Source organism: Corynebacterium sp. HMSC074E01 (assembly GCF_001808885.1).
In the GTDB taxonomy this organism is placed as follows: domain Bacteria; phylum Actinomycetota; class Actinomycetes; order Mycobacteriales; family Mycobacteriaceae; genus Corynebacterium.
In genome coordinates, this window is record NZ_KV794854.1 from 1 (window position 1) to 114,784 (window position 114,784).

Annotated in this window: 104 protein-coding genes and 1 tRNA gene (1 of these 105 cut by a window edge); 39 read left to right on the forward strand and 66 right to left on the reverse strand. The window is 59.5% G+C overall.

What is annotated here, in order from left to right; genetic code table 11:
• Positions 1 to 222: 222 nt before the first annotated feature.
• Entirely contained in the window at positions 223 to 1,680 is a 1,458-nt protein-coding gene (gndA, locus tag HMPREF2537_RS09445) for an NADP-dependent phosphogluconate dehydrogenase (protein ID WP_070528203.1), read from the reverse strand.
• 43 nt (positions 1,681 to 1,723) lie between these two features.
• Between gndA and HMPREF2537_RS09450 the strand changes: the two genes are divergently transcribed.
• Positions 1,724 to 2,170: a PaaI family thioesterase gene (locus tag HMPREF2537_RS09450; RefSeq protein WP_010186566.1), complete on the forward strand. Its 447-nt coding sequence runs from the start codon at positions 1,724 to 1,726 to the stop codon at positions 2,168 to 2,170.
• Positions 2,171 to 2,173: 3 nt separating this feature from the next.
• Here HMPREF2537_RS09450 and corA read toward each other — a convergent pair whose 3' ends face one another.
• Complete coding sequence (corA, locus tag HMPREF2537_RS09455) at positions 2,174 to 3,247, reverse strand: magnesium/cobalt transporter CorA (RefSeq protein ID WP_070446652.1); 1,074 nt, start codon at positions 3,245 to 3,247, stop codon at positions 2,174 to 2,176.
• A gap of 83 nt (positions 3,248 to 3,330) precedes the next feature.
• Here corA and HMPREF2537_RS09460 point away from each other — a divergent pair, with 83 nt between their 5' ends.
• Complete coding sequence (locus tag HMPREF2537_RS09460; RefSeq protein ID WP_070446651.1) at positions 3,331 to 3,933, forward strand: class I SAM-dependent methyltransferase; 603 nt, start codon at positions 3,331 to 3,333, stop codon at positions 3,931 to 3,933.
• Here the strand turns inward: HMPREF2537_RS09460 and thiD are convergent.
• Together thiD and HMPREF2537_RS09470 are read right to left on the reverse strand one after the other, a co-directional pair.
• On the reverse strand, positions 3,930 to 4,766 hold the full coding sequence (gene thiD, locus HMPREF2537_RS09465) for a bifunctional hydroxymethylpyrimidine kinase/phosphomethylpyrimidine kinase (RefSeq protein ID WP_070528213.1): 837 nt from the start codon (positions 4,764 to 4,766) through the stop codon (positions 3,930 to 3,932). The genes HMPREF2537_RS09460 and thiD overlap by 4 nt on opposite strands.
• A gap of 98 nt (positions 4,767 to 4,864) precedes the next feature.
• On the reverse strand, positions 4,865 to 6,208 hold the full coding sequence (locus HMPREF2537_RS09470) for an NAD(P)/FAD-dependent oxidoreductase (RefSeq protein ID WP_070446649.1): 1,344 nt from the start codon (positions 6,206 to 6,208) through the stop codon (positions 4,865 to 4,867).
• A gap of 186 nt (positions 6,209 to 6,394) precedes the next feature.
• Between HMPREF2537_RS09470 and HMPREF2537_RS09475 the strand changes: the two genes are divergently transcribed.
• From HMPREF2537_RS09475 to HMPREF2537_RS09500, 6 genes are all read left to right on the forward strand, one after another.
• Complete coding sequence (locus tag HMPREF2537_RS09475) at positions 6,395 to 7,687, forward strand: class I SAM-dependent methyltransferase (RefSeq protein ID WP_070528216.1); 1,293 nt, start codon at positions 6,395 to 6,397, stop codon at positions 7,685 to 7,687.
• A 58-nt stretch (positions 7,688 to 7,745) separates the two neighbouring features.
• Complete coding sequence (locus HMPREF2537_RS09480) at positions 7,746 to 8,465, forward strand: glycerophosphodiester phosphodiesterase (protein WP_070446647.1); 720 nt, start codon at positions 7,746 to 7,748, stop codon at positions 8,463 to 8,465.
• Between the two features lie 269 nt (positions 8,466 to 8,734).
• Positions 8,735 to 9,679, forward strand: coding sequence for a carbohydrate ABC transporter permease (locus tag HMPREF2537_RS09485; RefSeq protein ID WP_070528219.1), 945 nt, complete (start codon positions 8,735 to 8,737; stop codon positions 9,677 to 9,679).
• The gene (locus HMPREF2537_RS09490; RefSeq protein ID WP_070446645.1) at positions 9,680 to 10,651 is read left to right on the forward strand and encodes a carbohydrate ABC transporter permease; all 972 of its coding nucleotides are present in this window, start codon (positions 9,680 to 9,682) and stop codon (positions 10,649 to 10,651) included. It abuts the gene before it with no gap.
• Between the two features lie 70 nt (positions 10,652 to 10,721).
• Positions 10,722 to 12,032: an ABC transporter substrate-binding protein gene (locus tag HMPREF2537_RS09495; protein WP_070446644.1), complete on the forward strand. Its 1,311-nt coding sequence runs from the start codon at positions 10,722 to 10,724 to the stop codon at positions 12,030 to 12,032.
• Between the two features lie 26 nt (positions 12,033 to 12,058).
• A complete protein-coding gene (locus HMPREF2537_RS09500; protein ID WP_070446643.1) occupies positions 12,059 to 13,189 on the forward strand; it encodes an ABC transporter ATP-binding protein in 1,131 nt (376 codons plus the stop codon).
• 70 nt (positions 13,190 to 13,259) lie between these two features.
• Here HMPREF2537_RS09500 and HMPREF2537_RS09505 read toward each other — a convergent pair whose 3' ends face one another.
• Entirely contained in the window at positions 13,260 to 16,181 is a 2,922-nt protein-coding gene (locus tag HMPREF2537_RS09505; RefSeq protein ID WP_070528222.1) for an FAD-binding and (Fe-S)-binding domain-containing protein, read from the reverse strand.
• A gap of 109 nt (positions 16,182 to 16,290) precedes the next feature.
• On the opposite strand from HMPREF2537_RS09505, the gene HMPREF2537_RS09510 reads away from it, so the two are divergent.
• On the forward strand, positions 16,291 to 17,268 hold the full coding sequence (locus HMPREF2537_RS09510) for a bile acid:sodium symporter family protein (RefSeq protein ID WP_070528224.1): 978 nt from the start codon (positions 16,291 to 16,293) through the stop codon (positions 17,266 to 17,268).
• Between the two features lie 258 nt (positions 17,269 to 17,526).
• Here HMPREF2537_RS09510 and HMPREF2537_RS09515 read toward each other — a convergent pair whose 3' ends face one another.
• From HMPREF2537_RS09515 to HMPREF2537_RS09525, 4 genes are all read right to left on the reverse strand, one after another.
• Positions 17,527 to 18,897, reverse strand: coding sequence for an MFS transporter (locus tag HMPREF2537_RS09515; RefSeq protein ID WP_070528226.1), 1,371 nt, complete (start codon positions 18,895 to 18,897; stop codon positions 17,527 to 17,529).
• A gap of 630 nt (positions 18,898 to 19,527) precedes the next feature.
• Entirely contained in the window at positions 19,528 to 19,692 is a 165-nt protein-coding gene (locus tag HMPREF2537_RS12845; protein ID WP_168160904.1) for a hypothetical protein, read from the reverse strand.
• Between the two features lie 12 nt (positions 19,693 to 19,704).
• Entirely contained in the window at positions 19,705 to 20,406 is a 702-nt protein-coding gene (locus HMPREF2537_RS09520; RefSeq protein ID WP_070446639.1) for a YceI family protein, read from the reverse strand.
• A gap of 3 nt (positions 20,407 to 20,409) precedes the next feature.
• Positions 20,410 to 20,769, reverse strand: coding sequence for a hypothetical protein (locus HMPREF2537_RS09525; protein ID WP_070446638.1), 360 nt, complete (start codon positions 20,767 to 20,769; stop codon positions 20,410 to 20,412).
• Positions 20,770 to 20,904: 135 nt separating this feature from the next.
• Here HMPREF2537_RS09525 and HMPREF2537_RS09530 point away from each other — a divergent pair, with 135 nt between their 5' ends.
• Positions 20,905 to 21,288, forward strand: coding sequence for an RNA polymerase-binding protein RbpA (locus HMPREF2537_RS09530; protein WP_010186588.1), 384 nt, complete (start codon positions 20,905 to 20,907; stop codon positions 21,286 to 21,288).
• A gap of 102 nt (positions 21,289 to 21,390) precedes the next feature.
• On the opposite strand, the gene musI is transcribed toward HMPREF2537_RS09530, so the two are convergent.
• The 9 genes from musI to HMPREF2537_RS09575 all read right to left on the reverse strand — a co-directional run bounded on the left by musI (position 21,391) and on the right by HMPREF2537_RS09575 (position 31,341).
• Positions 21,391 to 22,032: an ABC transport system MusEFGK2I component MusI gene (gene musI, locus HMPREF2537_RS09535; protein WP_070446637.1), complete on the reverse strand. Its 642-nt coding sequence runs from the start codon at positions 22,030 to 22,032 to the stop codon at positions 21,391 to 21,393.
• 23 nt (positions 22,033 to 22,055) lie between these two features.
• Positions 22,056 to 22,970, reverse strand: coding sequence for a carbohydrate ABC transporter permease (locus tag HMPREF2537_RS09540; protein ID WP_070446636.1), 915 nt, complete (start codon positions 22,968 to 22,970; stop codon positions 22,056 to 22,058).
• A gap of 3 nt (positions 22,971 to 22,973) precedes the next feature.
• Entirely contained in the window at positions 22,974 to 23,819 is an 846-nt protein-coding gene (locus HMPREF2537_RS09545) for a carbohydrate ABC transporter permease (protein WP_010186593.1), read from the reverse strand.
• Positions 23,820 to 24,007: 188 nt separating this feature from the next.
• Complete coding sequence (locus HMPREF2537_RS09550) at positions 24,008 to 25,339, reverse strand: ABC transporter substrate-binding protein (protein WP_070446635.1); 1,332 nt, start codon at positions 25,337 to 25,339, stop codon at positions 24,008 to 24,010.
• 364 nt (positions 25,340 to 25,703) lie between these two features.
• Positions 25,704 to 26,948: a DUF4032 domain-containing protein gene (locus HMPREF2537_RS09555; RefSeq protein WP_070446634.1), complete on the reverse strand. Its 1,245-nt coding sequence runs from the start codon at positions 26,946 to 26,948 to the stop codon at positions 25,704 to 25,706.
• Between the two features lie 82 nt (positions 26,949 to 27,030).
• The gene (locus HMPREF2537_RS09560) at positions 27,031 to 28,161 is read right to left on the reverse strand and encodes an ABC transporter ATP-binding protein (protein WP_070446633.1); all 1,131 of its coding nucleotides are present in this window, start codon (positions 28,159 to 28,161) and stop codon (positions 27,031 to 27,033) included.
• A gap of 207 nt (positions 28,162 to 28,368) precedes the next feature.
• Positions 28,369 to 29,244, reverse strand: coding sequence for a polyprenol monophosphomannose synthase (locus tag HMPREF2537_RS09565; RefSeq protein ID WP_070446632.1), 876 nt, complete (start codon positions 29,242 to 29,244; stop codon positions 28,369 to 28,371).
• A gap of 28 nt (positions 29,245 to 29,272) precedes the next feature.
• On the reverse strand, positions 29,273 to 30,760 hold the full coding sequence (gene lnt, locus HMPREF2537_RS09570) for an apolipoprotein N-acyltransferase (protein ID WP_371326357.1): 1,488 nt from the start codon (positions 30,758 to 30,760) through the stop codon (positions 29,273 to 29,275).
• Positions 30,760 to 31,341 carry an FxsA family protein gene (locus HMPREF2537_RS09575; protein ID WP_070528231.1) on the reverse strand — a complete coding sequence of 194 codons (582 nt, stop codon included), beginning with the start codon at positions 31,339 to 31,341 and terminating at the stop codon, positions 30,760 to 30,762. The genes lnt and HMPREF2537_RS09575 overlap by 1 nt, the downstream gene beginning before the upstream one ends.
• Before the next feature lie 70 nt (positions 31,342 to 31,411).
• Here HMPREF2537_RS09575 and HMPREF2537_RS09580 point away from each other — a divergent pair, with 70 nt between their 5' ends.
• Positions 31,412 to 32,254, forward strand: a complete 843-nt coding sequence (locus HMPREF2537_RS09580; RefSeq protein ID WP_070528234.1) for a cobalamin biosynthesis protein — start codon at positions 31,412 to 31,414, stop codon at positions 32,252 to 32,254.
• Here the strand turns inward: HMPREF2537_RS09580 and HMPREF2537_RS09585 are convergent.
• Entirely contained in the window at positions 32,251 to 33,006 is a 756-nt protein-coding gene (locus HMPREF2537_RS09585) for an SDR family oxidoreductase (protein WP_070528237.1), read from the reverse strand. The two genes, HMPREF2537_RS09580 and HMPREF2537_RS09585, sit on opposite strands and share 4 nt — an antisense overlap.
• The gene (locus HMPREF2537_RS09590) at positions 33,006 to 34,139 is read right to left on the reverse strand and encodes a M24 family metallopeptidase (RefSeq protein WP_070528238.1); all 1,134 of its coding nucleotides are present in this window, start codon (positions 34,137 to 34,139) and stop codon (positions 33,006 to 33,008) included. The genes HMPREF2537_RS09585 and HMPREF2537_RS09590 overlap by 1 nt, the downstream gene beginning before the upstream one ends.
• A 45-nt stretch (positions 34,140 to 34,184) precedes the next feature.
• Here HMPREF2537_RS09590 and HMPREF2537_RS09595 point away from each other — a divergent pair, with 45 nt between their 5' ends.
• Positions 34,185 to 34,814: a serine protease gene (locus HMPREF2537_RS09595; protein ID WP_246820305.1), complete on the forward strand. Its 630-nt coding sequence runs from the start codon at positions 34,185 to 34,187 to the stop codon at positions 34,812 to 34,814.
• A gap of 7 nt (positions 34,815 to 34,821) precedes the next feature.
• Here HMPREF2537_RS09595 and HMPREF2537_RS09600 read toward each other — a convergent pair whose 3' ends face one another.
• From HMPREF2537_RS09600 to HMPREF2537_RS09650, 11 genes are all read right to left on the reverse strand, one after another.
• Positions 34,822 to 37,635 carry a DEAD/DEAH box helicase gene (locus tag HMPREF2537_RS09600; protein ID WP_070528239.1) on the reverse strand — a complete coding sequence of 938 codons (2,814 nt, stop codon included), beginning with the start codon at positions 37,633 to 37,635 and terminating at the stop codon, positions 34,822 to 34,824.
• An 87-nt stretch (positions 37,636 to 37,722) separates the two neighbouring features.
• The gene (tatC, locus tag HMPREF2537_RS09605; protein WP_070528241.1) at positions 37,723 to 38,712 is read right to left on the reverse strand and encodes a twin-arginine translocase subunit TatC; all 990 of its coding nucleotides are present in this window, start codon (positions 38,710 to 38,712) and stop codon (positions 37,723 to 37,725) included.
• A 190-nt stretch (positions 38,713 to 38,902) separates the two neighbouring features.
• Positions 38,903 to 39,166 carry a Sec-independent protein translocase subunit TatA gene (gene tatA / locus HMPREF2537_RS09610; protein ID WP_070528242.1) on the reverse strand — a complete coding sequence of 88 codons (264 nt, stop codon included), beginning with the start codon at positions 39,164 to 39,166 and terminating at the stop codon, positions 38,903 to 38,905.
• A gap of 80 nt (positions 39,167 to 39,246) precedes the next feature.
• Positions 39,247 to 40,212 (reverse strand): helix-turn-helix transcriptional regulator, encoded by a 966-nt coding sequence (locus HMPREF2537_RS09615; RefSeq protein ID WP_070528244.1) that lies wholly within the window; start codon positions 40,210 to 40,212, stop codon positions 39,247 to 39,249.
• The gene (locus HMPREF2537_RS09620; RefSeq protein WP_070528250.1) at positions 40,205 to 41,194 is read right to left on the reverse strand and encodes a helix-turn-helix transcriptional regulator; all 990 of its coding nucleotides are present in this window, start codon (positions 41,192 to 41,194) and stop codon (positions 40,205 to 40,207) included. Before HMPREF2537_RS09620 ends, HMPREF2537_RS09615 begins: the two co-directional genes overlap by 8 nt.
• Positions 41,195 to 41,225: 31 nt before the next feature.
• Positions 41,226 to 42,608, reverse strand: a complete 1,383-nt coding sequence (pafA, locus tag HMPREF2537_RS09625) for a Pup--protein ligase (RefSeq protein WP_070528253.1) — start codon at positions 42,606 to 42,608, stop codon at positions 41,226 to 41,228.
• A 47-nt stretch (positions 42,609 to 42,655) separates the two neighbouring features.
• A complete protein-coding gene (locus HMPREF2537_RS09630) occupies positions 42,656 to 42,847 on the reverse strand; it encodes a ubiquitin-like protein Pup (protein ID WP_010186632.1) in 192 nt (63 codons plus the stop codon).
• A gap of 36 nt (positions 42,848 to 42,883) precedes the next feature.
• Entirely contained in the window at positions 42,884 to 44,428 is a 1,545-nt protein-coding gene (gene dop, locus HMPREF2537_RS09635; RefSeq protein ID WP_070528257.1) for a depupylase/deamidase Dop, read from the reverse strand.
• A complete protein-coding gene (gene arc / locus HMPREF2537_RS09640; protein ID WP_070528261.1) occupies positions 44,425 to 45,999 on the reverse strand; it encodes a proteasome ATPase in 1,575 nt (524 codons plus the stop codon). The genes dop and arc overlap by 4 nt, the downstream gene beginning before the upstream one ends.
• Positions 46,000 to 46,043: 44 nt before the next feature.
• The gene (locus HMPREF2537_RS09645; RefSeq protein WP_070528264.1) at positions 46,044 to 46,880 is read right to left on the reverse strand and encodes a tRNA (adenine-N1)-methyltransferase; all 837 of its coding nucleotides are present in this window, start codon (positions 46,878 to 46,880) and stop codon (positions 46,044 to 46,046) included.
• Positions 46,881 to 46,918: 38 nt separating this feature from the next.
• Complete coding sequence (locus HMPREF2537_RS09650) at positions 46,919 to 48,181, reverse strand: M18 family aminopeptidase (protein WP_070528267.1); 1,263 nt, start codon at positions 48,179 to 48,181, stop codon at positions 46,919 to 46,921.
• A gap of 75 nt (positions 48,182 to 48,256) precedes the next feature.
• On the opposite strand from HMPREF2537_RS09650, the gene HMPREF2537_RS09655 reads away from it, so the two are divergent.
• Positions 48,257 to 49,060 carry a RecB family exonuclease gene (locus HMPREF2537_RS09655; protein ID WP_070528270.1) on the forward strand — a complete coding sequence of 268 codons (804 nt, stop codon included), beginning with the start codon at positions 48,257 to 48,259 and terminating at the stop codon, positions 49,058 to 49,060.
• 27 nt (positions 49,061 to 49,087) lie between these two features.
• Here the strand turns inward: HMPREF2537_RS09655 and HMPREF2537_RS09660 are convergent, their stop codons facing one another.
• From HMPREF2537_RS09660 to HMPREF2537_RS09700, 9 genes are all read right to left on the reverse strand, one after another.
• Positions 49,088 to 50,755, reverse strand: a complete 1,668-nt coding sequence (locus HMPREF2537_RS09660) for a formate--tetrahydrofolate ligase (RefSeq protein ID WP_070528273.1) — start codon at positions 50,753 to 50,755, stop codon at positions 49,088 to 49,090.
• Between the two features lie 72 nt (positions 50,756 to 50,827).
• Positions 50,828 to 52,135, reverse strand: a complete 1,308-nt coding sequence (locus HMPREF2537_RS09665; RefSeq protein ID WP_070520532.1) for an anaerobic C4-dicarboxylate transporter — start codon at positions 52,133 to 52,135, stop codon at positions 50,828 to 50,830.
• 309 nt (positions 52,136 to 52,444) lie between these two features.
• On the reverse strand, positions 52,445 to 53,977 hold the full coding sequence (gene aspA / locus HMPREF2537_RS09670; RefSeq protein WP_070528276.1) for an aspartate ammonia-lyase: 1,533 nt from the start codon (positions 53,975 to 53,977) through the stop codon (positions 52,445 to 52,447).
• Between the two features lie 91 nt (positions 53,978 to 54,068).
• The gene (gene hisG / locus HMPREF2537_RS09675; protein ID WP_070520538.1) at positions 54,069 to 54,914 is read right to left on the reverse strand and encodes an ATP phosphoribosyltransferase; all 846 of its coding nucleotides are present in this window, start codon (positions 54,912 to 54,914) and stop codon (positions 54,069 to 54,071) included.
• Positions 54,915 to 54,963: 49 nt separating this feature from the next.
• Positions 54,964 to 55,227, reverse strand: coding sequence for a phosphoribosyl-ATP diphosphatase (locus HMPREF2537_RS09680; protein WP_070520541.1), 264 nt, complete (start codon positions 55,225 to 55,227; stop codon positions 54,964 to 54,966).
• Positions 55,228 to 55,330: 103 nt separating this feature from the next.
• Positions 55,331 to 56,056 carry an HAD family hydrolase gene (locus tag HMPREF2537_RS09685; protein WP_070528278.1) on the reverse strand — a complete coding sequence of 242 codons (726 nt, stop codon included), beginning with the start codon at positions 56,054 to 56,056 and terminating at the stop codon, positions 55,331 to 55,333.
• Positions 56,057 to 56,440, reverse strand: coding sequence for a hypothetical protein (locus HMPREF2537_RS09690; protein ID WP_070528281.1), 384 nt, complete (start codon positions 56,438 to 56,440; stop codon positions 56,057 to 56,059). It abuts the gene before it with no gap.
• 24 nt (positions 56,441 to 56,464) lie between these two features.
• Positions 56,465 to 57,709, reverse strand: coding sequence for a cysteine--1-D-myo-inosityl 2-amino-2-deoxy-alpha-D-glucopyranoside ligase (gene mshC / locus HMPREF2537_RS09695; RefSeq protein WP_070528284.1), 1,245 nt, complete (start codon positions 57,707 to 57,709; stop codon positions 56,465 to 56,467).
• A 50-nt stretch (positions 57,710 to 57,759) separates the two neighbouring features.
• Positions 57,760 to 58,611 carry an undecaprenyl-diphosphate phosphatase gene (locus HMPREF2537_RS09700; protein ID WP_210383647.1) on the reverse strand — a complete coding sequence of 284 codons (852 nt, stop codon included), beginning with the start codon at positions 58,609 to 58,611 and terminating at the stop codon, positions 57,760 to 57,762.
• Between the two features lie 75 nt (positions 58,612 to 58,686).
• Between HMPREF2537_RS09700 and HMPREF2537_RS09705 the strand changes: the two genes are divergently transcribed.
• Both HMPREF2537_RS09705 and HMPREF2537_RS09710 read left to right on the forward strand, forming a co-directional pair.
• Complete coding sequence (locus tag HMPREF2537_RS09705) at positions 58,687 to 59,718, forward strand: hypothetical protein (protein ID WP_070528290.1); 1,032 nt, start codon at positions 58,687 to 58,689, stop codon at positions 59,716 to 59,718.
• Between the two features lie 47 nt (positions 59,719 to 59,765).
• Positions 59,766 to 60,878, forward strand: coding sequence for a quinone-dependent dihydroorotate dehydrogenase (locus tag HMPREF2537_RS09710; RefSeq protein ID WP_070528293.1), 1,113 nt, complete (start codon positions 59,766 to 59,768; stop codon positions 60,876 to 60,878).
• A gap of 81 nt (positions 60,879 to 60,959) precedes the next feature.
• Here the strand turns inward: HMPREF2537_RS09710 and HMPREF2537_RS09715 are convergent, their stop codons facing one another.
• On the reverse strand, positions 60,960 to 61,355 hold the full coding sequence (locus HMPREF2537_RS09715; RefSeq protein WP_070528295.1) for a hypothetical protein: 396 nt from the start codon (positions 61,353 to 61,355) through the stop codon (positions 60,960 to 60,962).
• 23 nt (positions 61,356 to 61,378) lie between these two features.
• On the reverse strand, positions 61,379 to 61,942 hold the full coding sequence (locus HMPREF2537_RS09720; RefSeq protein ID WP_070528297.1) for a YbhB/YbcL family Raf kinase inhibitor-like protein: 564 nt from the start codon (positions 61,940 to 61,942) through the stop codon (positions 61,379 to 61,381).
• Positions 61,943 to 62,161: 219 nt separating this feature from the next.
• On the opposite strand from HMPREF2537_RS09720, the gene HMPREF2537_RS09725 reads away from it, so the two are divergent.
• Positions 62,162 to 62,247: transfer RNA gene (locus tag HMPREF2537_RS09725), tRNA-Leu, on the forward strand.
• A 75-nt stretch (positions 62,248 to 62,322) separates the two neighbouring features.
• On the opposite strand, the gene HMPREF2537_RS09730 is transcribed toward HMPREF2537_RS09725, so the two are convergent.
• Positions 62,323 to 63,006: a DedA family protein gene (locus HMPREF2537_RS09730; protein WP_070528301.1), complete on the reverse strand. Its 684-nt coding sequence runs from the start codon at positions 63,004 to 63,006 to the stop codon at positions 62,323 to 62,325.
• Between the two features lie 322 nt (positions 63,007 to 63,328).
• Here HMPREF2537_RS09730 and HMPREF2537_RS09735 point away from each other — a divergent pair, with 322 nt between their 5' ends.
• Positions 63,329 to 64,069 (forward strand): TVP38/TMEM64 family protein, encoded by a 741-nt coding sequence (locus HMPREF2537_RS09735; protein WP_070528304.1) that lies wholly within the window; start codon positions 63,329 to 63,331, stop codon positions 64,067 to 64,069.
• Positions 64,070 to 64,106: 37 nt separating this feature from the next.
• Positions 64,107 to 64,679 (forward strand): MarR family transcriptional regulator, encoded by a 573-nt coding sequence (locus tag HMPREF2537_RS09740; RefSeq protein ID WP_070528306.1) that lies wholly within the window; start codon positions 64,107 to 64,109, stop codon positions 64,677 to 64,679.
• Here HMPREF2537_RS09740 and HMPREF2537_RS09745 read toward each other — a convergent pair.
• The gene (locus HMPREF2537_RS09745) at positions 64,676 to 65,524 is read right to left on the reverse strand and encodes a DUF3097 domain-containing protein (RefSeq protein WP_070528309.1); all 849 of its coding nucleotides are present in this window, start codon (positions 65,522 to 65,524) and stop codon (positions 64,676 to 64,678) included. The two genes, HMPREF2537_RS09740 and HMPREF2537_RS09745, sit on opposite strands and share 4 nt — an antisense overlap.
• Positions 65,525 to 65,557: 33 nt before the next feature.
• On the opposite strand from HMPREF2537_RS09745, the gene HMPREF2537_RS09750 reads away from it, so the two are divergent.
• Positions 65,558 to 66,325, forward strand: coding sequence for a hypothetical protein (locus HMPREF2537_RS09750; protein WP_070528314.1), 768 nt, complete (start codon positions 65,558 to 65,560; stop codon positions 66,323 to 66,325).
• On the opposite strand, the gene HMPREF2537_RS09755 is transcribed toward HMPREF2537_RS09750, so the two are convergent.
• The 3 genes from HMPREF2537_RS09755 to HMPREF2537_RS09765 all read right to left on the reverse strand — a co-directional run bounded on the left by HMPREF2537_RS09755 (position 66,322) and on the right by HMPREF2537_RS09765 (position 71,221).
• The gene (locus tag HMPREF2537_RS09755; RefSeq protein ID WP_070528316.1) at positions 66,322 to 67,440 is read right to left on the reverse strand and encodes a ferrochelatase; all 1,119 of its coding nucleotides are present in this window, start codon (positions 67,438 to 67,440) and stop codon (positions 66,322 to 66,324) included. The genes HMPREF2537_RS09750 and HMPREF2537_RS09755 overlap by 4 nt on opposite strands.
• Before the next feature lie 26 nt (positions 67,441 to 67,466).
• Positions 67,467 to 69,302, reverse strand: a complete 1,836-nt coding sequence (locus HMPREF2537_RS09760) for a DIP1281 family NlpC/P60 protein (protein WP_070528319.1) — start codon at positions 69,300 to 69,302, stop codon at positions 67,467 to 67,469.
• Positions 69,303 to 70,744: 1,442 nt separating this feature from the next.
• Positions 70,745 to 71,221, reverse strand: coding sequence for an Rv1476 family membrane protein (locus tag HMPREF2537_RS09765; protein WP_070528329.1), 477 nt, complete (start codon positions 71,219 to 71,221; stop codon positions 70,745 to 70,747).
• A 372-nt stretch (positions 71,222 to 71,593) separates the two neighbouring features.
• Between HMPREF2537_RS09765 and can the strand changes: the two genes are divergently transcribed.
• The 5 genes from can (at position 71,594) to HMPREF2537_RS09790 (ending at position 77,670) form a co-directional block, all read left to right on the forward strand.
• A complete protein-coding gene (gene can / locus HMPREF2537_RS09770; protein WP_210383648.1) occupies positions 71,594 to 74,410 on the forward strand; it encodes an aconitate hydratase in 2,817 nt (938 codons plus the stop codon).
• A gap of 170 nt (positions 74,411 to 74,580) precedes the next feature.
• Positions 74,581 to 75,153 (forward strand): TetR/AcrR family transcriptional regulator, encoded by a 573-nt coding sequence (locus HMPREF2537_RS09775; RefSeq protein ID WP_070528335.1) that lies wholly within the window; start codon positions 74,581 to 74,583, stop codon positions 75,151 to 75,153.
• A gap of 48 nt (positions 75,154 to 75,201) precedes the next feature.
• Positions 75,202 to 75,990 carry a hypothetical protein gene (locus HMPREF2537_RS09780; protein WP_070529480.1) on the forward strand — a complete coding sequence of 263 codons (789 nt, stop codon included), beginning with the start codon at positions 75,202 to 75,204 and terminating at the stop codon, positions 75,988 to 75,990.
• Between the two features lie 99 nt (positions 75,991 to 76,089).
• Positions 76,090 to 76,872: a hypothetical protein gene (locus HMPREF2537_RS09785; protein WP_070528341.1), complete on the forward strand. Its 783-nt coding sequence runs from the start codon at positions 76,090 to 76,092 to the stop codon at positions 76,870 to 76,872.
• 300 nt (positions 76,873 to 77,172) lie between these two features.
• Positions 77,173 to 77,670: a hypothetical protein gene (locus tag HMPREF2537_RS09790; protein WP_246820307.1), complete on the forward strand. Its 498-nt coding sequence runs from the start codon at positions 77,173 to 77,175 to the stop codon at positions 77,668 to 77,670.
• On the opposite strand, the gene HMPREF2537_RS09795 is transcribed toward HMPREF2537_RS09790, so the two are convergent.
• Positions 77,667 to 78,356 (reverse strand): SDR family oxidoreductase, encoded by a 690-nt coding sequence (locus HMPREF2537_RS09795; RefSeq protein ID WP_070528344.1) that lies wholly within the window; start codon positions 78,354 to 78,356, stop codon positions 77,667 to 77,669. The genes HMPREF2537_RS09790 and HMPREF2537_RS09795 overlap by 4 nt on opposite strands.
• A gap of 79 nt (positions 78,357 to 78,435) precedes the next feature.
• Here HMPREF2537_RS09795 and HMPREF2537_RS09800 point away from each other — a divergent pair, with 79 nt between their 5' ends.
• The 4 genes from HMPREF2537_RS09800 (at position 78,436) to HMPREF2537_RS09815 (ending at position 81,424) form a co-directional block, all read left to right on the forward strand.
• Positions 78,436 to 78,705, forward strand: coding sequence for an ACT domain-containing protein (locus tag HMPREF2537_RS09800; protein ID WP_010186707.1), 270 nt, complete (start codon positions 78,436 to 78,438; stop codon positions 78,703 to 78,705).
• A gap of 15 nt (positions 78,706 to 78,720) precedes the next feature.
• Positions 78,721 to 80,085, forward strand: a complete 1,365-nt coding sequence (locus HMPREF2537_RS09805) for a PFL family protein (protein ID WP_070528352.1) — start codon at positions 78,721 to 78,723, stop codon at positions 80,083 to 80,085.
• Between the two features lie 72 nt (positions 80,086 to 80,157).
• Positions 80,158 to 80,847: a MerR family transcriptional regulator gene (locus HMPREF2537_RS09810; RefSeq protein ID WP_070528355.1), complete on the forward strand. Its 690-nt coding sequence runs from the start codon at positions 80,158 to 80,160 to the stop codon at positions 80,845 to 80,847.
• The gene (locus HMPREF2537_RS09815) at positions 80,840 to 81,424 is read left to right on the forward strand and encodes a hypothetical protein (RefSeq protein ID WP_070528359.1); all 585 of its coding nucleotides are present in this window, start codon (positions 80,840 to 80,842) and stop codon (positions 81,422 to 81,424) included. Before HMPREF2537_RS09810 ends, HMPREF2537_RS09815 begins: the two co-directional genes overlap by 8 nt.
• Here the strand turns inward: HMPREF2537_RS09815 and HMPREF2537_RS09820 are convergent.
• Positions 81,403 to 82,158, reverse strand: coding sequence for a DUF2785 domain-containing protein (locus HMPREF2537_RS09820; RefSeq protein WP_070528361.1), 756 nt, complete (start codon positions 82,156 to 82,158; stop codon positions 81,403 to 81,405). The two genes, HMPREF2537_RS09815 and HMPREF2537_RS09820, sit on opposite strands and share 22 nt — an antisense overlap.
• Positions 82,159 to 82,323: 165 nt before the next feature.
• Positions 82,324 to 83,955, reverse strand: a complete 1,632-nt coding sequence (locus tag HMPREF2537_RS09825; RefSeq protein ID WP_070528368.1) for an ABC-F family ATP-binding cassette domain-containing protein — start codon at positions 83,953 to 83,955, stop codon at positions 82,324 to 82,326.
• Positions 83,956 to 84,115: 160 nt separating this feature from the next.
• Here HMPREF2537_RS09825 and HMPREF2537_RS09830 point away from each other — a divergent pair, with 160 nt between their 5' ends.
• Positions 84,116 to 86,116, forward strand: coding sequence for a fructose-specific PTS transporter subunit EIIC (locus HMPREF2537_RS09830; RefSeq protein ID WP_070528372.1), 2,001 nt, complete (start codon positions 84,116 to 84,118; stop codon positions 86,114 to 86,116).
• A 141-nt stretch (positions 86,117 to 86,257) separates the two neighbouring features.
• Here the strand turns inward: HMPREF2537_RS09830 and HMPREF2537_RS09835 are convergent, their stop codons facing one another.
• The 7 genes from HMPREF2537_RS09835 to HMPREF2537_RS09865 form a co-directional block, all read right to left on the reverse strand.
• Positions 86,258 to 86,686: a metal-sulfur cluster assembly factor gene (locus tag HMPREF2537_RS09835; RefSeq protein ID WP_010186729.1), complete on the reverse strand. Its 429-nt coding sequence runs from the start codon at positions 86,684 to 86,686 to the stop codon at positions 86,258 to 86,260.
• Complete coding sequence (gene sufU, locus HMPREF2537_RS09840; protein ID WP_070528379.1) at positions 86,687 to 87,136, reverse strand: Fe-S cluster assembly sulfur transfer protein SufU; 450 nt, start codon at positions 87,134 to 87,136, stop codon at positions 86,687 to 86,689.
• Positions 87,133 to 88,380, reverse strand: coding sequence for a cysteine desulfurase (locus HMPREF2537_RS09845; RefSeq protein WP_070528381.1), 1,248 nt, complete (start codon positions 88,378 to 88,380; stop codon positions 87,133 to 87,135). The genes sufU and HMPREF2537_RS09845 overlap by 4 nt, the downstream gene beginning before the upstream one ends.
• A 64-nt stretch (positions 88,381 to 88,444) precedes the next feature.
• Positions 88,445 to 89,203 (reverse strand): Fe-S cluster assembly ATPase SufC, encoded by a 759-nt coding sequence (gene sufC, locus HMPREF2537_RS09850; RefSeq protein WP_070528384.1) that lies wholly within the window; start codon positions 89,201 to 89,203, stop codon positions 88,445 to 88,447.
• Positions 89,204 to 89,230: 27 nt separating this feature from the next.
• Entirely contained in the window at positions 89,231 to 90,421 is a 1,191-nt protein-coding gene (gene sufD / locus HMPREF2537_RS09855) for a Fe-S cluster assembly protein SufD (protein ID WP_070528386.1), read from the reverse strand.
• Positions 90,422 to 91,828, reverse strand: coding sequence for a Fe-S cluster assembly protein SufB (gene sufB, locus HMPREF2537_RS09860; RefSeq protein WP_141761398.1), 1,407 nt, complete (start codon positions 91,826 to 91,828; stop codon positions 90,422 to 90,424). It lies immediately after the preceding gene.
• Positions 91,829 to 91,889: 61 nt separating this feature from the next.
• A complete protein-coding gene (locus tag HMPREF2537_RS09865) occupies positions 91,890 to 92,600 on the reverse strand; it encodes a helix-turn-helix transcriptional regulator (RefSeq protein ID WP_070528392.1) in 711 nt (236 codons plus the stop codon).
• Between the two features lie 138 nt (positions 92,601 to 92,738).
• Between HMPREF2537_RS09865 and mptB the strand changes: the two genes are divergently transcribed.
• The 5 genes from mptB (at position 92,739) to HMPREF2537_RS09890 (ending at position 98,439) form a co-directional block, all read left to right on the forward strand.
• Entirely contained in the window at positions 92,739 to 94,505 is a 1,767-nt protein-coding gene (gene mptB / locus HMPREF2537_RS09870) for a polyprenol phosphomannose-dependent alpha 1,6 mannosyltransferase MptB (RefSeq protein WP_070528395.1), read from the forward strand.
• Between the two features lie 6 nt (positions 94,506 to 94,511).
• The gene (locus tag HMPREF2537_RS09875; protein WP_070528398.1) at positions 94,512 to 95,426 is read left to right on the forward strand and encodes an ABC transporter ATP-binding protein; all 915 of its coding nucleotides are present in this window, start codon (positions 94,512 to 94,514) and stop codon (positions 95,424 to 95,426) included.
• 60 nt (positions 95,427 to 95,486) lie between these two features.
• A complete protein-coding gene (locus tag HMPREF2537_RS09880; RefSeq protein WP_070528407.1) occupies positions 95,487 to 96,248 on the forward strand; it encodes an ABC transporter permease in 762 nt (253 codons plus the stop codon).
• Positions 96,249 to 96,330: 82 nt separating this feature from the next.
• Positions 96,331 to 97,344 carry a COX15/CtaA family protein gene (locus tag HMPREF2537_RS09885; protein ID WP_070528410.1) on the forward strand — a complete coding sequence of 338 codons (1,014 nt, stop codon included), beginning with the start codon at positions 96,331 to 96,333 and terminating at the stop codon, positions 97,342 to 97,344.
• Between the two features lie 126 nt (positions 97,345 to 97,470).
• Positions 97,471 to 98,439 (forward strand): quinone oxidoreductase family protein, encoded by a 969-nt coding sequence (locus HMPREF2537_RS09890; protein WP_070528413.1) that lies wholly within the window; start codon positions 97,471 to 97,473, stop codon positions 98,437 to 98,439.
• A gap of 71 nt (positions 98,440 to 98,510) precedes the next feature.
• Here HMPREF2537_RS09890 and HMPREF2537_RS09895 read toward each other — a convergent pair whose 3' ends face one another.
• On the reverse strand, positions 98,511 to 99,455 hold the full coding sequence (locus HMPREF2537_RS09895; protein WP_070528416.1) for a heme o synthase: 945 nt from the start codon (positions 99,453 to 99,455) through the stop codon (positions 98,511 to 98,513).
• 325 nt (positions 99,456 to 99,780) lie between these two features.
• On the opposite strand from HMPREF2537_RS09895, the gene tkt reads away from it, so the two are divergent.
• The 5 genes from tkt (at position 99,781) to pgl (ending at position 106,424) form a co-directional block, all read left to right on the forward strand.
• Entirely contained in the window at positions 99,781 to 101,856 is a 2,076-nt protein-coding gene (tkt, locus tag HMPREF2537_RS09900) for a transketolase (protein WP_210383655.1), read from the forward strand.
• Between the two features lie 44 nt (positions 101,857 to 101,900).
• The gene (gene tal, locus HMPREF2537_RS09905) at positions 101,901 to 102,989 is read left to right on the forward strand and encodes a transaldolase (protein ID WP_070528422.1); all 1,089 of its coding nucleotides are present in this window, start codon (positions 101,901 to 101,903) and stop codon (positions 102,987 to 102,989) included.
• A 129-nt stretch (positions 102,990 to 103,118) separates the two neighbouring features.
• The gene (gene zwf / locus HMPREF2537_RS09910; RefSeq protein ID WP_083299012.1) at positions 103,119 to 104,651 is read left to right on the forward strand and encodes a glucose-6-phosphate dehydrogenase; all 1,533 of its coding nucleotides are present in this window, start codon (positions 103,119 to 103,121) and stop codon (positions 104,649 to 104,651) included.
• 21 nt (positions 104,652 to 104,672) lie between these two features.
• The gene (locus HMPREF2537_RS09915; protein WP_070528425.1) at positions 104,673 to 105,605 is read left to right on the forward strand and encodes a glucose-6-phosphate dehydrogenase assembly protein OpcA; all 933 of its coding nucleotides are present in this window, start codon (positions 104,673 to 104,675) and stop codon (positions 105,603 to 105,605) included.
• A gap of 57 nt (positions 105,606 to 105,662) precedes the next feature.
• Positions 105,663 to 106,424 (forward strand): 6-phosphogluconolactonase, encoded by a 762-nt coding sequence (gene pgl, locus HMPREF2537_RS09920; protein ID WP_070528435.1) that lies wholly within the window; start codon positions 105,663 to 105,665, stop codon positions 106,422 to 106,424.
• A gap of 116 nt (positions 106,425 to 106,540) precedes the next feature.
• Here the strand turns inward: pgl and secG are convergent, their stop codons facing one another.
• The 8 genes from secG to uvrC all read right to left on the reverse strand — a co-directional run.
• Entirely contained in the window at positions 106,541 to 106,777 is a 237-nt protein-coding gene (secG, locus tag HMPREF2537_RS09925; RefSeq protein ID WP_070528438.1) for a preprotein translocase subunit SecG, read from the reverse strand.
• 184 nt (positions 106,778 to 106,961) lie between these two features.
• Positions 106,962 to 107,741 carry a triose-phosphate isomerase gene (tpiA, locus tag HMPREF2537_RS13040; protein ID WP_070528441.1) on the reverse strand — a complete coding sequence of 260 codons (780 nt, stop codon included), beginning with the start codon at positions 107,739 to 107,741 and terminating at the stop codon, positions 106,962 to 106,964.
• 42 nt (positions 107,742 to 107,783) lie between these two features.
• Positions 107,784 to 109,001 (reverse strand): phosphoglycerate kinase, encoded by a 1,218-nt coding sequence (gene pgk, locus HMPREF2537_RS13045; protein ID WP_070528442.1) that lies wholly within the window; start codon positions 108,999 to 109,001, stop codon positions 107,784 to 107,786.
• A gap of 243 nt (positions 109,002 to 109,244) precedes the next feature.
• Positions 109,245 to 110,252, reverse strand: coding sequence for a type I glyceraldehyde-3-phosphate dehydrogenase (gene gap / locus HMPREF2537_RS09940; RefSeq protein WP_070511751.1), 1,008 nt, complete (start codon positions 110,250 to 110,252; stop codon positions 109,245 to 109,247).
• A 491-nt stretch (positions 110,253 to 110,743) separates the two neighbouring features.
• Positions 110,744 to 111,733 carry a DNA-binding protein WhiA gene (whiA, locus tag HMPREF2537_RS09945; protein ID WP_070528444.1) on the reverse strand — a complete coding sequence of 330 codons (990 nt, stop codon included), beginning with the start codon at positions 111,731 to 111,733 and terminating at the stop codon, positions 110,744 to 110,746.
• Positions 111,734 to 111,899: 166 nt separating this feature from the next.
• A complete protein-coding gene (gene yvcK / locus HMPREF2537_RS09950) occupies positions 111,900 to 112,898 on the reverse strand; it encodes a gluconeogenesis factor YvcK family protein (protein WP_070528447.1) in 999 nt (332 codons plus the stop codon).
• A 79-nt stretch (positions 112,899 to 112,977) separates the two neighbouring features.
• Positions 112,978 to 113,859 carry an RNase adapter RapZ gene (rapZ, locus tag HMPREF2537_RS09955; protein WP_070528450.1) on the reverse strand — a complete coding sequence of 294 codons (882 nt, stop codon included), beginning with the start codon at positions 113,857 to 113,859 and terminating at the stop codon, positions 112,978 to 112,980.
• 55 nt (positions 113,860 to 113,914) lie between these two features.
• Positions 113,915 to 114,784, reverse strand: partial view of an excinuclease ABC subunit UvrC gene (uvrC, locus tag HMPREF2537_RS09960; RefSeq protein WP_070528452.1) — the end only. Its footprint extends 1,185 nt past the window's final position; only the last 870 of its 2,055 coding nucleotides appear in the window; its start codon lies beyond the right edge, outside the window; the stop codon is at positions 113,915 to 113,917.

Consider the following 114,784-nt stretch of genomic DNA (forward strand, 5'->3'; position numbering starts at 1 on the left):
GTTGGCCACAGGTCGGGTTAATGCCGGCCACGGGGAGGGAAAAGGGTTTGGTTGGGCGAACGGCGGCTGCGGACGGGAGGATGTGAGCCATGGGCCGGAACGGCGGCGTGTGGCGGCTAGAAGCGTTCCGCAAGAATGGTGAGGGGTGGGCGCAGCCGATGAAAGGAGATTACGTTCGGCGGAACAGGTATGAGAAAGCCCCTCAGGGGAGGGGCTTGGCGGCTACATCTCGGTTAGGGAGCGGTCACCTGACCATTCGATGTGGAATGTGCCGTCTCGGTCCACGCGCTTGAAGGTGTGGGCTCCGAAGAAATCGCGCTGGCCCTGGATTAGAGCAGCTGGGAGGCGCTCGGCGCGCAAGCTGTCGTAGTAGGACAGGGAAGAGGCAAACACCGGAACCGGCAGGCCCAGCTGCGTTGCAGCAACAACGACGCGGCGCCACGGGTCGATGAGGTTCTCTAGCTCGCCCTTGAAGTACGGGTCCAGAATCAAGGCAGGCAGGTCGGCATTGTTGTCGTAGGCCTCACGGATGCGGTCGAGGAACTTCGCGCGAATGATGCAGCCACCGCGCCAGATAGTAGCCAAGTCGCGTGGATCCACGTTCCAGCCGAACTCCTCAGAGCCAGCCTTGATCTCATCGAAGCCCTGTGAGTAGGCAATGAGCTTCGCGGCATACAGTGCACGGCGAACGTCTTCGACGAACTCGGCCTTATCCACGTTGAGCTCGGCAATGGTTCCGGAAGGCAGCTGGCCCTCCTGGGCAGCTGCACGCTGAGCAGTAGCAGAAGAGAGCGCACGCGCGAAAACGGATTCCGCAATGCCAGTGATCGGCACGCCTAGTTCGAGGCCGTTAATGGCGGTCCAGCGGCCGGTGCCCTTCTGGCCGGCGGCGTCCACAATGACGTCGACAAGCGGGGCACCCGTCTCCGGATCTTCTTGTGCTAGTACTTCGGCGGTGATCTCAATGAGGTAAGAATCCAGATCACCGGCGTTCCACTCACGGAAGACCTCTGCGATCTCAGCCGGCTCCATGCCTGCGCCATAGCGCAGCAGCTGGTAGGCCTCACCGATAACCTGCATGTCGGCGTACTCGATGCCGTTGTGCACCATCTTGACAAAGTGCCCTGCGCCATCCGGCCCAATGTGGGTCACGCACGGGGTGCCGTCCACTTCAGCGGCGATGGATTCGAGGATCGGGCCCAAGGTCTCCCAGGACTCGGCCGGGCCACCCGGCATGATAGACGGGCCATTGAGCGCGCCTTCCTCGCCGCCGGAAATGCCAGCACCGACGAAGTGACGTCCCTTCGCCGCCACTTCCTTTTCGCGGCGAATAGTGTCCGTGAACAGTGCATTGCCGCCGTCGATAATGATGTCGCCTTCATCCATCGCCTCAGCGAGTTGGTCAATGACGGCGTCGGTAGCCGCGCCAGCCTGCACCATGATGATTGCTTTACGGGGGCGCTCGAGGGAGGCGACGAAATCCTCAACGGTTTCGGACGGGATGAACGCGCCTTCATCACCGTGCTCACTGATGAGCGCGCGAGTCTTTTCCGGGCTGCGGTTGTACACAGCTACGGTATTTCCGTTTCGGGCAAAGTTCCGCGCGAGGTTGGAGCCCATCACAGCAAGCCCCACAACACCAATCTGAGCAAGATCTGTCTTTTCAGAAGTTTGAGTCATGTCCACCATCCTACGTCACCAATATCCACTAACCTGGTGTGGCATGAAACACTCTGAGATCTTTGAAAAGTTCGTTGCGGTATCCCAAACACGCCCGCTTAACGACGAAGAACTGCAGCTCATCAATTCCCACCCGCAGGGACTTGCCGGGCTTATTGGTTTGCGCTTCACGCACATCTCCGCCGATGAGATTCGCTCTGAAGTCGACGTTGTTCCGGATCATCACCAGCCTTGGGGCGTGGCGAATGGTGGACTTTTCTGCACGATTACGGAGTCCACTGCATCTGTCGGCAGCCTCATCCTCGCGGGCAAGCCGGTTGTCGGCGTGAACAACAACACCGACTTCCTTAAGCCAGTAGCCGAAGGCACCGTCACCGCGGTCGCTACGCCTCTGTACAAGGGCCGCCGCACGCAGCTGTGGGAAGTAAAAATCAGCCAGGGCGATGTACTTCTCGCTGCTTCCACGCTGCGCACCATGGTGGTGCAGTAGCCCCTACAACCAATTGTTGCGCCGGAACCACCACCACATTCCGGCCACGACCAAGATCATGAGGCCAATTGCCCCGTAGTAGCCCCAGGGAAAATGAAGCTCCGGCATGACGTCAAAGTTCATACCGTAGATACCCGCCACGAGCGTTGGAGCGGCCCACATGCCAACCACCGCGGAGATCGTGCGCATGTCGGAGTTTTGCTGCATGCTGATTTTGGCCACGGAGGCGTCGATAAGCGAGGTTAAACGCTCGTCGAAGCCCGCCACGTGGTCTTGCACCACAAGTTGGTGGTCGTTGACGTCCCGGATATAGGAGCGAATCGTCTTCGGAATGAGATCCTTGTGGTCTGCGACCATCGCGCGCAACGCCGGGGAAAGCGGCACGATGGCGTGCTTCATCTCCAGAATCTCACGCTTAAACATGTAGATACGGTCAATGTTGGGCAGCGAATTCGGAGTGAAGATTTCTTCTTCTAGTTCGTCGACCTCGATGGCGATGAGGCGGCAGATCTCCGAATAGCGGTCCACCATCATGTCCAGAATCTTCCACGCCAGCGAAATAGGGCCCTGCTCAACTAGGTCCTGTTCATCTTGAATTACGTAGGCCAAGTTGGGCAGCTTCGCTGAGTGGCGGACCGTGATGATGAATGTGTCGCCGATGATCATCTGAATTTCACCAGTGGAGATGATCTGGCGTTTATCGGCAACCTCATCGTGGTCTCGGTAGTTCACCGACCGGGCCACCACGAAGAGCTGGTCATCGTACCGCTCCAGCTTGGGGCGCTGGTGCGCCTGGACGACGTCCTCGACGATGAGCTCGTGGATGCGAAATTCGGCCGCTACCTTAGTCATCTGGGATTCGAGCGGCTCGTACAGGCCTACCCACACGAAGCCGCGGCCGTATTCTTCCACGGCTTGCAGCGCGCTGTGCGGGGTGAACTCACCGGGCAGCGCCTCGCCGTCGATGAACACTCGGCAGTGCTCAATGGCGCGCTCGACAGGCACGGAAAAACTCGGCGAACTATTGTCCGAAGTGTTTTTCTTGCGTGGCTTGAATGGTGACGGTACAGATGGCATCGTGTCTCAGCCTCCTTCGCTTCGTATAGGCGTTTTATAAGAGCGGCTAAATCTTACACCTCTAAAGGCCTATACTCGTTGTCATGCCTACCTGGAAAGAAGTAACTGCAGCGAATCCCGCCCATTCCCACAACTTTGCACGGAAATGGAAGACGCTACGGGCCCAGGGCAAGGATATCGACGGGGAAGCCCGGCTTATCGACGCCATGAGTGAACGCCACTCCCGCGTCCTCGACGCCGGCTGTGGTTCCGGACGTCTCGGCGGCGAGTTGGCAAAACGCGGGCATACGGTGTTGGGCGTGGACGTCGACCCCATCCTGATCGAGCACGCGGTGAACGATTATCCGGAGGCCCGCTGGGAGGTAGGTGATCTTTCCGAGGAGGAAATCCCGGAGGATAACTTCGACATCGCCGTGGCTGCGGGCAACGTCATGACTTTCATCGCTACCGAAGGGCGTGAGGCGGCCCTGCGCAACGTGTTCAACGCGCTACGCCCCGGCGGCCGCTTCGTCGTTGGTTTTGGTGAAGGCCGCGGTTGGGGGTTTGAGGACTTCCTCGACCTCGCTCGCTCAGTGGGTTATCGGGTCGACTTCATCTTTGCATCCTGGGACATGAAGGTCTTTAAGGAGAATTCCACCTTCATGGTGGCCGTGCTTACCCGCCCAGGCGCAGACCTGTTGGGCTAACTGTGTGCCTCCGCGGCGAGGCGTCGGAGGCGGTGGCCGTGGTCAATGGGGCCGTGTCCGTGCCCGACGTGGAGCGCGTCCGCATGCTCGATTGCCTCGTGGAGCCATTCAGTGGCCCATACCAGTGCTTCGTCGAGGGATTCCCCCGCGCCTAAACGCGCCGCTAGGGCTGAGGACAGGGAACAGCCGGTGCCATGCGTGTTCTTCGTGTCAATACGCGGGCAGGGCACGCGTGTGATATCGCCGGAGGGGCTTACGGTCGCGTTATCGGCCTCGGCACCATCGAGGTGTCCGCCCTTGACTACGACCCAGGTGTCGTTCTCGTGGGCCCACTTGGTTGCGACATAGAGTGCATCATCAAAAGAGCGCGGTTCCGCTACGTCCGCGAGGACCGCAAGCTCCGGCAGATTGGGTGTGACCACGGTCGCGCGGCGAGCCAGCTCACGTACGGCGCGCTCCGCCTCCTGCTCAAGCAGACGGTCACCGCTGGAGGCGACCATAACCGGATCGCATACCACCGGCACACCCGCGGGGAGGGAAGCGATGAAGTCGCACACCGTTTCGGTGATAGCGACGGAGCCCAGCATGCCGATCTTGACGGCGTCGATAGTCACGTCGTCCTTGACACTTGCCAGCTGATCACGCAGAAAGTCCACCGGTGGGGTGTGGATAGCGCGCACGCCCTGCGTATTCTGCGCCACCAGGGCGGTCACCACGGCCATGCCGTAGGCCCCAGCGGCTGCAAAGGACTTGAGGTCGGCGTGAATACCAGCGCCACCCGTGGGATCGGTGCCGGCGATGCTGAGGACGCGGGGCAGCGCAGGTTGGCGCACTGTTTTCTCCTTAATCTAGGCTTTTCTTCCGTCTACCGTACATGGGTAAAGAAAAAGGAGAGAGGATAATTCCTCTCTCCTTTTAAGACGCGTAAGACCTAGTGGAGGTCGCGGTCAATCACGTTGCGAGCAACGCGCTGCTGCTGGGTGATTTCCAGGTTTCCGCGGTCTCGCGAGAAGGCGTTGAGAATCCAGTGCAGCGCCACGAGGGTACGGCTGCGGAAGCCAACGATGTAGAAGATGTGCAGACCGAGCCAGGAGATCCAGGCCGGGAAGCCAGCGAACTCGGTCTTGCCCAGCTTGACTACTGCGTTGAAGCGGGAAATGACGGCCATGGAGCCCTTGTCGAAGTACTCAAACGGCTCGGCCTCGTTAGCAGTGGACTCCTCATCAATCTTGGCTTCGATGAGCTTGCCCACGTGGTTGCCGCCCTGGATAGCCACCTGGGCAACACCCGGAAGGCGGTTGAGGGAAATCATGTCGCCGACGATGTAGACGTTCTTGTACTCACCAACCGTGAGATCCTCGTTAACGGAGACGCGGCCGGCACGGTCCGCCTCCACGCCTGCCTGGTCGGCGATAAGCTTGCCCAGCGGGGAAGCAGCGACACCTGCGGACCAGATCTTGGTCGCGGCCTCGATGGTGACCTCTTCCTCGGTCTTCATGTTCTTGTAGGTGACGGCGTCAGCGTTAACGTCGGTCACCATGGCGTTGAGGCGCACGTCAACGCCCAGCTTCTCCAGGGTGCGCTGTGCCTTGCGGCCGAGGCGCTTGCCAAACGGAGGAAGGACTTGCGGGGCACCATCCAGAAGGTAAATCTTGGCGGAGGAGGAACCAAAGTTGGAGTAGGTGCCAGCAAAAGTGCGCTGTGCCAGCTCAGCGATCTGGCCGGTGAGCTCAACGCCAGTCGGACCAGCGCCGACGATGACGAAGGTCAGCAGCTTCTCACGCTTGGCAGGATCCTCTTCCAACTCAGCCTTCTCGAAGGCCGAGATGATGCGGGAGCGGATCTCCAAGGCGTCGTCAAGCGTCTTCATACCCGGGGCATACTCGGCGAAGTGGTCGTTGCCGAAGTAGGACTGGCCAGCACCCGCTGCCACGATGAGGGAGTCGTAGCCGTAGGTGCGAACCGAGCCATCGAGCTCCGCGGTGACGGTTTGATCCTTGATATTGACGTCGGTGACCTCACCGTTGACAAAGTTGACGTTGTCCTGGTGACGCAAGATCTGACGCGTAGACGGAGCGATTTCACCAGCGGAAATGACGCCGGTGGCTACCTGGTACAGCATCGGCTGGAAGAGGTGGTGGTTCTTCTTGTCGATGAGGGTGATCTCAACATCCGCGTCCTTGAGCTTCTTAACGGCGTTGATGCCGCCGAAGCCGGCACCGATAACAACGACGTGGTGGCGGCCGTTACTAGGACGGTGGGGAGTTTGCGCCATGGTGATTGAATACCTTCCTGAAGAAAGCTTGATTATTTTACCCGAGTAAGTCTAAACCTTTCTAGCGGTACATGCATACTTTATGGGCTATTAACTGGCTTTTTGGGCCGCGCCTCCACCCGTGGTGGTCTCGTTGGCTTTAGTCTGGGAAGACACATGTGTGCGATGAGGAAGGCTGTTTAGAGCGTGTATTCCCACTTGGCTTCGATTGACGCTGCGGCGTGGCCGGGCGTGGCCACCGTTCCTTCACCACGCCTGTTGCGTTTCAAAAGCGACCGGGCGGAGGCGGAGTTTGCGCAGGCGTGTTCCAAGGCTGGGGTCGAATTGGAAGGCGAAGACCCAGATGTTGCCGTGCTTCACGACGCCCTCTTCTCCCGCATCGCCGATTCAGGCTGGCTGGGCCTGGCCGAGTCTTATATGGCAGGGGAGTGGACGACTCCCGATTCCGAGCGTCTCGTCAAGGTTCTCCTTCGGCTGTTGGGGGTGGGGTACCGGCCGAAGGCGAAGGAACTGGCGGTGGAAGCTTCGAGCCCCGGCGAGCTGCCTCTTGATGTGGTGAAGCTGTACGCGGGTGACTCCTTGAGCCATTCGGGTGGAATTTTCGCTAGTGGCGTTCCCACCACGGTGCGTGAAGCGGTGCGCAGCTATAGCGCGCGGGTGGGGAGTAAAGAACCCAAAGAGCACTTCGTGGACGTCACAACCGTGACTGAGCCGACGCACACGGATCGTGAGGACTTGGGTGATGCACAGCGCCGCGCTGCACAGTGGCTTCTCGATGCCACCCGCACCGGTGCCGGAACACACCTTCTGGTTTATCCGGCGACTGGCCTGCAGGTAGCAGTTCAAGCAGTAGCCCGGCGCGCTACAGTCGACGTGCTCACGGGGGATGCTGAGCAACAGGCGCTGTTCGACGAACAACTACTTCTTGAAGGAGCCGCTGATTCTGTCCATGTGCAGGGGATCGAGACGGCGTTGCCCAATCCGAAGCAATGGCGTGGGCGCTATGACGCGATAGTGAGCGTGGAGAAGTTGGAAACGTTGTCGCCTCCGGAACGTAGGCGCTTTGTGGAGATGCTGGACCGTTCGCTAGTAAGTGGTGGGCGAGTGGCCTTGGGATCGCTCTTTGCTACCGACGCGATGACCCCGGCCGCCCGGTCCGCGATTCAGGTTCTGCGAGCTTATATCTGGCCGGGTCTGGAATACCCGACGCTGGAGGAGACCCACCGACTCTTCGATAGGCGTTCCACCCTGCGTATCATCGCTCAGACCCACACGGGAAGCCACTACCTGGAAACGCTTCGCTACCAGCGCAGCTTCTTCGATGGGCGGCACCGCGAAGCGGCCGCAGCGGGCTTCGACCAGGTCTTCCGCCGCCTCTGGACTTTCCAGTTCGCGCTCCGTGAGGCGCTGCTCACCTTAGGGATGCTGGATGCGGTGCACGTGGTGGCGACGCACCGCAACCGCGGGGGCCGCCGCTAGCGGTCTACACTGGGCGGCGCCAGAAGCACAACCACTTTGCGGCCCGGAGGGAAAGAACATGGCAGACCGCACAGGAATTATCGCGCACCGAGGGTATAACGGGTGGTTCCCGGAGAACACGTATCGTGCCTTCGAGGAGGCTCTCAAGCTTGATGTGGCCGGTGTGGAGTGCGACGTCAACCTGACCAAAGACGGGGAGGTTGTGGTTATCCACGACCAGACTGTGGATAGGACGTCGGATGGCACCGGCTCTGTCGGTGACATGACACTGGATGAGCTGCGCACACTCAACTTTGGTACCGACGAGGATTCCCAACGCATTCTGCTTCTCGACGAACTGGTGGACCTCATCGAGTCATACCCCGGAAAGCAGCTGCTTATCGAAACGAAGCACCCGTCTCCTTTCGGGGCGCGACTCGAAGAATCGGTGGCCGAAGTCCTACGCAATCGACATCTCGATGCCGATCCACGGTTCAGTCTGATTTCCTTTAACCCTGAAGCAATTACGCGATTCCGAAACCTATTGCCATCCCTGCGCTCCTTTCTTCTCTTGGAACCGGATGCGGGACTACCAGACTCCCTTGAGGGTGCTTCGGGCTTCGGGCCCTCCATTCGCCAGGCACGGAGTGAAGCCGACTTCTTTGGTGACACTGATTGCCCGTCTTACGTGTGGACGGTGAACTTGCCCAAGGACATGGCGTGGTGCCGCGATAACGGGGTAGAGCTCATGGCAACCGACCTGCCGGAGCTGGCTCTGGAAGTGCTTTCGCGCAGCTAATTAGCGTTGAGTCAGGTCTGCATTGGTTACGCTCATGAGTCTAAAAGGTCTAGCTATAAAAGTGGTGGCGTCGCTCTTTTAGCGACGTGTGACCGGAGGTTTATAACCGTCACATTTGTGATGTACTGCACGCTTATAAGGGGCTTTTGCAGGCTACACCCCTGAAGTTTGTCGGTTGTTTGTCCGGCCAAAACTTTTCGTCAACTTTCTGTTAACCGTCTTGGTCTAGCTTTCTCTGCATGGCAATATCCAACCCGGGAAACGGGCACATGACTGCGATCCCCGCAGTCACCGAGAAGCCGGTCGTCTCCGAGGAGTACGCGCGTCACCCACGCAAGCAAAAGCTCGACTGGAGACAGATCGGCCTCGCGGCATTGCTCATTGGCCCGAACCTTCTCCTTCTCATTGTTTTCACCTATCGACCACTGGTCGATAACATCCGCATCTCTTTCTTTAACTGGAATATTTCTTCGCCGACGATGACTTTCGTCGGCCTGCAGAACTACATTGACTGGTTCCAGGCGCCAGACACTGGGCGCGTCGTGTTCAACACTGCCGTTTTCACTTTCTTCGCGGTGGCCGGTTCAATGGTTCTGGGGCTAGCGCTGGCATTGTTGCTGGACCAAAAGCTGTTTGGTCGCGCGGCGGTGCGCTCGATGGTCTTTGCTCCCTACGTCATCGCTGGCGCGGCGATTGGCGTTGCCTTCCAGTTCGTCTTCGATCCTAACTACGGCCTCATCCAGTACTTCTTGGGCCTCATCGGGGTCGATGTGCCGAACTTCTACCAGCAGCAGAACTGGGCATTGTTCATGATTACGGTGACCTACGTGTGGAAGAACGTGGGCTACGTTTTCGTCATCTATCTTGCTGCCTTGCAGGGGCGCCGGCGCGACCTCGATGAGGCCTCCGAGATTGACGGCACCCCGGCGGTGCGACATTTCTTCCGCGTGGTCTTGCCACAGCTTCGCGGCACCACGTTTTTCCTGTTAATCACGGTGCTGCTCAATTCCTTCCAGGTCTTCGACATCATCAACGCGATGACCGGCGGTGGACCGTTTGGTTACGGAACCTCCACGATGGTTTTCCAGGTGTACCAAGAGACATTCATCAACAACCGTGCCGGCTATGGCGCTGCCGTGGCCACCATCATGTTCCTCTTCGTGCTTGTCATTACGGTGCTGCAGATCAAGTTGCAGGAAAGGATGGATAAGTAGATGTCCGAAAAACGCGCAATTCCAGCTTCCATCAAGGTAGGGCTCCCGCAAGCAAAAGGAGAGCTGCCACCGGTTCCTGGTTCGCAGTCCCTTGCAGCACCAGTCATCACCGAGGCCCAGCGCAAGCGTAAAGGCGAGCCGGTTGATCACGGTCATCCAGCAACGAAGGTCGTCGGCTACATTGCCTTGGTACTGACAGTGCTGATGATTATGGTGCCGCTGTACTTCATCTTCATCACCAGCTTTAAGTCTTTCCAGGATGTGTACTCGGACCCGATTTCCTTCTGGCCTAATCCTTTCAAGGCAGAAAACTATTCCTATGTCTGGCAGACCTCTGGATTCTCGAGCTACCTGAAAAACTCCATCATCATCACGCTGATTCTCACGGTGGTGGAGGTAATCCTCGGAGTTCTGACTGCCTATGCCTTCGCATTCATTCGCTTCCCCGGCCGGAATCTGCTGTTCTTACTCATCATCGCCTCGCTGATGGTGCCCAACCAGATCACCATTATTTCCAATTACTCGTTGGTTGCGTCATGGGGTTGGAGAGACACCTACGCTGGAGTCATCATCCCGTTGGCGGGCGTGGCGTTCGGTGCCTTCCTCATGCGCAATCACTTCCAATCATTGCCGCCGGAGATTCTCGAGGCCGCGCGCATGGACGGGGCAGGATTCTTCACCACCTTGTTCCGGGTGGTCTTGCCCATGTCGTGGCCAACGCTGTCTGCGTTCGTCCTGATCACCGTGGTCAATGAGTGGAACCAATACCTGTGGCCCTTCCTGATTACGGATACTCCGGCTGCAGCCACCCTTCCGGTGGGCCTGACCCGCTTGCAGGATGCGGAAGGCGTGACCAACTGGGCGCCGGTGATGGCCGGCACCGTGCTAACAACCCTGCCCATGATCATCATCTTCCTCATACTCCAGAAGCCGATGATTAAGGGCCTGACTGCTGGAGCAGTCAAGGGCTAGCCTGCCTGCTATCCCGACGCCCAACTCGAACAAGACCCCCAATTCTTCACTTCTCAAGGAGAACCTCCCCATGTCTCATAAGATTTCTACTCGCATCGTTGCCGCCTGCGCGGCACTTCTCACCACCGTGTCCTTGACCGCCTGTGCAGGCGGTTCGACCACCGCAGGGAACGACTCTAAGGACGGCGGCGATGCCAACACCATCACCTTCTGGTCCAATCACCCGGGCTCCTCTCGTGACATAGAACAAGAGCTCATTGATGAATTCGAGAAGGAGAACCCAGATCTGAAGGTCGAACTGGTCACCGCAGGCTCTAACTACGAGGAAGTTGCACAGCGCTTTAACGCTGCCCTCGCAGGTGGCGACCTTCCCGACGTCCTCGTTGCTTCTGACGTCACGTGGTTCAACTTCGCACTGAATGAAGCCACGACGCCCCTCGATGAGCTGTGGGAGATGAACGACATTGACTATGAGAGCTACGTCGACACCCTGCGCGAAGACTACAAGTACAATGACAAGCACTATGGCGTTCCGTACTCCCGCTCCACGAACCTGATGTACTGGAACACCGATGACCTCAAGGCAGCAGGACTTCCTACCGACCGTGGCCCGAAGGACTGGGAAGAATTCGACGAGTGGGCCACCAAGATCAAGGACAAGCTCGACAAGCCGGCCATCACTGTTCCGGATGGTTCCAATTACCTCGACTGGTACTTCCAGGGCATGATTTGGGCCTTCGGCGGCTCTTACTCTGATGAGTGGGATCCGAACTTTACGTCGAAGGAGTCCATCGAGGCTGGTAAGTTCCTGCAGGACCAGGTCAAGGCCGGTCACATCGAAATCTCCACCGACCCGACCGTCGCCTTTGGCTCCGGCAAGGCCTCTGGACTTCTGGAGTCAACCGGCTCCCTGGGCGGCCTGAAGGAGACGGCGACGATTCCATTCATCACCACCTACCTGCCGGGCCCTGGTCCTTCGGCAGCCACCGGTGGTGCTGGTCTGGCTGTGCCGGCTGGAATTTCTGATGAGCGCAAGGCTAACGCGGTCAAGTTCATTGACTTCCTGACGAACACCGAGAACACCATCAAGTTCTCCCAGAAGACGGGCTACATGCCGGTGCGCAAGGACGCCCTGGATGATCCGGAGGAGAAGAAGTTCTTGGAGGAGAATCCGAACGCCCAGACGGCTATCGAACAGCTCAACGAGAACACCCAGCCGCAGGATTACGCTCGCGTATTCGTGCCGGGCGGTGGACAGCGCATCGGTGGAGTTCTTGACCGCATCACTGTGGGCAATGAGGACGTGGAGACCGCATTCGGTGACCTGCAGAAGGAGACCCAGAGCGTTATCGACCGCGACATCACCCCGAAGCTCAAGTAACACTTCGGATCGTTTGAAAGGACACCATGGCTACTGTTGAATTCCGTCAAGCTTCCAGGATTTATGATCCGAAGAAGCCGCCGGCGGTCAGCCGCATTAACCTCGATATCAAGGATGGCGAGTTCTTGGTGCTCGTTGGCCCTTCGGGCTGCGGTAAATCTACGACATTGCGCATGCTCGCTGGCCTTGAGCCAATCGACGAAGGCCAGATCTTCATCGACGGGGCCGACGTTACCGAGACCCGCTCGCGGGACCGCGATGTAGCCATGGTGTTCCAGTCCTATGCGCTATACCCCAACATGACAGCGCGTCAGAACATGGCGTTTGCCTTGCAAAACGCCAAAGTGGACAAGGCAACCATCGAAGAGCGCGTGAGTTTTGCCGCGAAAATGCTGGAGCTGGAGGAGCTAATCGATCGCAAACCCTCCGCAATGTCGGGTGGCCAGCGCCAGCGTGTGGCCATGGGTCGCGCTATCGTGCGCCAGCCCAAGGTCTTTCTTATGGATGAGCCCCTTTCCAATCTGGATGCGAAGCTCCGCGTATCCACGCGTGCGCAGATCCTTCAACTGCAGCGCGAGCTCAACACCACCACGGTCTATGTCACTCACGACCAAACTGAGGCAATGACCATGGGGGATCGCGTGTGTGTCCTCAAACAAGGCATTATTCAGCAAGTCGCCCCGCCTAAAACACTGTATGAGAACCCCGGTAATTCCTTCGTCGCGACGTTCATCGGTTCGCCGGCTATGACTCTCATCGACAACGTCCCCTTCGTTGACGGTCGCGTCGTCAGCGGCAAAGACCATGCGCTGGACTATTACATGCCACAAGAGCAGGCCGTGAAGGTGGGGGCGGATCACGTCCTAGTTGGTGTGCGCCCAGAGAATTGGGACATCGTTGGCGTCAACCAGCCAGGTGAACAGTATGGTATACCGGTTCGGGTCGATATCGTGGAGCACTTAGGCTCCGAGCTGTATGTCTATGGTGGCCGCGAAGAGTCGGCCAGTGACGGAACCGTGGTCCGCGGTGACCGCATCACGGTGAAGGTGCCGCGCGGCATTGACGTGCACCAGGGCGACACGATCTACCTGCGCCCGATGAAGGGCGGGTGCGTGTTTTTCGCCCCCGACACCGAGATCAATTACGACTATCTCTAACCCGGTTCCACCACATCTGTTGCGCCGGTGGCAGAGCTCCCGACGAGGAGTATTGCCACCGGCGCGTTGCTTATGGAGTGACGACCGGACGGGAGGCCCGCTCCAACAACACTGCGATTGATTCATAGGTCCGCCCGGAGATCATCTCCAGGCCCATCTCGCAGGTGCGGTTATCGGAGACGAAGGCATCGAAATGCTCCGCGTCGAGAGAAGCACGCTCCTCGCGCGTGGCGGACTCAACGAGCTCGGGGTGCAGCATGACGCGGTCACCGGCGGAGCCACAGCACATCGCGCCCTCCGGGACCTTGGCTGTGCCGCAGAGGTTCGCCAGATCAACCAGGGCCTGGCTCATGCCCATGTGATCCGTCGAGCAGGTTGGGTGTACGGCGATGCTGCCCATGTTTTTCACGATGGGCAGGTGCGGCGCGATCTCATCACGAAGCCATTCCACGACATCGAGGATGCGCAGATCCTCCCACAACTTGCGGTCGGCAGGGGAGAGCACCTCAGGAACGGAATCAAGCAACCCGTGGGTGCAGCTGGCAGCATCGACCACGATGGGCAGCTGGCCGTGCTCCGACCAGTGCCAGAGATCGCGGACAATCTTTTGTGCCTGGTACTCAAACCCTTCCTTGTAGCCCTTGGAGGACCAAGGTGTGCCACAGCAATCGCCCGCGACATCCTCGGGGATCCACACCGGCTGGCCGGCACGGCGTCCTAGTTCCACGATGGCACGCGGGAGGTCTACCGAATCCTCAGCCGCGCCGGCTGGGCGGCCGAAAATACGGTTGATGCAGGCCGGGAAGTAAAGTGCGCCAGCGCCCTCGCGCGGGGTTTCCGGCAGACGCGATGCGGCCTGCGGTAGCGGTCCCGGGACGGTGGGCAGCAAATCGGGAGCTACCACGTTACGTGCCATGTTGGCGCCCAGTTCGAGGGGCTTGTGGGGAATCTTGTTGGCGGAGATGATGCCGGCGCGGGCAAGCTTTTCCACAAGTTCCCAACGCTGCGCCGTCGTAAGCGCCACCTTCTCACGAGCCGGGGTGGCTTGCTGAGCGCGCAGCTGCTTCATGACCGCACCGGTGTCGATGCTAATCGGGCAGGGGATAGAGCAGGTGCCGTCGGCGGCGCACATGTCGACGGCGTCGTACTGGTACTCCTTGTGTAGTTGTGCCAAGACCTCTGAGCCTTCTTGCTGCCGGGCCATCTCGCGGCGCAAGACGATGCGCTGGCGCGGGGTCACCGTGGCGTGGCGGGAGGGGCAGACGGGCTCACAGAAGCCGCATTCCACACAGGGGTTGATTTCAGTTTCGACCTTGGGGAAGGACTTGAAGTTGCGCAGGTGGATGGTCTGGTCGCGCGTCAGCTTCACGTTCGGCGCCAGGATGCCCTTGGGATCGATCATGTTCTTGACCTCCCAGAAGAGCTCAAAGGCCTCCGTGCCCCACTCGTGCTCCAGGAAGGGCGCCATGTTCACGCCGGTGCCATGCTCGGCTTTCATCGAGCCCTGGTATTTATCAATGACCAGCTCGGCCAAGTCATCCAAGAACGCGGCATAGGACTCGCGCTCTTCCTCGACATCAAATCGCGGAGTGAAAAAGAAGTGCAGGTTGCCAAAAGCAGCGTGACCCATCACGGATTCCGGGTAGCCGTACTTGGCCTGCAGATCGAGCAGATCCGCGGCTGCCTCGCCGACCTGTGACGGCGGGAAGCAGACATCCTCGGTGATATAAGCCGTGCCATTCGGGCGATCCGCACCCAGCAGCCCGTACAGGCCGTTGCGTAGCTCCCAGGCTCCGCGCATACCTTCCGCGGTGGTGAGGAATTCGAGGGGGCGGAGTAGTGGGGCGTCGGCAAGCACGGTGCGTAGGCGATCCATGGCCTTGTCCAAGTCAGCCTCATCGCTACCGCCGACCTCGACGAGGAGTGCTGCGGCGTCATCATCAAGGTTGCGCCACGATTCCGGGGCGTGCGCATAATGCTCGGCAGAACGGCGCATGACCGGGGCGACCAATAGCTCGCAGGCTTCCGCACCGGTCTCCATGATGGGGTGCACGTAGTTTGCGGCATCGCGGAGATTGGGCAGCTCGACCCAGGTCGTAGCCTTCACGCGCGGAAGCTTCACCGTGCGGATGACGGATTCCGTGATAGCGCCGAAGATGCCCTCGGAGCCGATGAGCAGGCGCTTGAGGATGTGCACGGGTTCGTCTTCGTCGAGGAAGGCATCAATTCGCAGGCCATTGGTGTTGCGGATGGAGAACTTGGTGCGCAGGAACTCCACCATCTCGGTGTTGGCGCGCAGCTTATCGCGGAAGGCCAGCAGATCGGCGTGGAGCGTTGGTTCCTGCTTGCGGAAGGCCTCGTCCCCACGGGACGTATCCACGATGGTGCCGGAAGGCAGGACGAAGATGAGCTCTTCGATGCTGTGGTAGCTATCGCGCTCCAAGGAGCAGCGCATACCGCCGGAGTTATCGGCCAGCACGCCACCGATGGTGCACACGGACGTGGATCCCGGGTCCGGCCCCAGCATGAAGCCGTGGCGGGAGAGCACTGCCTGGGCATCGCCCAAGATGACGCCGGGGCGCGACCATAGCTTGCGGCCTTCTTCTCGCACCTCCATGCCGCCGAAGTGGGTTTTGATATCGACGAGGATGTCATCGCCCATGGCCTGGCCGTTTAGTGAGGTTCCTGCTGCGCGGAAGGTCATGTGGCGACCGTGAGTATCGCAGTATTTCATCAGCGCGGCGAGGTCCGCGGCGTTGCGCGGGGAGACCACGATGTTCGGGATGGAGCGGTAGGGGCCGGCATCGGAGGAGAAGCGCACGAGGTCGCTGAGGCGTCCGTGCACGTTCTCTTGACCGACGATGGCTTCCATGTCTGCAACGAGGTCGGCGGGGGAGCCGTTCTTGTAGCGTGCGGGGACGGCGTCGGCCTGGCTCGTGGTGCCGGATGGGCGGGAGAAACGAGAGGAATCGGGGCTTAATAGCTTGGACATATTTCTAATCTATCGCTTGACAGTAAATCTCGACCAAACCGGGTACGTGAGGTTCATCATATGGGATACTCAATTCATATAGTGAGACATATTCTGGAAAGGAAACACCATGACGAACCCGCGTGCAGAAGGGGAGACCGGCGAGAAACTCGCCGTCTACATCTTTCCCATCGTTATCATTGCCTGCGCTATTGTCGCCTTTTTGAGCCCCAGCACCTTTGAGCCGGTGGGGAAATACACCTCGCAATTGCTCATGGTCATCATGTTTTCTATGGGCCTGACCTTGACTATCCCGGACCTGGCCCTGGTGGCGAAGCGTCCGTTGCCCATCTTTTTGGGTGTTGTCTGTCAATTTGCCATCATGCCGACGAGCGCCGTGCTCGTGGCTAAAGTGCTGGGGCTTTCCGACGCCGCCACTGTCGGCCTCATCCTCCTCGGGTCTGTGCCCGGCGGTACGGCCTCCAACGTGATGGCCTACCTGGCCAAGGGCGATGTGGCGCTGTCGGTGGCGATGACTTCGGTCTCCACACTGGTTTCGCCGATCATGACACCACTGCTCATGCTGTGGTTGGCGGGGCAAACCGCAGAGGTCGATGGTGCCGGCATGATGTGGTCGCTGGTACAGACCGTCCTCATCCCGGTAGGTCTGGGTCTGTTGCTGCGCGTGATTGCCAGCAAAGCTGTGGACATGGTTCTGCCGGCCTTGCCGTGGGTGGCTATCGTCGGCATCGGCGGCGTGGTTACAGCAGTGGTGTCGAAATCCCAGGACAAGCTGGTCACCGTTGGTCTCGTAGTGTTTATCGGCGTGGCTATCCAGAACCTCATCGGATTTCTCTTTGGCTACTACATGGCCAAGCTAGCCCGCCAGCGCGAGGCGGCGGCGCGCACTACGGTAATTGAGGTGGCGACCCAGAACTCGGGGCTTGCTTCGGCATTGGCCTTGCAGTTCTTTAGCCCGGAGGCTGCGCTGCCGGGTGTGGTCGCTGCGGTGTGGGTCAACGTCACTGGTGCAGTCTTCTCCGCCATCGTGCGTCGCAAGCCCATCGACGACGCGGTGGAATCCGGTAAAATGGCCGTTTCTGTGTAACAGGATTCCCATCCGGGCAAGTAACTCCGAATAGGTGGTTGGCACATGTTTGCCGGCCACCCTTTCTATTTGTGCAGACCTGGAAGTGCATTCACGCAGGTGGTCGTCGTCGAGCGCTCAGGCAGTGCTTTGCGACGCAGCGAGTCTGCACTTCCAGGTCTGCACTTTTAGAGGCGGCGAGGCACGGTGCGACAAAAATCTCCCCGCCCCTCGGTGAGCAGCACCGGGGGAGACGGGGAGATGCTTGTGTCTGAAGACCTAAACCTGGGAAAGATCCTGGTCCTTCAGCTCCTGCATCATAAGGATAGCGATGAGGGAGATGAAGCAGACGATGATGAGGTAATAGCCCACGTAGCTCACGTTAAAGGCGCTGACCAGCCACGTTGCGATGAACGGGGCCACGGCGGCACCGAGGATAGAGGAGACATTGTACGCGATGCCGGAACCGGTGTAGCGGACGTTAGTGGGGAAGAGCTCCGGCAAGACAGCCGACATGGGGCCGAAGATGAGGCCCATGATGAACATGCCGACGAGCAAGAAGCCAAGGACCGAGTTGCGGTCGGCGTGCTCAATGCCGAGGAAGAAGGGGAAGCTAAAGCCGAAAGCAATCATGATGAGCGAGGTCACGACCAGGATTGGCTTGCGTCCATACTTATCCGACAGCATGGAAGATACTGGGATACCGATGATGAACATGAAGATGGAGATCAGCTGGATTTCCAGGAACTCCAGGTAGGGGATTCCCAAACCCAGTTCCTTGGTCTTATCGCCGATACCGTAGGAAAGAATCCAAGTAGTGACCAGGTAGAACAGCGTGTAACAGGAGACCATGACGAAGGTGCCGATGATCATCGGCTTCCAGGCAGTGCGGAAAGCCTCCACCATGGGGGTCTTGACCTTCTTGCCTTCGTCCACTGCCTGCTGGAAGACAGGGGTTTCCTCCAGGCGCAGGCGTACATAGAGGCCAATGAGCACCATGACGGCGGAGGCGAGGAAGGGCAAGCGCCAGCCCCATTCCATGAAGGTGCCGGTGGTGTCGCCGCGGGAGTAATCCATGGTGGCAACCAGAGTCAGGAAGAAGCCATTGGCGAGCAAGAACCCGAAAGGTGCGCCGAACTGCGGCCACATGGCGGCGGAAGCGCGCTTGCCTTCCTCGGCGGTCTCGGAAGCCAGCAAAGCTGCACCGGACCATTCGCCGCCCAGGCCCAGACCCTGGCAGAAGCGCATCAGGGCCAACAGGGCCGGTGCGATAATGCCCGCGGTCTGATACGTGGGGAGGACACCGATAATGAAGGTGGCAATGCCCATCGTGAGGAGTGCGCCCACGAGGGTGGTCTTGCGGCCAATGCGATCGCCGAAGTGTCCAAAGAGCACTGAGCCCAGTGGCCGGGCGATGAAGGCCAGGCCGAAGGTGGCAAAAGACTGGAGCAAAGCAACGGTGGGGTCCTCGGTCTTCGGGAAGAAGAGGAAAGGAAAGACGGCTACGGCTGCCGTGGCATAAATATAGAAGTCATAGAACTCGATGGTCGTACCAATGGTCGATGCTACGGCCACACGCACGCGGTCACGTTTGGTGAGCTGCTGTGCGGGGGCCGCTGTCTTTGGCGGCGTGGTGCTGACGGCGGTCATGTGAGAGGCGCCCTCCTTGATTATTTCGATAGGTCGATTGGTTATGGGAGAAACACTACCGTCTCATGTATTGAAATGAAAGTCTCAATGTGTGAAAAATTCTTCTTGAGTAAGTTTTGTATTGGCCGGGAAGTGGGTACGCCGATTATCTGACATAATGTACATTATCGGACATCTATTTAAGCAGTAGGCCAAGCGGGGTCTTGCCGCTAAACCTGCCTGGGTTCGGGTTTGGGCCTTTACTGTGCGGCGTCGGTGTCCGTGGATTGTTTCAAAACTGCGGCAGGCGTACTGTCTCCACCTTGCCGCCGATTGGCGCTTAGGCTTCGGGACACTCGCCGTGTAGGTAACGCGGAATGCTCACTGCACTTGCATTGTGCCGTTTGGCGGTATGAGACTTTCCTGCAGATGTGTGGGTGCTAGCCCCCGTCAGTTTCCGGGTGGTCCATTTGTGCGCTCCTCATTGGTATCAAAAATTGCGCTGGGCGCAGGCGGGGTTAATTGCTGTTGGCTCTTGGCGTTCCCGATCTGCGCCCCCGTTTGTCGCACGGCCAGCACCCTCTTATCGCCCAAATATAGTCACAGTTACGTAATTAGGCTATGTTCCTGTGGCTGTACCGAGTGCTAGTTTTAGCGCTGACGGTAGGCGATCGCCAGCTGGACCGCAGTAAGTGCTACGAGTAACACCGAGAAGGCAGCGAGGAGCTTCATGTCCTGGACCCAGATGAAAATGCCGAATCCTGCGAGGATGACGAGCCGGATCCACAGGACTGGAATGAGATAGCGAGAGTTCATAAGGAACCGTGTCTATTTCTTCTCAAAGGTTACGCGGACATTGATCTCGCCGGTTTCCGAGATTCGCGCGGCGATCATCTCTGGAGTCTCAATTCCGTAGTCGAGACGGTTAACCGGGATATCGCCGCCCAGGATGATGGTGTCACCATCGCGCACCACCTGGAAATCCTGCGTCATGCTCTTGGTCTGACCGTGGATGGTGAGGTCGCCTGTGAGTGGCACGGTAACCAGTGAGCCGTCGTCAGGCACAGCGGAGACATCAGTCGGCTCGGTCAATGTAAAGGTCGATTCTGGGTACTTTGAGACCTCAAAGAGTTTCGTCTTCATGTTTTGGTCGCGAACCTTTTTATCCGTGGTCAAGGAAGACATGTCCACGGTGATGCGCGCCTTCTCGACGATGCCGTTCTGAATGGTTGCCTGGCCGGTGACATGCTTGGTGGAACCAGACGTCGTGCGCTTATCTGCTGGGAGGATTTCGTCGATAGTAAACCCTGCTGAGGTGTGGTTATGCGCTGAACCTTGCGTCACCTGCCATTCACCGTCGACGTCCGTCGTTGCGGCATGGACCTTATCCGCGTTGATCGGCTCGGTCTTCACGCCACGGCCCATGATCAACGAGAACGCCAGCGGTCCAAGAGCCAGTGCCGTTGAGGCCACAATCAGGATCACGAAGATGCTGACAATCAGTTTGCGGTTGCCTAGTACAGATTTCATGTGCTATCTCAATTCCTCAAGCTTGCGAGCCAATGTGACTAGTTCGGCACACAGTTCTTCCATTTCTTCCGCGCTGGCGCTTTCCGACGCCGCCGTGGCGACGTCCTCGGCACAGCATCGAAGCTCGAAGAGGCCGTCACGAAGCCGGTCGGCCTTCTCCGGAGTCAAGATGACAGCGTTGGCTGGAATGGGCGTCCCTGCGACGTTGTGGCGCTGTTCGTACGCGCGTTGCTTGCAGGAGGGCGAGCAAAACTTGCGTGGCCTTCCTCGGCCGCCCTGGACGATCTCTTTGCCGCACCACTGGCAGGTAGCCGAGCCGCGCCTTGTTGGCTTTCCGGGCTGCGGATCCTGTGTACCAATCACCTCACACACCTTAGCCCATTAAACCGAGGGTGGGAACAAAGGCAGTGGGCCGTTCGTTATAATGTTAGTTCTCTGGGTGATATGGGTCGACCCTGATCACTTCCCTACCTCAACACGTGAAAAGGATGATGTTGCATGGCAGATCGCGTACTCCGTGGCAGCCGCATGGGCGCAGTGAGCTACGAAACCGACCGCGACCACGACTTGGCCCCACGCCAAATGGTGAAGTACCGCACCGAAGACGGCGACATCTATGAGGTGCCCTTCGCTGACGATGCGGAGATTCCCGAGGAGTGGATGTGCAAGAACGGTAAGCTCGGCACTCTGGTTGAGGGCGAAGGCGTCGAGTCCAAGCCCGTGAAGCCGCCGCGTACCCACTGGGACATGCTGCGCGAGCGCCGCTCCATTGAGGAGTTGGATGAACTCTTGACCGAGCGCATCGAGAATCTGCGTTCTCGTCGCCGCGCGGCTGCCCGTCTGCTCAAGGAGCAGAAGGCGCAGGAGGAGGGCGAAGCTTAAAGCGCTTCTAGGAAGCCCACAAAGACTGCAGGGTAGTGGTTCCACGATGACGTGGATACCACTACCCTATTTCTGGCTTTGGGCCAGCTGGCGCGCACCGCGTTATGCAGAGGGGCTATCGGGTGATAGCGAATTCAGTTCGGGCCATTGCAGCACTAGCTCGGCGAGATAGACCGCGAGAGCCGGGCCAAGCACCGCGAGGAAGAACAGGTAGCCTCCCCACTGCGCCGGGAAAAAGATGGGATACAGAACAAGCATGATGCCAGGCAATACTGCCAATAGAGTACGCGGTAGGTGCCCTACCGCCTTCATGATGGCCTGTGTGCTTCTTTGACGGAAGCCAAGCCCCGGTGCATCGAGATGGAAGAACCATACGCTGACACAGCCCAATACGATAAGCCCCGAGATTAAGGCTGCGCGCAGTACTAGGCCCATTGAACCCAGGTCTGCCTTTGCAATAATGGCGAATTCATACGCGGCCAAGGCGGCGACGGTGAGGCAAATGAGCCACCATGCGGTGTTGACCCCGGGGCGCGTCAAAAGGCCCCGAACGAAGGCCGAGCCGCGGCGAGAACCTTCCTCGCGGACCATTTGACCGGTCACCGCATGGGCGGTGCGCAAGGACATTCCCCCGGTGAACACGGGAAAGCACGTGATCACCAAGAGAACATTGACGATGACTAGGTCAGCGAAGAGGCTCAGAGCAGCATAGAACTTCGATTCGGGGCCGAGCATGCGATTCATGGTTTTTAACCTATCGCACCCGTTTAGCCCTTCACGGCACCGGCAGCCACACCTTCGATGATGTGCTTCTGCGTGGAGAAGTAGAAGATGACGATGGGGATGATGGCTAGTACCAGCATGGCCATCATGGCGCCCATATCGCGGTTACCGTTGGAGCCAACGAAGGACTGGATGACCACCGGGATGGTCTTGTATCGCGTGGACAGGCCGATGACCAAGTATGGCAGCAGGTAGTCATTCCACACCCACATGGCATTAAGAATGGCCACGGTGATGGCAGTTGGCTTGAGCATAGGCCAGACTACCCGGAAGTAGTTCTGGAGCGGACCGCAGCCGTCGATCATCGCAGCTTCCTCAACATCCAAAGGGATGGACTTGACGAAGCCTGCAAACATGAACACCGACAGACCGGAACCGAAACCGAGGTAGAGCACAACGATGCCGATCGGGTTGTTGAGGTGGAGCATGTCTGCAATCTTGACCGTCGGGAACATGACCATCTGGAAGGGGATAATCATGGAGACCACGAAGAGGTAGTATAGAAGGTTCGTCCACCACGTCTTGACGCGCGTGATGTAGTAGGCGGTCATCGCGGAGAAGAACACGATAACGATGACGGACAGGATCGTGATGACGAAGGACCACAACGTGGCTTCCAAGAAGCCCTGCTTGGTCAAGCCCACCAGGAAATTCTCGAAGCCGACCCAGGTTTCACCAATGGGAAGCGAGAAAGGATCGGAGGAGATAGCGAACTTGGACTTAAAGGAGTTGATGAAGATGAAGAGGATCGGCCCAAGGAAGACGATGGTGAAGAACGCCAAAATGGCGTAGACCACGAACTTGGCGCCGCCAGACATCCGGGTCTTATTATCCGAGGGAAGCTGGTGATCCTTCTTCTTCGAGGCCGGAACAGCCTGCGCTGAAGTGCTGGTAGTCATAACTTAAGCCTCGATTTCCTTGGAGCGGGTCGCGCGCAGCTGGAAGTAAGCGATGACGACCACAACGACGACGAAGATGACAGCCTTGGCCTGGCCGACGCCCTCGACATTCATACGGTTAAACAGCGTGTTGACGATGTTGAGCGCCACCATCTCTGTTTGCCCGCCAGGAGCGCCGTTGGTCAGCGCCAGGTTCTGGTCGAAGAGCTTGAAGGAGTTCGACAAAGTCAAAAAGAGGCAGATGGTGATGGATGGCATGACCATCGGAATAGTGACGTGGCGCAGCATTTCCCACTTGTTGACGCCGTCGAGTTCGGCAGCCTCAATGAGCTCTGGTGGGACGTTCTGGAGACCGGCGATGTAAATGATCATCATGTAGCCGATGAGCTGCCAGTTAAGCAGCATGATGAGGCCGGCATAGCCGAACTTCCAGTCCGCACTAATCGTCGTGGCATAGTGCGAAAGCACGGCGTTGATCATGGTCTGCCAGGTATAGCCCAGCACGATGCCGCCGATAAGGTTGGGCATAAAGAAGACCGTGCGGAAAAAGTTGGTGCCGCGGAGTTTGCGGGTCAGCATCCACGCCAAGAGGAAGGCGAAGATGTTGACTGTGATCACGGAGACGATGACCACGAGGACGGTGAAACCGAAGGCCGAGATGAAACCTTCGCGTTGGGAGAAAGCTTTGACGTAGTTGTCTATGCCAACCCACTTGGCGTTGGTGATAGTGGTGAATTTCGTGAAGGAGAGGAAGAAACCCACGATGAACGGCACCAAGAAGGCAATCATGAATGCCAGAAGGGTGGGCAAGACAAAGACTGGGAAGTACTTCTTCAGCGTTGCTTGCATGGTGGTGAAACCTTCATTTCAGGTGGTGCCACACGTTTCCCAGCGGGACGGCGACGAGGAGAGGAGGCTGAGGATGTGGAGTAACCGCTCGCGGACAAGCTCGCGACGCGGGCCACAACCCTCACCTACTCCCCTCCCCGACGTCCGCTACTTAGAAGGCGTGTGGCGAGGGAGATGGGGATAGAGCTTTAGCCCCAGTTGGATTCCTTCTCAGCAGCCCAGTTGTCCTTGAAGTGCTTGACGACGTCCTCCCACTTCAGCTTTCCGGAGGCGTACTGCGACAGATCCTGGCCGAAGTCATCCTTGAACTGCTGGGACGGGAAGTACTGGAAGTTCCACGGGTAGGTGGTCAGATCCTTGTTAGCGATAGCTTCCGCGACCTGCTGAGCCAGCGGATCGTTGGGGGTGTCCTCGGCGGTGTAGCTCTCGAACGGCGCGATGAAGCCAAGGTCCTTAACCACGTGCTCCTTGCCAGCTTCAGAGGTAAACAGCCAGTCGATGAAGTCCTTGGTGGCCTGCTGGTCAACCTCAGATGCCTCAGAGTTCACGCCCAGGTAGTTCTCGGTACCGACGTTGATGCCGTGCTTTTCTTCATCCGGCAGACCCATGTACATGGGCAGGAACTTGATCTTGTCTTCCTTGACCACGTTGCCAGAGGTCTCGGAAATCTGGGACCATGCCCAGTTACCGTTCTGAACCATGGCGGCCTTGCCCTGCGCAAACTCAGCCATGGAATCGGACACCGTCTTAGAAGGCGCAAGAGACTTTTCTACGGTGGAGTTCTCAAGGTAGAGATCGAAGAGGTTCTTGTACTCCTTGTTGTAGGAGAACTCGATCTCGTTGGTGTCCTCGACGCCCTTGTCCTGGTACTCCTGCCAGATCGGAGCGTTGGCCAGGTGAGTCTGCCAACGCCAGTCCTCACCGGATGTCAGTGAGGTGGAGGCGAAGGCGCCCTCGATACCAAGCTCGTCCTTCTTTGCCTGCATATCCTCGGCGACTTCCTTGAGCTTCTGGTAGCTCGTGATCTCATCCGTGGACTTGATCTTTGCGCCAGACGTGGCGATGTACTTGTCGAAGATCTCGTCGTTGTAGATGATTCCGAAGCCCTCGACGGCGAACGGAACGCCACGTACCTCGCCATCCTCGGTGGTCAGCGGCGGAATATCGTCGGTCAGCTGCTTAGCAACCTCGGTGTCCGACATATCTGCCATGTAATCTTGCCAGGTGATGAAGCCAGCTGGGCCATTGACCTGGAAGAGAGTCGGGGCCTCGTCCTTGCCAATCTCGGCCTTGAGGGTCTGTTCATAGGAGCCGGAGGCGGCAGTGACGACCTTGACCTTAACACCGGTCTCTTCAGTGTAGGCCTTTGCGATCTCCTGGTATGCCGCGTCCTGTTCGGGCTTGAAGTTCAGGAAGTAAACATCGCCTTCCTCGTCGGTGGAGCCGGAGCACGCGACGAGACTTGCGGCGGCGAGCATGGATGCCATGCTGATGGATGCGATGCGAGTAAGACGCTTCATGAGGTCCTCATCTTTCTTGATGAAAAGCGGGATGATGAGCCGAGATGGATACCTGGCTCGTATTCGGTTGTGTCTGGGAGACCTCCAGCAACGAAGGCTTCTTCCCAGCGCCACCAAGTGCTTCATAGCGGATCGTAGTCCGACTATGAACTGGTTAGCCTGTCTTCCACCTTAGTGAGGAATTCCACATATTCAAAAGAATTCGGACCCAAAACACCCGATTGTGACCATATCCATATTCGGACATTGAAACCTTCCCCATTTATGGGGCAATCGGGCCTAAACCATACAAATACATATAAAAAACAGCTGAGGATAGGAGGGAGGATTTGTGATCGCAGGAGCTGTTGGGGCACGCGAGAGGTTATGACAAGTCTTCTTCTGAAGGGCTTGTGCTGAGGAGGCGAGCCTCGTCGCGGCGGGCAGGAAGCACGGATTCAAGATAGGATGCCGTGGCCTCCGGGAGGGTGACATCCCCTCCCCTTTCTTGGGCAAGGAACCAGCGATGGTCAACGATTTCGTGGAAGATCTGTGCCGGCTCCAGCTTGTCTAACATCTCCACGGGGACGGCGGCGATGGTCGGCTCGTATTCATGCGTCATCCAAAGATGCGCGGCTTGGGTAAGACCCACATGCGGTCCGCATTCGACGGCCTGATAGGCCTGTATCGAGCCCAACAGGCGTTGGGCCTGATGCTCCTCGACGCTCAGCCCGGTCAAGCTCAGCAGCTCTGCACGATAGTGGCCCGGATCCACCACGACAGGGCGAATGCGCACAACCTGCCGCGAATCGTCCTTCGTGACCTTGAGCTCCCCTACGTCAAAGCCCAGTTGATTGAGGCGGTCAATTCTCTCGGAGACGCGCCAGTATTCACTGGCATCGACGGATTCCTCCGCGGTGAGCTCCGTCCACAGTTCAAGATAAGAGCTTTCGACGAGGCCTCCTAGGGCGATGACATCGATGGACCTATCTAGGCATTCACCCGCCTGGAGGTCCATGAGCTCGCCGATGATGTTGACGCGGGCTATGTCGACGTCGTAAAGCCTGCGTGATTCAGAGAGGTTGGGCTGGAACTCTCCTGTCTCGGCATCGACGAGATAGGCGGAATAGGTTTCGGCATCGCGCCGAAAGAGAGTGTTGGACAATGACACGTCGCCCCAGTAGAAGTTGAGCAGATGCATCCGCACCAAAAGCACGGACAGGGCGCGGATGAGCTTCTCCGCTTCCACGACCGTGAGGTGCCGAGAGAAGATCTCGCGATAGGGCAGGGAAAATTCCAAGTGCTCGGTCACCAAAGCTGCGGTGAGCTCACCGTAGTCTTCCTCTGCCGGATGGCGTCCGGTGATCACGGCTACTGGCCGCACACTGGGGGCGCCAAGGCGCTGCAGTTCACGCAGCATCTTGTACTCGTGGTGGGCGGTACGCGCACCAATTTCTTTGACCGCGACGATGCCACGGTTGATCCCCACGAAACGCACGATGTGCCGGGAAATACCCCTGGGCAGTGCGGCGATGAGATCATCGGGCCAATGTTCCAGGGGCGTATCCCAGGGCAGTGTCAGCAGCGCCGACGCGTACGTCGACGAGGTGATGCTCATGGACTCTTTCATGGCGAATCACTCCACCTTTTCTGCTGATTGTGGCTAGAACTGCCCTACCTATTACGTGCCGCGGGGCAGCCGGCACGCGGGCTTAAGGAAGGCGCTTGCCAGTCGACGCCGAGAAGTTATGCTGGCCACCCTCCACGATGCGTGCGTGGAAAATACTGCCCGGGGCAGGCGCGGTGTTCGGCGCAGCGCGGACGACGATTTGGCCGGACTCGGGGACGTCCTCGCTTGAGGATCCGAGGTCGCCCTCACCCACCAGCTTGCCGTAGAGGAAGGAATCAGAACCAAGTTCCTCCACGAAGTCGAGCTTGATTGGGATGGAAAGTTCGGTGGACTCGCCTTCCGGAATGATCTCCAGCGCCTCCGGGCGGAAACCGATGGTGATGCGGCCATTATCCTCCGGCGTCATCGCAGCGAGGGTTTCCGGGGAAAGCTTGATGCGAGCGTGACCAGAGGTGGCGTCCCCATCCTTGACTGAGAAGGTGCCCAGGTTCATGGCTGGGGAGCCGATGAAGCCGGCGACGAAGACGTTGGCGGGGCGGTCATAAAGCTCGCGGGGCGCTCCAACCTGCTGCAGGTAGCCATCCTTCAACACCGCGATGCGGTCACCCATGGTCAAGGCCTCCGTCTGGTCGTGGGTGACGTAGACGGTGGTAACCCCAAGCTTGCGCTGCAGGGCTGCAATCTGGGTACGGGTCTGAACACGCAGCTTGGCATCGAGGTTAGATAGCGGCTCATCCATGAGGAAGACCTGCGGGTTACGAACAATGGCGCGGCCCATGGCCACACGCTGACGCTGACCACCGGACAGGGCCTTCGGCTTGCGCTCGAGGAACTCCGTGAGGCCCAAAGTGGCGGCGGCTTCGTCGACGCGCTTATTGATCTCGTCTTGGGACTTGCCGGCGATCTTCAGTGCGAAGCCCATGTTCTCGCGCACGGTCATGTGCGGGTAGAGCGCATAGTTTTGGAAGACCATGGCGATGTCTCGGTCGCGCGGAGCAACGTGGGTGACGTCCTTGTCGCCGATGTAGATGGCACCGTCGGTAACGTTTTCCAAACCCGCCAGCATGCGCAGCGTGGTGGATTTACCACAGCCGGAAGGGCCGACGAGGACGAGGAACTCGCCATCGGCGATTTCCAGGTTGAATTTCTTGACGGTGGGTTCTTTCGCTCCCGGGTAGGTTAGGGAAGCATCTTTGAACGTTACGGTTGCCATAGCAAAATCTCCTCCATCGGCAGGTACGTGCCGAACGATCCGTAGTGTGAGAAACAGTGAATTAAGTCACTGTGCACCAGCTAAAGTGCTACTTATGACATTAGCACTAGTACTGGTCACTACGGCAAAAAGCCCGGAGGCCATACTGCGGCTTCCGGGCTTAGCTTTCTTATTCACGGGCGTGTATGAGGCGCCGTGGGCATCGAGTTACTTCTTGAAGGTGCCTTTAACTAGGTTGGAGATTTCGGAAACGAAGTCCGATACAGCGTTCTTGACCGTGGTGACCTTGTGGCCAAGCTCCATGTCCTTGACCGTGCGGGAGGTGATCTTCGAAATCTCCGAAGTGAAATCGCTGATCTGCTCAGAGCGGTGAGACACACCCCACTTGGTTACTTCGAGCAGGGAATCCTTGACAAAGGAGCCGTCCAGCTTGGATTCACCAAGCTCGCGCTCGGTGAAGGTGATCGGAACCTCGCGGACATCAAAGCCATCCTTGATGGCGCGGAATGCAACGTCCACCTGGAAGATGTATCCGGCGTTGGAGAGCTCTTCAAAGTCGAGGTGTTCAAGCAGCTCGCGCCGGAAAGCGCGGTAGCCAGCGGTCATGTCATTGATGCCAGCACCCAGGGCGACAGAAATGTACTTGTTGCCCAGGCGGGAAAGCAGCTCGCGGTTGGCAGGCCAGTTCACTGTCTCTCCACCCGGTACGTAGCGAGAGCCAATGACCAGATCTGCGCCCTTCTCGATTTCCTCAAGCAAGAGGTGGAGTTGCTCCGGTGCGTGGGAGCCGTCGGCGTCCATTTCGCACAGAACTTGGTAATCCTTCTCTAGGCCCCACTCGAAGCCGGCGATATAAGCGCCGAGAAGGCCACCCTTGCCTTCGCGGTGCAGCACGTGCAGGTGAGGATCCTCGGCGGCCAGCTTGTCTGCAGCCTCTCCGGTGCCATCCGGGGAATTATCGTCCACGATCAGGATGTGAACCTCGGGAGTGGCCTTGCGCACGCGGCCGGTAATCAGCGGCAGGTTCTCAATCTCGTTGTAGGTGGGGATGATGACCAGAGTAGATTCGTGGGTCGAGCTCACTAGTTACTTGCTCCTTTAGGTTTCTGCTTTAAGACGCGCTGCGTCGTCCAGTCAAGCGGGTGGAATGGATCGCAAACAGCGCGCAGACCGTTCCAATAATAGTCATGAGCCACTGCAGGAGCGAACCATAACGCACCGCAAATGTACGCCCTTCTCGCAGCGGAAGTTCCTCTTCGAGATAAGCCGGTTCAAAGATACCGCTTTCCTGGCTCACTGAACCATCGGGGTGCACGATGGCTGAGACTCCTGATGTGGCGGCCACAACCACGGCTCGGTCCGCTTCCATTGCGCGCAGGCGGCTCATAGCCAGCTGCTGGTAGGTCATGTCAGAATCGCTGAACGTGGCGTTATTCGTCGGCGTTGTGAGAATCTGTGCGCCGTTATCGATGGCCGTTCGGAACGCCTGGTCAAAGCTGACCTCGTAGCACGTAGCAACGCCCACCGCAGTCCCTGCCATAGTCACCACTCCTGACCCATCACCGGGCTTCATGTCGCCCGCTAGGTCTACCAGATCGGTGATCTTCCTAAAGAATTCACGCATCGGCATCGTCTCACCAAAGGGCTGCAAGTACTTTTTGTAGTGGTGCTGCCCCACCGAGCCATCCGGGTTGAATACCTGCATCGTATTGCGCGCGCCGACCTCATCTCGGGTGAGAGTTCCGACGAGGATGGGGGCGTCGATGTCGTGGGCGGCGCCGTCGATAAGCGCCCGTGCGTCCTCGTTGGCAAAAGGATTGATATCGGAGGAGTTCTCAGGCCAAAAGACGATGTCTGGCCGTGCTCCATCCTGTGCTGCCTGCTCAGTGACGCGGACGTGGTTATCCAACACTGCGCGGCGTTGCGCTGCAAAGTCAAGGCCCAGCCGGGGGACGTTTCCCTGGACAGCGGCTACCGTGATCGTGCTTGTGATGTGGCTAGGTCGGTTCACGCCTTGCGAGGCGATGAGCCCTGCAAGAAGCGGCACTGCCAGGAAGGCACAGGCTAACCGTGGTGCGCGCGCAAGGCCCACCACACCCGCGGCGACGCAGACGACCGCGAAGCTAATAAGCGCAGGCCCACCCCATGGGGCAAGGTTGGCGAGCGGGCCTTCAATCTGTCCCCACGCCAGACGTACCCAGGCAAAGCCGCCAAAGGGGACGGAGGAGCGCAGCATTTCCACCGCCACATAAAAGAAGGGAAAAAGCGCGAAGCCATAGTTTAAACGCAGTAACGCTGCCCCACCGGTACCGAGGAGGATGCTGTACAAGGACAGGAAGATAGCGAGCGCAATATAGGGCATGTTGCCCACGAGCTCACCAATCCACGGAAGCGTGAAGAGATACAAGACAGCGCTATGGACCACAGCGATGAGCGCCGCCCACCCTAAATGCAGGGGCTTTCGCCAAGGCGATAACGCGGCCACCAACATGGCCACCCCAATGATTCCCGCCGCCCACCAGCCGCGCGGCTCCACCGATAGATACGTGACCGCGCCCGAAAGAGCTGCGAGGACAAGCCGGGCACACACAGTGAGCACTATTTATTTCCGTCCTCAAAGTCTTCGGGCTTGACGTGTTGGGTCCATGTGCGGATTTCATCTTCATCGAGGACTTCGTGCGTGTGGTCCGCTTGTCCCCTGCTTCCCATGGCGCTGCCGGTAGCACCCGCGCCGAAGCTTCCAAAGGATCCATAGGAGTCGCGGTGTTGTGCCATGGGTGAGGCCTCGTAAACGCGCACACCCATATCCTCGATTTTCCGGAACATCGATGCAGCAAGAAGCGTGCGGATGATGGAACGAGTTGGTGCAAAAATGAGCAGAGCACCGATGATCGTGGAGACGAAGCCGGGCAGCGAAAGCAGGATTCCGCCCACCATAGTCAGGCCGACGTTGCCGGCTGTTTTACCTGGAGTGGGATCCTCCATTACATAGACTCCGTCTTCGGCCTGGCGGATGCGGCTGACCATCATGCGGCGAACTTCCCAGCTGGCTATCGTCATACCGAAGAGCATGGTCAGCGCCAGGGCTAGTAGTGCCCACAGCACTCCAATCCACTCGGCAACTGCCCAAAACGCCAGGGTTTCGAGGAGGATGTACGCGATGAACAGAAGAAACGGCATGCAGCCCACCATACTTGCTAGACCTGCTGGTTCGCTGGAGACCCTCCCGGAGCGATTAGACTGACCCACCATGTCCCTTTCCGAGTCGAAGCATCCCGAATCCGATACCTTGCGCTTCCATCCGGCAGGCGGTGTTGTCACCCCCGAGCAGTGGCTTGCCCTCGGCCAGGCCGCTAGGGAACATGGCGATGGCAATGTGTACCTAGAGCAGCACAGCGTCATCAGCCTGCGCGGCATCCGTGATGAGCAGGTGCTTGGCGACGTCCCCCTGCTCACCACCGACGCCCACGTGCTGGCCTCTCCCCTCTCCCTTCACGCACGCCGTGTGGCGCAGCGCGTTGCTGATGCCCTGGCTGCAGCCAAAGGAGCCTCCCCCGCTCTCGACCGGGATGCAGTCTTCGGCATCGATGGTGGCGCGGGCGATCTCCTCTCACACGGTGTGGCGGCTGGGCTCCAACTATCCAGCGTCAGTACAGGAGACGATGATGAGGACGCCGGCTCCGCGCGCCTCATTCGAGAGGGAGCAGCTACAGGTCCAACCCTGGAGTTAGAAGAAGCAATCTCGCAGCTCGTGGACTATGTGCTCGAGGTGTCCAATGGGCTTTCTGAAGACCTCGACAGCTTCGCCTTTTCTGCGCGTACGGCCCCTGCACAGCCGGCCTTGCCCATCGGTTGGCTGACCGATCACACCAAGCCCGGCCGCGTCGACCTGGGCGCGGGCCTGCACGATGGCGTGCTGCCCGGTGAGTACGCGGGGCTTATTGCCCAGCTGGGCGCTTCCATCTCGGTAACCCCCTGGCGAGGCTTAGTCATCCACGATCTGGCCGAAGGCGATGCCGACGTGGTGCTGCGCGTCCTTGCACCGCGCGGCTTCATCTTCGATGCCAACTCCCCCGCGCTCGGACATCGCTAACGCGGCATGTGCCGCCAGATGGGGCGCGGGACAAGCTTCATGACCCAGGCCAACAGCTGAAGCGTTCGTGGGATCCACAGCGTGCGGGACACCGGCCGCGAACTCGACGAGGACTCGACGGCTCTGACCACAGCTTGTGCGACTACGTCAGGTGTCACCGACAGCGGCGCGGGCTTCATCCCTTGTGTCATGGACCCGATAACGAAACCGGGGCGCGCGGTGATCAGCGCTAGGTCGCTGCCCTGCAGGCGATCCGCCAGACCTTGGCAGAAGGCATCGAGGCCAGCCTTGGTTGAGCCATAGACATAGTTGGCCCGCCGTGCACGCCAGCCCGCAATGGAGGAAAAGGCCACAATGTGGCCTCTTTTCATGACGTCGGCCAGCACGGTGAGTATGGATACCTGCGCGGCATAATCAATCAGGGCGATGTCGAAGGCATGCGCCTCGTCGTGCTCAGCTTGTTCCTGGTCACCCAAGATTCCGAAGGCGACAACCGCCGTCGTGATGTCCTCACCCGCGAGCGTTGCAGCTTGCTCGATAACTGCGCGGTGGGAGGAAACATCCGCGGCATCGAAGGAAAGCGTGTGAACGGAAACCGCCCCTCTGCGGAGAAGCTCTGTGGTGAGTTCATCCATACCGTGCTCACCCCGCGCGGCAAGTACTACTGGGCGGCCTGCACACAGACGGCGTGCAAGCTCGCCACCGATATCGCTGCGCCCGCCAAGGATCAGTAGCGCGCCAGTTTCTCCCATCAGCGCAACCCCCTCGGGGCCTGGTTCAGGGACTCATGCCCGGATTCAGTGGTCACCACGATGTCCTCCAGACGCATACCCCACTTACCCGGGACGTAGATTCCCGGCTCAATCGAAAAGGCCATGGACGGGGAAAGCTCCAGCTCATTTCCCTCCATGATGAAGGGCTCCTCGTGCGTCGACAAGCCAATGCCGTGCCCCGTGCGGTGCGTGAAATATTCACCCCAACCGGCCGCTTCGATCACACTGCGCGTGGCACGGTCTATCTCCTGAGCGGTTGTGCCTGGGCGCGCGGCGGCTCGTCCGGCAGCCTGGGCCTTTTCCAACACCGCATAGGCCTCCTGGAAATCGGCGGGCGCCGCAGAGGGGTCCGCTCCCACCACATAGGTGCGGGTGCAGTCAGAGTGATAACCGGAGGCCAGCGTCCCTCCGATATCCACCACGACGGGATCACCCGCGCCAAGTTCCCTGTCCCCATAGTCATAGTGTGGGTTTGCCCCGTTTGGGCCGGAACCAACGATGATGAAGTCAACCGCATCGTGTTCGCGCAAGATGAGCTCCCGCAAATCAGCGGCTACTTCGGCCTCAGTGCGCCCCGGCTTTAAGAGACGCGGGACCTCGGCGTGCACGGCGTCGATAGCCTCCGCAGCAGCGCGCAGCTCCGCTACCTCATCTGAGTCCTTGCGGCTAAAGAGCTCAGCCAGCGCCTCAGTAGCTAGAAGGTATTCCACTTGCGGTACCTCCGTCGAGGACGTCGAAGAAGGTGAGGACGGAACTAGCTGGTCTCGAACCGCGGACTGGAAACGCAACACGTGGTCTGCGGTCAGCGAGGAGCCCAAGGCAACGGTGCTGAGACGCACACCTTCCAAGGCCAGCGCATAGGGATCTTGGCCATCGTGCCACCCCACCAGCTGCGTGGCAACGCCCTGAAGCGACTCAATGTCGGTGCTTGGCGCTACGATGATCGGTTGGGCGTCGGGACGGATAACCAAGCAGGTCAGACGTTCATGGGACGAGATCCAGGAACCCGTAAGATACGCGAACTCGGCCCCGGTACCTACCAGCAACACATCGATACCCTTGGCAGCGGCAATCGCGCGGGCGCGGTCCAAGCGGGAAGCATAATCAGTCATGGGAGTTAGCCTACCGCTCGCCTTCGTCCAGTTAAGCTGGGCGCCGTGAATTCCTATCCCGCAGCCGTCAAGATCCGCACCCGCCGTAGCTATTGCTCGGGGGTGCTCATCGATGCCTCCTTAAAGCCCTGCACCCAGCAGGCAACCCGGCTGGTTCTGACCTGCGCGCACTTCTTCCGCGATGGCCTAGACAAAGCTGATCACTACAAGGTGAGTGGCGGTTTCAACCGGCGGATCACCGCCGTGCGTACGATTGATGGAACCGACATGGCCTTGTGTTTGCTTGATAAGCCCGCGTCACCACGAAACCTACCGGGACTCGCACACAGTACTCCCCCTTTTCGAGCTCCGGTGAGCACTTGGGGATACGGCGGAAGGGCCCGCCGCGCACAGAAGCGAACGGGGTTATTTCTTCTGCCCTTCTTTCGCACGTGGTCGGTCGATTTCCTCACCACCGTCTCCCCCGCCGGATTCGTCTTCAACACGAATCCGGCAGTCAAAGGTGACTCGGGCGGACCAGCTTTAATCGATGACGCCATCATCGGCACGCAAGCTCTCATCCTTAACCCGTTGGGGCGCAACCTCAAGCTAGCCACCGTGGCACTCATCGCACCCCACCGCACAGCTATCGCGGCGGCAGCCGCGGCACTGCTTCGCGGTAGCTCCGAAGACTAGGAAGAGACTAAGCGCCGATGGCGACGACGCCGCGCTGGATCGCGTCAATGGCGCGCCGGGCATTGCGGCGAATTTCGTCCTCGTAGCCGGTCTTGGCTACCTGCTGGAGCAGATCGATGACCTGGCGGCACCAACGGACAAAGTCACCGGGAGTCAGCTCCGCGCCTGACTCGTTAGCCGCAGCCATGCAATATGCCAAGGGTGCGCCTGCGGTCCATTGGTGGATAGCGAGTGCAAAGGCTGGCTCCGGCTCGCGTGTTTGCGGCAGGTTATGGCGCTTCTCATCGCTGACAAGCTCCGCGTAGATGCGCCACGTTGCGTTCATGGCGTCCGCCATGTCGTCGCTAGCCGCACCTGGTTCGCCGCGGGTGGCTTTTCGGTTTTCGAAGACGCAGAGGGAGGCAACGCCGGCCAGCTCTGCCGGGTCAAGGTCATTCCAGATACCCCGCTTAAGGCATTGTGCCACCAGTAGGTCGGACTCGGAATGGATCTTGGCCAAACGCTCGCCTTCGTCCGTGATGACCGGCTCGCGGTTCTCGCCGTAGCCTTCAAACTCTACGTAATCCATCTCCGCCAGCAGGTCCACGATGCGCTCGAAGGTGCGGCCGAGGGTATCCGTCGCGCGCTCCACCTTGGCTTCCAACTTGTGGAGCTCGAGCTCGCGTCGGGCGAGCTTTTGGGCCACACCAGCCAACTGTTCGCGGTCGGTCGCCGGCCAATTGTGCACCGGGTGCTCGCGGAGGGCATCGCGCAGCTGCGCGATCTTCTTGTTGGGACGATTACGCGGCTCAGTGCGCATCTTCTTAGGCCGCTTGTAGTAGTCGCGTTTGAAGGCATCCTGAACGTATTTGGTATGCCGACGCGGATTCTTCTGCGCCGCACGCGGCAGCTTCATGTGGCCGAGCACCATCGGCGGATTTTCAATACCGGCTGCATCGATGCGTCCAGACCACCCGGACTCCGTGGTAACCCAGGGGCGTGGATCAGCAGTCTGGTTGGCCGGGGTGATGACAACTGCCAGCGTTGGGCGCTTCTTGGTCGCGATGGCGATGACCTCACCCATTTGCAGCCGGGCCAAGACAGCCGCGACCTCCTTGTTCCTCTCCTCCTTTTTGGAGGCCCGCGCTGACTTTTCCTCGTCGGTAAGCGCGCGGCGCAGGCGCATATAATCCATGAGGAGTTCAGCCGGGTCCTCGCCATCAGCTGCCGGCGGAGCTAAGTTATCCACGGCCTGATCCAACTGTGCGCGAAGTTCGCGGACGCGATGCTCAGCGCGCTCAATCTCGCGAGTCTCTTCCACGACGGAACCGTCCGCTTGGAACTGGGCAAAAGACTTCTCCAGCAAGCGCAGCGAGTCATCAAAGCCGAGCATGCCCAGCAGGTTGATAGCCATGTTGTAGCCGGGCTCGAAGGTAGAAATGAGCGGATAGGTACGAGTTGAGGCAAGCCCCGCCACCGCGGTCGGATCCATCGCGGGTGCCCACTGCACGACGGCATTGCCCAGGGTATCGATGCCACGCCTGCCCGCGCGCCCGGTGAGCTGCGTGTACTGGCCGGGGGTGAGGTCCACGTGTGCCTCGCCGTTGAATTTCACCAGCTTTTCCAGTACCACGGTGCGCGCTGGCATATTGATGCCTAGGGCAAGGGTTTCGGTGGCAAAGACTGCCCGGACGAGGCCCTTGACGAACAGTTCCTCCACGATGTGCCTAAAGGCGGGCAGCATGCCCGCGTGGTGAGCGGCAAAGCCGCGCGAGAGTGCTTCGCGCCAACGTTTGAAATCAAGGACCTTGAGGTCTTCTTCCGGAATGCCTTCCACGCCCTTATCGACGATGGCCTTGATCTCGGTGGCCTCCTCCTGGGAGGTCAACACCATCCGGGAACGCAGGCACTGATACAACGCGCCATCGCAGCCCGCACGAGAAAAGATGAAGGTAATCGCCGGCAACATCTCCATGGCCTGCAGCTCTTTGAGCACCTCTGGACGGCCTAGCGGACGGTAGCGGTCTTGCGCACGAGGCGCGCCGCTGCGCCGATCACTGTGCCGGTCGCTGCGCCCGCCGCCTTTGTGCCGGGCACGGGCGCGGAAGCTCGCACGGTTCTGGGCATAGTCTGCGCGGCCATTATCGGTATCGCCGGCCTCCAGACGTTGGATGCGCTGTGCCAGTTCATTGTTTACCTGGCCGCCTGAGTCGGGTTCAAAGAGCGGGTAGATCTTGCGGCCGACCATCATCCACTGGTCCAGCGGTACTGGGCGCTTGTCGGTGACGATGACCTTGGTGTCACCACGCACGGTGGTCAGCCACCGGCCGAATTCCTCGGAGTTGGACACCGTTGCGGATAGGCCAATGATGGAGACGTGCTCCTCCAGGTTGAGGATGACTTCTTCCCACACTGCGCCGCGCGAGGCATCCGCCAAGAAGTGGATCTCATCCATCACCACGTGGGTCAAGCGATCCAATGCGCCTGAGCCCGCATAAATCATGTTGCGCAAAACCTCAGTGGTCATCACGAGGATGTCCGCGGAGGAGTTGATTGAGACATCACCCGTCAGCAGTCCGACCGCATCCTCGCCATGCGCGTCAACCAGGTCGTGGTACTTCTGGTTACTCAGCGCCTTGATGGGTGTGGTGTAGAAACAACGGGTTCCTTGGCGCAGTGCCAAAGAAACAGCAAACTCACCCACCACGGTTTTACCCGCGCCGGTGGGCGCACAGACCAGAACACCGTGGCCCGCTTCAACTGCTTGGCATCCTTCAATCTGGAAGTCATCCAGTGAGTACGGTAGTGCTTGAGTGAACTCGTCCAGATGCGTCAGTGTCATAAGTCCCCAGAGTACCTGTCAGGGACGGGGCACTAGCACGCCGGTACAAGTCCCCGCACAGAACTCTTGATTAGAAGGCCCGCGAGGCTACAGAACGTCGTCGAAAAAGCCGCTCTGCGGGGGCTGAGTATTCGTCTGCTGAGGTTGCTGTACCCGAGCGTCAGGAGTTGAAGCCGGGGGAACAGGCCTGGAAGATACCGGCCGCGAAGACGCAGAAACGCTCGTGGATGCGGACACCGGAGTTGGTGCGCCAATGGCACCCGGACCTTCATCCAGCGACGAGGCAGTTTCATCATCCAAGTCCATCCAATCCGGGCGCTGGCGCTTCTGACGCTTGTCGTTGATGCGGCAGAACTGGAAAGCTATTTCTACAAGAACCACAAGGGCACCGGCCAAAACCAACATTGAGAAGGGTTCTTGGCCCGGTGTAACAACCGCGGCGAAAATCATGATGACCACAATGATGATGCGGCGCTTGTCCTTGACGTGGTCATATTCCAATACACCGATCAGGTTAAGGCATACCACGAGTAGAGGGATCTCAAAGCTGACGCCAAAGATCAGCAGCAACGCCAGCAGGAAGTAGAAGTAACGCTCACCTGTCAGTGCTGCAGTTTGATACTCGGAGCCCATGCCCATGAGGAATTCCAGGCCCACTGAAAGGATGACGTAGGCAAGGACCGCGCCGAGCACGAAAAGCAAGACCGCTGTCGAGACAAATAAGAAGGTAAAGCGGCGTTCGTTCTTGTGCAGGCCGGGCACGATGAAGGCCCAAATCTGGTAGAGCCAGACCGGTGAGGACATTACTGCGCCAGCCAACGCGCCCACTTTGAGGCGCAGCAGCAGCATTTCGAAGGGGCTGGTGGCAAGCAAGCGGCACTCGCCATCCGCAGTGAAAGAGATGCGCTTTTCCTCAGGCAGCGAGCAATAGGGCCCACGCAAGATCTCGCCCAGCGGTGACATGCCAAACGGGGCGTGTTGGTACCAGATGAATCCGATGATGGCGCCCACCACGAGGGCGAGGAGGGAAATGACGATGCGTCGGCGCAGCTCCTGGAGGTGCTGAACTAATGTCATCTCCCCCGTTGGGTTCTTGGGCTTGCGGCGTAGCTTTGAGCTCCATTTTTGCTTCGGCGCGTTAGAAGCAGCATTCGACGGTGTACTCGCGGTACTCAAAGCAAGACCTCCATAGAAAAGCCCACGGCGACAGGCGAGACCTCAGCACTCCGAGGGACTCGGAGCGTGGCCTGCCTGCCGGGAAAGATCATTAGTTCTGGTTTCCGTCAGCCGGCTTGGACGTGCGCGGCTGCATCTCCGGGCTGTTCCAGAAGTCCTCATCGTTCTTCTTCGATGCAGCAATTTGAGCCTGCTGCTCGGGAGTGTTGTTCTCCTCCTTCATCTCCTTGACTTCGGACTTAAAGATACGCATGGAGCGGCCCATGGAGCGAGCTAGCTCCGGAAGCTTTTTGGCGCCGAATAGCAGCACGATGACGAGAACAATAAGGCCGATTTCCATAGGTCCCACAGTCATTGGGGTGCCTCTACTTTCTTGGTAGATGGAGCGTACAGGTCCACGCAGCGGGGCTGGGCAGTCTGCACACAGAAGTGCTCTTAGTCTGGCAGTTGAGTATAACGTTCTAACGCCCGTTTTCTATGTTGCGAAATGGCGTCGACAAGCTTCGGTGGCCCCACGACCCGCATTCGGTCCGCTTGGCCGAGGGCGAAGCGGCTAAACCAGGCTTCGGAACCGACGGGCATTGTGGCAGCTATGAAGCCATTTTCCAGCCGTTCGCCGAGCGTGATGTCGTAGTGCTCGGCCAGCCAGGTGAATTCTTGGTTAATCTCCAGCTGCGCAACAAGAGTGTGATCTAGACCAAAGGGGGAATCGGGGTTGAAGTCTAGCTTGCGCAGGTGCGGGGTGGCGGTTACGTCAAGCACCTCAACATCACTCATACGGTCCAAGCGGAACGTACGGTGCTCCCCCACCGATTCATCCCAGGCCACCAAATAGGGTTCGCCATCCACGATGAATATTCGTGCCGGGTGCACGGTGCGCTCGCTGGTGCGGTTGGAGGACATACTCCAGTAGGTAAAACGCACTTGCCGGCGCTTGTCGACGGCCCCCGCCAACGCCGCTTGCACCTCGGACTCCTCCGGATCCGTCGTGGCCAGAGAATCGTAGATGGCGGCGGTCTTTTCATCCATAATCGCGCGTAGCTTCGCGGCGGCGGCATGGACCGCGGAGACGTCGACAAGCCCCGGCATTGCCTCAAGAGACTCGAGCGTTAGCAACAACGCGCCGGCCTCCGTTGGGGTCAGACGCAGGGCCTGGGTTAAGCCTTGGTCGTTGTAGATCTCGATGCCATCGCTGTAGCTGAAGCTTAAGTCGATAAGATCCTCAGTATTACGGCCCACCCCGGAGCAGAAGAGCCTGTCGACGGCATCCTTAAGCTCAGCAGGGGTCATTCCCAAATCCTCGGCCGCCTCCATCGGGGTCACCCCTGGGTGGTTGCGCAGGTATGGGATGAGGTTGAGGGAGCGAACAAGAGACTGCAGTTTGCGTGGCTGATCAGCCATGGTGCGATTCCTCCCCACTCAAGAGCGCGATGATGTCGGAACGAACTTCTGTCGGTTCAATCACCACGACATCTGGTGCATATCCCGCGGCGGTGCGCACTAGCCAATCGCGGCGCACGCCCGTCAGCGCAAGGAGGCCATCCGCGCGTCTGCGTCCGGCGTCGACAAGCTCCGCGGCCTGGCCATCTGGTACCTCAAGGAGGGCATCGACGGTGTCTCCCCGGTCAAGCGCTTCCACGACGAGATCTTGCAGCGGCGCGGTGGGCTCGAGGTGGGTGGCCCCAGCGCGCGAGCGCTTAACGTTGTCCACGCGGGTGGCGCGGAAGGTGCGGGGTGCCTCCCGGTCCACATCCCACCCGACGAGGTAGACGCGATCACGGTGATTGACCAACCCCCACGGGTCCATGTGGCGGCGAACCGGCTCGGCTGAGGGCGTGGCAAAGTAATCAAAGGAGATACGCAGCCCCGCACGCACGGCGGTAATCACCCCGGTGACGAGCTCTGGGCTCAGCCTGGTCATGTCATTGACCGCGGTGTAGACGGGCGCGCCGCGCAGGTCGCGGGAGGCTCCCGAGGCCGCTAGTTTTGTCCACGCGGACAAGCTGAAATCACTCAAGCCGCCCGGGGTGCCAATCCCGCCGGCAACGCCCAACACCATGGCTTCTTCCGGCGTGAAATCGACGGGAGGCAGCTGGTAGCTTTCGGGATCGAGGCGATACAGCGAACCTTCCGCCCCACTACTGTGTACTACTGGCACGCCGGCGCGCTGCAGGGTCAGGATGTCACGGGAAAGTTGCTTGTGAAAGGCCTCGTCGCTGCGTGATTGGTAGCCCTCGACGTGGCTGCGGATCCACGCCGCGCTGCGGTCCGGAACCCCGCCTTGGTGCGCTGCGCCATGCAGCGCAAAGGTGAGGTTGGTGAGCCTTTCGATAGCGCGGTCTCTGACCGGCGTCCTGGCTGCAGTTCGATCTGCTGAGGGCATAGTGGCAGGTTCCTTGATCAGCTCTAAGGCTCTAAGAGCCTGGGTGCGAACGCATGTAGTCTAACAACCCATCTAGGCGCGGGTCCTCGGAGACAAAGGGGTCGGAGAACTCCTCGGTCATCGGCTCAGGCCGGTTGACCTTCATCCGCGTCCAATCCACCGTTACCGCGGCATCGAGCTCGCGGGCAACCGCGAGAAACTCCCCGCGCAGCTTGGCACGGGTGGTCTGCGGGGCGGTGTCGACGGCGGCATCGATTGCAGCATCGTCGATCCAGCGCTCCACCATGCCGCGCTGCTCCAGCACGCTGTAGAGGCCGCGGCCTGGGCGGATGTCGTGGTAGGTTAAATCGATCTGGGCCAGTTTGGGGTGCGCCCAATCCCCGTCCAGGCGCTCGCGGTAGCGGTTCAGCAGGCTGCGCTTGATGACCCAATCGATCTCGCGGTCAACGCCGGAGAAATCCTGAGTCTCAATCGCTTGGAGGGTGCGCTTCCACAAGTCCACGACACGAGCCAACTCAGCCGTCGGAGTGCCTGCGTCCTCGCGGTGCTCCAGCCAGCGCTCGGCGGCGGTACAGAGCTCCTGTTGCACGGCAAGCGCGGTGGTGTTGCCGCCTCCCTCGAGCGGAAGCTCGGTGCGGCCGGTTGGGTCGAGCGCGATGGCGCGGATGTGCTGAATTGGATCAAGCACCGAAAGCTCCGGTACCTCAAAGCCAGCCTCTAACATCTCCAGCATGAGCAGCGTGGAGCCAACTTTGAGGGCCATCGTGGGCTCGGCCATGTTGGAGTCACCGACGATGACGTGCATGCGGCGGAAACGCTTGGAATCACCATGCGGTTCATCGCGAGTATTGATGATGGGGCGAGAGCGAGTCGTCGCAGAGGACACGCCTTCCCAGACTTGGTCGGCGCGCTGTGAGAGCACGAAACGCGCAGGTTCCTCGCCTTTGGCAGGTTTGATCATCCCCGCACCGCAAATGAGCTGCCGGGTAATCATAAACGGCAACAGGGCTTTGCCAAGGTCCTTGAGCACCACGTGGCGACTGATGAGATAGTTCTCGTGGCAGCCGTAGGAATTGCCCGCGGAATCGACGTTATTCTTGAACAAGTAGACGGCGCGCTTCTCCCCCTCGTCCGCCAAGGTTTTTTCCGCCTGCACGGCCATGCGGTTGACCATGGCGTCGCCGGCGCGCTCATAGGCAATGAGCTGGCTGAGGCTATCGCACTCCGCGGTAGCGAACTCCGGGTGGGAACCCACGTCCAGGTAGAGGCGGGAGGCGTTGGGGCTGAAGATATTGGAGGAGGAGTACTTCGACACGATGGGCCGGAAAAGTACGCGGGCTATCTCATCCGGGGACATCACTCGCTGTCCCTCGTTGGCGCTAGCGGTGATGCCGTACTCGGTTTCGATGCCCATAATCCGCCGTGCGTAAACGGGGGCGCTATCGGAGGGCTGCTCCACCTTTACTCGCCGCCCTTTTGGACGTAGGAGCGCACGAACTCCTCGGCGTTGGACTCCAAAAGACCGTCAATTTCATCGAGGAGGTCATCGGTACCCGCGCTGTTGATGCTGACTTGTCCGGCGTCGAACTCCGGGGTGTCGCCTCCTTGACCGTTGCCGCCGCCGGCGTTGATCTGAGACTGCTGTCCGCTCATCTTCTAGAGCTCCTTTCGCGAGTGGAAAATGCTGCGCTAATACAGTGTAGGGTACTCGATTCGCACCCCGAGCTGGCGCAAACTATTAACGAAATCGGCGGCGCTGTCCGCAGATTCCAGCAGAGCGCCCACCTCGTCCTGCCCGAGTCTTTTTGTGTCGTCGAGTGCCACGCAGGCGGTTCCAGAGTTGGCTCCCTCGGCCTCACCGATGCGGAAGGTCAGCGACTGCCAAGACGCCGCCAAGACCTCCTCCCCAAACTTCCGGGTGGCGTGGCCGCGTAGGTAAGCGCGGGTATCTGCGGGCGGCGTTTCCGCTGCAGCAGCAATCTCTTCCTCACTGACCAAGGACCGCATCTGCCCCTTGCGAACCAGCGCGTGGTAGAGGGACTTGGCCGGGTCGATGTCGGTGTACTGGAGATCGATGAGCGCGAGCTTCGGGTCATCGGCGGCCACGCCGCGGTCGAGGTAGCCCTTAATCAGGCGGTATTTGGCTACCCAATCCAGCAGGTGGGCGGCCTTGAGCGGGTTGTCGGCCAAGAGCGCGACAACCTCATCCCAGGCGGCAAGTACCTTCTCATCCGCCTCGGAGGCGGCGGTAACCCTCTCCCGGTAGGCGGCGAGGATGTCAAGGGCGGTGAGGCGGCGGCCGTCGCGAAGCGCCAGCTGGTGCGTCAAGGTGAGATCGCGGCTGACCCGCTGCACCTCCTCCACCGGCTCTGCTAGGCGCAGATCACTAAAGTCCACGCCGCTCTCGATGGCATCGAGCACCAGCGACGTCATGCCCAGCTTGAGCAGCGTCGAGGTGTGGGACATAGTGGCATCACCGATGATGACGTGTAGGCGTCCAAAGTCCTCGGCCACCGCGTGCGGCTCATCGCGGGTATTGATGATGCCGCGGTTGAGGGTGGTTTCCAGGGAAATCTCCTGCTCGATATAGTCCGCGCGCTGCGAGATCTGGAAACCTGGCTCTTCGCCGTCAGCACCCAAACCCATGCGCCCAGCACCGGTGACCACCTGGCGGGCAACGAAGAAGGGAATCAGCCCTTGGGCAATTTCCTCGAAGTCAGTTTCCCTGGAGTACTGGTAGTTCTCGTGGCTGCCATAGGAAGCACCCTTGCCGTCCACATTGTTCTTGTAGAACTTCAGCGGCGGGCAGGTATCGTGTGTGGCCAGCACGGACGTGCCCTGCGCTGTCAGCGATGCCACGGCCTCCCCTGCACGGCGCAGGATGAGGTCGCCGGCGGCGTCGTAAAGCATCGCATCCCAGGCATTCGTACACTCCGGCGAGGAGTACTCGGGGTGAGCGTGGTCGACGTAGAAACGCGCGCCATTGGCGGTCACCACGTTGGCCACACCCAAGGCGTTCGGGTCCACCACGGGCACGGTGTGATAGCGCTTGAGATCGAAGCCGCGGCTATCGCGTAGCGGGTGCTCCTCCCGAAAATCCCAACGGGAGCGCGCACCGGTATGCAGGGCGGCATAAGCCACAACAGCATGGGTGGACGTCACGATCGGTGATAGCGCCGGGTTGGACGGCGTAGAGATTCCATACTCAGTCTCGGTACCTAGAACACGACTCAAGGTTGTACTCCCATCAATTCGACCCCGGTGACATGCGCGCCGGCGGAGGTCCCGGCGACGATCTTGGCCCACTCCTCCGGGTTGGCGGATGTAGGTACGTATTCCGATTCAGCCTGCTCGGCAGCGATGGCCTGGTGCAGGTGCGCGGCGGTAATGCCGGCGGGCTGTGTATCCCCCGCCGCGTTGGTTTCGTCCAACGCCTCCTTGATAGCCAGCTTCTTTGCGCGGGAGACGATGTTGGCGATCATCGCGCCGGAGACGAAGTCCCGGTAGTGCAATACGCGCGGATCCGCGTTGGAGAAGTGCAACGTGACGAAGGGGCGCTCCGCGTAGAGATCCTCCACTGCGGTATCGATGAGCTGGGAAAGTTCGCCCTCGTGTGGAACGGTGTCCGGGAAATGGCGGGCGAAGATTTCGCGCGCACCCTGCTTGGTGGGCCGGTTGACGCGAATCTTGATGTCGAGGCGCCCCGGGCGCATGATGGCGGGGTCGATGAGCTCCTCGCGGTTGGTGGCACCGATGACGATGACATTGCTGAGCTTTTCGACGCCATCCAGCTCCGTCAAGAGCTGCGGGACAACGGTGGTTTCCATATCGGAGGACACACCGGAACCGCGCGTGCGGAAGATGGACTCCATCTCATCGAAGAAGATGATGACCGGCCGCTGGCTGCCATCCGCAGTGGGCTCAGAAGCAAGCTCGCGGGCGCGCTCGAAGATGAGGCGAATGCGGCGTTCAGTCTCACCCACGAACTTGTTGAGAAGTTCTGGGCCCTTCACGTTGAGGAAGTAGCTGGGGGCAGTAGCGCCGAGCGACGCCGACAGAGAATGCGCCACTGCCTTGGCGATGAGCGTCTTACCGCACCCAGGCGGACCATAGAGCAGCACGCCCTTCGGCGGCTGGAGATCGTATTGGCGGTAGAGCTCCGGGTGCAGGAAGGGCAGCTCGACAGAGTCACGGATGAGGGAGATCTGCTCGTCCAAACCACCGATATCCTCGTAGGAGACGTCTGGAACTTCCTCCAGCGTGAGCTGCGCTACCTCAGTCTTGTGCACTCGTTCGGTGGCCACGCCTGATTTGGACTCGACCAAGAGGGTATCGCCGGCGCGCACGGTATCCCGCAGCGCTGCAGCGAGGAGAATAACCTGCTCTTCACCGGAGGAATTAATGGCCACCGCGCGGTCGGTGCCTAGGCGTTCTTGGAGCGTCGCCAGCGCGCCAGTATTTACCGGGGCGCAGGCCTCCACGACGACGAAGCCCTCACCCAAGCGGACCTGCTGCCCTACTTTAAGGGAGCCTGGCTCCAAGTTGGGCGAAATCTTGACTCGCATGGCTCGGCCATTGGTATAAACCTCGGCGTCGCGGTGTAAATCATGGGCGCGCCCAGAATAGCCCAGAAAGACACCGTATGTGGAGGCGGGTTCCGCAAGGGCGTCCACCTCGGCGAGCATCTGCTGAAGCTTCGTGCGTGCATCCTTCAACAGGGCAGCAAGCTTGGCATTGCGTTCAGCGAGCTGCTCTATCTGGCGACGCTGCTGGCCAAGTTCCTGGGCATGAGTGGCATCGTTCATAGGGTCCACCCTAGCGCGCAGTGCGCCACGTTTAACCTCGGGGCTTATTTTCGGGCGCGGCGCTGCGGGCGGGGCGGGGTGACGCCGTCGGCAAGCCGGCGCGTCCAGATCAGAAACGCCGTGTGCGCATTCATGCGATGCTCCGGGCGGGTGGCCAAGCCCTCCACCTTCCATTCACGTACGAGGGACTCCCAGGCGCGTGGCTCCGTAAAGCACTTCAGCTCGCGGATGCCCTCCATCACCTTCATCAGCTGCGGCACGGTGGCCACATAAGTCATGAAGACGCCGCCCGGGATGAGTATGTCGCGCACCTTCTCGAGGTGCTCCCAGGGCTCGAGCATGTCCAAGATGACGCGATCCACGGGACCGCCGAGCTCCTCGACGGTCACATTGGCCAAATCGCCAAGCCGCGGGCTCCACCACTCGGGCTGCTCACCGAAGTATTCGGCGACGTTATCCACGGCGTATTCCAAGTGGTCATCGCGTACCTCATAGGAGAAAACGTGGCCTTCTGGCCCTACGGCGCGCAAGAGGGTCATTGAGAGTGCACCGGAACCGGCGCCCGCTTCCAGCACGCGCGCACCCATGAAGATATCGCCCTCGACCAGAATCTGCGCGGAGTCCTTGGGGTAAATCACCGCGGCGCCGCGCGGCATCGACAAGACGTGATCCACCATGAGGTGGCGGAACAAGAGGAAGGAGCTGCCCAGCGTCGAATCGATGACGGAGCCTTCATCCATGCCCACGATGTCATCGTGGCTGATGATGCCCTTGTGCGAATGGAACTGGCCTCCCTCCTCGAGGACGATGGTGTAATGACGCCGCTTGGCATCCGTGAGCTGCACGCGGTCGCCGTAGCGGAAGGGGCCAGAATAAGCCATGGCGTGGAAACCTTTCACATAATTTGGGGTGGCAAGGATTAACCCACCAAGTATGCCTCAAGGGCGTCGCCAAGCCATAGTTGGTCGCGCTCGCCTACCAGCTCGCGGGCCGAGTGCATCGAAAGCATCGGCACACCGACGTCGACGGTGGGGATGCCCAGGCGGGTGGCGGAAATCGGGCCGATGGTGGAGCCACAGGGCACGTCGTTATTACCCACGAAGCGCTGGACCGGAACGCCCGCACGACGGCAGGCAGATTCCCACAGAGCTACAGTGTTGGCGTCGGAAGCATAGCGCTGGTTGCCGTTGATCTTGGTGACCGGGCCTTGGCCGATGATCGGGTGGTGAGTGGGATCGTGCTTTTCCGCGTAGTTGGGGTGCACGGAGTGGGCGGCGTCCGCAGAGACACAGCTGGAGCGCGCGAACATCTGGAAGCGCTGTTCCTCATTGGCGCCAAGCGCCCGCGCGGTGCGGGTCAAGATATCACCCAGAATCGGCCCACCCGCACCATAGCGCGAAGAGGAGCCCACCTCTTCGTGGTCAAAAGCCGCCATGACGAGGACGTCCTTGTGCTCGATGGAGTCGGCGCTTTTCGCAGCAGCCAGCAGGGCACGCAGCGAAGCATGAACGGAAGAAAGGTTGTCCATGCGGCCGGCAGCGATGAGCCTCTCACCGGCACCGAAGACCTCACCGCGCTGGGCGTCGGCGGTAATCAGGTTGAAGGAAGCGATGTCCTCTGGGTCTACGCCGAGCTGCTTGCCGACGACTCCCATCACCGACGTTTCCGGTGTGCCCACGGAGAGCACCGGCTGCATGTGGCGCTGGCGATCCGGCTTGAATTCATCCTTGCGGTAGAGGTGGATAGCCAGCGAAGGCAAGCGCAGCAAGGGGCCGGTATTGACCAAGTGGCGGGTGCCATCGCGCAGGACGACTTGACCACCGACGGTGAGCTCGCGGTCAAACCAGCTGTGGAGAAGGACTCCGCCATAAACCTCCACGGCTACCTGTTGCCAACCTGCGGAGTCGAAATCCGGGGTGGGCTTGAGAGCAAGACCGGGCGAGTCAGTATGGGAGCCGATAATCCGGAAACCCGAATCCGGACCGGCACCTTCGGGGACGAACCAAGCCATGACCGCACCACCCCGGACCATGACGTGACCGCCTGGTGCTGCCGACCACTCGGCAGACTCGTCTTGGCGGCTAAACCCCGCATCAACGAGCGTGCGCGCTACCTCCTCAGCCGCGTGGTAGGAGGAGGGACTGGCGGCGATGAAATCGAGAAAATCTTGCGTAGTGCTCATGCTTCCAGCTTGCCACGGACTGCCGGGTGATGCCGGAAGGACTGTGGGTGCCTATGCGCTAGTCTGAGAAACATTATGCCGAAACGACTAGCCCTCTCCCCTTCCCGCGCCTCCGACTACAAGCAATGCCCACTGCTCTATCGCTTCCGAGCCATCGACAAGCTGCCTGAACCTAAGACAAAGGCGCAGGTCAAGGGAACGCTGGTCCACGCTGTGCTGGAGAAAATGCACAAGCTACCCCGTGAGGAGCGCGAGTACCCAGTGGCGGTGAAGATGATCAAGCCTGAATGGGCGGTGATGCTCGAATCCGATCCGGAGCTGCGTGAATTGGTACCAGAGCCCGAGGAGCTGGACTTCTTCGTCGAAGTACGCGAGCTCATCAAAGGCTACTTCCAGATGGAAAACCCCCAAGGTTTCGACGCCCACAAGTGCGAGATGTACGTCGATACAGTTCTGCCCAACGGCGTGCCCGTCCGCGGGTTCATCGACCGCGTTGATGTTGCTCCCACCGGCGAGGTACGCGTGGTGGACTATAAGACCGGAAAGAAGCCACTCCCCCGTTATTCCCAGGACGCGCAGTTCCAAATGAATTTCTACGCGCTGGTGTACTGGCGGCTACTTGGCACCATCCCTACGCAGCTGCGGCTGATGTACCTCAAGGTTTTGGATTCGATGTTCCTCACGCCTGGGCCGGAGGAACTCGAGTACTTCGAGCGTGACCTAGGTGAGCTCTGGGCCAAGATCGAAGGCGATGGCAAGACCGGAGACTTTAGGCCAAAGACCTCGAAGCTGTGCGGCTGGTGTTCCTTTCAGGATCTTTGCCCCGCCTTCGGCGGTACGCCACCCGAGTATCCCGGGTGGCCAGGCCAAAGTTCGTAGACTGCGCCGCGTAAAACGGGCCGTGGTTTAGAACAACCCAGAGATGGAACCGTCAGCGGCAACATCGATGTTGTTCGCCGCAGGCTTCTTGGGAAGGCCCGGCATGGTCATGACGTCGCCGGTCAGCGCCACGATGAAGCCAGCGCCTGTGCGGGGCTGCAGCTCGCGGACATGAAGGACGTGGCCTTCTGGGGCGCCGAGCTGGCTCGGATCATCCGAGAAGGAATATTGAGTCTTCGAGATCACGACTGGGAACTCCTCCCAACCGTTGTCCTTGATGTACTTCAAATCCTTCAGCGCCTTAGACGAGTACTCCACCCGCTCGGCGCGGTAGATTTCCCTAGCAATGGTGTCGATGGAGGCCTCGATGCCCTCAGCGGGATCATAGAGCTGGTGGGAGTTACCCTCGGAAAGATTCTCCAGAAGGCGCTCAGCCAGCGCTGTTGCTCCCGCTCCGCCCTTGGCCCACACTTCTGCTTCTTCGAGCGCGACGTCGAAATCGGCGGCCCACTGGCGCATGAACTCGCGCTCGGCCTCGGTATCGCTCCAGAAGAGGTTGAGCGCGACCACTGGCTGAAGCCCGAACTTGCGCAAATTCTCCACGTGGCGCTCGAGGTTCACCACGCCCTTCTTCAGGGCTTCCAGGTTCTCCGTGGTGAGCTCCTCGCGCGGCTGCCCACCGTTGTACTTCTGCGAACGGATCGTTGCCACGACGACCGCACCGGCCACATCAAGGTCACCGAAGCGGGACTTGATGTCCATGAATTTCTCGCCACCGAGGTCCGCGCCGAAACCTGCTTCCGTGAGGACGATATCGCCGAAGCGCATAGCAGTCTGGGTGGCCAACAGCGTGTTGCAGCCATGAGCGATGTTGGCGAAGGGGCCGCCGTGGACGAAGGCGGGAGTACCGCCAAGGGTCTGGACTAGGTTGGGGTTGAGTGCATCGCGCATCAGCGCGGTGAGTGCGCCTTCTGCCCCCAACTCGCGGGCAGTGACCGGCTTTTGGTCATAGGTGTAACCCACAGTGATATCACCGAGGCGCTTCTTCAGGTCTGCCAAATCGGTAGCGAGACCGAGAATGGCCATGATTTCCGATGCCGCAGTAATGGTGAAGCCAGTCTCCCCCGGCACGCCATGGGCGGGGCCACCGAGCCCGGTAACAACGTGGCGCAGGGCACGGTCATTGACGTCAACGCAGCGCTGCCAGGTAATGCGGCGCGGATCGATGTTGAGCGCATTGCCCTGGTGGATGTGGTTATCGATGATGGCGGCCAAGGTGTTAGTGGCCGCGGCGATAGCGTGGAAGTCACCGGTGAAGTGGAGATTGATGTCCTCCATTGGGACAACCTGAGAGTAGCCGCCACCCGCGGCGCCGCCCTTGATGCCCATGACAGGGCCCTGGGAAGGCTCGCGAAGGGCGACGATAGCCTTCTTGCCCAGCTGCGTGAGGGCGTCGGTCAAGCCGATAAGAACAGTAGATTTACCCTCGCCGGCTGGCGTCGGTGAGACGCCGGTGACGAGGACCAACTTGCCATCTGCGGGAGTATCCCCAACTTGAGTGATATCCACTTTGGCTTTGCTTTGCCCATAAGGAATAAGGGCCGTCTCCGGAATGCCTGCACGTGCAGCAATATCCGAAATCGGTTCGAGCTGGTGAGCTTGAGCAATATCAACATCAGAAGGTTGCGTAGTCATGCTCACCAGCTTAGCGCGCTAAAGAAGCGCGCTAAGCAACATCAAATTATTTCTAAATGATGCTAGGTGATGCTAGATAAGGACTGCGCCAAAGGCGTAGCACAGGAGGACCGACAAGACGATGCTCACAGTGCCTGGAATGATGAACGGGTGGTTGAAGACAGCCTTGCCAATGCGAGTCGAGCCAGTGTCATCCATTTCGACGGCCGCCAACAAGGTCGGGTACGTCGGCAGGATGAACAGCGCGGACACTGCTGGGAAGGCAGCCACTGCGGTAAGCGGGTTGACGCCGAGGGCCAGGGCTGCCGGCATGAGAGCCTTGGTGGTTGCGGCCTGCGAGTACAGGAGCGCCGCAGCGAAGAAGAGTACGATGGCCAGCAGCCACGGGGCGGACTCAATGATGGACCCGGAGATGGCCTGGATGTCCTCCATGTAGTGGTTGATCAGCGTGGTACCCAACCATGCGACACCGAGCACGCAGATACAAGCGGACATACCCGACTTAAAGACAGGCGTGTTGAGAACGTCGCCGGCGGGAACCTTGGTGACCATGACGATGAGGGTCGCAGCGGTGAGCATCACCGTCATGATGGCCTCGTTACGCGGCAGCGTCGGTTCCTCGATGAGACCCACCTGGGATGAGGTCAGGGTGGCCCACAGCATCACGATGACGATGGCGACGAGGAAGATGATGACCGAGGTCTTTGCACCTTGTGCCGGAGCGTAGTTCTGGGAACCTTGCGGCAGCTTCACCAAGCCCTGGGCCTTGCGTTCTTGGTAAACGGGGTCATCTTCGAGTTCTGCGCCCGAGCGGTTTGCTACCCAAGCGGCAGGGAAAATGGAGAGGAACGTAGCCGGAATGAGGACCGCGAGGATCTGCAAATAGCCCACGCCCATCGGCTCCAGTAGCGAAGCCAACAGAACAACGGCTGCGGAAATAGGTGAGGCGCAGATTGCCATCTGGGAGGCTACGACGGAAATCGAAAGCGGGCGGGAAGGACGAACCTTGCCCTCCTTAGCCACCTCAACGATGACCGGAAGCGTGGAGAACGCCGTGTGGCCGGTGCCCGCCAAGACGGTCATCAACCAGGTAACGATAGGCGCATAGAACGTGATCCTCTTTGGGTTCTTGCGAAGGAATTTCTCGGCGAGGTAGACCAGATAGTCCATACCGCCAGCACGCTGCATGGCAGCAATGGCGGCGATCACGGTCATGATGATGCCAATGACGTCAAAGGGGATGTCTTCACGTGTTACGGGGACACCGGTGAGGCCGAGTAAGAGAACGCCCAAGCCGCCGGCCATACCAATGCCGATCGAACCAATTCGGGCACCGAGATAAATCGCCGCGAGGACGATAATGATGTGCACAACAACCATTATGTAACTCCAATATGTGCAGGTGAACTGCAGTATGGGTGGTAATTCGCGCTGTGGTCAGTACACGACCTGGGCGCGACAACTGACAGTTCCAATTCTGCCCTATTTATGTGGCTTTGGCGAGAATCCAGGCCCGATTGTGTCCGTTTACACACCGATGTCAACCAATGCTCCCCCATCGGGGTGTCCACGGTGTCGGTAGCATCAGTTGGATTGAAAACAGCCAAACGCCCGTACCACCTTCAGTGAGGCAGTACGGGCGTGGACGAAACAGCAGAGGGTATTTACAACACTGGTGCTGTTGACGGTTTATTCATCGATGTAGAGCTGACCGCGGAACTCCGGGTGCATGAGGTTCTCAACGGACAGAACCTTGTTAAGGGTCTCCTCATCGAGCAGGCCCTTCTCCAGAACGAGCTCCTTGACACCCTTGCCAGTCTTGAGGGACTCCTTAGCAATCATGTCACCGTTGTGGTGGCCGATGAACGGGTTCAGGTAGGTGACGATACCAATGGAGTTCTCCACGTAGGCACGGCAGACATCAGCGTTAGCGGTGATGCCCGTGACGCACTTCTCACGCAGGGTATCGACGGCATTACCCATGATGCGGATGGACTGGAACAGCGCCTCACCGATAACCGGCTCCATGACGTTGAGCTGCAGCTGACCAGCCTCAGCTGCCATGGTCACGACGTGGTCATTACCGAAAATCTTGAAGCAGACCTGGTTGACAACCTCCGGGATAACCGGGTTGACCTTACCCGGCATGATGGAGGAGCCAGCCTGGCGCGGTGGCAGGTTGATCTCTGCAAGACCAGCGCGCGGACCAGAAGACAGCAGGCGAAGGTCGTTACAGATCTTGGCCAGCTTCATTGCTGCGCGCTTGATGGTGGAGTGCAGCAGCACGTAGGCACCACAGTCAGAGGTAGCTTCAATGAGGTCGCGGGCGGTCTTGATTTCCAGACCGGTGACCTCGGACAGCGCAGCGGTGACCTGGTGGCGGTAGCCGGCCGGGGTGTTCACACCGGTGCCGATAGCAGTTGCGCCCAGGTTGATCTCCAGCAGACGCTTCTGCGCGTCACGCAAGATGGCCTGCTCTTCGGCCAGGTTGTGCGCGAAGGCCTTGAACTCATCACCCAGGGTCATCGGAACTGCGTCCTGCAGCTGGGTGCGGCCCATCTTCAGGATGTCAACGAACTCATTGCCCTTGGCGTGGAACGCAGCCTGCAGCGCGTCGATACGCTCAATGAGGTCCTCCATCGCGTAGTAGATGCCGAGACGGAAGCCGGTCGGGTACGCGTCGTTGGTGGACTGGGACATGTTGACATCATCGTTCGGGTTGATGATGTCGTAGGCACCCTTTTCCTCACCAAGGTGCTCGAGCGCCAAGTTGGCCACAACCTCGTTGGTGTTCATGTTGAGCGAGGTGCCAGCGCCACCCTGGAAGACATCCAGCGGGAACTGGTCCATGCAGCGGCCCTCTTCGAGGATCTGGTCACAAGCCCAGATGATTGCCTCTGCTTTCTTCTTAGGAAGGACGTGCAGACGGCGGTTAGCCATCGCGGTTGCCTTCTTGACCTGTACCATACCGCGGATGAAATCCGGGATGGTATTGATGGTCACGTAGGAAATCTGGAAGTTCTCGATAGCGCGCAGCGTGTGAACGCCATAGTACGCATCGTTCGGAACTTCCAGGGAGCCGAGAAGGTCAGTCTCAGTACGCGTCTTTTTGCTAGAGGCGGACTTCGAAGACTTGTTGGTGGCCTTTTCTTCGACCTGGGACTTTACATCCTTGGTCTCCTTGGCCTCTGCTTGTGCATCCTTCTTAGTTGTCTTTGCCATCGGGGCTGACTCCTTGCATAAAAATCGAAGAACGATGATGGTCAGTCCCCATCGTAGCTAGGAGCCCGAATAAAATGTTTGGAATCTCCCCCTAAAAGCGGGCAATCCGAAGATCCGAGGCAAGAATTGCCTCTGCCCCAAGTTCTTCGAGGCTGTCCATTACTTGGTTGGCCAGTTTGCGGGGCACCATGACGCGCACGGCAACCCACCCTTCACGGGCCAAGGGAGAGATGGTCGGTCCTGTAAGCCCAGGGGTCACTGCCTCGACGTCTGGCAGCTTTTCTTCTGCCACGTTGTAGTCCAGCATGACGTAGTGGCGCGCATTGAGGATTCCTCGAATACGGCTAAGCACAACGTTTTCATCAGCGGTGACGTCTTCTCCCTCACGCTTTATCACCACGGCCTCCGAGGACACGATGGGGTCGCCAAAGGGTTCAAGCCCCTGCTGGCGGAGGGTGGCTCCTGTGGAAACAACGTCGGCAATGACGTCCGCGACTCCAAGGTGAATCGAAATCTCTACTGCACCGTCAAGGCGGATAACCTCGGCATCGATTCCATTGGCAGCGAGGTGATCGCGTACCACGTTGGGATAGGACGTGGCGATACGCTTGCCTTGCAGCTTGGCGACGTCCCACTGCTCCCCTGCTGGTGCGGCGTAACGGAAGGTCGAGCCGCCAAAATTGAGTGCTAGAACTTCATTGAATTTCGCGCGGGAATCGAGCGCTAAGTCTCGACCAGTAATTCCCAAGTCCAAGACGCCTTGTGCCACGTAGATAGCGATATCCTTTGGGCGCAGAAAGAAAAACTCGACTCCGTTCTCCTCGTCCACGACGTTGAGCGATTTACTGTGTCCGCGGCCCTTGTAGCCGGCTTCCTTGAGGATCTCAAGGGCTGCCTCGGACAGTGATCCCTTGTTGGGGACGGCGATTTTGATCATCAGTGTGTGGTGCTTTCTACGGTGAATGCTAGGACGGCTTTATAGCCGATTAAAGGTAGGTGTAAATGTCTTCGAGCTTTAGGCCACGCTTATGGGCCATAACCTGGAGCCAGTACAGCAGCTGTGACATCTCCTCAGCGAGCTCTTCATCAGACTGGTATTCCGCGGCGATCCACACTTCGCCAGCCTCTTCGATGATCTTCTTGCCCAGATGGTGGATCCCTTTGTCAAAAGACTCCACGGTGCCGGAGCCCTCAGGGCGTTCGGCGATCTTCTGGGACAGTTCCTCAAATAGGCTCTCAAAATTCTTCACGGTGGTTTATTCTTCCACACCGCTGCATAAAATTCTGCTAGTCGGCCGAAATTCTCAGTTACGCAAAGCCGGCTGACATGATGCGCAACTGAACTCGGTACGTCTAGTCGGCGCGCAACCGGCTAAACCACTCGTGAACATCGGCCGCCGTCGCCCCCTCCAGATGACGGTGAGCAGAGCCCCGGAGGTCAGTAATTTCGGTGGCTTGCTCGGGCACTGCGACGTGGTCTCCCTCCGGCAGTCCGATGACGGTGCATCCGGCGTCGACAGCCGCGCGCATACCTGCCGCAGAGTCTTCGAATACAAGGCAGTCCCGTGGATCGGCACCCACTCGACGCGCCGCCTCGATATACATATCGGGGGCAGGTTTGCCTTGGGGTACTTCGTCACCGCAAATCGTGTCGACGAAGTACTCGCGGCCTAAGGCCGCAATTGCGGAATCAGCCACATATCGTTCCGTGTTTGTGGTCACGATCATCGGCATTCCCAGGCCCTTGAGTTCGTCGAGCAGCTCGGGAATCCCCGGGAAAATCTCCAGGTGTTGGGCAAAAAGGGACCTGACGTAATCGAACATGAGCGCACGGTAGCGTTCGTTATCTCCTGGCTGAAGCGTAACTCCTGCTTTGTGCGCACAGATGCTGAGTGTGTCTTCGAAGGTAGCGCCAACCGTGGCTAAGCGCTCCGTGGGTGTTAAGCGGCGCCCTAGTGTTTCAGAGAGATAAAAAGTGGCCTCTTCCCACAGGGGCTCGGAGTTGGTCAGTGTGCCGTCCATATCCCAGAAGATTGCTGCTGGACGGGTAGTGAAAGCGGAATTTGCGTGGTCAGTCAATTAGAAGTCCAGCTCCGGAATCTGCGCGAGCGCCTCATCGTCCGCACCGGTTGCCGCAGAGGCGGAGTGAATAAGCTCCGTGAGCTCTTCCTTCTCTTCAGGTTCCAGCACTGCATCTGCGTTTTCTTGGTTGAAGGCCGCGAGCTTGTCCACGGTGGGGCGTACCGCGGCGCTCAGGAGTGACCCTTCAGGGTCATCCGGCAGCTTATCCATATCGTCGAGGAAGGACTCCAAGACAGTGCGAAGGCGTGGGAGTACCGCGGCATCAAACGGGGCCTCCCAGAATTCCCTTTCTTCTTCCTTGAGGTAATCCCCGGTAGCGAAGGACTGTAGGTTGGACATGAACTCATCAACGGTGGGCTGGAATTCTGCACGAATCGTCATGAGCTAAATCATGCCTGAAGTTACCTAGAGGCGCACGCCCAGCAAGGAATTAACTGCGGTGCGCAGCAAATCGGATGCCTCTTCTGTTGCTTCCCCGGATTCTGGAGCCTTCTTCGCCCATTCATCGAGAACCGCAATGGCGCGCGGAGTATCGAGATCATCAGCCAACGCCAACCGCAGGTGCTGAATGACCTCCTTGACTTCCTCCACCGTGCCCGGATGGCTTAAAGCTTCGCGCCATCGCTGGAGTCGCTCCTGCGCAGTGCGCAAAACGTCATCTGACCAGTCACGGTCGGCACGGTAGTGGCCGGCGAAGACGCCCAAGCGAATCGCTGAGGGATCGACGCCCGCCTCCACGAGCTTGTGGACGAACACGAGGTTGCCCAAAGACTTGGACATCTTGGTTCCGTCCAAGCCGATCATGCCGGTGTGTACATAGGACTGCGCCATGCGCTCTACGCCGAGCGCTGCTTCCGCATGCGCTGCGGAGAATTCGTGGTGCGGGAATTTCAGGTCCGAACCGCCGCCTTGAATATCGAAGCTGGAGCCAAGCCGGTTGGTTGCGATGGCGGAGCACTCAATGTGCCATCCAGGGCGGCCTGGACCAAAAGGCGAATCCCAGGCCGGTTCGCCTTCACGGTGCGCGCGCCAAATCAGAGCGTCAAGCGGATCGCGCTTGCCGGGACGATCAGGGTCGCCACCGCGCTCGGCAAAGAAGGTCTCCATCTGTTCGCGGGAGTAGTTGGACTCGTATCCAAAGTTCTTCGTGGCCTCAATGGAGGCATAAATATCCGGGTACTCCGGATCATCGACGATGTAGGCCGCACCTGCGTCGAGAAGCGCCTGCACCATCTCCGTGATCTCATCGATGGCTTCCATCGCCCCAACGAAGTGCTGCGGAGGGAACACGGAGAGCAGTTCCATGTCCGAGCGAAAAAGATTGATTTGGGAGGTGCCCAACTCGCGCCAATCCACACCATCGCGCTCGGCGCGCTCGAAGAGCGGATCATCCACATCGGTGATGTTCTGGGCGTAATTCACCTTGTAGCCGTTGTCTAGCAACTGGCGGTAAATCAGATCAAAGGTGAGATAGGTCGCAGCGTGGCCCAGGTGGGTCGAATCATATGGGGTGATGCCACAGACGTACATGGTGGCAGTCTCCCCACTGATGTCGAGTTTCTTTACCGCTTCATCAGCGGAATCATAGAGGTGAAGCGGCGTCGGGGCGCCAGGGACGGAATCGATGTGCGGGACAGGCCAAGATTGCATGGGCACCATCCTAACGCGTACTGACTCCGCAACTGGCTCATGCCCGGCTATTAAGGGGCGAGCACGCCGAGGCCCAGCAAGAGCATGACGAGGAGCCCGACAGGGATGCGGTAGGCCGCAAACCACTCGAAGGAATGGCTACCCACGAACTTCAGCAGCCACGCGATAGACGCATAGCCGACGACGAACGCTATGAGCGTGCCGACGAGCAGTTGGGCGCCGGTAGCAGACTGCCCCACGGTGGGGCCGAAGGCGTCGCCAAGCGAAAACAGGCCTGAAGCCATAACCGCAGGAATGGCCAGGAGGAAGCTAAAGCGCGTCGCTACCTCGCGATCCAAGCCCAAAAAGAGGCCACCCGAAATCGTGCCTCCTGAGCGTGAGACACCTGGGATGAGGGCCAAGCACTGGCACAGGCCCATGACGATGGCATCGCGCATCGTCAGTTCCTCGAAGCTGCGCTCCTTTTTACCCACCCTCTCGGCGATGATGAAGACAAAGGAGAACAGCACGAGCATGGACGCTGTAATCCACAGGTTGCGCAAGTTATCCCTGATCAGGTCCTTGCCCAGGACGCCTAGGATGCCAATCGGGATTGAGCCGACGATGACCATCCACCCCATGCGGTAGTCCTGGCCACGCTGCTCCTTGTGCACGAGACCTACGAACCACCCTTTGAGGATCTGCCAGATCATTCCCGCGAAGTACACAATCACTGCCAGCTCAGTGCCGAGCTGAATGACGGCAGTAAAGGAGGCGCCGGCGTCCTGCCCCCAAAAGAGCGTGGAGACGATGCGTAAGTGCCCCGAAGAGCTCACGGGCAGGAATTCGGTGAGGCCTTGGACAAGAGACAAAACGATGACCTGTACCCATGTCATGGCTTCAGTTGTAGCTGTTGTAGTCACCCGCGACAGCCTACTAGCGCGGTCCATGGCTTCCGGTTTCCACCACGCTGACTGCTAGGATGAGGGATCGTGAAAATGCGTCGAGTCCTGCTTTCTTCTGCCCTTCTTGTCAGCACATGCGCTCTTGCCGCCTGCAATCCCACGGAAGGGGTTGGCGGAGACCCCAACTCGGCAGTCTATGGCAAGGCCGAACCTGCTTCTTCCCCAGAATCATCGAAGCCAGTGGGCACCGTTGTGCCATACGCTGCCGTGACTGACCTCGCGGCGGTGGGTGATACTCTCGCCGTGCGCACCGAGGACTCCCTCGCTGTAGGTTTGGCCGCGGACTTTGAGGAAGAAAAAGCCACGGAGATTTCCGTCGATCAGAAGTGCGGCGACCTCACCGCTTCTGACAAGCATTTCCTCCTCGCCTGTGGGGATAAAGTCTTGCTTATTAATCCGTCTCAGCCGGATTCCCCTCAGGAATTGGCAGTGGATGAGGAGCAACCAGTAACGGTGGCCGCGGAGGCTTCCAGCGGTGAAGTATTCGTTGGTTCGAAGGACTCAACAACCATCGGTGTGTACCGCGACGGGGATCGCAGCACCGGCATCACCGTGGAGGCCGGTTCGGATCAGCTCATTTCCGTTCCCGTTTCTGATGGTGCGGACGGGATCGTCCGCGTCTTAAGGGAGGACTCGACCATTCAATCTCTCGATTGGGAAAAGGACCGTGCGGGCGGGCGTCTGCGCGTAGGCCAGGGCGTAGGCCAGATCGCCGGCGGCGAAGGGGCCGTAGTCGTGGCATCGGACACCGTGGGCAAACGCGTGGCTATCTACACCGCCAGCGACGTTATTCGCCTGCACCAGTACGGCAACACCGACGGCACTCCATGGGGCGTGGCGTGGGATGCTGGCCGGAAGCTGGCATGGGTAACCACCACCGATAACAATCTCCTCGAGGCCTATACCGTTTCTGCGGGCGTCCCAGAAAACGTTGGCACCATGGACACTGTGGCTGATGCACGCACTCTTGCTGTGCTTGGCGACGGCACCCTCGTCACCGCCTCCGCATCCGGTGAGGGCCTCCAGTTCATCAGCGATCCGGAACTCGACGCATCACCGCGCTAGCTTCCGCTTTCAATGACTTCATCCACAACCTCAGCTAAGGACACTTCATGCAGTACTCCGCTCTTGACCGCGCCCGTCATGCTGCCTACCAAGCAGCGTTGAAGGGAATGTTTAAACTCGACCCGGAGCGTATCCACGGAATCATCAACGGTGGGCTGGCCATCTTCCAAGCCGGCGGCCCGCTGAATCGCGCGCTGGGAAAGGTAGTTCCGGTTAATGATCCGGTATTGGAGCAGGAAGTCTTTGGGGTGCGCTTCCCCCGTCCGCTAGGGTTAGCGGCCGGCTTCGACAAGAACGCGGCGGCTGCTGATGTCTGGACCCCCGTTGGCTTCGGTTATGCCGAGCTGGGCACCATCACCCCGAAGGCGCAGCCCGGAAACCCTGCTCCCCGACTGTTCCGGCTCAAGGTGGACAAGGCAATCCTGAACCGCATGGGCTTTAACAATGAGGGTGCTCTGGCTGCTGCGCGTAATCTACGCAAGCGCCGCTACAACGATGTCGTCGGCATCAACATTGGCAAGAACAAGGTCACCGACGCCGAGCATGCGGTGGATGACTACCGTCAGTGCGCCTCTGTGCTGGGGGATCTGGCCGATTATGTCGTGGTCAATGTGTCCTCCCCAAACACTCCAGGTTTGCGTGACCTACAGGCAGTGGAGTCCCTCCGCCCCATCATGGAGGCCGTGGTGGAATCGACATCCTCGCCGGTCTTGGTCAAGATTGCTCCCGATCTCAGCGATGAAGATATTGATGCCGTGGCGGATATGGCCGTGGAGGTGGGCTTGGCTGGAATCGTGGCTACCAACACCACTATTTCCCGTGAGGGATTGAGTACCCCGGCCAACGAGGTCGCGGCCATGGGCGCGGGTGGCGTATCGGGTCCCCCGGTGGCTGAGCGTTCGCTGGAGGTGCTTAAGCGCCTTCACGCCCGCGTGGGCGAGAAACTTGTGCTGGTTTCGGCGGGCGGAATTTCCACGCCGGAGCAGGCGTGGGAGCGTATCACTGCCGGCGCCTCGCTGCTGCAGGGCTACACCGGACTGATTTACGGTGGACCGGATTGGATTCGCGATATCCACCGCGGCATTGCCCAGCAGATTCACGCGCACGGCCTCAGCACTATTTCGGAGGCCGTTGGCTCCGGTCTGGAATGGATTGACTAAGTCCCCGTAGAGTCTTTCGAGGGACTCAGCTTCGTCGAAGAAAAGAAGCGCGGATCGGTTTCCGCGCTTCAAGCGTTTTGCCTAACGCAGTGTACGGCGGATAATGACCGCGCACAGTCCTGCAGCCACGGCATAGAGGAAGACCACGTACTGCCCCATCGTGGTGAGGACAGTACTGGGCAGTGCGCGGCTTGCGATGATGAGTACCAGCGCTAGGACTAGCGCGATGATTTGCTCGCGGCTGCCGCGCTGGTCGCGGCGTTGGGTGCTGAATGCGCCGACGAGCAGCGCCGCACCAACGATGGCGAGGCGTCGCCATGTCCATTCAAAGGTGGCGCCCCAGCCGTCAGTGAAAATCGATGCGAGCCCGAATAGTGCTAACACGGCGGCCAGCAACATGAAAGCACCGCCCACGCGCAGGGCGGCGGGGATATCTACTCCGTCGGTGGTGGGGTTGGTATCCGAATTCCTAGTCATTGTGCCGAGTTTAATGGGCCGTATTAGTGGGCCTCGTACCAGCCCCACGTAATCGCTCGGCCGAGCGAGTGGAAGAAAAGGTTAAATCCAAGGACTGTCGGCGTTGCGTCCGGGTCGATGTCTAAGCGCTCAACGTCGACGGCGTGGACCGCAAAGAGGTAGCGGTGCGGAGCATGACCTGCTGGCGGCTGGGGCCCGTAATAAACGCGCTGGCCGGAGTCTCCGCGCAAGCTGATGACACCTTCATGCCCAAGGTCCTCCGCAGAGCCTGCTCCCGTAGGAAGCTCACGTACGTCAGCGGGAATATTGAACGCAGCCCAGTGCCAGAAACCGGAACCCGTTGGAGCATCCGGGTCGAAACATGTGACAGCGAAGGACTTGGTTCCCTCTGGTACATCCGACCACGAGAGTTGTGGTGAGATGTTCTCAGGAGCGCGGAAGCGCTCTGCGATTTCCGCTCCCCCCTCGATATCGGAGGACGTGACGGTAAACGCGGGGACATCTCCCAGCGGTGCATAAGGGTCAGGGCCCGGGAAACGGGGATCGGTGGCGTAGCTCTCAACGGAATTTGAAGTGTTCTTAGTCATAGGATCATTTGTACCGGAAAGCTAAAACCCATGCCGGCGAATGGCCTTCTGTACTAGACAGTGGCAGCGGGAAGTCAGCAGGGGCCAGCGAGTTTCATCGTTGTGTTTTCAGCACTCTTTATGAGTCTAAAAAGATCGCCTGAGGTGCTGATTTGTGTAGTTGTGCCAATTCGGGATACAGTATGCGAGTGCCCAGCCGAGAGGCTGAACAAACACCCAGCCCGGGTGGCGGAATGGCAGACGCGCTAGCTTGAGGTGCTAGTGTCCTATTAACGGACGTGGGGGTTCAAGTCCCCCCTCGGGCACGGAACGAAGCCCCGTGCTTCACACCGTCGAAGATGATGATGTGAAGCACGGGGCTTTCTTATACCCGCGCCCCCTTATGCTCGCGCCTTAGTGGTTGCCTCGGCAGTTGGTTCCTTCTCCACCACAACTGTGGACTTCTTCTTCGACACGACATAGCTGTGCACACCCTTGATCAGGATGGGCGCCACAGACAGCGCGATGATAAGAAGCATGATCTTCTCAATCGAATCGGCAATGCCTGGAATATTTCCCAAGAAGACGCCGACTAGGTTCATGGAGAGCACCCAAGCCACTGCCCCGCTGACGTTCCATCCGATGAACTTCTTATAGGGCATTTCGGCCGTACCAGCGGCCACCGGGATAAAGGTGCGCACGATGGGCACGAAGCGTCCCAGCACCAATGCCAGCGGGCCATGCTTGCGGAAGAAGTTTTCCGCGGTGATGAGGTACTCCAGCTTGAGAAGCCGTGCATCCTGTTTAAACAAGCCACGCCCAAAGCGGTGCCCAATCCAATAGCCCACTTGATCACCAGCAATGGCAGCCACCATGCCCACCGTGATGAGCAGCCACAGCGAGACATGAAGCTCATCGCGCAAAATCGCAGCGGTCACTAGGAGTGAATCTCCCGGAAGGAACGGAAAGAGCACTCCTGACTCAATGAACACGACAAGGGCGATACCGCCTATGACCCACGGCCCAAAAGCCTCGAGCAAGGTAGCTGCGTCCATGTAGGACGTGAGGTTATGAAGAAAGTCCATGGTTACACTCCAGAAACTGCGGGTGTCAGGGCTGACACGATAGAAAGATGGTGAAATAAGAAATCGCTCCGCACGAATTTCATTCAAACTAAAAAGGTGGCAAAAGAACTAGCCAACGGTAAACAAGGGGGTAGGCCTCAAGGGCTATGCGGATGCGCACTGCTGATAAGTATCCTCCGTGGAAGCCTAGAATCTTGCATTGAATTGGGGCTTGCCAGCAAGTTGGCGCACTACTCCCAGTTCCTACCCAGACACCTCGACTCGAGGACATGCTTGGACTCAATGAGGTTTTTGAGCACTCTCGCATTAAGCTTGTAGCCCTATGAAAACTGGTTGGGTGCACAGCGTCGGTGACTTTTGTACGTCTTTGGCGCGCTCGGCCTGGCTAAGCTGCAGCCGCTGGACGTGGAAGCGTTGGGTGGCAGTAATCCTCACCGGCACGGCGCTGGTGCTTCTTGCCGTGCTTGTCGACGTCCCCTCGCTCGCCGCCCTCCGATCTTGGTCGCAGCACCTCGGGCCATGGTTTCTCATCGCTTTTACCGGCGCCTACATCGTCTTCACGCAGTTTCCCATCCCCCGTACGGTGTGGACTTTAGCCGCGGGACTCCTCTTTGGTCCGTGGCTTGGGTTGGTCATCTCCCTCGTCGCACTGACCATCTCAGCCACTGTTTCCCTGCTTATAGTCCGCAGCTTGCTTGGTGAATGGATTCGCCCGCACCTCACACACCCGGCGGTCTATGCCATCAACGCGCGCCTTGACCGCCGTGGTTGGTTGGCCGTGGCCTCTCTGCGAATGGTCGCGGGAGTTCCTTTTTCCTTATTAAACTATGTCGCGGCGCTCACCCCAATTTCGGTCCTGCAGTTTTCCATCGCCACTCTCATCGGTTCAATTCCAACCACCGCCATCGGTGTCTTCTTTGGGGACGCACTCACCGGTAGGGCAAGCCCCTACACGGTCATCGGCTTTGTCCTCGCCGCTGCACTCGGAATCGGCGGACTCATTCTAGACACGCGCTTGCCGCTCGAGCCCGGCATGCAGCGACCGGTCAAGCGCAAGGGGTAGACTAAACGTAGTTTCTCGCTGGAAGGAGTCTCTCAACGTGCTAGCAGTCCATGCCCGCTACCGCGGCCGCTCGGTACGCCGCGCCGATTTGGTCCAACGCTCCGCTGCTGCGCTTTCCACACTAGAAGGCATCGGTGAATTCGAGGTCCTTGGCGTCGAAGATATTTGCGCCGTTGCCTACTCCTCTTCCGCGGTCTGCGATGTCGTCATGGCGCTTCTTGCAGACGGTGACTGGGCCATCGGTATCGGTGTTGTCCCGGGCGAGGGCGCGGGAGATGCCGAGACGCGCGCCGTCGCTACCGCTGCTGTGAAGGGATCGGCACGCGCGGGGCATGTCTACGCCAAGGTTGATCAGCGCGGGCGGGCACAGGAAGCGCAGGATATTGCAGCGGCCTTTGCTCTCCTCGGCTTCGTACTCAATAAGCGCACGATGGAGGGCCGCGAGGCTACATCCCTGGTGCGCGGAGGGTTGAACCAGAACGAGGCCGCCGAGGAATTGGGTATCTCCAAACAGGCTATGTCCCAGCGCCTACAGGCGGCAGGCTGGGCAGCGGAAACCGCCGGATGCCAGCTCGCGGTGAATCTCATCGACCGCGCAAACTCGAACTAAAGGAGATCTTCTTTGCGCAGCTGCGGCGTCGTGACGAAGTCTACGAGGCGTTCTACAGCGCCGATGAGTGTGGAATCGAGATCCCGGAAGGAATTTACGGCATTATAAACACGGCTCCAGCCTTCCTTGGGATCGGACCAGCCCGTTCGCCGGCAGATACCAGTCTTCCAGTCCTCCCCATAGGGAACTTCAGGCCAGGCGCGCAGCCCTAGGCGCTCGGGTTTGACGGCTGCCCAGATATCAATGAAAGGATGTCCGGTCACGAGCACGTGCTCGCCTACCGTTTGCGTCAACCGCGTTTCCTTCGATCCTTCTACGAGGTGATCCGCTAGGACTCCCACTCGGCGCCCAGGCCCGGGCTGGAATTCAGCGAGGCGTTCCTCGAGGTTGTCCAGACCCTCAAGGTATTCGACCACCACGCCCTCTACTCGCAGGTCGTGCCCCCAGACCTTCTCCACGATCGCCGCATCATGGATACCTTCGACCCAAATGCGCGATGGCGCGGCTACTTTCGCCTCGAGGTTCTCAACGCGGCGCGATCCAGAATTCGACTTTCTGGGCGCCTGCTTCTCGACGTATCTCGTCAGCGTCACAGGCTGCCCCTCCAAAAGGAAGCCGCCCTTGACGAGTTTGAATACTCTCTCGGCACCGTGACGATCTTCGAGGCGCACGACTGGCCCCCACGCGGTCTTGTCAACGCCCATCACCGCCCCCACGAAATCGTCTCCCCGAACCTCGACGACCAGCCCAGGTTCTGCGGGCACCTCGGGGTATTCGGATTTCTTGTTGCGTGCATGTCCGGCGAAAATATCGCCACCGTAAGGGTCCCGGGAATTCAAGCTCATAGCGGTCTACCCTATCGTCTACACTGTCCAGCCATGGATATGCGCGCCGAAGTCTGGTCCCCCGTGCAAAACGTCGCCGTCTGGCTTGGCGCGTGGCTCTGGGGACACGAATCCACCGATGATTTCCTTGACGCCCTCCGCGAGTTAGGCGGGGATCAGCAGGGAGCGAACGGAGAACCCTTCCTCGATGTTATGTCACTTCTTCGACGCGAAACCGGCTCCATTATCGAGGACGGTGAACGTGAGCCACTCCTGCGACTCATCCTTTCCGGCCCGGGCGAGGCGCCAGCACTACCGGCGGGCTCGGAATCGGCGCGTGCAGCGGCTAAAAACCCGGCTGGTGCTATCGTGGTGCGGACCAACGCTAGAGACCGTCATATAGTATTGGTGCCTTCTTATGCCAACGGAGCCACCCAGTGGATGGTAATTGAGGAAATTGCTGCGCTCCCCTCACCTGCGTGGCTAAGTCCGGGCGAGGCTGATGCTCTATTGAGCGCCGCGACAAATGAGTCCGCAGCACTCATCGAAGCTCTGGGCTACCGCAGCGATGCTCTCCCCAATCCGCGGTTGACGGTGGGAACTCTCAGTGACTTCTATGACACTCCGGGCCTACCCGCTGCAGTACCGGGGCGCGCGGCGAAACTTTTTGCGCGCGCTGATCGCGTCGCGGCCATCATCGAGACGGTGACCGACCGCATCCAGGACCACAGTCTCGATCCACAGCTGCTGCGCCTATGGCGCCACATCCGTCAAGCGCGAATGGCTGGTGTGGCCTACGCGCTCACGGATTTCGCGCGTTAATGCGGCTTGTGCAGCGACCAAATATCGCAGCACCCTTCAGCGCAGGGAGCACCATCGACGGTGCAGCCTTGGACAGTGACGTCTCCGAGAGAAACGGGCTCAGTTCCCTGCTCGAGCTCATCGATGAGGTCCACGATGAGCGAGGCGAAACGAGCGGTTGGCCCCGCGGTGCGGGTGCGATAGACGCTAACACCCATCTCTTCGGCGGCTTGCTTCAGTTCTGAATCGAGGTCCCAGATGACCTCCATATGATCGGAGATGAATCCGATGGGACACACGACGACACTGTCGACACCGTCCTCCTGGTGGATGAGCGTCGTATGGTCGACGATGTCCGGCTCTAGCCACGGAGTAGCCGGGTTGCCGGACCGTGACTGCCATACAAGGTCATAGTCCTTCACCCCTGCTGCCTCGGCGACGAGACGGGAGGCTTCCGCTACCTGGCGGGAGTAAATGTGCTTATCTCCCTCAGCACCCCCTACTGCATCGTGCGCCGTCGGAACTGAGTGAGCAGTAAACAGCATGCGGGTGCTAGCCAGCTTGTCTTCTGGGACCTGTGCGTAAGCGTCTCGGACGGCGGCAGCCATTTCCTCAACGAACTTCGGGTGATCGAAGAACTGACGAAGCTTTGTGAAAGTCATGGTGGGCAAGTTCTTGTCCTCGACGTACTTGCGCAAAGCGATGATGTCTTCGTTGTATTGCCGGCAGGCGCTGTAGCCGCCCCACGCCGAGGTGGCAAAGACAGCCACGTTGCGCACTCCGTCGGCAGCCATCCTTTCGACAGCTTCTGTTCCGAAGGGATGCCAGTTACGGTTGCCAAAGTAGACCGGTAGATTATGTCCGCGAGCCTCGAGCTCCGCGGCTACGTTGTCAATAATCTCTCGGTTCAATTCGTTCAGTGGGCTTTTACCGCCGAAGTGGAAGTAGTGCTCCCCTACTTCTACGAGACGCTCGCGCGGAATGCCGCGTCCACGGGTAACGTTCTCCAAAAACGGGACGACCTCCTCGTTTGCTTCCGGGCCACCGAAAGAAAGAACGAGGAGGGCGTCGAATGAAGAGGGCACCGAATCGGTGCTGTGGGCGTTGCCCTGGGCAGTACGCAGTGTGTCAGTCATGCAGCCCAGTCTAGCAACGGGCTGTGCTAGATCAGTCGCACGGCATAGGGAGCCATGCCGCCTTGGCGCACAGGGGTAATGCTGACGTTTTGACCAGACTGCGGGGCTTCAACCATCGTGCCATCGCCGAGGTAGATCGCCACGTGTTGGTTGCCGTTTGGGCCGTAGAAGATTAGGTCACCACGCTTCATCTCACTCGGTGCGATCTTGGTCCCCTTCTGGTACTGGTAGCCGGTGTAGTGCGGCAGGGAAATGCCTACTCCGGCAAAGGCATAGAGAACCAGGCCCGAGCAATCAAAGCCGACCTTGTTGTAGTCACCGTGGGAATCCGCTACGCCGCCGTCACGAATGCCCTGGGTGGGACCGTTTGCATCGCCACCGCCCCACGCATAAGGAACACCAACCTGAGACGTCGCACGCTCAATGACAGTCTCGATCTTTGCCTCACGAGAGGCATCACCCAGTGACTCGGAAGCCTTATCCGTGACAGTATCGGTTGTGTCGAGCGGATCCAGCACACCGGAAACCTCGGACGCCAGAGCGTCTTCAGCCGAAGTTGCGGAAGCTGAATCGCTTGCCTCCGAGGTGCTTGTGCCTTCGCCTTGGAGGGCAAAAAGCTTCGAGGAGCCTTCGACCAAAGCGTCGATCTCGTCCTGGCTCAAGCTGTTGTTGTGGCCTGGCTGAGAAGCAGCGACCAAGGAAGCTACGGTGCCTACCGCGCCGATGCCCAATGCAACGGTCTCAGCATCGATCCCGCTCGGGTCGAAGGAGCTTCCGCTGCCGCCTGAAGTTGGCTCCCCCTCAGCGGAGCTTGCAGTGCTTGTCGACGACAATTCTTGCACGTTCGGATCGTTAGCCACAGTGCTTGCAGCGCTCGAGAGCGCATCCACGTCTTCAGCAGAAACGGAGGGCGTAGAGCGTTGTGATTGCAAAGTAGGGTTCTTCGCTTCAGCGGCTGAAGGGCCGGTGGCCGGGACGGAATCGGACTCTGGGGCCGACTTTGTGGAGTCATCGGCTGGAGCCGTAGTTGTGTCCTGAGTATCGGCCTTCTCCGGTAAGGACAAGGCTCCATCATTGACGTTAGTTCCAGCGTCTGGGCTTGACTTTTCGGATTTGTCAATACCCCTAGCTTGATTAAGGGCCTTGTGGAGAGATGAGAGTTGAGAGAGAAGATCCTCACGCTCGGCTGCAGATTCTTCAATTGAAGCTTCGGAAGCGGAGAGCTGTTCGCGTGCAGCGGACTCGGCGTCGGCCGCCTTGTCTGCGCGCTCCTCAGCCAACTGCTGGGTCTTGCGTAGCTGCGACTCCTTGTTGGCCTTCTCCGTGCGCTCCTTTTCCAGATCGCTAACAACAGCCTGTTGCTTCTCTGATTGCGAGCGGAGGTAGGACTGGCGCTCCAACATATCCGAGCGAGCATCCTTGCCGGCCGCATGGGAAACGGCATCAGAGGTATTTGCTCGGCGATAGGCAGAGCGTGAGACCTCGTCCAGCTTGGACTGCGCATCGGCGACGTCTGCCTGGGCATTATCAAGCTCCTGGCGAGCCGTCGTGGTTCCCTGGCGAGCCTGAGCTGCCTTGGTGCGAGCGTCATTGAGATCAACGAGCGCCCGGTTGACGGTTTCACGCTGGATGCCGATTTCGGCTTCCGCTTGCGCGATACGTTCCTCAATCTGGGCGATGGCGCCGGCGAGATCAGCGATGGATGGACTATCAGAGGACAGCAGCGACTCGATATTGAGCTGCTCAGGCTCCTCCGCCACTGCAGGGGTCAGCGAAGAAGCAGTAGACAAGGCGGCGGTGGTCGCAATGGCAGCAAAAGCTGCCTTGAAGCGCTGGAAGCCAAAAGACGATGTGGTGGCCACGAGAGTTATCTCCTAGGCACCTACCTCATTGGAACTGTCATGCAGACATGCATGCCCGACATCGAGCGGTACAGGCAACGAGTCAGCCATGCAAAACGGTAGTTAAGGTACACATAGCTGGCTCGGACTTCCCGCAGGATGTTACGACGATGGTTACGCCCAAAGGAATAGTAAAACTGAAGAGGCTGGCGCCAGGTACTAACCGGGGTATGCCGACGCGGGTTGCCGTAGATGATAACTGCCGACTTCACGACAATGTAGGTCGAATAAGTTGGGCTGCACCATCACTGACACAAAGCAACACGATACTGCGTAGCGTTTCGTGTGTGCACCAACATCAAGTCGGACCGCTCTATAAAGCCAGTCAGACTGCACACTCACGGGGCTCGTTCTGCTCCGCGTAGGGCGCGCTTAAATATGACTGCGCGATCCGACGATGAGGGGGCACACACCTGAATCTGGCGATAAGTCCTATGTCGGTTCCTCCTCGCTCGGCGCCGCGCTCATGGAGAGGTCGCGCCTCGCGCCAATAGTGGCGCATGCGCAAGCCCTCAGGGCTGGCACCCAACCGGAAACCGATGGAACCCAGGCCGACGCAGCCCTCAATAAAGGCATGCGTATGAAGTGTATGAAGCCTCTTCCACTCGGGAGGTAGGTGTTTCGATATCTAAAAAATTTGAACACTGATACCGACTGCGCCGAGCAAACAGTACTGCTATGCGCATCAACATCGTGGTGCGACGGTCATCCACCAGGCGGTGAACCTCAACAGTTCCCTTCGCTCGTGGCGTGCTTCCCCACATACCCGTGCGACAAATCAGTTGAGAGTCAAGGCTTGGTCCATGAACGTATGGAGCAATAGTCAACCCGTGAGTCGATACGTGAACCATACGTCACCGACACGCCTTCCCGCACACTTTCCCCATCTTTCACATAAGCCACGCTTGACCACACGTCATTACAGACGCACCTAACCTGCAATGATATTGTTACCAAGGTGTGATTGTGATGTTCCTCACGTTGCTACCGAGCTTCGCCCGTTCTACCTGTCGGGTAACAACCCCTAGGTCATGTCCCGAGACTTGCCTAGGGCCCCTTTTCCTTAGGGCTGAACCCCCTAGAGGCATGCCATTCGGAGGGTGTTTAAGGAAGCGGTATTTGCGCGCGATGTTCCCTTGACCTTTGGCCTGCGAGCCCTGCCTCACTACACCAACTTCGGCCCTGGGATCGGCCGCTCGCCGGCCGAAGATTTTGCCCTCCCGCAGGAGGGGAAATGTCCGCCCGGCGCCTGCCTCGGTTCCTATGGCGCTCCTAGCTCTGGCGCTCGCGGGCATAGTGGCAACCACTCCCCCGCCAAAAAATCAAGGCTTAGTGGTTGATTTTCGCCACTTCCCTACTCCACTGCACTGCAGGGCGGCACGTGTTCGGCGGCGTTCTCGCGCCTAGTGTCCGACTGGTTCAGCCTTCTTTGTGGCTGTCCGGAAACTCACCCATCCGGCGATCGCCGCCACGCCAAATACAACCGCCAAAATCAACAACCACGGCACGGAAAACTGATCTGCAACGGCATAAAAATCATTAAGCAGGGTCACCTGATCGAGTCCAGTGGGAAGCGAATCTTCGGCCGCTTCTAGGGCTGCCCGGTCATAAGAATTACTGACAGCAGACACCCGCATCGGCGCCTGAAGAATTACGGTGTCAAGTCCCGTTTGTTCTTGAAGGGTTGTGGCCAGATCGCGGAGATCTGGAATCTTCTCCGGAAAAACATCTACGACAGCAATGCCGTGGTTGGGCTGGAGGGAGGCTGCGATGTGGGCTTGGAGGTCGTCGTCAAGCGCTAGCTCCGGATTGGAGAATGCCACGCCATCGGCCGAGAGCTGATCGGCGATGTCATCAACGTCTACGCCCGCAGGGATCATTCGCCTCTCCTTAATCTCTAGCCAACATGCATGTTGAAACCTGGATTGCCCCGCTTGGCACCACAGGTCGCCGCGCTCATTTCTTTGAGGGGGCGCGTCCCCCTTCTGTTGGTCCCGACTGAGCCTAAACCGTGCGGCGTGGCCGAGGTGGGCGACTCGCCGCTACCCCCGAAATGTAGGAAACAGAACGCTCGTACTGTTATGCTGGTGTCGACCGAGGGTTCTTACATCTACAATAGATACGGAACATTAGCGTTCTGAGACTGTCGAAATTCCTGGCCCCAGTTGGTTGCTAGGGCATGCCGGCAAGTTCGATGAACCTTCGACCAGTGTTCGATAACCCACAAGCAAAAGCAAGGAATGGAGCTCCTTATGACTGAAAGCCTGAACTCCTTCGGTGCCAAGAAGACTCTTGAGGTCAACGGTAAGTCTTATGACTACTTCGACATCAACGCAGTCGAGGGCCTGGAGAAGCTTCCTTACTCTCTCAAGGTGTTGGCTGAGAACCAGCTGCGCTACGAGGACGGGAAGAACGTAACCAAGGATCACATCAACGCTTTGGCGAATTGGGATCCGTCCGCTGAGCCGGATACCGAGATTCAGTTCACCCCGGCCCGTGTTCTTATGCAGGACTTCACCGGTGTCCCCTGCGTGGTGGACCTGGCTACCATGCGTGAGGCTATCTCCGCCCTCGGCGGCAAGCCGGACCAGGTGAACCCGCTCAACCCGGCTGAGATGGTTATTGATCACTCCGTCATCGTCGAAGCCTTTGGCTCCACCGAAGCTCTAGAGAAGAACGTTGAGATCGAGTACGAGCGCAACCAGGAGCGTTACCAGTTCCTGCGCTGGGGTGCTGAGAACTTCTCCAACTTCCGCGTTGTTCCTCCGGGAACCGGTATCGTCCACCAGGTCAACATTGAGTACCTCTCCCGCGTTGTCTTCGACAACGATGGTGTTGCTTACCCGGATACCTGCATCGGTACCGACTCCCACACCACCATGGAGAACGGTCTGGGTATCCTGGGCTGGGGCGTCGGCGGCATCGAGGCCGAGGCTGCAATGCTGGGCCAGCCGGTGTCCATGCTGATCCCGCGCGTCGTGGGCTTCAAGCTCACCGGCGAGATTCCGACCGGTGTGACCGCAACCGACGTGGTTCTGACCATCACCGAGATGCTGCGTCAGCACGGCGTCGTTCAGAAGTTTGTTGAGTTCTACGGCAATGGTGTGAAGTCGGTGCCGCTGGCCAACCGCGCCACCATCGGCAACATGTCTCCTGAGTTCGGTTCTACTGCCGCGATCTTCCCGATCGACGAGGAGACCATCAAGTACCTCGAGCTCACCGGCCGCCCGCAGGAGCAGATCGACCGCGTCGAGGCATACGCCAAGGCACAGGGCATGTGGCTGGAGCAGGATGCTCCGGAGGCAGAGTACTCCGAGTACCTCGAGCTGGACCTGTCCACTGTTAAGCCCTCCATCGCCGGCCCGAAGCGCCCGCAGGACCGCATCCTCCTCTCCGAGGCCAAGGAGCAGTTCCGTAAGGATCTGCCGACCTACGCTTCCGGCGAGGTTGTTGCAGACGAGTCCACCATCGAGGCAAAGCGCATGACCTCCGAGGGCGGCGACGAGAATGCCCTCGTCGACGTTACCGGTGGCCTGAACAAGTCCCGCGCAGGCGAAGGCGAGTCCGCAGCCAAGGGCGGCTCCGGCCGCCAGTCCAACCCGGTTACCGTCACCTCCCCGAACGGTGGCGAGTACACCTTGGACCACGGCATGGTTGCTATCGCTTCCATCACCTCCTGCACCAACACCTCTAACCCGTCCGTCATGGTTGGCGCTGGCCTCATCGCCCGCAAGGCGGCCGAAAAGGGCCTGAAGTCCAAGCCGTGGGTCAAGACCATTTGTGCCCCGGGTTCCCAGGTTGTTGACGGCTACTTCCAGCGCGCAGACCTCTGGAAGGATCTGGAGGCGCTTGGCTTCTACCTCTCCGGCTTCGGCTGCACCACCTGTATCGGTAACTCCGGCCCGCTACCGGAGGAAATCTCCAACGCCATCAACGAGCATGATCTGGCTGCTACCGCGGTGCTGTCCGGTAACCGTAACTTCGAGGGCCGCATCTCCCCGGACGTCAAGATGAACTACTTGGCATCCCCCATTATGGTCATTGCCTACGCTATTGCCGGCACCATGGACTTCGATTTCGAGACCCAGCCGCTGGGCCAGGATCAGGATGGCAACGATGTCTTCCTGAAGGACATCTGGCCTTCCCCGCAGGAGATCGAAGACACCATCCAGCAGGCCATCTCCCGTGAGCTCTACGAGGCAGACTACGCTGACGTGTTCAAGGGCGATGACGCATGGCGCAGCCTCGATGTCCCGGAGGGTGAGACCTTCAAGTGGAATGAGGACTCCACCTACATCCGCAAGGCACCGTACTTCGACGGCATGCCGACTGAGCCGGAACCGGTTCAGGACATCAAGGGCGCTCGCGTTCTGGCTAAGCTCGGTGACTCCGTAACCACCGACCACATCTCCCCCGCTTCCTCCATCAAGCCGGGTACCCCGGCGGCTCAGTACCTGGATGCCAACGGTGTGGAGCGCCAGGACTACAACTCCCTGGGTTCCCGTCGCGGTAACCACGAGGTCATGATGCGCGGTACCTTCGCCAACATCCGCCTCCAGAACCAGCTGGTCGACGTCGCCGGTGGCTACACCCGTGACTTCACCCAGGAGGGCGCACCGCAGGCCTTCATCTTCGACGCCTGCGAGAACTACAAGGCAGCCAACATCCCGCTGGTTGTCCTTGCTGGCAAGGAGTACGGCACCGGTTCCTCCCGCGACTGGGCTGCTAAGGGCACCAACCTGCTTGGCGTGAAGGCTGTCATCACTGAGTCCTTCGAGCGCATTCACCGCTCGAACCTCATTGGTATGGGCGTCATCCCGCTGCAGTTCCCAGAGGGCGAGTCCCACGAGTCCCTGGGCCTGGACGGCACCGAGACCTTCGATATCGAGGGAATTGAGGCTCTTAACGAGGGCGGCATTCCGAAGACGGTTCACGTGACCGCCACCAAGGAATCCGGCGAGGCCGTTGAGTTCGATGCCAAGGTTCGCATCGATACGCCTGGTGAGGCCGACTACTACCGCCACGGCGGCATTCTGCAGTTCGTTCTGCGCCAGATGGTCAAGGCCTAAACCAGCCTTGCACCCCATGCGGGGACGCCGGCAACGGATAGCCCCGCATAACTAGGCAAAAGGCCAGCTAGCAACAACGAGTGCTGGCTGGCCTTTTCTATTTCCTAACCTCTACGTACTTTCATCACCTGTCTATCCACCGCTGTGCTTTAAGGAGCGAGATTCCAGCCATGCCGATTATGAGCGACTCCGAACTTCATCGCCGCCGCAACGACATCCTGGTTGGGGCACGAAAATGCTTCGCAGAGCACGGCTATGACGGTGCTACAGTCCGCCGCCTTGAAGAAGCCACGGGTAAATCGCGCGGGGCTATCTTTCACCACTTCGGCGATAAAGAGTCTCTCTTTTTGGCCCTGGCCCGGGAAGACGCGGCCCGCGAGGCCGAGGTCGTGGCAAACAACGGTCTGGTCGAGGTTATGAGCGAAATGCTGCGGCACCCTGAGCGCCACGACTGGTTGGCCACACGTCTGGCCGTTACCTCGATGCTGCGCACCGATCCGTCTTTCGCCGCTCGGTGGCACGAGGAACAGGAAGTTCTGGATAAGGCAGTCCGCGCCCGCTTGGAGTCCAACGCCGAAAAGGGTCGTCTGCGCGATGACGTCTCCATCGATACCCTCGTGACATATCTGGAGACTTTCATGGACGGTTTTATCAACCGCCTTGCGCTGGGAGACACAAAAAATCTAGAGCAGGTGCTCTCCTTGGTAGAGCAATCGATTCGCGGCTCCCGCGCCGAGCACTAAGCGTTTAGCACTCGGTGGCGGAGTGTGATTGACGCTACACTGTGGCCCATGGACCATACTCCCCTACAGCTTCCGCGGACGCAGTGTGGAATTAGTCTAAACGCCACACCCCGGCTTGCTCCGAAAGAACAGCGCGCCCACGATGCTCAGCCGAACCCGCGAATAGATAGTTCAGGGTTCCGCGAGGTCATCGAGGCGGCTGGGCCACTGCCTGGGCGCCTCACGTTTGGTAACGTCTCTGTCTGGGCATTTATCGGTATGGTTGGGCTGCTTATGTGCACCATGTCGTTTTCGTTCTTCGTTGGCACTGTTGTTCCTCGAACCAGCTACTCAGACGTAGGCATATTTGCGCTTATCCCAGTCATTATTTGTTTCGTCAGCCTGATGTTTTTCGTTATTGGTTTACGGAATATTCTCAAGGAAGTCGGAAACGCGCGGCGTTTGCGCACTGCATGGCGCAACGGCTGGGTGGAATACCGGCCCGCTCTTATTGGCGAGCTTCTGTACTTACGCAGCGAAACCGAGGGCCCCGATGACCGTAAGCGGACCTATTTCTATTACTCGGCGCCATTAATGATCCTGCAGCCAGACGGCTCTCTAGTGAACGCAATGTCCGGTGAGTTCCGCGCTGGCAATCCGAACTGGCTGAGATCACGGGGCGCCGCGCTCGCTGAGGGCTCCCGGTTAGCCACCGTGGATACCGCGCACAATAATGGATGGACCGTCGCGGCTTACCGTGCTGATGGATCAAGTTCGGAGGCGGAACTATCCAGCGGTCTTACCAGCGGCCAAGTTGATGCCGTGCTCCAATTCGCTGAACAACGTTGGGTGCGCTAGCTCTCCCCGATTGAGTTTAGGTGCCTTCCTTTGGGGGCTAGTCCCCAGCCGCCCAAGGTCACTGAAAAAATGGGAGTGAGGACCATTAAGCTGTGACCCATGACTCACTCGCCCATGCAGCTTCCCCGCACTCCGTTGAAGCTTCCTTCAACTAGCGCAGAGTCCCTCGCGCCTAAGGCCTTGAAGGACCATGACCAGCAGCCTAACCCAGACACGGATCGCAGCGGCATCCGCGAGGCTATTGATAGCGTCGGAGCTCCCATCGGTCAATCCAACGTCGGCACAATTGTCGTTGGCTTTATTCTCACCTTCATTGGCGGTTCGGCACTACTTTTCTCGGTGGCTCACGCGCTCTTAATTTCGGTCCTGTTTCCCGGAGCTGAGGGAACGATTGGGAAAATTCCGATAGCCAGCCTTATCACTGGGGCTAGTGCCTTAGTGTTTATCATTATCGGAGTCTTGATTCTGCGGGGTCGCGTGGTAGCTAGGACGAGGCTTCGCACCGCGTGGGCGAATGGATGGATTGAGTACCGGCCAGCGCTGATCGGTGAGCTGATCTACAGGCGCCACGTCGACTACAACGACACCACCGACTATTACTACACCGCCCCGATACTGATCTTGCAGCCGGACGGTTCTTTGACGAAAAGCATGACCGAAGAATTCATTGCTGCAAACCCGAACTGGCTGAAGCTGCGTGGCCGGCTGCTCGCCGACGGGCCACGTGTTGCGACCGCCGATTTCAACCACAACAACGGATGGGGCGTGGTGGGGTACCGGGCAGATGCAGCCAACCCGCAGCCAGAACTGCACAATGGTCTGCGCCAAAAGAACATTGAAGCAGCGCTGTCTTTTGCAGAGCGGAACTGGGTAAGAGGCTAGTGATCAGGACCTCCCTGCCTAGAATGCCCGCCCTAGTAGAAACTGATAAGCATGTCTGACCACGCTTTAGCTCCATTCGACTTCCCGGAACATCACTACTCCGAGAGGCTCATTCCCCGCACTCGTCGTTCTGTGTCCGCCCCGAACTTGAGAGCAAGCACATCTAGCATCGCTCGCGCGATCGCAGCGGCTGGGCCACTCCCCGGCGGGGCCGCACCTGAATGGCGAAGTCTACGGATCAATCTCATCACGGCGGTGGTGGGCCTTGCTATCGCACTATCAGCCATTATCGGCGAAGATATGTCTATTAGTTCCGGATGGCAGGGATTGGCCGTTGCAGTATTCGTCCTTGTCCTCGTCGTGGCGGCCGGTCGGAACATTCGAGCAATTCGGAGTTCTACGTGGGGTGCTCGCCGCCTACGGACGGCGTCGGAAAATGGATGGATCGAGTATTATCCCGCGTTGCTCAGCGAGATCTGGCAAACAGGTCGACACGTGCCGCACGCTGATCCCACCGAGTACTACTACAAGGCGAAGGTACGCATTTTCCTTCCAGACGGCACAGCTCAAGAAATCATCAGCGATGAGTTTGAGTCCCACACTTCTCCCCGCTCCTTCCGGCAGCAGGGAGTAGCCGTGGTACGGTTCCAAAGCCAAGCGACGTTCAAGCACCCCACAGGGTGGTATATCGCGGCCCACCTGTCCACAAAGCCACTTCGTTATACGAGCCTCCACCACCAATTGAGCAGAGAGCAAGTCATCGCCGCGCTTGATGCGGCGGCATCCGCTCGATTTTAGATATCCTTCACGCTGCCTTCACCATCGATAAACTCCAGCGGCGAGTCTGGGAAGCTTTCGCGGCCAGCGACCTCGGTGACCACCTCAGCGACAAGCTCCCGGGAGGTAGTCAGTTTACCGGTGCGCTCTGCGTCCTTATCTAGTACGGTGATGCCGCGCGAAGGCTCCTCCGTCAGGGCGGCCGGGCCAAGGATAAGGTAGTCAAGGTCCGTGGAATTGAGCTTGTTGTCCACTGCCTTTTTGGACTCCACGTAGGCGTACCACTTCTCATCCGCAGGATTGGTCGTGTTCTCCGTGGCACCCATGTAGGAAATCATGATGTAGGCCGGAGTGTTCTTACCCTCGGCAGCAAGCTCTTCTAGACCCGCAATCGATGCCAGCGCCGCATCACGGTCGACCGCCCAGGTCACCTCCGCGCCAGCACGGCCACCGTTTCCGGCGCCCCACACGACGACGTCATAGTCAGCCAAAAGCTCTGCCCAGTCTTCCACAGAAAGCTCGGTGAGATCGCGCACCACTGCGGTGGCACCGAGGGCCTCAATATCAGAGACCTGGTCCGGGTTGCGGATGAGGGAATGGACGGTGAGGTTGGCGTCGGCAAGCTTAGGCGCCGCCAAAAGCCCAACCTTGCCATGGCCGCCGATGTACAGAACCTTCTTGCGCGCAGTTGTTGTCGTATCAGTCATGTGCGCCACCGTACGCGCTATCTGATCTCTCTGCAGGACCCCAGAGCAGCTGGAAAAACGTACAGGCTACAATCTAGTCATGATCGCCATCATGACTGTTACCGGTGTTGATAACACCGGAATTATCTCCGCCGTATCCACCGCCCTCGCAGAACTTAACGTCAATATCGTTGATGTATCTCAGACGCTCATGTCTGAGTACTTCACCATGATCCTGCGCGTCGAATTCGATGAGAACGAGGTCAGCATCCAGCAGCTCCAGGAGCGGATGAACACCGTCGGTGAGTCCATCAAGCAATCCATTCGCGTGCAGTCGGAAGCACTGTTCACCGCAATGAACGAGATTTAGGGACGATAACCAGTCATGCTTAACCGCTTCAATACCGCCAGCATTCTCGACACCATCGAGATGATTGAGAAGTACCGTCTCGACATCCGCACCGTCACCATGGGCATTTCGCTGCTCGGCTGCACACGCCCCACCATGGAAGCCACCGCCGAGGCCGTGTACGACCTCGTGACATCCCGCGCCGCACACCTGGTTGAGGTATGCGAGGGAATCGAGGCCGAGCTCGGTATTCCGATCGTCAACAAGCGCATCTCTGTCACCCCCATCGCGCTCATCGTGGCCGGAGTCGAGGGAAACCCCGTGGACGTTGCCCGCGCGCTGGATCGCGCTGCCGCAGCGACCGGTGTTGACTTCGTCGGTGGCTACTCCGCGCTCGTTGAAAAGGGCGCTACCACCGCTGAAAAGGCCCTAATCCGTTCCATCCCGGAAGCCCTGGCAGAGACGAACCTGGTGTGCTCCTCGGTGAACATCGCTTCCTCGCGCGCCGGCATCAACATGAACGCCGCAGCGCAGATGGGACGCATCATCAAGGAAGCTGCCGAGCTCACCAAGGATCGCAGCGCTATCGGCTGCGCCAAGCTCGTGATCTTCTCCAACTCCGTGGGCGATAACCCCTTCATGGCCGGCGCCTTCCACGGCATTGAAGAACCGGACTGCGTCGTATCTGTGGGCGTGTCCGGACCCGGCGTGGTCGATCGCGCGCTCGGATCCCTGGAGGGCGCCACCCTCAATGAGGTCGCCGAAGAAGTCAAGAAGGCAGCCTTCAAGGTCACACGTGCTGGTCAGCTCGTGGGTGAAATGGCCTCCGAGCGCCTCGGTGTGCCCTTCGGCATCATTGACCTCTCCCTCGCTCCCACCGCGGAACTGGGTGACTCCGTCGCGCACATCCTGGAGCACATGGGCCTCGACCAGGTGGGCACCCACGGCACAACGGCGGCGCTTGCCCTGCTTAACGACGCCGTGAAGAAGGGCGGCATGATGGCCTGCTCCCGCGTGGGCGGTCTTTCTGGTTCCTTCATCCCGGTATCGGAGGACAAGGGCATGATCGACGCGGTGCGCTCTGGTGTCATCTCCATCGACAAGCTGGAGGCCATGACCTCAATTTGCTCGGTGGGCTTGGACATGATCGCCATCCCGGGCGATACCTCTGCCGAGACCATCGCCGGCATGATTGCGGACGAAGCCGCCATTGGCGTGATGAACCATAAGACGACCGCCGTGCGCGTCATTCCTGCCCCAGGCACCAAGGCTGGCGACGAGGTCAACTTCGGCGGCCTTCTGGGCTACGCTCCGGTCATCCCGGTCAACCAGGTGGGCAACTCCACCTTCATCAACCGCGGTGGCTTCATCCCGGCGCCGGTTCACGGTTTCCGAAACTAAGGCCTCAGTAACTCGGATTAGATTTCACCAAGCACTTGACCCTCACACTATGTGAGGGTTTAGCTTTGTTCTATGAAGATATCGGACGTCGCCGCGGTCGCTGGATGCTCAGTTCGTTCTGTACGACATTTACACGAGACGGGCGCAGTCCCTGAACCCGCCCGCACCAGCGGGAACTATCGCGACTATTCTGTTTCTGATTTGGCGTCGGTGCTGCGTGCACGTGCGCTTATCGACGCCGGCGTCCCGATCGCTGATGTCTCATCTCCCGATGCGGTCGAGCGCTCGTTTAGCATGCTGGATGAGCGAATTGCTCGGTTGCAGCAGCAGCGAGAACGCTTGCGCGCCCTTTCTCGAGCCCCCAAAGGGACTCCAGAGGATATACGGGACTCCCTCAACCAGGTCATCGAGGATCCGGCAATGCTTCAACTCGAACTAGATTCCTGGGATCTCATGGCACTTACCGGAGTAGCTACATCCGCCACCTGGGAGCAGCTTCGACAGAACCTCGCCGACGACGATTGCCTTGCAGCTCTCCGTGAAGGTGAAACCTTGTGGCGAGAGCTTGGCTCGCTGTCTCCGCAAGATCGTGGGGTTTCGCGCATTGTCGACAACCTGCAGTCCATACTTCCACGGGGCTTGATGCGAGGAATCTACCCAACGCTCCGGCCGGGCAACGCTCCGCTGACCGTGGCTGACACTCCGACAAAAGGTGCGCAAAGTGTAGCACTCGAGGCTTTGGTGGGAGGCTTACGTGGCTAACGTCTGGCGATTTGTGAAGAAGCATCCTGGATTTCGCCTTGCCAAGTATGAAGTGGGACTTTACCTGGACCTGTGGCGTTGGATGCGGGGCCAGACGTTGATCCCCACGGGCGCGGTGGCGCTTCCCCACCCTCCGGGCAGGCTTCAAATGCTTGGGTTTCTCACCGCGGTGTTGGTGGTTGAAATGATCGTTGTGCACCTTCTTCTGCCCGCGGGCGTTCTGCGAATTCTAGCGTTGCTCCTGTCGCTCTGGGCCATAATCTTTGTGTGGGGCTTAATCGCTGCCGAACGCATTCGACCTAGCTATGTCACCAACGAACTCACGGTTTTGCGGCGCGGAAACACTGTCTTCGTTGAGGTACCGATGGCTCTTGTTCGCAGCAAACGCGCGGACCGTACCTTCGAATCGGCGATTGTGATAAGAGAAGGTGAAATCACGGTCGGTGGCCCAGCTGGAACCGATACTCTCCTGCTCCTCAGCGAACCGGTCCAGGCATCGCCAGACCGATACCCGTGGCAGCGCGCTCTCACGACGGAGGTAACGAAGGTGCGCTTCTATGGCACTACTTCCCGGTAGTCGCTGACGTTGCGTAGTTGCTCCTCGAGCTCTGCGATCAACGGCAAGGTCAGCTGCGCACGTTCGTCATCAATTCCCCACTTCTCAGGTTCGCTGCGGACCAAGTTTCCCGTGGTCTTAAGGAAGTGGGTGAAGTTTTCCACCACTGCTCGGTTGCCGTTGCGTACGCCTTGGGCGAGGACGGTATCGCTCAGCCGCTCGATCCAGATTTCCAGAATATGGGGGGAGGTGCTCTTGGCAACCGTGGTGCAGGCGGCGCGCGCTAAGCGCACCCCCTCATCGTCATGCCACACTCCTCCGGGGGCGCGAAGGCGACACGAGATGATTGCTGCCGCTTCGACGGGCGGAATCAGTCCCTTGCGGACGCAGGTTTCTACGTAGTCGGCGCCATATCCAACGGCCATGATAGGACCGATGTCTTTGACAATGCCGCGAGTGTCCTCCTCTGTGACATACCACGCGCGGAAGGTGAGGTAGTCCTCGTAGTGAAAGTGGCCCGCCTCCGCGAGCACATTGAGCAGCTGGGCGGACAAGGCCTTGGTCCACACTTTGTCTGTACGCAGGTAACCGGTGAGGCGCTCCCGAATCTGGCCGAGATGGCTGTCCCACTGGCCTGACTCAATGCCCTCTTTCAATTCGGTATAGGCCCAGTCCACGCGTACTTCGGGGCGCTTGCTCACTAGTCCGGTGAGCAATGGTTCGATGACGGAATCTAGGGTCGCGGCGGTGCTCATGGTCTCTTCCTCTCCAGCGGCGGCACGATGGGGTTTTACCACTTCTAGACCCTGTGCGTTGGAAGCGGAAGAACCCAAGAGAAGAGTCTTGAGCGGTGTGTGGTTGTGAGCCCGAGTCTAGCGCAGTAAGTAGAACCAAGATAGAGCTATATCTGGGAAGTAGGCTTAGGCTAGCTCCACGATTTCCATGTACTCGTCGTTCCACAAGTCCTCATCGCCGTCGGGCATGATGATGACGCGCTCCGGGTTGAGAGCCTTGACCGCACCCGGGTCGTGGGTAACCAAGACCACGGCACCGGTGTAGGTACCTAGGGCATCGAGCACCTGCTCGCGGGACTGTGGGTCGAGGTTGTTCGTGGGCTCGTCGAGAAGCAGCACGTTGGCGCGCGAGGACACCAGCGTTGCCAAGGATAGTCGGGTTTTCTCACCGCCGGAAAGCGTGCCGGCGAGTTGCTCCAACTTGTCTCCGGAGAACATGAAGGCGCCCAGCAGTCCACGCAAGTCCTGCTGGCCGGCATCCGGGCAGGCCTCGATGGTGTTTTCCCATACCGTTTTGTCCGGGTCGATGTTGTCGTGCTCCTGGGCAAAGTAGCCGATGCGCAAACCATGGCCGGAGACGATACCGCCCTCACCGTCGGTGCGCTCCACGCCCGCCAGCAGTTTCAGCAGGGTCGTCTTGCCCGCGCCGTTATAGCCCAGCACGACGACACGTGAGCCCTTGTCAATAGCCAAGTCCACGCCCGCGAAGACCTCGAGAGAGCCATACATTTTCGTCAAGCCCTTCGCGTTCATCGGGGTCTTACCGCAGGGAGCCGGCTCCGGGAACTTGATGCGGGCGACCTTGTCAGCCACACGCACGTCATCGAGCTCGTTCATCATGCGCTCAGCGCGATGCAGCATCTGCTTTGCCGCCGCGGCCTTCGTGGCCTTAGCACCGAGCTTTGCGGCCTGCTTGTGCAGGGCTGCGGCTTTCTTCTCCGCGTTGGCGCGCTCGCGGCGGCGGCGTGCCTCATCGGTGGCGCGGGCATCAAGGTACTTCTTAAAGCCCATGTTGTAGACGTCGGCCTCAGCGCGCACGGCATCGAGGAACCAGACCTTGTTGCACACGGCCTCGAGCAGGTCGACGTCGTGCGAAATCATCACGAGGCCACCCTCGTGCTTGGACAGGAAGCCGCGCAGCCAGGTAATCGAGTCCGCGTCGAGGTGGTTCGTGGGCTCGTCGAGAAGCAACGTGGTCTGGGACTTGCCTGACCCAGCCGAAGCTGCGAAGAGAATCTGCGCCAGCTCCACGCGGCGGCGCTGACCGCCGGACAGCGTCTTGAGCTGCTGGTCGAGCACACGCTGCGGCAAACCCAGGTTGTCACAAATCTGGGCGCATTCGGAGTCCGCCTCATAGCCGCCTAAGGTATGGTATTCCTCCTCCAGGCGGGAAAACTTACGAATGGCCTTGTCGCGGAACTTATCATCCGTGGCCGTCTCCATGAGCTCTTGCTGCTTGGCCATGCGGCGCTTGATCTCATCCAAGCCGCGCGCAGAGAGCACGCGCTCGCGCGCGGTCTGCTCAATGTTGCCCTCGCGAGAATCCTGCGGCAGGTAACCAATGGGTCCTGAGCGGGTCACCGAGCCGCCATAGGGCTCGGTCTCCCCTGCCAGGATGCGCATCGTCGTAGTCTTGCCCGCGCCATTGCGCCCGACTAGGCCGATGCGATCACCCGGCTGCACGCGGAGGTGCTGGCCGGGGGCGTCGAGAAGCGTGCGTGCGCCCACGCGCACCTCGAAATCATTGGTCACAATCACGTCGAAACAGTCTAGCAACCAGGGTAGTTAATCCCGAACCAGCGGCAATGACGCTTCAGCTTGTATCTGGGAATCCAGAGTGAAGAGCACCTTGGAAAACCTGGTTCCTGTTCGGCGCGTTTCACTTATGCATGAAGTTCGATGTGACTAGATTGGCGTCATGAGCACATCAGACACATCGAGATCTCCATTAATCCTCGCGATTACCGCATGTCCGACCGGAATCGCCCACACCTACATGGCCGCTGAGAACCTGGAGGCTGCTGCCGCTGAACTGGGTTACCGCATCAAGATTGAGACACATGGTTCAATTGGCGTCGAAGGCACCTTTAGCTCTCAGGACATCGAGGAAGCCGATGCCATCGTGATCGGTGCCGACACCGTCATTGCAAAGGACCGCTTTCGCGGAAAGCGCCTAGCAGCGACTGGTGTCGATGAAGCGATTAAGCATCCAAAGGAACTCCTCACTCGCGCTCGGTCAGCGGCGAAGTGGGAAGAAAAGACTTCGGGCGAAGAGCCGCAAGAAGCTCAGCATAATGAAAACTCCAGCAGTACCACGGGGTTCCGTGCGGTGGGTCAGACTCTCTACAAGGCGCTAATGAATGGTGTCTCCCACATGATTCCGTTCGTGGTCACCGGTGGTCTCCTCATCGCGGTAGCACTCTCAATCGGAGGAACACCCACGCCCGAGGGCCTGGCTATCCCCGAAGACTCCTTCTGGAACACCCTGAATGAGCTTGGTGGTCTGGCCTTTTCTCTCATGGTGCCGATCCTTTCCGGTTATATCGCGGTCGGCATTGCGGACCGTCCTGGTTTGGCACCAGGACTCATCACCGGCCTTATCGCCACGACCGGCTCGCTTTACGGCTCTGAAGCTGGAGCGGGCTTCCTAGGAGGCATCGTCACAGGCATCCTGTCAGGCTACGTAGCCTTGGGAATCAAAAAGATTCCCGTTAATAAGTACATCGCCCCGATTTGGCCGATCATCGTTATTCCGATCTTCACCACGCTCATTGTGGGGCTCATCTTTATCTACCTTGTCGGTGCGCCAGTAGCCGGCGCCTTTGAAGCCATGACCGAGTACCTCGCCGGGATGGAAGGCTCCTCTGTCATTGTCCTCGGTCTCGTCATTGGCGCGATGATCGCTTTCGACATGGGCGGTCCCTTTAATAAAACTGCCTTCCTGTTCGGCGGGGGCATGATTGCAGCCGGCAATGCGGCTCCGATGGGCATGGCGGCTACCGCCATCGCTGTACCGCCCCTGGCGGGGGGTGTTGCGACCCTCGTACGCCGTGCTTGGTTCAATAAGGCGGAGAAGGACGCCGGTATCGCCGCGCTCTTCATGGGGTTCTTTGGCATCACTGAAGGCGCTATCCCTCTTGCGGCGGCACGCCCGCTGCAGGTCATCCCGGCCAACGTCATCGGTGGTGCGGTAGCAGGCGCCCTGGCAGGTGTATTCGGGGTCAAGGACCATGTCATGCATGGTGGCCCCATCGTTGCTGTGCTCGGGGCTGTCGACAACGTCGTGGGCTTCTTCATCGCACTGCTTATTGGTGTCGTTGTCTGTGCTTCCGTCATGCTTCTGTTGATCGGACTTACCCAAAATAGAAAAGCCCAGAGTAAGAATGAGAGCTCGGGTGAACGGGGTGAAGCGGGCATAGCTAAGGAGGATGTGTCAGAAGCATCGGTCCAGGAAGAACCTTTGCTTTCTACCGACACGGTGAGCCTTGACCAAGACCTTGGCACGAATCGCAAGGAAACCATCGAATCGCTGGTTCAGCTTGTCTCCCCTCGGCTTTCTGATCCTTCCGCAGTTATCACTACGGCCCTAGAGCGGGAAGCGAAGCATTCGACCGGTGTGGGGCATGGTGTGGCTATCCCACATGCTCGTTCCGCGGGAGTGACAGTGCCGACTCTGGCCTTTGCTCGTCTTCCCGAGGGGATTACGTGGGCAGAGGGCGAGGAGCCAACGACGTTGGTCTTCCTCATTGCTGTGCCTGAGGATGCTGGCAAGCAGCACCTCAAGCTGCTTTCCAAGCTGGCGCGGGCGATCATGAAGGATAACTTCCGTACTCGTCTTCAATCCGCCACATCCAAGGAGGAAGCGGTGGACATCATCTCCTCGGCATTGGATCCGGCGTCCTCACCCGCTTCGTCATAGCGGTGCGTTCTCAAGCCCTTAAAGCTACTTAAAACACCGCACATTAAGGAAAAAGAAACCGCCAGCCCGAGTGCTCCCAAGGTCGTGTTGTGAAGACCTTAGGCGCCTCGGGCTGACGGTGATGGGGACTTGCAGCCGAAACTAAACGGCGAAGCCGAGGGCCTGGAGCATCTCGCGGCCCTCTTCGGTAATCATGTTCGGGCCCCACGGCGGCATCCAGACCCAGTTGAGCTGGACTGCCTCGGCGAGCTTGTTGCCCACGATGACATCCTCGATCTGCTCGCCGATGACATCGGTGAGTGGGCAGGCCGGGGAGGTCAGCGTCATGTTGATGACGCAGGTGTTCTTGCCATCAATATCGTCGAGCCAGACGTCATAGACCAAGCCCAGATCAACGATGTTGATTCCGAGCTCCGGGTCGATGACATCACGGAGGTACTCGGTGATATCGAAGGTCTTCGCAATCTGCTCTTCGGTTTGTTCAGGCTTGACAGCAGCGCCATCGAAGGAGGCATTCTGGTCCTGGTAAGGATCGGTGCTGCCACCGGTGGTTTCAGTGTTATCAGCCATCTACTTCTCCAATTCATTCAACGCTTCCACGGTGGCGGCCTGGAAGGCCTTCCAGCCGAGGAGAGCGCATTTAACACGGGCGGGGAACTTGGCTACGCCAGCAAAGGCAACGCCATCCCCGATGATCTGGTCGTCTCCCTCAACTTCGCCGCGGGAAGTCACCATCCGATCAAACTCCTCGAGCTTGGCGTTAGCCTCCTCCAGCGGAATGCCCACGATTTCCTCCGCCATGACGGAGGTTGAGGCCTGCGAGATGGAGCAGCCCTCGGCGTCGTAGGACACGTCCTCAACAGTGGTGCCATCAGCGGAAAGCTTGACACGGAGAGTGATTTCGTCACCGCAGGAAGGGTTGACGTGGTGGACCTCTGCCTGGCCTTCGCGGAGGCCAGAGAACTTCGGGTTCTTATAGTGATCCAGGATGACGTCCTGGTACATGGAATCTAGGTTCATTCGCTCACTCCAAAGAAGGTGCGGGCAGCCCGCACCGCCTCTATGAGGGCGTCGACCTCGTCCTCAGTGTTGTACAGGTAAAAGCTAGCACGTGCGGTCGAATTAGCCTTGCACGCGCGGTGCAGCGGCCACGCACAGTGGTGGCCGGTGCGGATGGACACGCCATGAGAATCAAGAACCTGGCCTAGGTCATGCGGATGGATCCCATCCACAATAAAGGAGACCGCTCCCCCGCGATTCTCGGTGTTTTCTGGCCCGATGATGCGCACGCCGGGGATCTCAGCAAGCTTCTCCAAGGCCAATGCAGTGAGCTTTTGCTCATGAGCGTGGATGGCCTCCATGCCCACCTCGCTCAAGAACTTCACTGCTGCGCCTAGGCCCACGACCTGGCTGGTCATCTGAGTACCGGCCTCGAAGCGGGTCGGTGGCTCGGCAAACGTCGAGCCTTCCATCTTGACTACCTCGATCATGGAACCGCCAGTGAGGAAAGGCGGCAGCTGTGCCAGCAGCGCTTGCTTGCCGTAGAGCACGCCCACGCCAGTTGGGCCGCACATCTTGTGCCCAGAGAACGCGGCGAAGTCGACGTCGAGTTCGTGGAAATCCACAGGCATGTGCGGAACGGACTGACAGGCGTCGAGGACCACCATGGCGCCCACGGCACGGGCACGGCGTACCAACTCCGCGACAGGCGCCACAGCCCCGGTCACGTTGGATTGGTGGGTAAAAGCCACAACCTTGACGGAGTCATCGAGCTCGAGCGAATCGAGATCAATGCGGCCGTCCTCAGTCATGGAGTACCACTTCAGCGTCGCACCGGTGCGCTGGCACAGCTCTTGCCACGGCACCAAGTTCGCGTGGTGCTCCAACTCGGTGACCACGACGGTATCGCCCTCACCAACATAAAGCTCGCCCGCGCGCTCGTCACTGAGTACATAGGCAACTTCATTCAACGCTTCCGTGGCGTTCTTAGTGAAGGAAATCTCATCGCGATCAGCGCCGACGAAGGCGGCGATGGCCTGGCGAGCGGACTCATAGGCGTCATCAGCTTCCTCCGCCAGCTGGTAAGAGCCACGGTGCACCGGCGCGTTGGTGCCGAGCACGAACTCCTCCTCGGCCTTCCATACCGGCAGGGGACGTTGCGAGGTCGCTCCCGAATCCAGGTACACCAGTGGTTTACCGTCGCGCACGGTCCGCGAGAGGATAGGGAATTGTTCCCGAATCGCATTAACGTCTAGTTCAGGCATAGGTCCTTGTGCTCGGTTCTTTTTCTCTAGCGTGTCGTGGTGTGGTCGTGGTCGGCGCTACTGCCTACTTAAGGAACTGCTCGTAGCCGTCTGCCTCAAGCTGGTCAGCCAGCTCGGCGCCGCCGGTCTTGATGATCTGTCCGTCGGCGAAGACGTGAACGAAGTCCGGGACAACGTAGTTGAGGATGCGCTTGTAGTGCGTGATGAGGAGGATGCCGCCCTTGGTCTCCTCTTGGTAGCTGTTGATGCCTTCGGAGACGACGCGCAGGGCGTCGACGTCCAGACCGGAGTCGGTCTCGTCCATGACGGCGAACTTCGGCTTGAGGATATCCAGCTGCATGACCTCGTGGCGCTTCTTCTCACCACCGGAGAAGCCCTCGTTCACGGAGCGATGAGCGAAGGACTTGTCGATGGAGAGCTTCTCGCGGGCCTCAGTGAGCTCCTTGTTCCACTCGCGCAGCTTCGGGGCCTCGCCACGAATAGCGGTCACGGCAGAGCGCATGAACTGCGACATCTTCACGCCCGGCACCTCAGTCGGGTACTGCATAGCCAGGAAGAGACCAGCGCGGGCGCGCTCATCGACTTCCATCTCGAGGATGTTCTCGCCGTCGAGAAGCACCTCGCCCTCGGTCACCTCATACTTAGGGTGGCCAGCGATAACGTAGGACAGAGTGGACTTGCCGGAGCCGTTGGGGCCCATGACAGCGTGGGTCTCACCGGAATTGATGGTGAGGTTCACGCCCTTGAGGATCGGCGTGGGCTCACCGTCCTCCTCGTGTGGGAGCACCTGCGCGTGGAGATTTTTGATTTCCAGGGTAGACATTGAGTTGGTACCTGCTTTCGGAAAGTTTTAAGCGTTGATCTTGGCGAGCTCGTCGACGACGCGGGATTCCAGATCCTCGCGCAGGGACTCGACCGGGATGCGGGAAATGACTTCAGAGAAGAAGCCGCGGATGATGAGGCGGCGTGCCTCGGCGGCAGGGATACCGCGGGACATGAGGTAGAACAGCTCGAGGTCATCGAAGCGACCCACCGTTGCGGCGTGGCCAGCACCGACGATCTCACCGGTCTGGATCTCCAGGTTCGGGATGGCGTCAGCACGCGCACCCTCGGTGAGGATCAGGTTGTTGTTCGTCTCATAGGTGTCCGTGTTGTTCGCATTCTTGCGGATGAGCACGTCACCGACCCAGCAGGTGCGGGCCTCCGGGGTGCGGGAAGCGGAGCCGGCATCGGCCTTCTGCGCAGCCGTTGCACCCTGCAGAGCGCCCTTGTAGAACACGCGGGAACGGCAGTTCGGCACGTCGTGGTCCACCAGCAGGCGGTTCTCAAAGTACTGGCCGGCATCAGCAAAGTAGACGCCGAGCAGTTCGGCATCGCCGCCGGGAGCATCGAAAACCACGCGCGGAGCGAGGCGCACAATCTCGCCGCCAAAGATGGCGGTGTTGTGGCGCAGTACGGCGTCCCGGCCCACCTTTGCAATCTGGTGGGACAGGTGCACTGCATCGTCTTCCCAGTCAGCGTCAACGACGACGGTGACCTGGGAGCCGTCGCCAAGCACGAACTCAACATTGTCCGCGTGGGTGCCGGAGCCAACGTACTTAAGCACGATGGTGGCCTCTGCGTGGTGGCCCACGTGGATGGAGGTTGCACCAAAGGAAGTCACGCCCTCACCAGCACCGGTGATGGTAATCTCCACCGGCTTCTCCAGTCGTGCTTCCGCGTCGACCGTAACGACCTGTGCCTCCGGCATCGAGGACCACGCCTGTGCAGCAACACGGTCGGCAGGAGCGCCAGCGGTGCCTAGGCGATCGTCGTCAGGCGCAACGGTTTCGGAGGTCACGCCTTCCGGCGCCACGACGTCGATCTTCTGCGCCGTAGCCGGTGCGAACTCGCCGTTGTGCAGACCACGCAGGTTGCGCAGCGCGATGAAGCGCCAGACTTCGTCGCGGCCGTGCGGAACCGGGAAATCCTCCACATTGAATGAGGTGAACTGGTCACCCTTGGTGACGTCAGCAGGATTAAATTCGTTGGAAGCTACCACTTAGCCCACCGATCCTTCCATCTGCAGCTCGATAAGACGGTTCAGCTCCAGCGCATATTCCATGGGGAGCTCCTTAGCAATCGGCTCGACGAAGCCGCGCACAATCATCGCCATGGCCTCTTCCTCAGCGATGCCTCGCGACATGAGGTAGAACAGCTGCTCCTCAGAGACCTGGGAGACCGTTGCCTCGTGGCCCAAGGTGACGTGATCATTGCGGATGTCGTTGTACGGGTAGGTATCCGAACGCGAGTTGTTATCCACCAGGAGGGCGTCACACTCGACGTTGGCTGTGGAGTTGGCAGCGTTGGCGTTAACCTGCACCAAACCACGGTAAGCCGCGCGGCCGCCGTTGCGGGCCACGGACTTGGAGACGATGTTGGAGGAGGTGTTCGGTGCCATGTGGACCATCTTGGAACCAGTGTCCTGTACCTGGTTGTCCGCCGCGAAAGCCAGGGAGAGAACCTCGCCCTTGGCGTGCTCGCCGGTCAACCAGCAGGACGGGTACTTCATGGTCACCTTGGAGCCGATGTTGCCATCGACCCATTCCATGGTGCCGCCCTCTTCGACCTTGGCGCGCTGGGTCACCAGGTTGTAGACGTTGGTGGACCAGTTTTGAATGGTGGTGTAGCGGCAGCGGCCACCCTTCTTCACGATGATCTCAATAACACCGGTGTGCAGCGAATCCGAGTTGTAGATCGGCGCGGTGCAGCCCTCGATGTAGTGAACGTAGGCGCCCTCCTCCACGATGATGAGGGTGCGCTCGAACTGGCCCATGTTTTCGGTGTTAATACGGAAGTAGGCCTGCAGCGGAATATCTACGTGGACGCCCTTCGGGACGTACACGAAGGAACCGCCGGACCAGCACGCGTTATTCAGCGCGGAGAACTTGTTGTCACCGGCCGGAATAACAGTGCCGAAGTACTCCTGAAGGATCTCCGGGTATTCGCGCACGGCGGTGTCGGTATCAACGAAGATAACGCCCTGAGCCTCGAGGTCCTCACGGATCTTGTGGTAAACCACCTCGGACTCATACTGCGCGGCAACGCCAGAGACAAGACGCTTCTTTTCGGCGTCCGGAATACCCAGCTTGTCGTAGGTCTCTTTAATGTCGTCCGGCAGGTCGTCCCAGGTCTGGGCCTGCTTCTCGGTGGAGCGGACAAAGTACTTAATATTGTCGAAATCGATTCCGGAGAGATCCGGGCCCCACGTCGGAACCGGCTTCTTGTTGAATACACGCAGCGCCTTGAGGCGGGACTCGAGCATCCATTCCGGCTCGTTCTTCTTCTTCGAGATATCGCGGACGACATCCTCGCTCAAACCGCGGTGTGCTGCCTGGCCGGCTTCGTCGGAATCACGCCAGCCGTACTCATAGCCACCGATGGAGGAGATGATCTCGTCATCGCTCATCTTGGTCTCAAGCCCGGGTGCTGGTTGTGCCTGTGTCAAAGCCCGCTCCTTTCTAGTTCGATCAGTTCTCCTCCCGTTCCGCCGAAGATAGTGGAACGGGAGTTAAGGGGATATTCGTGGTGCAGATTCCATGGCCATCCGCGATGGAGGCCAAGGGCTGCACATGTTTGCCTAATAATGCGGAGAAAACTTCCTGTTCAGCTTCACACAACTCCGGGTGCTCGGCGGCCACGTGGGCGACCGGGCAATGGTGCTGGCAAATCTGTACTCCGTTGCCCACCGACGTCACCGTGGCCGCATAGCCATGTGCATCAAGCACTTCAGCCAAGCGGCGTGCTACCTCTGGGACAGACTCTTCATCCTCTACCAAAGGTGTCACGTCTTCCACGAGACGCTCGAAGCGGGCCTTAGCGAAGTGGCGAACCGCCTCCGGACCACCCGCTTCGCGCAAAGCAGTGAGCGCTTCCGCCGCCAATTGATCATAGGCGTGCCCGAATTGAGCGCGGCCCTGATCGGTGAGGCGGAAATGCTTGGCGGGGCGACCACGGCCTGCCGTCTGCCCAGGACGGGCTGACGGGCGGCGGTGCACCACCTCGGTGAGGCCTTCCTCCACCAGAATGTCTAAGTGCCGACGAATGCCGGCTGCAGAGAGACCGAGACGTTCACCCAAATACGACGCCGTTACCGGGCCATCCTTGAGAAGCAACAGCATGACGTGTCTGCGGGTATCGCCCTCTGTAGAGCGAGTTTCCCTTGGCAACTCCTTCGTCACGGTGTACACCTCCTTGAATGAAACATTCTCCCTTTAGACAACACTAGTGTTCCTTAATTCATTCCCGATTTCCACTCTTTCATTCGTGTCGCGGACACCTAGTCGCTTCTCACCAACGAGCGACTAAGGTAAACAGGCATGAATATCGAGCGCGGCTACACCCAATCGGGGCGATTGCACCGAGTCATCTGGGGCGTGCGCGATGAACTCCCCCGCATGGGAGTACCGGGATCCCGCTCCGCGCTCCTCCACCAGGATTTTCCCGACTCCACCGAAGGCGCGGACCACGCAGCGCTTGGCGACGTTCACCGCCGCACCATTGCCCAACTGCGCACACTTTTTAGCCTGAGATGGCTCGGAACCATTGGAGCGTTATTAATTGCACTCGGCGGCCTGGGTGCCGGTGCCCTGCCCGTCGTGGGGAATCCTTATGAGTCATTGCCTTTTGGCTCGCTCATGACGCGCATGCTGCAATCAGCATCCGCCCTTGTCTTTATTGGTGTCGGATTCATGGTGACGGCCTGGGTATGCATGGCCCCGTTGGTGGGGGCGCCGCTGCGCCTGCGTAAGAACTCGGCAAGCGCAAGTACAGGCTCGACACCTAGCGAAGATCCGCGGTTTAGCCACTCCCCGCGAGTAGTCACCCAAAGTCAGATGTGGCGAACGTGGTTGGGGTGGGTTCTCCCCTTGCTCGTCACCGCGCCGCTGTTTACCCAAGACATCTACTCTTATCTCGCCAACGGCTCCATCGTGCTTCAAGGGCTCGATCCCTATTCCGCGGGCCCCGTGCAACTTTTGGGCGCGGATAATGACCTTGCCCGGTCCGTCCCCTTCATTTGGGCAAACTCCCCTTCGCCCTATGGCCCTGTGGCCTTAGGCTTGGCAGCTGTCGTAAGCTGGCTGACTAACGATTCCATCATCTGGGGTGTGGTGCTGCACCGCGTGTTTTCTCTTTTCGGCATCATCGCTGCCGGCTGGGCCATTGCACGGCTTGCTACCCGGTGCCGCGTATCCCCCGAAGCGGCGCTGTGGCTGGGCATCCTTAACCCCTTGACCATCCTCCACCTCGTCGGCGGAATCCACAATGAATCCTTCATGCTGGGGTTGGCTCTCGTCGGCGTAGAGCTGGGCCTGCGAGCGGTTAATGATAAGCACTCCGCCTGCTGGCGCGTATGGGCTTTGTTTCTGGCCTCGGGTGTCCTTATTTCCTGCGCGGGCATGGTCAAGGTGACCGGCTTCATTGGCCTAGGTTTTGTTGGCATGGCGGCGGCGCGCAGTCGCGTCGACAAGCACGGCATCCCACCAGTGCGGGCGGTGCTTGGCGCTGGCGTGACCCAATTGCTGGTGCTCGCAGCGTCCATCGCCGCTGTCACTGTCATCACGGGGATCGACATAGGCTGGATTTTTGGTCAGGGCGGCGCAGCAACGATCCGTTCTTGGCTGTCCGCGACTACCTCCGTGGGTGTCGGCGCCGGCTCCCTGGGGATGCTGCTGGGTTTGGGTGATCACACCGAGGCCATCCTCAGCGTCACACGTACCGTGGGCGTCATTATCGCCGGGGGTTTCATGATCCGCATGCTGTTTGCCACCTACCGCGGCGCAATCCATCCAGTGGGTGGTCTGGGAGTATCCACCTTTGTGCTCGTGGTGTTTTTCCCCGTTGTCCAACCCTGGTACATCCTGTGGGCTGTACTGCCGCTCGCCGCGTGGGCTAACCGCCGCTTCTTCCGCATGGCCGTCATGATCTATTCCGGGTTGATGAGCTTTATCGTCCTGCCCCGCGGGCTCGGGCTTCCTCCCGGGACGGTATTCGTCATCTACCTTGCTGCCTTGGTGACGTTCCTCGCGCTCGCCGCTGTGGGGTGGGTTGCATTGCGCCGCTCAGGCGTCCGTGTCCTAGACTAAGGCTCCGTGACTACATCAGCTCTTGTATTAGATAACGTCATTAAGACCTATGGCGACGTCAACGCAGTTAACGGGCTGAGTTTCCGCGCCAATTATGGCGAGATCCTGTGTTTGCTGGGGCCTAACGGTGCAGGAAAGACAACCACCATCGAGATGTGTGAAGGCTTCAAAAAGCCCACTTCCGGCCACATTGAAGTCTTAGGCCTTGACCCCGCACGCAACCCTGATGCAGTGCGCTCCCGCATCGGCATCATGCTCCAGGGCGGGGGCTCCTACTCCGGCATCAAGGTCAAGGAGATGCTCGAACTCAGCGCCTCCTATAACGAAAATCCTTTGGACCCGGAGTGGCTTCTGGATACCTTCGGGCTGCGCGGAGTGGCAAAGAATAGCTACCGACGTTTGTCCGGTGGGCAACAACAACGTCTCTCTCTCGCCCTGGCCATCATTGGGCGCCCCGAATTGGTCTTCCTCGATGAGCCCACCGCAGGCATGGATGCCCAATCGCGTCTTGCCGTCTGGGACCTTATTCGCTCTTTGCGGGCCGACGGCGTCACCGTCATCTTGACTACTCATCTCATGGACGAGGCGGAAGCGCTCAGCGACCATGTCGTCATCATCGATCACGGTCGGCTCGTCGCCAGCGGCACCGCAGCTTCACTAACGGAGACAACCGACATCCCGCAGCTGAACTTTGACACCGCAACCCCGGTGGACCTGGAGGCCTTGCGCGAGGAAGGGATCTCCGCCGAGGCCATTCGACCCTTGCACTACCGGCTCACCTCTACGGTCAGTCCAGCCGTTATCGCTGATCTCGCCACGGGTTTGGCCGCGCAAAACGTTGTCCTCCGCAACCTGCATACGTCGCACCGCAACCTCGAAGAAGTCTTCTTGGACCTCACCGGCCGCGAGATGCGCAGTTAGAAGCGCTGCTGCTTTCCACCACGATTCTTTCATCACGTTCTTTGATCAAGGAGACGCTCCATGAGCACCTTCGCACCCGGCACTTTTAGCCCGCACCCGCAGCGCGTCGGCGTGGCGGCCATGGCGCGTGCCCAAGGGGCTATCGAATCCAAGCTGATGCTGCGGCACGGCGAGCAACAGTTGCTGAGCATCATTATTCCGCTCGCTATTCTGATCGGTGCTGCGAAGCTGAAGGATACTACCGGGCATGGTGTGGATGAGGTTTTCCCCATGGTGCTCGCTGTGGCCGCTACCTCGTCTGGTTTTACCGGCCAGGCTATTTCTCTGGCTTTCGATCGGCGCTACGGTGCTCTGAAACGCACCGGCGCTTCGGGCGTTCCTGCCTGGGCCATCGTGGTGGGAAAGATTCTCGGTGTGCTCTCCATGGTGGTTCTGCAGCTCCTCGTGCTCGGAACCGTCGCAGCTATTCTCGGCCTTCGAATTTCTGTTGGGGGCGCTGCCATCGGCGTGCTCACCTTGGCGTTAGGCGTTGCCACGTTTACAGCTTTAGGCCTGCTGCTGGGCGGAACCTTCAGCTCTGAAGTGGTACTGGCGGTAGCCAACCTAATTTGGTTTCTCCTCCTCGGTGCCGTCGGATGGGCAATGTTTTCCCAGGGCCTCGGCGATAACGGGGTACTCAGCCTCGTGCCCACGGTGGCCATGGCTGCTGGTCTCGATACCGCCCTCAACGGTTCCTTCCCGGGCATTGAGCTCCTTGTCCTCGTGGGGTGGGCAGCGGTGGCGTCGTTTGCTGCGGTGCGTTGGTTCCGCTTCGAAGGCTAAAAGTGATTCTTCTCCCTTGCATGGTGTGACCCACCCGTCGATATTGGTTCCCGGATGGGGCCGGGCGGTAGGCTGAATAGCCGTGAGTACCGCCAATATTTCCTCTCCTCAACGTTCCACCGCGCCCGCTGCGCCGTCCACCGGTCCCTCGGTGAAGACGCAGCGCATCGTCGCGCTCATCCTCCTGGTCTGCCAGGGTGGCATTACAGTGTCGGGTTCCATCGTGCGCGTAACCGGCTCCGGCCTTGGTTGCGTCACCTGGCCTAACTGCCACCCTGGCTCCTTGGTTCCCATCCAGGGCGCGGCCCCGATGCTCCACCAGGCCATTGAGTTCGGCAACCGCCTGCTGACCTTCGTTGTGGCAGCCGCGGCCATCGCCAGCATCGTGGTCGTTCACAAGGCGCAGCGCCGCAAGGAGCTCAAGGTCTATGCCTGGGCAGGGCTCGCAGGTGTTTTCGTGCAGGCACTCATCGGCGCTCTCTCGGTCGTGCTGGAGCTTTCTTGGTGGAGTGTGGCAATACACTTCCTTCCGTCAATGGTCCTGGTATGGATCGCGGCCATGCTTTTCTCCCGCATTAACGAGCCCGATGACGGCACTCCCACTCGCCTCTTCCCCGCCGCAGTGCGCACCCTCGCGGTGGTGGCCACTGTAGCCCTGTCCATCGTTCTGCTAACCGGCACCTTTGTGACAGGCTCGGGTACCCACTCCGGTGATGCCGGTGTGGGCATGGAGGGCCGCCTCGGCGTGGACACCTATGGCATGGCCATCATTCACGCGGTCTGCATGTACGTCTACTTAGCGCTGACACTCATCGTGGTCTTCCTCCTGCACCGCACCGGCGCTCCCAAGGTGGCGAAGAAGGCCGGCTGGGTGCTCATTGCCTGCATCGTCATCCAATGGGCTATCGGTGTCACCCAGTTCTATCTCCACATCCCGCGCTGGACCGTTCCTTTCCACGTAGGCATGTCCTCAGTGGTCACGGCCTTCACCGCCCTGCTGTGGGCGCATGGCTTGCGCCGCGTCGAGAACGAGGATGGCTCTACTGCCAACACTGCCCAGCGCGGTGACGAGACCGTCCCCGCCGCCAAAGGCTAAGCAGAGTCACCGGAGCCAGCAAAGCCACTAGAACAGGTACTCCTAGCGCCGCCGTTCTCACCAGGAAGTGAGGATGGCGGCGCTTTTTGCTGCGAGGAGGACTCGGCTTCGTTTAGCCTAGACACCATGCATGCTATTCAGGTGACCACGACCGGAGGACCCGAGGTCCTCACCTACGCCGAGGTAGATTCCCCCACGCCGACGAAAGAGCAGCTGCTTGTCGACGTCTCCGTGGCCGGTGTCAACTACATCGACACCTACTACCGCGAAGGCATCTACAACGCCTCCGTGCCCTTCATCATCGGCCTTGAAGGAACCGGACGCGTGGTGCACGACCCCCAGGGCGAGATTGCCCCGGGCACGATGGTGGCCTGGGATCACGCCTTCGGTTCCTACGCCGAGCAGGTCTGTGTGCCGCGCGACCGCGTGGTGGCCGTCCCCGACGAAATTCCCTCTGCCGTTGCCGGTTCGATGCTCCTCCAGGGCATGACGGCGCACTACCTCACCCACGGCGTCTACCAGCTAGGGGAAGGAGCATCCTGCCTCATTACCGCCGGTGCGGGCGGCGTGGGCTTAATCCTCACCCAGATGGCCAAGTCCCTGGGCGCCACCGTCTATTCCCTGGTCTCCACGGATGAGAAGGAAGAGTTGGCCTATGGTGCGGGCGCAGACTGCGTCTTCCGCTACAGCAGCGGCCTGGCCGAGCAGGTGCGCCGACACAATGGCGGGCGCGGCGTCGACGTGGTTTACGACGGCGTCGGCAAAGCCACCTTCAATGAGTCTCTAGAAGTTGTGCGCCCTCGCGGCACGGTCGCGCTTTTCGGCGCCGCGTCGGGCCCCGTCCCGCCGATGGACCCGCAGCTGCTTAATAAGCACGGTTCCATCTTCCTCACCCGCCCCTCACTCGGCGCTTGGACCTCCCAGGAAGGCGAGTTCCAGATGCGCGCCCAGGCAGTGGTGCAGGCGGTCATCGATGGCGACCTCGACTTCCGCGTCTCCGCGGAGTATCCCCTCGCCGAAGCCGCACAAGCCCACCGCGACCTTCAAGAGCGCAAGACCACCGGCTCTATCGTCCTACGCGTAAGAGAAGATTAGCCCAGGGAGTAGCTCCCTGGGCTAGGTAGAAATAGTTGGGGGTTTTCTGTACCGGTTGGCAGGCCGCCTCGTTAGAAGAGGGCGGCTGACCAGCCCAGCATGCGCCCGATAGGTTCCCAGCCCACGACAGCGTCGATAGACAGTCCAATGAAGAGGACTGAGAGATAGTTATTGGAGTAGATGAAGAGGCGCATGGGTTTAACCTTTGCGCCCTTCTTCACCCCTTGGTGGAGGCGGATTGCCATCCAGAGGAAGACCGCACCAGAGGCCACCGCGGCCACCAAGTAGATCCAGGAGGCCGCCGGGATAATAAGGAAGGTCACGATAACCGTTCCGACCGTGTACCACACAATCTGCCGGGTTACTTCCACTTCTCCGGCAACGACGGGCAACATCGGCACCCCGGCCTTGCGGTAGTCCTCCTTGTACTTCATCGCCAGCGCCCACGTATGAGGCGGGGTCCAGAAGAAGATAATGAGGAACAACACTACGGCCTGCCACCAGCGGTCAGGCTCCCCTGCCGGCGCGTTATCCCGGATAACTGCCCAGCCCACCATGGCGGGCATACAGCCTGCTAGGCCGCCCCAGACAATGTTCTGGGAGTTTCGCATCTTGAGGAACTTCGTGTAGACGATGACATAAAAGAAGTTGGTCAACAGCACGAAGAACGCCGCCAGCCAGGAATGCGCCAGCACGCCCAGCCAAAAGACGGATAGTGCGAGCATGACCCAAGCGAAAATGGCGGCATTCCGGCGCGAAATAGTCTTGCGCACCAGCGGCCGAGCACGAGTGCGCTGCATCTTCTGGTCAATCTCATAATCCACGACGTTGTTGAACGTGTGGGCCGCAGCGGCACCCATCCATCCGCCGAAGATGGTGGATACGATGAGCCAGAAGTTTGAGGACACTGCCTCGAATCCACGCTGGGCCTGGAGCATAGCCGGGATTGCTGCCACGAGGAGGAGCTCAATGATCCTCGGTTTCGTTAGCGCAAAATAGGCCTTGATGGTCTCCAAGGAATAGTCCTCCGTATATCCGGCACGTGGGTGTATTGCTTATGGGTCTGAAGTAGTGGTCGTCTGCTCGCGCTAAAAAGTTCCCGAGTCATCCCGAGAGGCGTGTGGCACGGTCGAGGTTTTCTTTTCGAAGCACTCGCCAGCCAGAGCCGATAGCGGGGAGCAACGGCGTCAACCATGCCAGACTACCGCCCGAAACCTGGTTTATATAATCCCCCGCCGAAGATCGAAAAACCTTTACACTGATTAACGGTATATCTGTTTCCAGAAGCGAAGTGAGGTTTTCGCCGTGTCGCACGAAAAGTTGTCCCCGGAACTGCAGGCTATGGTCCAGCGCCGTTATCCTTCGGACTGGAGTGACCTCGACACCCGCGCCGTGGATACCGTCCGCGTGCTCGCTGCCGACGCCGTTCAGAACTGCGGCTCCGGCCACCCCGGTACCGCCATGTCCTTGGCGCCTCTGGCCTACACGCTCTACCAGCGCGTGCTCAACCACGACCCAGCAGATGTTCACTGGGCGGGGCGCGACCGCTTTGTCCTCTCCGTCGGGCACTCTTCTCTGACGCAGTACATCCAGCTCTTCCTCGGCGGCTTCGGCCTCGAGATGGAGGATCTCAAGTCTTTGCGCACGTGGGGTTCTAAGACTCCCGGCCACCCGGAGGTTCACCACACCGACGGCGTAGAAATCACCACCGGCCCGCTGGGCCAGGGCCTGGCTTCCGCTGTTGGTATGGCCATGGCCGCGCGCAAGGAGCGTGGATTGTTCGACGCTTCCGCCCCAGCTGGAGAATCTCCCTTCGATCATTACGTCTATGTCATCGCCTCTGATGGTGACCTGCAGGAGGGCGTGACTGCTGAGGCCTCCTCCCTGGCAGGTACTCAGAAGCTGGGCAACCTCATCGTCTTCTGGGATGACAACCGCATCTCTATCGAGGATGACACCAACATTGCCTTCAACGAGGACGTCGCCAAGCGCTATGAGGCTTATGGCTGGCACGTCCAAACCGTTGAGTCCGGTGAGGACGTAGAAGCCATCGAAGCGGCCGCTGCTGCTGCCCGCGCCGAAACCTCCCGTCCCTCCTTCATCCGCGTGAAGACGGTGATCGGTTACCCGGCACCGAACAAAATGAACACCGGTGGCGTCCACGGCGCCGCCCTCGGTGAAGACGAGGTGGCTGCTACCAAGGAGGTCCTCGGCTTCGATCCTGCGCAGTCCTTCCACATCGACGAGGAAGTCCTCGCTCATACCCGCGAGCTGACTGACCGCGGTGCGCAGAAGCATGCTGAATGGCAGGAGAAGTTCGACGCGTGGGCCGCGGCCAACCCGGAGGAGAAGAAGCTCTTCGATCGCCTCCAGGCCCGCGAGCTTCCTGCTGACTTCGCCGCCGAGCTTCCCACCTGGGAAGCGGGCGAGTCTCTGGCTACGCGAAAGGCTTCTGAAGCCGCCATTCAAGCACTTGCCGCCTCCCTGCCGGAGATGTGGGGCGGTTCCGCCGACCTGGCAGGCTCCAATAACACGGTGATCAAGGGCGCGGAGTCCTTCGGCCCCGAATCCATCACCACGGATGCCTGGACCGCCACGCCTTATGGCCGTAACCTGCACTTCGGTATTCGTGAGCACGCTATGTCCGCCATCATGAACGGCATCGCGCTGCACGGCAATACCCGCGTCTACGGCGGTACCTTCCTTATTTTCTCTGAGTACCAGTACCCCGCCGTGCGCCTCGGTGCGCTCATGTCTACCGATACCTACTACGTGTGGACCCACGATTCCATTGGCTTGGGCGAGGACGGCCCCACCCACCAGCCGGTAGAGACGCTCGCTGCCCTGCGCGCCATCCCCAATCTCTCCGTCATCCGCCCAGCCGATGCTAACGAGACGGCCCAGGCGTGGGCGGCGGCACTCGAGTACAAGGCCGCTCCGAAGGGACTAGCGCTGTCCCGCCAGAACCTTCCAGTGCTTGAGGGCACCAAGGAAAAGGCGGCCGAAGGCGTACGCCGCGGCGCCTACATCCTTGTTGAGGCATCGAAGGAAACCCCAGATGTCATCCTTCTTGCCACCGGCTCCGAGGTGCAGCTCGCGGTAGAAGCCGCCAAGCAGCTCGAGGCTGAAGGCACTGCTACCCGGGTCGTTTCCGCACCGTGCCTGGAGTGGTTCGATGAGCAGGATGCTTCCTACCGCGACTCCGTCCTTCCCTCCTCGGTCCGCGCTCGCGTCTCCGTCGAGGCCGGTATCTCCATGCCGTGGCACAAGTACACCGGTTCCTTCGGCCGCACCGTGTCTCTGGAGCACTTCGGTGCCTCCGCACCTGCCGCAGAGCTCTTTGAGAAGTTCGGTTTCACCGCCGAGGCCGTTGCTGATGCCGCGCGCGAAGCACTAAGCGCTGCGCAGGCAGATTAGTCTCCCGTTCCGAGTTCCCCTCACGAAAGGACCTACACCACACCATGACGCATATTGATGATCTGGCTCGCCTCGGGACGTCAACTTGGCTCGATGATCTTTCCCGCGAGCGCCTGGAGTCCGGCAACCTCCGTGAGCTCTTGGACACTAAGTCCATCGTGGGTGTCACCACGAACCCCGCGATCTTTGCTGCCGCAATGTCCTCCGGAACCTCTTATGATTCCGATATCGCAGTGCTGAAGGAAAAGTCCGCTACCGCGGACGAAGCAGTGTATTCACTGGCTATCGACGATGTCCGCAACGCGTGCGACGTCTTTACCGAGATCTACGAGAAGTCGGGCGGCCGCGATGGCCGCGTCTCCATCGAGGTAGATCCCCGCATCTCCGCCGATGCGGAAGCTACCTTGGAGCAGGCACGTGAGCTATGGGCCAAGGTTGAGCGCCCCAACCTCATGATCAAGATCCCAGCTACCGATGGCTCCCTTCCCGCCATCTCCGACGCCCTCGCCGAGGGCATCTCCGTCAATGCCACCCTCATCTTCTCCGTCGAGCGCTATGCCCAGGTCATTGCGGCTTATAAGGAGGGAATTAAGCGCGCCGCTGCGGCGGGCAAGGATGTCTCCACGATTCACTCCGTAGCATCCTTCTTCGTCTCCCGTTTGGATACCGAAGTAGACAAGCGCCTAGAACTGAACGGCTCAGACGTGGCTCTTGCCTTGCGTGGAAAGGCTGGCGTGGCCAACGCTCAGCGCGCCTACGCCCTGTACCGCAAAGAGTTCAAGGAGGGCGGCGAAGACCTCCCATCTGGCGCGAACCCGCAACGCCCCCTGTGGGCGTCGACGGGCGTTAAGAACCCCGACTACCCCGCCACGCTCTATGTTTCCGAGCTAGCCGGACCGGATACCGTTAACACGATGCCAGAGAAGACCATCGATGCCGTCCTCGAGCAGGGAAACCTGCACGGCGATACTCTCAGTGGCTCTTCTGAGCAGGCAGAGCAGGTGTGGTCACAACTGGAGGCAGTTGGCATTGACTTCGCCGATGTCTTCGCAGTGCTGGAGAAGGAGGGCGTCGACAAGTTCGTCGATGCATGGGAAGCTCTGCTCGCTTCTATAACGGATCGCCTTGCCTAGACAACCGCGAACAGTGATTGCTCGTTAGCGACTCTCGCACCGTCTATGGCCACGCAACTATGGCCTACGGGGCGCGGGTCGCTATGCTGAGCAGTTGGACTTAACTCACACAGACCGAAAGGACACTTAGTGAGCACTACCAGCGCGTGGGTCAACCCGTTGCGCAACGCGAAGGACAAGCGCCTGCCACGCATCGCCGGCCCTTCTGGCATGGTGATTTTTGGCGTCACGGGTGACTTGGCGCGCAAGAAGCTCCTGCCTGCTATCTATGACCTGGCCAATCGCGGATTGCTTCCGGCAGGCTTCACCTTGGTCGGCTACGGCCGCCGTGACTGGGATAAACAGGCTTTCTGCGACTACGTCCGCAAAGCCGCCGAGGCAGGTGCACGAACCACGTTCAGTGAGCATGTGTGGGAGCACTTGGCCAAGGGAATCGAGTTTGTGCAAGGCAACTTCGATGACGAAGGCTTTGACAAGCTGTCTGCCCGGCTCGCTGAGCTCAATGCTTCCCGCGGCACGGGCGGTAACTGGGCCTACTACCTTTCCGTGCCCCCGGAGTTCTTCTCCGATATTTGCCATCAGTTGGAGCGCGTCGGCATGGCTGATAGCACGGATAATTCTTGGCGCCGCGTCATCATTGAGAAACCTTTCGGCCACGATCAGAACTCCGCGCGCCAGCTCAATGAGATCGTCAATGCCGTTTTCCCAGAGTCCTCGGTCTTCCGCATCGACCACTACCTGGGTAAGGAAACGGTGCAGAACATCATGGCTTTGCGCTTTGCCAACCAGATCTTCGAACCCATGTGGAATGCGCACTATATCGACCATGTGCAGATCACGATGGCCGAAGACATCGGGCTCGGAGGCCGTGCTGGCTACTACGACGGCATCGGCGCTGCCCGCGATGTCATCCAAAACCATCTCCTGCAGCTGCTAGCCCTCGTCGCCATGGAGGAGCCTTCCTCCTTTGACCCTGAGGCGCTCCAAGCAGAAAAGATCAAGGTGCTGCGCGCCACCAATGCGGTGCACCCGCTCAACAAAACAACGGCCCGCGGCCAATACTCCGCCGGCTGGCAAGGCTCGGAGTATGTTAAGGGCCTCCGAGAAGAGGAAGGCTTCGATCCCGAATCCACGACGGAAACCTATGCAGCCTGCACCCTTGAGGTCAATTCCCGACGATGGGCGGGCGTTCCTTTCTACCTGCGCACCGGCAAGCGCCTCGGCCGCCGCGTGACGGAGATTGCGCTCGTTTTTAAGACCGCCCCACACCAGCCTTTTGACCAAGGTCAAGCTGATTCGCTAGGCCAGAATGCTGTGGTGATCCGCGTCCAGCCAGATGAAGGCGTCACCATGCGCTTCGGCTCCAAGGTCCCCGGCTCCACCATGGAAGTGCGCGACGTCAACATGGACTTCGCCTACGCTGAGGCCTTCACCGAGGAATCACCGGAGGCCTATGAGCGCCTTATTCTCGACGCCCTCTTAGACGAGTCCTCACTCTTCCCCACCAACGAGGAAGTGGAGCTGTCTTGGTCCATCCTCGACCCCATCATTGAATACTGGTCCAACATCGGTCAGCCAGAGCAGTACCGCGCTGGCACATGGGGGCCGGAGTCTGCCGATAGAATGCTGCGCCGCCGGGGTCATTCCTGGCGCCGTCCGTAGGTCCCTAGGAGAAATGGCTTTATGATTATCCCCTTGCCAGATACGACCACGCGCAAAATCTCTAAGAAGCTCGTGGAGATGCAGGAGCATTACACGCTCACGACCGGACGCGTTCTTACGCTCATCGTCATGACCGAAGAAGGCGATGATCTTGACAACCTGCTCACTTCAGTACGCGATGCCTCCCACGAGCACCCCTCTCGCGTCATCGTGATCGCCTCGGGCTCCCTCGAGGAGGAAACCCGCCTCGATGCTGAGCTGCGCGTTGGTGGCGAGGCTGGTGCCTCGGAAATCGTCGTTATGCACCTGCACGGCGCCCTCGCCGACCAGGCAGAAGCAGTGGTTACTCCCCTTCTTCTTCCGGATACACCAATCGTCGCGTGGTGGCCTACTGCCTGCCCGCCTGCTCCCGCCGCAGTGCCCATCGGTGCTCTTGCTCAGCGCCGCATCACTAACGTGGCTTTCGGCAGCGGTGTTGATCAATACGACCTGCACGTGCTGTCCTCCGGCTATAAGCCGGGTGATTCCGACATGTCCTGGGGCGCCATCACCCTGTGGCGTGGCATCATCGCCTCGTCTCTTGACCGCCACCCACACGAGCCTGTCAATTCGGTGGAGATCTCCGGAGCCGAGCACCACGCCGCCGTCGACTTTGCAGCTGGCTGGCTGCTCGACGCCCTTTCCGTCCCCGTCACCCGTAAGATCTCGAAGTGCGAGGCAGGCGCCTTCCCGATTACCTCCTTAGTTTTCCGGCGCCCCACCGCGGATATCACTGTCACGGCTGTCGACGCCACAACGGTTAAGGTCAGCGTCCCCGGTTCTCCAGAATCGCTCGTGAGCCTCGCTGTGCGTTCCGAAGCGGAGGTGCTCTCGGAAGAGCTGCGCCACCTTGATTCTGATAGGACATACGCCCATGCTCTCCGCGCCTTAGCGCGCGTGCACTACAGTGTGTAGGCGTAACCTTTTCATCGTTTCCCCCAGTCTCATCATTCAGAAGGATCTTTCTGCACCATGGTCACGCTTCGCCGCGTTAGCGACATCGACGAGCTCATATCCTCCGCTGCACTCGCCTTTATTGAGACGGTTGCGGCGATTCAAGCCCCGGGCAGTGGCCTGCACAAGGACGGAGTAGCACGCGTAGTCCTCACTGGTGGCGGTGCTGGAATCGGTGTCCTGCGCGAATTGGCCCGCCTCCACGACGCTGCCCAGCAGCAAGGTAGCGACTACCCGGCATTGGCCGTGGACTGGACGCGGGTCCACGTCTTCTTCGGTGATGAGCGCAATGTTCCTGTCAGCGATCCGGATTCCAACGAAGGCCAAGCTCGTGAGGCTCTTCTCAGCAAGGTCGGTATTCCAGAACAGCACATTCATGGCTATGACTTGGGTGCGGTATCCATGGAACACGCCGCCCAAGCCTATGAGGGCGAGATCCGTGATTTTGCCCCAGAGGGCTTCGACATTCACCTCTTGGGCATGGGACATGAGGGCCACATTAACTCTCTGTTTCCGCATTCGGAGGCAGTCTATGAAGACACGGACTATGCATTTGCTGTCCACGATTCCCCTAAGCCCCCGTCAGAGCGCGTCACGCTGACCTACCCTGCTATCAATCGCTCCCAACGCATTTGGTTCCTCGTCTCCGGCGAGGAGAAGGCCGAAGCTGCGTCCCACCTCGCAGCCGGCGCCGCGGCTGAGGATTGGCCTGCCGCAGGCGCGCAGGGTACCGAAGAGACTCTGCTTTTCGTGAGTGAAGACGCCGCACAGCGGCTTTAGCGCCACGGTTCCTCCGGCCGCTTGCAGTCTAGGAAAAATAACGCCGCGTTCCCTCCTCCTTAGGAGGAAGCACGCGGCGTTAAGCGTTGTTGTGGCCGTGGACCAGCTGGCTGGCTTTAGCTGCTAAATGCCTGCAGCAGGTTCAGGGCTACGATGCAGGCGAGCCAGATGACCACCATGACCACTGTGTAACGGTCAAGGTTCTTTTCAACCACGGTGGAACCAGACAAGTTGGACTGCACACCGCCGCCGAAAAGGCTGGAAAGACCGCCGCCCTTACCTTTGTGCAGCAGCACGAAGACAGACATCAGGATTGCGGCAATCACGAGGATGATTTCCAGTGCCAAGATCATGAAATAGTTCCTTGTTTTACGCGTTCGTTCGTTTATTGTGGTGGGTGACAGCCTATGCCGCCAGCCCACGGAGAAGTGGGCGCCAAAAGCAGGCGCAATAATGCCCGATAATACACCACGTGGCGGGCCAGAAACCATTCCGACCCGCCACGGCTATTTAGCGTGATGCCAGCTGCTATGAGGGCTATGCGCCCTGGGCGGCGTTAGCCGCCAGCTTGGCAAACTCCTCGCCCTTGAGAGAAGCACCGCCGACAAGGCCACCGTCGACGTCCGGCTTGCCTACGATCTCCGCGATGGAATCCACCTTGACGGAGCCACCGTAGAGAATGCGGATGCCCTCGGCCACCTCATCGCCGCCCAGCTCACGGACGAGCTCGCGAATAGCTGCGCACACTTCCTGCGCGTCCTCAGCGGAAGCAACCTTACCGGTGCCGATTGCCCAGACCGGCTCATAAGCGATGACGGTCTTTGAGAGGTCCTCGGCAGAAAGTCCTTGCAGGGAGTTGCGGGTCTGGGTGACCACGTAATCCACGTGAGTGCCTGCCTCGCGCACGTTGAGCGGCTCGCCCACGCAGACAATCGGGCTGATGCCGTTAGCCAGGGCTGCTGCGGCCTTCTCAGCAACCAGCTGGTCGGTCTCACCGTGGTACTGACGGCGCTCGGAGTGACCAACGACTGCCCAGGAGCATCCCAGGGCGGAGAGCATCTTGCCGGAAACCTCACCGGTGTATGCACCGGACTCGTGCTTGGAGATGTCCTGTGCACCATAGGTGAACTGCAAGTCGTCACCGTCGACCAGCGTCTGCACGGTGCGAATATCGGTGAACGGGACCATGAAAGCCACGTCAACCTTCTCGTAGTATTCCTTCGGCAGAGAGAAAGCGAACTTCTGCAGGGAGCCAATAGCTTCCTTGTGGTCGAGGTTCATCTTCCAGTTACCTGCGATAAGCGGGGTACGTGCCATGATTAGCCTTTCTAAATCAGACTGAGTTGACGGTTTAAGTGCTTAGGCTTCCAGAACCTTGACGCCCGGCAGCTCCTTGCCCTCAAGGAACTCGAGGGAAGCGCCACCACCGGTAGAGATGTGAGAGAAGCCATCCTCATCGAGGCCGAGAAGGCGAACGGAAGCTGCGGAGTCACCACCGCCAACGACGGTGAAGGAGCCGTTCTTAGCGGTGGCGTCGATGATCGACTGTGCCACACCGGCGGTGCCCTTGGAGAAGGCCTCCATCTCAAAGACACCCATTGGGCCGTTCCAGAAGACGGTCTTGGAAGAAGCGATGACCTCGTCGAACTTCTTCACCGACTCCGGGCCGATGTCGAGAGATTGCCAACCCTCCGGAATGCCGTCCAGGGCGACGACCTTGTTCTCTGCCTGAGCATCGAACTCGGTTGCAGCAACGAGGTCGACCGGCAGGACAATCTTTTCACCGAAGCGCTCGAGCAGCTCCTTGCAGTTATCAATCTGGTCTTCCTGCAGCAAGGAGTTCTGGACGTTGTAGCCCTGCGCGGCCAAAAGGGTGTAGCACATGCCGCCGCCAATGATGACCTTGTCGGCCTTGCCGGCAAGGGCCTCGATCACACCGAGCTTGTCGGAGACCTTGGCGCCGCCAAGAACAACCACGTACGGATGCTCTGGCTTCTCTGCTACCGCAGCCAGGGTTTCCACTTCCTTCTGGACCAGCTTGCCGGCGTATGCAGGCAGGCGCTTGGCGACGTCGTACACAGAGGCCTGCGCGCGGTGAACGACACCGAAACCATCGGAGACGAAGGCACCGTTGTCCGCAGCCAAGGCGACGAGCTCATCGGCGAAGGCGCCGCGCTCAGCCTCATCCTTGGAGGTTTCGCGCGGATCAAAGCGAACATTCTCTAGGAGGAGAACATCGCCATCGTTGAGGCCGTTGGCACGCTCGTGAGCGTCCTCACTGCTGACATCGCCGGCCAGAGCAACGTACTGATCCAGTGCCTCGGACAGAGCCTCTGCGACTGGAGCGAGGGAGTACTTCGGGTTTACTTCGCCCTTTGGACGTCCCAAGTGTGCCGACAGGATGACCTTCGCTCCACCCTCAATGAGCGCCTTGATAGTGGGCAGCGAGGCGGTGATGCGGCCGGAGTCGGTGATGTTTCCTCCATCATCGAGCGGGACGTTGAAGTCAGAACGAACAAGGACGTGGCGGCCAGAAACGCCTTCTGCGAGCAGATCGTCCAAAGTTTTGAAAGCCATTGTGTTCTCCTTGAAGGTGGGTACTCAAGCTAAAGGTTAATGCTATTCACTTAGTAAGTGTGCCGGAACCTGATTAGCAACGTGTGTGAAAGCGCGAAATCGTTCCTTAAAGACGAATACCGGCCCAGCGCACGCCACGTATTCAGAGATAGTAGGCGCGGCGCGTGGGCCGGGTTCTAGCCTGTGGGGCTTCCACAGGCAATCACAGCTTGCTTCACTGTGCTCATTTCAAAGGGTGAAACTTTAGAGCTTGGAAGCAACCAGGGAGGTGGTGCGCACGAGCTGGCTGGTGTAGCCCCACTCGTTGTCGTACCAGCCAAGGACCTTGACGAAGTTGCCGTTGGAAACCTTGGTCATGCCAGCATCGAAGATGCAGCCGTGGGAGTCGGTGATGATATCGGTGGAGACGATCGGGTCCTCGGTGTAGCCCAGGGTCTCGCCGAACTCGCCGGTTGCGGCTTCCTTGATAGCGGCGTTGATTTCCTCAGCGGTGACGTCGCGGGATGCCTGGAAGGTCAGGTCGGTGGCGGAACCAGTGATGGTGGGAACGCGCATTGCGTAACCGTCCAGCTTGCCCTCCAGCTCCGGCAGAACCAGGGAAACAGCCTTTGCTGCACCAGTGGAGGTCGGAACCATGTTGACGGCTGCGGCGCGTGCGCGGCGCAGGTCGCGGTGCGGAGCGTCCTGGATGCGCTGGTCACCGGTGTAGGCGTGGATGGTGGTCATCAGGCCCTTCTCGATGCCGAACTTCTCGTGCAGGACCTTAGCCATCGGTGCCAAGCAGTTGGTGGTGCAGGATGCGGCGGAGATGACGTTGTGCTTCTCAGCGTCGTACTCATCGGAGTTAACGCCGTAAACGAAGGTTGCGTCAACGTTCTTGCCCGGTGCAGAGATGATGACCTTCTTGGCACCGGCCTCGATGTGAGCCTTAGCAGCCTCACCATCGGTGAAGAAGCCGGTGGACTCGATGACGATGTCGACGTTGTGCTCGCCCCAGTTCAGGTTCTTCGGATCGCGCTCTGCGGAGACTGCGATCTTGTGACCGTTGACGGTGATGGACTCGTCGTCGTGCTCGATCTCACCGTCGAAGCGGCCCAGAACCGAGTCGTACTTGAGCAGGTTGGCCAGGGTTGCGTTGTCGGTCAGGTCGTTGACTGCGACGACCTCGAGGTCATTGTTGCCCTGTGCGACTGCACGGAAGAAGTTGCGGCCGATGCGGCCAAATCCGTTGATACCTACGCGAATGGTCACTGTAATGTCTCCTCAAATAATCGAGTGAAGTTCTATTGTGGGGGCTTCCGAGACTTTGTCTTTATAGGCAGTGCGGTGGACCGCTCTTGCGGCACCGTTGCCCTGCCACTTCCGTGACGTGCTCGGTGGTTTTCCCAACACGGCCGATAGTACCCACGTATTTTGCATCCTGCAGTGTGCGTTCAGGTTCGCATCGAGGGTGCTCGCACGAAAGGGAAAAGGGGCGTACACTGGATGGGCCGCTAGCTCCTTATGGTAATTCCCCAAACCCATACACCTGCATATATGCCCGTTTATGTGGGATTGTGTTGACCCTAGAGAGGGCAAGGTGGGATATCTCACTAAAGCAAAAAAGAGCGGGTGAATCCAAAAATAAAGCAGCTATCCACGGTCATAGATTCACCTCCTATAGTCAAAAAATTGCCCCAGACGGTCGCTGCGGTGCCCGAACGGGCACAACATTCGACTGCGTCTGGGGTTAAGACGAGAGACTAAGATTCCTCGAAAAGTTCCTCTGTCACTGCCTTCGTCGTATCCGGCACACCAAGTTCCTTCGCGCGCTTATCTGCCATAGAAAGCAGGCGGCGAATGCGCCCAGCCACCGCGTCTTTGGTCATCGGGGGATCAGCCAAGCGTCCAAGCTCCTCCAAGGAAGCCTCGCGGTGCTGCACGCGTAGGCGGCCGGCGTCCGCGAGGTGTTCCGGAACGTCATCCCCCAAGATGACCATGGCGCGTTCGACGCGAGCAGCGGCTGTAACTGCCGCACGGGCAGAACGGCGCAAGTTCGCGTCATCGAAGTTGTCTAGGCGGCGGGAGGTGTCGTGGGCTTCGCGTTGGATACGCTTCTTCTCCCACGTCAGGCGAGTCTCTTGGGCACCCATCCTGGTTAGCAACGCACCAATGGCATCGCCATCACGTACCACGACGCGATCGGCCCCGCGGGTCTCCTTAGTTTTCGCCACCACACCCAAACGCCGGGCGCAGCCTACAAGTGCGAGTGCTGCCTCCTGGCAAGGACAGGTCACCTCCAGCGCTGAAGAACGGCCCGGTTCGGTTAGCGAACCTTGCGCCAGAAAGGCGCCGCGCCAAGCCGCTTCGTTATCCGCAACAGAGCCGGAGATTACTTGCGGCGGCAGCCCCACGACTGGGTGACCCGAGCGGGTCACCAACCCCAGACGCCTGGTCAACTCCTTGGCCCCGGTAGTAATGCGCAGCTGTACCCTGCTCTTTTTAGAGGATGCGGCGGGGCCTGCTACGTGGATACTGGCAGAGATCGAATATAGCTCGTCGAGTGCGGTGACCAAGCGAGTGGCTACGCTCTTCGATTCCAATTCGACCTCGTACATCACCCTATCTCCGGTGATATGGAGCTCGCCGGCGAACCTGAGGATCGCGGCAACCTCCGCCGCACGAGCGGACTGGCGCGGTACGGAGACCGCCGTAAGTTCCTCCTTGACCTGATCGGTCAATGACGCAGACACCTCGTGCCTCCCCTTTCAACTCTTGATGTAGCTCACCGCTGAAACCAGCAGTGGTGCAACTGAGCTCAAAAGGACCTTGAGCTCGCGCATACAGCACGTAGTACCGCACCTGTGAAGCGCAGTGACGTCGCAGTGAGCGATGAATGCCACTTAGTCTATCGCGCGCTCAGCTGCGGTGAGTGCCCGGGGCACCCGCCGAAGAATCCCGCTGAGCGACATAGTCGGTATAAAGCTCAGTCAGTACCTGCGCGAGCTTGTCTGGGCAATGCTTGTTGAGAGAATTTCCGTTCTCATCGGCCTGACACACATCGCGGAAAACCGCCGTAGCACCGAGCACGCTTGCCGCACGCTGCACGAAGACTCGCTCCGACTCATTCGGAAGACCAGATCCATCGACGATTACTTTGTCTACCCGCAGGTTCGGCGCATGCTGCGCTAAGACGTGCAGGTGGCGCTCAGCTGAAAAGCCCTGGGTCTCCCCTGGTTCAGCGGAAAGGTTAAGTACTACAACGCGAAGCGCATCCGAGGACGTAATTGCGTTGACAATCTCCGGCACGAGGACGTGTGGAAGCACGGAGCTAAACCACGATCCCGGCCCCAGGGTGATGAGGTCCGCATCGCGCAAGGCCGCGATGGTTTCCGGATTGGCCTGTGGCTTTTCCGGGATGATGCGCACGCGACGCACCTGCCCCACAGTGGACGCGACAGCGACTTGGCCGCGGACGGAGCGCATGATGCGGGGGTCGTCGTCAAGCCCGGCCACGTCCGCTTCGATATCGAGCGGCAGATTCACAGCCGGCAGCACGCGGCCCGCAGACTGCGTAAGCCGTCCCACCGCGTCAAGCGCCGCCTGGAAGTCCCCCAAGACCTCAGTGAGTCCGGCAATGAGAAGATTACCCACCGCGTGGCCGGCCATGGCGCCGGTGCTCTGGAAGCGGTGCTGCAGCGTAGAGGCCCACAACTGGCCTTCCTCTGAGTCGCTCGACAATGCAGCGAGCGCCATGCGCAAATCACCGGGCGGAATGATGTCCATCTCGCGGCGCAGACGCCCGGAAGAACCGCCGTCATCAGCCACGGTGACGATGGCAGAAATCGCTTCCGCGCCGGTACGGCGCGCAGCCAGAAGGGTTTGGTAGAGACCATGGCCGCCGCCCAGGCTAGCCATGTGGGTAGGGAGAGATGTCACGGAAATATTAGCTTTCGGTCATCCGAGGGGTAGGGAATGAACTTTTATCTTAACGCACCTAATCCCGGGCGATGTCACGGTGCAGTGTGCTCACATCCAAGTCCCCGCGCTCCCTGAGACGGCGAGCAATCTCCTCCGTAACCGCCACGGATCGGTGGTGTCCGCCGGTGCACCCGATGCCTATAGTGATGAAGTTCTTGCCCTCGTTCCGGTAGCCGGCAAGCATCGAATCAAACATGGTGATGAAGTGATCAATGAAGGGTTCAGCGGCGTCCTGAGAAAGGACGTAGTCTGCAACAGGTTCATCAGTCCCGCGGTAGCCCCGCAATTCAGGCACCCAATAAGGATTGGGAAGGAAGCGGACATCGACAACAAGATCTGCGTCACGCGGGGAACCATGCTTGAAGCCGAAGGACTCTAACGTGACGTGCTGCAGCTCATGGCCCATCTCGCCGAAAGAGGCCTCGATCGCGCGGCGCAGGTCATGAACGGAGAGATTGGTCGTGTCAATGATGATATCCGCGCGCTCGCGGATGGCCTGCACTGCTGCGCGCTCGCGCTGAATACCTGCCTTGAGGGTTTCCCCGTCCTGCAGGGGGTGTGTACGCCGCACTGAGTCGAACCGGCGAATCAGAACGTCATCGCGCGCATCGAGGAAGAGCAGCGTCGGCTTCATATCTAGCTGTTCTAGTTCATCAAGGGTTTCTGCCAAGGAACCCGGGAACAAGCGGGAGCGTACATCGGTCACCGCAGCAATCTTGCTTACCGGGGACTCCGGACTAGCGCACAGTTTGAGCAAGTCAACGATTGCCTTGGGTGGGATGTTATGGGCTACGTAATAGCCTTTATCCTCCAGCACTTTAGCCGCCGACGTCAGGCCTCCGCCTGACATGCCGGTGATCAAAATGGGTGGGGAATCAAACAGCGTCATGGCTTCCATTCTTACCACCTATTCAGAGTCCTCGGTGGCAAAATTTTTCAAAAGCCAAGCCTTCTTAGGAGGCGTGAAGATGATCAAAAACTGTTTGCGCTAGCTTCGGGCCGAAGCCCTTGACCTCAGCGATCTCTTCCACGCTGGCTTCTTTGAGCTTCTTCACCGAACCGAAGTGCTTGACCAGGTCAGTACGCCGTTGAGGCCCCAAGCCTGGCACAGCATCAAGAACCGATGAGCGCATCCGCTTCGAGCGCTGCTGGCGGTGATAGGAAATGGCTACACGGTGGGCTTCATCACGGAGGTGCTGAAGCAAAAAGAGGGCCTGAGAATTGCGCGGCAAAATCACCGGTTCATCATCACCAGGCACCCACACCTCTTCTAGGCGCTTAGCTAGACCGATGAGGGTAACGTCCACAATGCCAAGTTCATCGAAAACTGCCTGCGCCGCAGCCACCTGCGGTGCACCACCATCCACGATGAAGAGCTGTGGTGGGTAGGAACTGCGTTTGGTTTGGCTCGCAGCCTCTTCCCGCACCATCTCCTCGGCGAAGGTAGTGTTCTCCAGCTCCTCGTCCGGCACCGCGCGTTTGTCATCGTGGTGGTGTTTGAAGCGGCGGCGAGTCACCTCAGCGATGGAACCAACGTCGTTGGAACGTCCATCACCCGCAGCTTCCTTGATGCGGTAGCGGCGGTAATCAGCCTTACGGGGCAGGCCATCCTCGAAGACCACCAAGGATGCCACGACATCGGTACCTTGAATGTGCGAGATATCCGTACACTCAATGCGCAGCGGCGCGGAATCCATGCCCAGCGCCTCCTGCAGCTCCTGAAGTGCTGCGGACCGGGCAGTCAGATCACCCACGCGCTTGAGCTTGTGCTGTTTCAGCTGTTCCTTCGCATTCCTTTCGACGGTCTCCAGCAAGGCGCGCTT

Coding starts and splice junctions, on each gene's coding strand:
- HMPREF2537_RS09805 (WP_070528352.1), top strand. CDS start 78,721: ATGCTTAACCGCTTCAATACCGCCAGCATTCTCGACACCATCGAGATG.
- HMPREF2537_RS09795 (WP_070528344.1), bottom strand. CDS start 78,356: ATGACTGATACGACAACAACTGCGCGCAAGAAGGTTCTGTACATCGGC.
- HMPREF2537_RS09645 (WP_070528264.1), bottom strand. CDS start 46,880: ATGGCTTATTCTGGCCCCTTCCGCTACGGCGACCGCGTGCAGCTCACG.
- tal (WP_070528422.1), top strand. CDS start 101,901: ATGACGCATATTGATGATCTGGCTCGCCTCGGGACGTCAACTTGGCTC.
- HMPREF2537_RS09560 (WP_070446633.1), bottom strand. CDS start 28,161: ATGGCAACCGTAACGTTCAAAGATGCTTCCCTAACCTACCCGGGAGCG.
- HMPREF2537_RS09575 (WP_070528231.1), bottom strand. CDS start 31,341: ATGCCGTTTCTTCTGTTCATCGCGTACATCCTCCTCGAAACCCTGGCG.
- HMPREF2537_RS09620 (WP_070528250.1), bottom strand. CDS start 41,194: ATGCCCTCAGCAGATCGAACTGCAGCCAGGACGCCGGTCAGAGACCGC.
- HMPREF2537_RS09450 (WP_010186566.1), top strand. CDS start 1,724: ATGAAACACTCTGAGATCTTTGAAAAGTTCGTTGCGGTATCCCAAACA.
- HMPREF2537_RS09590 (WP_070528238.1), bottom strand. CDS start 34,139: ATGACTGATTATGCTTCCCGCTTGGACCGCGCCCGCGCGATTGCCGCT.
- HMPREF2537_RS09540 (WP_070446636.1), bottom strand. CDS start 22,970: ATGACTACCAGCACTTCAGCGCAGGCTGTTCCGGCCTCGAAGAAGAAG.
- HMPREF2537_RS09485 (WP_070528219.1), top strand. CDS start 8,735: ATGACTGCGATCCCCGCAGTCACCGAGAAGCCGGTCGTCTCCGAGGAG.
- HMPREF2537_RS09890 (WP_070528413.1), top strand. CDS start 97,471: ATGCATGCTATTCAGGTGACCACGACCGGAGGACCCGAGGTCCTCACC.
- HMPREF2537_RS09735 (WP_070528304.1), top strand. CDS start 63,329: ATGAAAACTGGTTGGGTGCACAGCGTCGGTGACTTTTGTACGTCTTTG.
- pafA (WP_070528253.1), bottom strand. CDS start 42,608: ATGGGCATCGAAACCGAGTACGGCATCACCGCTAGCGCCAACGAGGGA.
- rapZ (WP_070528450.1), bottom strand. CDS start 113,859: ATGGAAGCCATGACGCTGTTTGATTCCCCACCCATTTTGATCACCGGC.
- HMPREF2537_RS09505 (WP_070528222.1), bottom strand. CDS start 16,181: ATGTCCAAGCTATTAAGCCCCGATTCCTCTCGTTTCTCCCGCCCATCC.
- HMPREF2537_RS09775 (WP_070528335.1), top strand. CDS start 74,581: ATGCCGATTATGAGCGACTCCGAACTTCATCGCCGCCGCAACGACATC.
- HMPREF2537_RS09495 (WP_070446644.1), top strand. CDS start 10,722: ATGTCTCATAAGATTTCTACTCGCATCGTTGCCGCCTGCGCGGCACTT.
- mshC (WP_070528284.1), bottom strand. CDS start 57,709: ATGCAATCTTGGCCTGTCCCGCACATCGATTCCGTCCCTGGCGCCCCG.
- HMPREF2537_RS09600 (WP_070528239.1), bottom strand. CDS start 37,635: ATGACACTGACGCATCTGGACGAGTTCACTCAAGCACTACCGTACTCA.
- HMPREF2537_RS09715 (WP_070528295.1), bottom strand. CDS start 61,355: ATGACTAGGAATTCGGATACCAACCCCACCACCGACGGAGTAGATATC.
- HMPREF2537_RS09555 (WP_070446634.1), bottom strand. CDS start 26,948: ATGAAAGAGTCCATGAGCATCACCTCGTCGACGTACGCGTCGGCGCTG.
- HMPREF2537_RS09790 (WP_246820307.1), top strand. CDS start 77,173: ATGTCTATTAGTTCCGGATGGCAGGGATTGGCCGTTGCAGTATTCGTC.
- HMPREF2537_RS09515 (WP_070528226.1), bottom strand. CDS start 18,897: ATGACCGCCGTCAGCACCACGCCGCCAAAGACAGCGGCCCCCGCACAG.
- arc (WP_070528261.1), bottom strand. CDS start 45,999: ATGAACGATGCCACTCATGCCCAGGAACTTGGCCAGCAGCGTCGCCAG.
- mptB (WP_070528395.1), top strand. CDS start 92,739: ATGAATATCGAGCGCGGCTACACCCAATCGGGGCGATTGCACCGAGTC.
- gndA (WP_070528203.1), bottom strand. CDS start 1,680: ATGACTCAAACTTCTGAAAAGACAGATCTTGCTCAGATTGGTGTTGTG.
- HMPREF2537_RS09545 (WP_010186593.1), bottom strand. CDS start 23,819: ATGCAAGCAACGCTGAAGAAGTACTTCCCAGTCTTTGTCTTGCCCACC.
- HMPREF2537_RS09650 (WP_070528267.1), bottom strand. CDS start 48,181: ATGAGCACTACGCAAGATTTTCTCGATTTCATCGCCGCCAGTCCCTCC.
- HMPREF2537_RS09460 (WP_070446651.1), top strand. CDS start 3,331: ATGCCTACCTGGAAAGAAGTAACTGCAGCGAATCCCGCCCATTCCCAC.
- HMPREF2537_RS09780 (WP_070529480.1), top strand. CDS start 75,202: ATGGACCATACTCCCCTACAGCTTCCGCGGACGCAGTGTGGAATTAGT.
- HMPREF2537_RS09750 (WP_070528314.1), top strand. CDS start 65,558: ATGGATATGCGCGCCGAAGTCTGGTCCCCCGTGCAAAACGTCGCCGTC.
- HMPREF2537_RS09710 (WP_070528293.1), top strand. CDS start 59,766: ATGCAGTACTCCGCTCTTGACCGCGCCCGTCATGCTGCCTACCAAGCA.
- HMPREF2537_RS09820 (WP_070528361.1), bottom strand. CDS start 82,158: ATGAGCACCGCCGCGACCCTAGATTCCGTCATCGAACCATTGCTCACC.
- HMPREF2537_RS09520 (WP_070446639.1), bottom strand. CDS start 20,406: ATGAAATCTGTACTAGGCAACCGCAAACTGATTGTCAGCATCTTCGTG.
- HMPREF2537_RS09690 (WP_070528281.1), bottom strand. CDS start 56,440: ATGACGATTCGTGCAGAATTCCAGCCCACCGTTGATGAGTTCATGTCC.
- HMPREF2537_RS09835 (WP_010186729.1), bottom strand. CDS start 86,686: ATGGCTGATAACACTGAAACCACCGGTGGCAGCACCGATCCTTACCAG.
- HMPREF2537_RS09915 (WP_070528425.1), top strand. CDS start 104,673: ATGATTATCCCCTTGCCAGATACGACCACGCGCAAAATCTCTAAGAAG.
- HMPREF2537_RS09510 (WP_070528224.1), top strand. CDS start 16,291: ATGACGAACCCGCGTGCAGAAGGGGAGACCGGCGAGAAACTCGCCGTC.
- HMPREF2537_RS09730 (WP_070528301.1), bottom strand. CDS start 63,006: ATGGACTTTCTTCATAACCTCACGTCCTACATGGACGCAGCTACCTTG.
- HMPREF2537_RS09705 (WP_070528290.1), top strand. CDS start 58,687: ATGCGTCGAGTCCTGCTTTCTTCTGCCCTTCTTGTCAGCACATGCGCT.
- HMPREF2537_RS09845 (WP_070528381.1), bottom strand. CDS start 88,380: ATGCCTGAACTAGACGTTAATGCGATTCGGGAACAATTCCCTATCCTC.
- secG (WP_070528438.1), bottom strand. CDS start 106,777: ATGATCTTGGCACTGGAAATCATCCTCGTGATTGCCGCAATCCTGATG.
- HMPREF2537_RS09580 (WP_070528234.1), top strand. CDS start 31,412: ATGTCCCTTTCCGAGTCGAAGCATCCCGAATCCGATACCTTGCGCTTC.
- HMPREF2537_RS09830 (WP_070528372.1), top strand. CDS start 84,116: ATGAGCACATCAGACACATCGAGATCTCCATTAATCCTCGCGATTACC.
- HMPREF2537_RS09615 (WP_070528244.1), bottom strand. CDS start 40,212: ATGGCTGATCAGCCACGCAAACTGCAGTCTCTTGTTCGCTCCCTCAAC.
- HMPREF2537_RS09490 (WP_070446645.1), top strand. CDS start 9,680: ATGTCCGAAAAACGCGCAATTCCAGCTTCCATCAAGGTAGGGCTCCCG.
- HMPREF2537_RS09630 (WP_010186632.1), bottom strand. CDS start 42,847: ATGAGCGGACAGCAGTCTCAGATCAACGCCGGCGGCGGCAACGGTCAA.
- sufB (WP_141761398.1), bottom strand. CDS start 91,828: ATGAGCGATGACGAGATCATCTCCTCCATCGGTGGCTATGAGTACGGC.
- corA (WP_070446652.1), bottom strand. CDS start 3,247: ATGCCATCTGTACCGTCACCATTCAAGCCACGCAAGAAAAACACTTCG.
- HMPREF2537_RS09765 (WP_070528329.1), bottom strand. CDS start 71,221: ATGATCCCTGCGGGCGTAGACGTTGATGACATCGCCGATCAGCTCTCG.
- HMPREF2537_RS09500 (WP_070446643.1), top strand. CDS start 12,059: ATGGCTACTGTTGAATTCCGTCAAGCTTCCAGGATTTATGATCCGAAG.
- HMPREF2537_RS09550 (WP_070446635.1), bottom strand. CDS start 25,339: ATGAAGCGTCTTACTCGCATCGCATCCATCAGCATGGCATCCATGCTC.
- HMPREF2537_RS09470 (WP_070446649.1), bottom strand. CDS start 6,208: ATGGCGCAAACTCCCCACCGTCCTAGTAACGGCCGCCACCACGTCGTT.
- aspA (WP_070528276.1), bottom strand. CDS start 53,977: ATGGCAAAGACAACTAAGAAGGATGCACAAGCAGAGGCCAAGGAGACC.
- HMPREF2537_RS09720 (WP_070528297.1), bottom strand. CDS start 61,942: ATGACTAAGAACACTTCAAATTCCGTTGAGAGCTACGCCACCGATCCC.
- can (WP_210383648.1), top strand. CDS start 71,594: ATGACTGAAAGCCTGAACTCCTTCGGTGCCAAGAAGACTCTTGAGGTC.
- HMPREF2537_RS09745 (WP_070528309.1), bottom strand. CDS start 65,524: ATGAGCTTGAATTCCCGGGACCCTTACGGTGGCGATATTTTCGCCGGA.
- HMPREF2537_RS09660 (WP_070528273.1), bottom strand. CDS start 50,755: ATGACTACGCAACCTTCTGATGTTGATATTGCTCAAGCTCACCAGCTC.
- HMPREF2537_RS09655 (WP_070528270.1), top strand. CDS start 48,257: ATGCCGAAACGACTAGCCCTCTCCCCTTCCCGCGCCTCCGACTACAAG.
- pgl (WP_070528435.1), top strand. CDS start 105,663: ATGGTCACGCTTCGCCGCGTTAGCGACATCGACGAGCTCATATCCTCC.
- hisG (WP_070520538.1), bottom strand. CDS start 54,914: ATGATCAAAATCGCCGTCCCCAACAAGGGATCACTGTCCGAGGCAGCC.
- HMPREF2537_RS12845 (WP_168160904.1), bottom strand. CDS start 19,692: ATGAACTCTCGCTATCTCATTCCAGTCCTGTGGATCCGGCTCGTCATC.
- HMPREF2537_RS09480 (WP_070446647.1), top strand. CDS start 7,746: ATGGCAGACCGCACAGGAATTATCGCGCACCGAGGGTATAACGGGTGG.
- HMPREF2537_RS09785 (WP_070528341.1), top strand. CDS start 76,090: ATGACTCACTCGCCCATGCAGCTTCCCCGCACTCCGTTGAAGCTTCCT.
- musI (WP_070446637.1), bottom strand. CDS start 22,032: ATGAATCGCATGCTCGGCCCCGAATCGAAGTTCTATGCTGCTCTGAGC.
- HMPREF2537_RS09585 (WP_070528237.1), bottom strand. CDS start 33,006: ATGGGAGAAACTGGCGCGCTACTGATCCTTGGCGGGCGCAGCGATATC.
- HMPREF2537_RS09665 (WP_070520532.1), bottom strand. CDS start 52,135: ATGGTTGTTGTGCACATCATTATCGTCCTCGCGGCGATTTATCTCGGT.
- yvcK (WP_070528447.1), bottom strand. CDS start 112,898: ATGGCTAGCCTGGGCGGCGGCCATGGTCTCTACCAAACCCTTCTGGCT.
- sufU (WP_070528379.1), bottom strand. CDS start 87,136: ATGAACCTAGATTCCATGTACCAGGACGTCATCCTGGATCACTATAAG.
- HMPREF2537_RS09800 (WP_010186707.1), top strand. CDS start 78,436: ATGATCGCCATCATGACTGTTACCGGTGTTGATAACACCGGAATTATC.
- sufC (WP_070528384.1), bottom strand. CDS start 89,203: ATGTCTACCCTGGAAATCAAAAATCTCCACGCGCAGGTGCTCCCACAC.
- pgk (WP_070528442.1), bottom strand. CDS start 109,001: ATGGCTTTCAAAACTTTGGACGATCTGCTCGCAGAAGGCGTTTCTGGC.
- tpiA (WP_070528441.1), bottom strand. CDS start 107,741: ATGGCACGTACCCCGCTTATCGCAGGTAACTGGAAGATGAACCTCGAC.
- tatC (WP_070528241.1), bottom strand. CDS start 38,712: ATGACATTAGTTCAGCACCTCCAGGAGCTGCGCCGACGCATCGTCATT.
- tkt (WP_210383655.1), top strand. CDS start 99,781: ATGGTCCAGCGCCGTTATCCTTCGGACTGGAGTGACCTCGACACCCGC.
- tatA (WP_070528242.1), bottom strand. CDS start 39,166: ATGACTGTGGGACCTATGGAAATCGGCCTTATTGTTCTCGTCATCGTG.
- HMPREF2537_RS09755 (WP_070528316.1), bottom strand. CDS start 67,440: ATGACTGACACACTGCGTACTGCCCAGGGCAACGCCCACAGCACCGAT.
- HMPREF2537_RS09880 (WP_070528407.1), top strand. CDS start 95,487: ATGAGCACCTTCGCACCCGGCACTTTTAGCCCGCACCCGCAGCGCGTC.
- HMPREF2537_RS09530 (WP_010186588.1), top strand. CDS start 20,905: ATGGCAGATCGCGTACTCCGTGGCAGCCGCATGGGCGCAGTGAGCTAC.
- HMPREF2537_RS09810 (WP_070528355.1), top strand. CDS start 80,158: ATGAAGATATCGGACGTCGCCGCGGTCGCTGGATGCTCAGTTCGTTCT.